This is a genomic window from Rhodovulum sp. BSW8 (assembly GCF_003314725.1).
GTDB classification, from domain to species: Bacteria; Pseudomonadota; Alphaproteobacteria; order Rhodobacterales; family Rhodobacteraceae; genus Rhodovulum; species Rhodovulum visakhapatnamense.
In genome coordinates this window covers 1-112,305 of record NZ_QNVX01000005.1, presented here as the reverse complement: position 1 = coordinate 112,305, position 112,305 = coordinate 1, and the positions used below count along the sequence as shown (strand labels likewise).

Below are 112,305 nucleotides of genomic sequence, written 5' to 3'. Positions count from 1 at the left end.
AGGCGTGACCCGTCAGCGGGATCCGGTCCTGCGTCAGCGGCAGCCCCTCGCCCGTGGCAACGCGGAGCTGCCATTCCACCAGATCGAGCCCGGTCACGGCCTCGGTCACCGGATGTTCGACCTGCAGCCGCGTGTTCATCTCCATGAACCAGAACCGGTCGGGGCGCAGCCCGTCCGAGCCGTCGACGATGAACTCGACCGTGCCCGCCCCGCGATAGCCGATGGCGCGCGCCGCGCGCACCGCCGCCTCGCCCATGGCGGCGCGCATCTCGGGCGTCATGCCGGGCGCCGGGGCCTCCTCGATCACCTTCTGATGGCGGCGCTGCAGCGAGCAGTCGCGTTCGTAAAGATGAACCGCATCGGTGCCGTCGCCGAAAACCTGAACCTCGATATGGCGGGGGGCCTCGATCAGCTTCTCGATCAGGACGGTATCGTTGCCGAAGGCCGCGCGCGCCTCGGACCGGGCCGACGCGAGCGCTGCGGCGAAGTCGGCCGGGCGCGTGACCTTGCGCATGCCCTTGCCGCCGCCCCCCGCCACCGCCTTGATCAGGACCGGCCAGCCGATGGCCTCGGCCGCGCCTTCGAGATGGGCGTCGTCCTGGTTGGCCCCGTGATAGCCGGGCACGACCGGCACGCCCGCCTCTTCCATCAAGGCCTTGGCCGCGTCCTTCAACCCCATGGCACGGATCGCGTCGGCCGTGGGGCCGATGAAGGTCAGGCCCGCGGCCTCGACGGCCTCAACGAAACCGGGGTTTTCCGAGAGGAACCCATAGCCCGGATGGATCGCCTCGGCCCCGGTTTGCAGCGCGGCCTCGATGATCCGGTCGGCGCGCAGGTAGCTGTCGGCGGGCGCGGGCGCGCCGATGGCGACCGCCTCGTCGGCCAGCGCCACGTGGGCGGCGCGGGCATCGGCCGTCGAGTGGACGGCGACGGTGGCAATGCCAAGGCGCCGGGCGGTGGCGATGACCCGGCAGGCGATCTCGCCGCGATTTGCGATCAGGATCTTGCGGAACATGCCATGCCTTTCGTTGCGGGCGTCGGGATTTGGGTATTTTTGCCAAGAAGAAGCATGCGCGTCACATCCGGAAGACGCCGAAGCGGGTTTCGGGGATCGGCGCGTTCAGCGCGGCCGACAGCGACAGGGCCAGCACCTCGCGCGATTTGCGCGGGTCTATGATGCCGTCGTCCCAGAGCCGGGCCGAGGCGTAAAGCGGGTGGCTTTGTTCGGCGAACATCTCGATCGTCGGGCGCTTGAAGGCGGCCTCGTCTTCGGACGTCCAGGTGCCGCCCGCCCGTTCGATGGCGTCGCGCTTCACCGTAGCCAGCACGCCCGCCGCCTGTTCGCCGCCCATCACCGAGATGCGGGAATTGGGCCAGGTCCAGAGGAAGCGGGGCGAATAGGCCCGTCCCGCCATGCCGTAATTGCCCGCGCCAAAACTGCCGCCGACCAGCATGGTGATCTTCGGGACCGCCGCGGTCGCGACCGCCGTGACCATCTTGGCGCCGTGGCGCGCGATGCCCTCGTTTTCGTATTTGCGCCCGACCATGAAGCCGGTGACGTTCTGCAGAAAGACCAGCGGCGTGCCGCGCTGGGCGCAAAGCTCGATGAAATGGGCGCCTTTCTGGGCGGCCTCGGAGAAGATCACGCCGTTATTCGCCACGATCCCGACCGGGCAGCCCATGACATGGGCAAAGCCCGTCACCAGCGTCTCGCCGAAGCGCGGCTTGAACTCGTCGAAACGCGAGCCGTCAACGATGCGCGCGATCACCTCGCGGATGTCATAGGGCGTGCGCAGATCGGCGGGCACGACGCCCAGGATCTCATCGGGGTCATAGGCCGGGTCCTCGGGCGTTTCCCGGCGCACGGTCGCGGGCCGTTCGCGGTTCAGATGCCGGACGGCGCGGCGGGCCAGTGCCAACGCATGGGCATCGTCCTCGGCCAGATAATCGGCCACACCCGAAAGCCGCGTATGCACGTCGCCGCCCCCCAGATCCTCGGCCGAGACGACCTCGCCCGTCGCAGCCTTGACCAGCGGAGGACCCGCGAGAAAGATCGTGCCCTGGTCGCGCACGATGATGGTGACGTCGGACATGGCGGGCACATAGGCCCCGCCCGCGGTGCAGGACCCCATGACGACGGCGATCTGCGGGATGCCCGCGGCCGACATCTGCGCCTGATTGTAGAAGATCCGCCCGAAATGATCGCGGTCGGGGAAAACCTCGTCCTGGTTGGGCAGGTTCGCCCCCCCGGAATCGACGAGGTAGAGGCAGGGCAGATGGCACTCGGCCGCGATCTCCTGGGCGCGCAGGTGCTTTTTCACCGTCATCGGGTAATAGGTGCCGCCCTTTACCGTGGCATCGTTGGCCAGCACCATGACCTCCTGGCCTTCGACCCGGCCGATCCCGGCGATGGCCCCGGCGCAGGGCGCGGCGCCGTCATAAAGCCCATGGGCCGCGGTCGCGCCGATTTCGAGGAAGGGACTGCCGGGGTCGAGCAGATTGGCCACCCGGTCGCGCGGCAGCATCTTGCCGCGCGCGACATGGCGGGCGCGCGCCGCCTCGCCGCCGCCCGCGGCGGCCAGCGCCGCGGCCTCGGCGACCTCGCGCAGCGCCGCGAGATGGGCCGCGCGGTTGGCCTGAAACACGTCGGATGCGGGAAGGGCGGCGGATCTCAGGCGCATCGCGTGTCCTCCGCGCACCATTGTATGCAACACCATACCGCGAATTGATACAAGTCAAGGAAATCCGCCCCGATCCGCCCCATGGACGCGAATGATTCAAATTCCAACTCTAAGGATCGCTGCAATGAAGACCTCCCTGTTTGCCATTGCCATGACCGCAGCCGCTCTGGCCGGGTCCTCCGCGTTTGCCCAGTCGCAGGGCGACTGGACCCTTGGCCTCGGGCTCGGCTACGTTCTGCCCAAGGACGACAACGGCAGGCTCGCCGGAAGCGAGTCCCATGTCGGCGACAACGCGCGGCCGACCATCACGTTCGAGTATTTCTTCGCCGACAACTGGGGCGTCGAGGTGCTGGGTGCGCTGCCCTTCAAGCACAACATCCATATCGACGGCGTCGGCGAGGCGGACACGCTGCAGTTGCCGCCGGTGGTGTCGTTGCAATACCACTTCGCGACCAGCAGTTCGGTCACGCCCTTCCTCGGCGCCGGTTTGAACTACACCACCTTCTGGGATACCGACAGCGCGCTTGGCGATGTCGATATCGACGACTCCTGGGGGCTCGCGCTCCATGCCGGCGTCGATTACGCCATCGACGAGCGCCACGCGATCCGGGCCGATGTGCGCTGGATCGATATCGACAGCGACGTCAAGCTGAACGGCTCGAAGATCGGCACCGCGCATATCGACCCCTGGGTCTTCGGCGTGTCCTATATCTGGAAGTTCTGACCCGTCCGGGCCAGTCCGCGCCCTGCCCGGATCGTGCCGGGCCGGGTATCGCATCCGATGACGCGCGCCCTGCTGCAGCCGGGCGCGCGGTCCTTCCCGCGTGCGCATCGGTTCCTCCCTGGCGGCACCGCCCGCATGACCCGATGCGAGGCGGCGGCGCTATTTGGTCTCCATGTATTTCACCGCGCTTTCCATGAACATCGCGCGCGCGGCGATCTGCTTCATCGTGCAATTGGCGGCGGCGGTCATCCGGTAGGGCGTGCCGCGACGCATCATCGCCTCGACCCAGCACCGGGTCTTCTGCCAGGTATCCCATTGCTCCTGCTCGTTCTTCAGGTCGTTGACCATGGTCGCGTGCAGCGGTTCGTCCTGGGTTTTCGCAAAGTCCTTGTCGGCGGTCTCGGCCAGGCCCAGCAGCTTTTCAAAGGCGCTGTCCATGCGCGCCTTCCAGTATTCGCCTTCAGCCTGCTGGCAGGCGGCAATGTCGCTGACGGCAGGCGACTTCATCTTCTGAAAGCAGGCGCGCGCGGATTCACCCACGCAGGCGATGTCGGCGCCCGGCATCTTCTGCTTGTCCATGCAGGCCAGCGTCGCATCGGGCTTGAAGTCGTATTGCTGGGCCAGCGCGGGGGTGGCCGCGGCCAGCGCGGCGGCGAGGATCAGGGACAGTCGCATCTGCGTCACCTTCTAAAGTTGAGTCTGTGACTCGCATTTAGTCCATCGCCTTCATCAATTCACGCCCCACCAACATCCGCCGGATCTCGGATGTGCCTGCACCGATCTCCATCAGCTTGGCATCCCGGAACAGCCGCGCGACCGCGCTGTCGGCCAAAAACCCAGCGCCGCCCATGGCTTGCACGGCCTGATGCGCCTGTTTCATCGCCTCTTCCGAGGCATAAAGCACGCAGGCCGCCGCATCCTGCCGCGTCACCTGGCCGCGATCACAAGACCGTGCGACGGCGTAGACATAGGCCCGGGCCGAATTCATCGCCGTGTACATGTCGGCGATTTTGCCCTGCATCAGTTGAAAGCTACCGATCGGCTGGCCGAACTGCTGGCGGTCGCGCAGATAGGGCATGATCTCGTCGAGACAGGCCGCCATGATGCCGGTGCCGATGCCCGCCAGCACCACGCGCTCGTAATCGAGCCCCGACATCAGCACCCGGACGCCCTTGCCCTCTTCGCCCAGCACGTTCTCGAAGGGCACTTCGACATCCTCGAAGATCAGCTCGGCCGTGTTCGAGCCGCGCATCCCGAGCTTGTCGAAATGGCGCGAGGTCGAGAACCCGCTCATGCTTTTCTCGACGATGAAGGCGGTGATGCCCTTGGGGCCGGCCTCGGGATCGGTCTTGGCATAGACGACCAGAGTGTCGGCATCCGGGCCGTTGGTGATCCAGTATTTGGTGCCGTTGAGGCTGTAATAGCCGTTCCGTTTCTCGGCCCGCAGCTTCATCGAGACCACATCCGACCCGGCGCCCGCTTCGGACATCGCCAGCGCGCCGACCTGCGCGCCCGAAATCAGCCCCGGCAGGTATTTGCGCTTTTGCGCATCGGTGCCGTTCAGCTTGATCTGGTTCACGCAGAGATTCGAATGGGCACCATAGCTCAGCGAGACGCTGGCCGAGGCGCGGGCGATTTCCTCGACCGCGATGGTATGGGCCAGATAGCTCATGCCGGCGCCGCCATACTCCTCGGGCACGGCAATCCCCAGCAGACCAAGGTCGCCCATCTCGCGCCAGAGCTCGGCCGGAAAGACGTTGTCGCGGTCGATCGCGGCGGCCATCGGCCGGACCCGCTCCTGTGCCCAGCGGTGCACCATGTCGCGCAGCGCGCGAGTCTCGTCGTCGAGATCGAAGTCCATTGTCGCGGTGAACATCGCTCGGGCTCCTCCCCCCAGCTTATTGAACGCTTGTTCATTTCCTAGCATCGACTGGGGTGCGGCGTCAATCGCCGTGGCAATGGCCGCAACGATGCCTACCTTTGAGCCGTAGTCAGAGATGAGGACCGTCCGATGACCCGCCCTGCCCTTCTTGCCCTGCTTGTCGCAGCCCTGCCCATCACTGCCCCGCTTGCCGCCCCAGCCGATGAGGTCGGACGCGTCGGGGTGGACTGGACCGGCAACGATATCGTGATCGAGGCGATCCAGGACCCCGAAGTGAAGGGCGTGACCTGCCATGTCGCCTATTTCTCGCGCTCGATGCTGGACAGGCTGAGCCAGGGCAACTGGTTCGAAGACCCGTCGAACGCCTCGATCGCCTGCCGCCAGACCGGACCGATCGAGATCGGCGATATCGACCGCAGCCCGGAGGGCGAGGAGGTGTTTCGCCAAGGCCGGTCGCTGGTTCTGAAATCCCTCCGGATCAAGCGGATCTTCGACGACGCGAACCAGACGCTGATCTATCTGGCCCATGCCCGCGAACTGACCCAGGGGTCGGCCAAGATGTCGATCTCGACCGTGCCGCTGTTCAATTCCGGCGCAAACTGACCGGGGCCCGGGCGGATATCGGGGGGGGGGGCTGCGGCCAGGACGCGGCGCCGGGCGCCTGGACCGGGCGAACGCAGAACAGCGCGAGAGGGCCGCACGCTGCGCGCAGGCGGACAATCTGGGCCTGGACGGAAAGGCCCTGCTCGGGCAGGAACAGGCAGGGATGGCATTCGCCGCCATCCTCGCCACAGCCCGGCAGGGGCCTCCTCGTGAGGCCCCCGACCGCGATCTAGCGGTAAAGCGAGGCCATCAACCGTTCGGGCGCGTCGATCGGACCCTCGCCGGTCAGCATCTGCGCATAGGTCGGATTGCTCAAGAGGCTGGCCAGCGACACCGCGCGGCCATTGAGGAAGGCGGTCTGGCTGACCAGCCGTACGCCATGGCTGTAATCGGAATAATAGGCACCATGAACCGTGCTGAGCGGCTGGATCGGGCTTCCGTCGCGCTTGTGCCAGCCATAGATCGCCACGCGTCCGGGATGGCTGCGCAGGCGGTTGGTCAGTACCAGGTCCTTCTTCTGCCCGGCGGTCAGCTGGCCCTCGCGGCCCCCGGTTTGTCCTTCGACGGTCCGGTTATGCTGCAGGAAATAACCGGTCGAGCTCATCTGCGCCCCGGCCGTCATCGGGCGGGGATCGAGCCGGAGCCCGGCCTGCGCATAGATCGCATCGACCATTCGCGTCGTCGGCAGCAGAAAGCCAAATCGGTCGGCGATCCGCGCCGCGGCGGGCAGGCCCATGGGAACACGAACGAAATCGGCATCGCTGCCCAGCGCCAGATAATCCGGCGTCACGCAGATCGTCACGTCGGCGCGGCCGCCGCCGGGCAGCGTGCCCGACACCTTGACCGGGGTCAGCTCACGCAGGAAATGCGGGATATTCCCGGCCAGCGCCTGCTGCACGATCAGCGAGTCACGGTCGCCGCCATGCAGCCCGCCCATCCGCGAGCCGATCTCGCGCCCGTCGAGCGCGCCGCGCCCGCGGTTCGGGATGCCCCGGGCAAGCCGCATCGAACAGCCATTGGCACCGCGCGCGATGTCGGTATGGGCGAAGGGTTCGGCACGGGGCGCCGCGCTGCGGCGCTCTTCGGGTACGAGGGCGCCGCGCGCGAGCCGGGCCAGCGCCGCCGGACGGGTCTGGGGCCGCAGCGACGCCTTCAGCCCCTGTTCGGCAGGGGCGGCCGACGCAGCCTCAGGCACTGCCGCCTCTGCCGGGGCGGCCACAGGCGGGACAAAGGCGGCAGCGCGCTCGATCCCGGGGGCCGGAACGAGGCTCGCGCCAGAGGCCGCCACGGCCAGTGGGATTGGACGCGCCTGGGGACGAACGCTGTCGGCCGCGTCCGCCAGGATGACGGGACGGGCCAGGGGCCTTTGCGGATCCGTACCGCTCGCCTCCGGCAGAGCGGTTCCCGCAGTGTCGGCATCTGTCTCGGGACGCGCATGGGGACGCGGCGCGTTTTCCGCCGACAGGCTTGCGACCACATCGGTCGCGGCAGCCGGAGCCTCGGCGCTGGGACGCGGACGCGGGCGCCGGACATCGCCACCCTCAGCCAGGGGGCGCGGATGCGGCCGAAGTTGTGCCAACTGGTCCTCCGGCGCGTCAGGCTGGGCGCCGGGCCTCGCCGGAGGCGCGACATCGGGGGGGCCGGCGTAAACATGAAGACCGTTCGGCAAGGCGGTTCCCCCGGCAGTCGCCGGATAGGCGGCCAGCATCAGCCGCGCGGCCTGCCGGCCCTGCGCGGCGCGGGCCTCGGCCACGGCATCGAGCCCATCCTCGGCAGGTCCCGTCACCCGGGACAGAGCTGCGGGCCGGGTGACCGGCGCCAGAGGCGCGGCGCGAGCGGCATCGGCCCCGGCCAGAAGGACCGCGCCCTCGACCGGCGTCGCATCGCGGCCCAAAGCCAGAGCCGCCTCGGGCGCCCGGCCTTGCGCGGGGGGCACTGCGGTCACGGCCAGAACCGAAACCAGCGCAGTGAGCGCGGCCCCGGCAACGGCCAGGACGGGGAACACGCGGATGCGCGCATGGGCGTCGGGCGCCAGACGCGAGAATGACAGGGCCACATCCGAAGCCCGTCGCTGGATCGACGGTTCGGTCTTGCCCTTCTGGGTGTGATCGGGGGTCATGGCGATTCCCTAGCCGCAGTCTGGTTCACCGACAAGCTGGCCCATTGACCTTGAAACAGGGTAAACGGCTTCCACGGCAAAAAACCGCCAAGACGGCTGGCCACCGGCCCCATGACCGGCAGAAACGCGCTTGTTTCCGTGGGAATTCCCGGATCGGCACCCCCCCCGCCGACAGACGCCGATACGGACGGGACGATTTACCAGGCCGCAACCGGGCCAAGCTGCCGCCCGGTTCGGGGCCCGAAATTGCCTCTTCGCAGCCCTTGTTGCCCCGTCCAGACCGGGGCGCCGCCCGAACGGACCTCAGAACTCGAAATCGGGCAAGCTGTCGAGGGCCGCTTTCAGCTCCTCGCCCCAGCCGGTCGAGATCTGCTCGAAATAGGGGTCGTTGGCACGGATGCGGATGCGGCGGCCCAGTTGCAGGCTGTCGGCCTCGTAGACTTGCAGATCGAAGGGCATGCCGACCGAAAGATTGGCCTTGAGGGTGGAATCGAAGCTGACCAGCATCAGCTTGACCGCCTTCTCGAAGCTCATCGCCGGGTCATAGGCACGCACCAGGATCGGGCGGCCGTATTTGGTTTCGCCGATCTGGAAGAAGGGCGTGTCCTCGCCGGCCTCGATGAAATTGCCTTCGGGATAGATCAGGAACAGCCGCGGCGCGCCGCCCTTGATCTGGCCGCCAAGGATCAGCGTCGCGTTGAAGGCGGCATCGGCGCGCTGGCCGACATCGGCATGGGCCGCGATCACGTCCTTCAGGGTCCGCGCCACCAGCCGCGCCGCCTGAAACATCGAAGGCACCTCGAAAAGCGACGGGTCGCGCTCGCCATGCGCCTTGGTGCGTTCGTCGAGGATCGAGACCACCGACTGCGTGGTGGCCAGATTGCCCGCCGTCATCAGCACCAGCGCGCGGTCGCCGGGCTTTTCCCAGGTGAACATCTTGCGGAAGGTCGAGATGTTGTCGACGCCGGCATTGGTGCGGGTGTCCGACATCATCACCAGCCCGCGCTCGAGCATCAAGCCCACACAATAGGTCATCGCCGTCCCAGCCCCTGCACGGGCGCGCCAGCGCTATTGCTGGGCCACCTCGATCTCGACCGACAGCGCCTCTCCGGTGCCGCCCATGCGCGATCCGGTCACCGGCGCGGCCTCGGCATAGTCGAGGCCGGTCGCGACGCGGACATAGCGCTCGTCCGGCGACATCTCGTTCGACACGTCGAACCCGACCCAGCCCAGGCCTTCGACATGCGCCTCGGCCCAGGCATGACTCGCCTCGTGCTGAACGCGGTCGCCGGTCATCAGATAGCCCGAGACATAGCGGGCGGGAAAGCCCATCTCGCGGGCGCAGGCCACAAAGACATGCGCGTGATCCTGACACACCCCCTTGCCCGCGGTGACAGCATCCTCGGCGGTCCAGTCCGGACGCGACACCCCGATCTCGTAGCCCACAGCGCCATGCACCATCCGCAAAAGCGCGTGCAGACGGTCCAGATCGCCCTCGCCCTTGACCTCGCGCACCAGCGCCCGACAGCCCTGTCCGGCCCGGGTGCGGGGCGTCGCGCGGCGGAAAAGCCACAGCGGCGAGGGCCCGCGATGCGGTCCGATCACGCCCGAGCTATCCAGCACCTCGACCTCGCCCTCGCAGCGCACGACCAGCTCGGTCACGTCCTTCTCGAAGCTGATCAGCTCGACCGTATTGCGGTGATGGTCCTCGAAGCTCAGCTCCTTGACGCCGCCCTCGACGGTAGTCTTCCAGGCGATCACCCGCTGTTCGGGACCGTTCTTGGGGGTCTTGCGCAGCTGCTGAAGCCCGTAGATCACCGGGTCGTCGAAGGCGTAGCGCGTTGTATGCCGGATCTTCAGGCGCATCGGATCACTCGTAGAATCTGTAGTCTTTCTCGATCTGCTGGCCCAGCTCGTTCAACGAGCCCAGCACGTCCTGCAGAAATTCATGCAGACCGTAATCGAAGATGGCGTCGATGTCGTGGGCGGAAAAGCGCTGTTTCAGCGCCTCGGCCAGCTCGTGCGAGCGGTGCCGGTCGCCATAATCGAGCGCGAGGTATTCGAGGTTGTCGCGGATCTTGGTGACAGAGAATTCGAGGCTCCGCGGCATCTTGCGGTCGAGCACCAGGAACTGGGCGATATCGCGCGGGCTGGCCTGGCTGCCATGCACCATCCGGTAGCCGCCCCGCGCCGACACCGCGCGCAGGATCGTTTCCCACTGCACGTTGTCGATCGAGGACCCCACCGAATAGACCGAGGGCAGCAGCACGTAATACTTGACGTCCAGAATGCGCGCGATGTTGTCGGCGCGTTCGAGGAAGGTGCCGATCCGCGCAAAGTTGAAGATGTCGTTTCGCAGCAGCGTGCCCTGGGTCGTGCCCCGGACCAGCGCGGTGCGCTCCTTGATCAGGTCGATCACGGCCGGAAGGTCGCGTTCGTTCACGCGCCGGGACAGTGCGTCCTTCAACGCCATGTAGCAGCCGTTCATCGCCTCCCAGACATCGTGGGTCAGCGCGGTCCTGACCACACGGGCATTCTGGCGGGCCGAGGAAATCGCCGACAGAACCGAAGACGGGTTCTCCTTGGCGCGCAGCATCCAGTCGATGGCGGCTTCCTTGGTCACGGTCTCGTGGTGACGCTTGTAGGCCTTGGCCACGCCCGCGGTCTTCATCACCGAGACCCATTCGTCATCGGGGCTGTCAAGCCGGGTCAGCGCGATGCGCTGGCCGGTCTCGACCAGCCGCGAGATATTCTCGGCCCGCTCGATGTAGCGGTACATCCAGAAAAGCCCGTTTGCGGTCTTGCCCAGCATCGCGTCAGTCCTCGAGCACCCAGGTGTCCTTGGTGCCCCCGCCCTGCGACGAGTTCACCACGAGCGAGCCCTTCTTCAGCGCCACCCGCGTCAGCCCGCCCGGGGTAATCTTGATGCCCGCAGGGCTGACCAGTACGAAGGGGCGCAGGTCGACATGGCGCGGCGCCAGCCCCTTCTGGGTGAAGATCGGCACCGTCGACAGCGACAGCGTCGGCTGGGCGATGTAATTGCCGGGCCTGGCCTTCAGCTTGTCGCGAAAGGCCGCGATCTCCTTCCTGGTCGAGGTCGGGCCGATCAGCATGCCGTAGCCGCCCGAGCCATGCACCTCCTTCACGACGAGGTCGTGCAGGTTGTCCAGCACATAGGCCAAGGCCTCCGGTTCGGAACAGCGCCAGGTCGGCACGTTTTCCAGGATCGCCTTCTCGCCGGTGTAGAATTCGACGATATCGGGCATGTAGCTGTAGATCGCCTTGTCATCGGCGATGCCGGTGCCGGGCGCATTGGCGATGGTGATCCGGCCGGCGCGATAGACATCCATGATGCCCGGAATACCCAGGGCACTTTCGGGGTTGAAGTTCAGCGGATCGAGGAAGTCGTCGTCGACCCGGCGATACAGCACGTCGATCGGCCGGTAGCCTTCGGTCGTCCGCATCGCGACCTTGCCGCCGACGATCCTGAGATCCTGCCCCTCGACCAGTTCGACCCCCATCTGGTCGGCCAGGAAGGCATGTTCGAAATAGGCCGAGTTGTAGATGCCGGGGGTGAGAACCGCGATGGTCGGTTTCTCGTCCACATCGGCGGGCGCACAGGCCGCCAGCGACCGGCGCAGGTCCAGCGGATAGGTCTGCACCGGCTGGACACGGTTCCGCGAAAACAGCTCGGGGAACATCTGCAGCATGGTTTCGCGGTTTTCCAGCATGTAGCTGACGCCGCTGGGCGTGCGGGCATTGTCCTCGAGCACGTAGAATTCGTTGTCGTCGGTGCGCACCAGGTCGATGCCCACGATATGGGTATAGACGCCGCCCGGCGGCTTGACCCCGATCATCTGAGGCAGGAAGGCGTCGTTGCGCGAGACCATCGCTTCGGGGATGCGCCCTGCCTTCACGATCTCCTGCCGGTGGTAGATGTCATAGAGAAAGGCGTTGATCGCCTGCACCCGCTGCTCGATGCCCCGCGACAGCTTCTGCCATTCGCGCCCCGAAATGATCCGCGGGATGATGTCGAAGGGGATCAGACGCTCTTCGGCCTCGGCCCGCCCGTAGACGTTGAAGGTGATGCCGGTCAGCCGGAACACCTCTTCGGCCTCGCGCTGCTTGGCACGCAACCGGGCGATATCCTCGCCCTCGAACCACTCGTGAAACCGCTCGTAGGGGGGGCGCAGAACCTGTTCGCGGCCCCACATCTCGTCGAAGGTCTGGCTCTCGTTCATGGCCTCACGCTATTTCCGCCCCGTGGCAGCGGCAATGGTTTCCCATCATCGAACGCGCAACAGAAATGCGGATGCCCAAAATTTACGCAACAACCTGAGCCGATTTTCCCGGCCTTCAAGGACATAGCCGGGAAAATCGGGTTGTAAAAGGTGGAACAGGACACCCTCAGGGTGCCCCTGCCCCGGTTCGAGGATCGCGTCAATCGCGCCCGAGGCTGCCCAGACCGTGACCCGAAAGCCCGCCCGACACTTCTTCGGTGGCCTCGGAGGCCAGTTCCTCGGGCAGGATCAGGTTCAAAAGAATGGCGATCAGCGCGGCCGGCAGCAGCCCGCTCGTCATCAGGATCTGGACCGACTCGGGCAGGTATTGCACCGCCTTCGGTTCCAGTTGCAGGCCCAGCCCGACCGACAGCGCGATGGCGAAAATCACCATGTTGCGGCGGTTCCAGTTCACGTCCGACAGCATCGAGATACCGGCGGCCACGACCATGCCGAACATGACGATCACCCCGCCGCCCAGCACCTCGATCGGAATCGTCGAGATCACCGCCCCGACCTTGGGCACCAGCCCGCAGAGGATCAGGAAGATCGCACCGATGGTCACCACGTGACGGCTCATGACGCCGGTCATCGCGATCAGCCCCACATTCTGGCTGAACGACGTGTTCGGCAGCGCCCCGAAGGCCCCCGCGATGGCGGTGCCCAGACCGTCGGCATAGGTGGCACCCGCGATCTCGCGGTCGGTCGCCTCGCGGCCCGCGCCCCCCTTGGTGATGCCCGAGACATCGCCCACGGTCTCGACCGCCGAGACGAAGGCCATGAGACAGAAGCCGACCACCGCCGCGATGCTGAAATCGAACCCGTATTTGAAGGGCAGCGGCACTTCCAGAACGGCGGCGCGGTCCCAGCTGGTCTCGATCCCGCCAATGGTCACCATGCCGGTGGCCAGAGCGAAGAGATACCCGGCAACGATCCCGACCGCGACGGCCGACACCGACAGCAGCCCGCGCGCGAAGAACTTCAGCCCCAGCGTGACGAAGATCACGACGAGCGCCGCCGACCAGTTCAGCAGGCTGCCATATTCGGGCGTGTCCATGGCCGGGACACCGCCCGCCGCATACTGGATGCCGACCTTGACCAGCGCGAGCCCGATCATTGTCACCACAAGCCCGGTGACCAGCGGCGGAAGGGCAAAGCGGATCTTGCCGATCACCGTGCCAAGCATCGCGTGGAAGAGCCCGCCGATAAAGACCCCGGTGAACAGCATCGGCAGCGCCTCGACCCCCCTGCCCGCAACCAGCGGGATCATGATCGGGATGAAGGCGAAACTGGTGCCCTGCACGATCGGCAGCCGCGCGCCCACCGGGCCGAAGCCGATGGTCTGGAAAAGCGTCGCGATACCGGCGAACAGCATCGACATCTGGATCATGTATTTCATGTCCGGAAAGCCCTGCGCCCCCGCCTCGGACCCGAAGCCGAAGCCCGCCGCGCCCGCGACGATGATCGCGGGCGTCACGTTCGAGACGAACATTGCCAGCACGTGCTGGATGCCCAGCGGCACCGCCTTGTGAAGCGCAGGTGTATAGTTCGGGTCGCGCAGCTGCTCTGGCGTCCCGATCGAGCTGTCTACAGCCATCGTTTCATTCTCCCTGTTGGTCTTTTTCGCCTAGCCCTCCGGGGCCAGCGTGACGGTCACCGGCTCGGGCAGCCGGACTTCTTCCAGATTGGGACCCGGCCCGATGCGGTCGACGACCGCGAACAGCCCGGACCCGGAAATCGGGCACAACACCCCGTGCCAGACATTCCGGCCGATATTGACCCCTTGCCCCGCCCCGGCAACGAAGGCCCGGGGCGCACCCGGCCGCCCGCCCGCATCTGGCGCAACAATGACCAGAAATTCGGCATTCCGCATGGGAATAAAGCATTGCGAGCCCAGCGGATGCCGTTCCAGCAAGCCGCAGTCATAGGGAAGGCTGCGGATTTCGGCGTCGAAAAGGCTGATGCCAGGCGCCCCATCGACGATGTCGAGCGTCGCAAGATCGGAATACCGGCGGCAGAACCCTTCGTTGATGGTCTTGAACTCGCCGCCCAGCTCGACGACCTCGCCGAAGGGCGCAAAGTCCTCGGCGGTGATCGGTATCGCCGTCAGCATCACAAGGCGCCCAGCGTCAGGGCAGGATGCCGGTTGACGTCCTTGTAAAGAAGATAGCGGAACCGGCCGGACCCGCCCGCATAACAGGCCTGCGGGCAGAAGGCGCGCAGCCACATGAAATCGCCCGCCTCGACCTCGACCCAGTCGCGGTTCAGCTTGTAGACGGCCTTGCCTTCCAGCACGTACAGCCCGTGCTCCATCACATGGGTTTCCTCGAAGGGGATCAGCCCGCCCGGCTCGAAACTGACGATGTTCACATGCATGTCGTGGCGCAGATCGTTCGGGTCGACAAACCGCGTCGTCGCCCAGCGCCCCTCGGTCCCCGCCATCGCCACCGGCGCGATATCGGCCTCGCTGACAAAGAAGGCCTCGGGCGCGTCGATGCCTTCGACCGCGGCATACCGCTTGCGCACCCAGTGAAAGCGCGCGGGCGCCTCGCCGGGGTTCAGCACCGTCCAGTCCGACCCCGGCGGCAGATAGGCATAGCCCCCCGCCGTCATCAGATGCGGCAGCCCGTCGAGCCTGAGATCAAGCGCGCCCTCGGTGACGAAGATCACCCCTTCGGCGCCCGGATCGGGCTCGGGCCGGTCCGACCCGCCGCCGGGCCCCACCTCCATCACATATTGCGCGAAGGTTTCGGCAAAGCCCGTCAGCGGCCGCGCGATGATCCAGGCACGGGTGCCCCTCCAGTGCGGCAGATTGCTGGTCACGATGTCCCGCATCACGCCCTTCGGGATCACCGCATAGGCTTCGGTGAAGACGGCGCGGCCGGTATGCAGAGCGTCCTGCCCGGGATGGCCGCCCAGGGTCGAGAAATATCCGGTCATTGCGGCAGCATCTCCTTCAGGCGCAGCAGCGCGATCCGTTCCACCTGGGCGCAGGCTTCGGCAAATTCGGCCTCGGCAGAGTTTTCCAGCCGCCGCTCGAACGCCGCGAGAATGCCCGCCTTGTCGTGATCACGGACGGCGATGATGAAGGGGAAGCCGAAGCGGTCTGTATAGCGGCGGTTCAGGTCCTCGAACCGCGCCCGCTCGGTATCGCTCAGCGCATCGAGCCCGGCCGAGGCCTGTTCGGCGCTCGACGCCTCGGTCAGCCGTTTCGCCTGGGCGAGCTTGCCCGCAAGATCCGGGTGCGCCTTGACCACCGCCAGCCGCTTTTCGGCATCGGCCGACCGGAAGACCCGGGCCAGTGCATTGTGCAGCCCCACCGCGCTGTCATGGGCCGGGCCAAGCTCCAGCCCGAACGCTCCTTCCGCGATCCAGGGCGAATGCTCGAAAACGCCGCCGAACCGCGCGACGAAGGTCTCGCGGTCCATGTCCGTGGGCCTCTCCCACTCCACCGGCGGATTGACCCGGGCCCAGTGCTCGGCGATGTCGAGCCGCCGCGCGACCCAGACCCCGTCGAAGCCCGAGATGTAATTGAGGAACCGCTTCAGCGCCGCAAGCCGGCCGGGACGCCCCGCCAGACGGCAATGCAGCCCCACCGACATCATCTTGGGCGCGCCTTCCAGCCCTTCGGCATAAAGCGTATCGAAGCTGTCGCGCAGATAGGCATAGAACTCGTCGCCGGACCCGTAGCCCGCCGCCACCGAAAACCGCATGTCGTTGGCATCGAGCGTGTAGGGGATCACCAGCTGATGCCGGTCGCCCACCTTCTTCCAGTAGGGCAGATCGTCGTCATAGGTGTCCGAGACATAGGCAAACCCGCCCTCCTCGGCCGCCAGCTGCACGGTCTGCGCCGAACAGCGCCCGGTGTACCAGCCGCGCGGCCGCGCGCCGGTGACCTCTTCGTGCAGCCGGATCGCCTCAAGCATATGGGCGCGTTCGTCGGCCTCGGCATAGTCCTTGTATTCGATCCATTTCAGGCCGTGGCTGGCAATCTCCCAGCCCGCGTCCTGCATTGCGGCGACCTGTTCGGGGCCGCGCGCCAGAGCGGTCGCAACCCCGTAGACCGTGACCGGCATGTTCCGCGCGGTGAACAACCGGTGCAGCCGCCAGAATCCGGCCCGGGCGCCGTATTCGTACATCGTCTCGATGTTCCAGTGGCGCTGGCCCGGCCAGGGCACCGCGCCCACGACCTCGGACAGGAAGGCTTCGGAGGCCGCATCGCCATGCAGGATGCAGTTCTCGCCGCCTTCCTCGTAGTTGATGACGAATTGCACGGCGATCTTGGCGCCGTTCGGCCAATGCGGGTGGGGCGGCGTCGCGCCATGGCCCCGGAGGTCGCGCGGATAGCGGGTCAAGGTGTCCTCCTTCGGAATACTTTCGCATAAACCAGGATGAACATGCCGTCTTTCAAGAATTGCCTGAAAGTCTTTCGGGGTCTTCCGTAGTTCCGGCCTTTCGGGCCATAAGCGATCTATCGGCCCGAAGCAGCGCGAGGACAAGATGCCTGGATACCTGACCACCCATGTTCTGGACACCGCCACCGGCGCGCCTGCCGCAGGATTGAGGATCACCCTCTACCGCGTCTCGGGCAATTCGCACCGCAAGATCGCCGAGGTGGAAACCAATGCCGACGGCCGCACCGACGCCCCGATCCTGCCGCCCGGCGCCTTCAAGACCGGCACCTATGAACTGGTCTTCTTCGCGGGCGACTATCTGAAACGCTCGGGCCTTGCGGGGGGCGAGGTGCTTTTCCTCGACCAGATCCCGATCCGCTTCGGCATGGACGACCCGGAGGCGCATTACCATGTGCCCCTGCTGCTGTCGCCCTATGGCTATTCGACCTATCGCGGCAGCTGATAGATCCGGTCGCGGGCACGCAGCGCCGTCTTGATCCGCCCCGCCATGAACTCGATGAACAACCGGCTTTTCGGGTCCTGATTGCGCTTGTGCGGAAAGAGGCAGGCCAGCCGCGCATCGGGCGGCGGGGTCTCCTGGCAGACCGGAAGCAGCGCGCCCGAGGCCAGATGCTCGGCCACGTCGAAGACCGGCTTCAGCACCACGCCCCGCCCGTCCAGCGCCCAGGCGGTCAGCACGTCGCCATCATCGCAGGCATAGGGCCCCTTGACGTTGAAGGCCTGCGGCCCCTCGGCGGTCTGCAATGTCCAGCGAAACTCGCGCGAGCCGGGAAAGCGCAGCAAAAGACAATCATGGCCCTGCCCGATCAGGTCGGCCCCGCTGCGCGGCATCCCCCGCCGCGCGATATAGGTGGGGGCTGCGCACAGCACCCGCGGGCAATCGCCAAGCGACCGGACCTTCAGCCCCGAATCCGGCAGATCGCCCAGCAGAAACCCCGCATCGAGCCCCTCGCCCGCCAGATCGACCCGCCGGTCCGACAGCCTCAGCCGCACATGAATGTCCGGATACCGGTCCTGGAACAGCACCACATTGGGCGCGATCAGCCGCCGCCCCACGCCCAGCGGCGCCGACACGTATAACGAGCCGCGCGGGTGATGGGTGACTTCCTGCACCGCAGCCTCGGCCTCTTCCAGCGCCTCGAGCACCTGCACCGCCTTGGGATAGTAGATCCGCCCCTGTTCGGTCGGCTGGATCGAGCGCGTGGTCCGGGTGAAAAGACGAATGCCCAGATGCCGTTCCAGGTCCGCGATCCGCGACGAGGCGACCGCCGCCGAAACCTGCAGATCGCGCGCGGCCGCCGACATGTTGCCCAATTCGTAAACACGAACGAACATGCGGATGTTATTGATGCCGGCCACGCTCTATTCTTCGGGATTTCTTGAAACTGCTCGGGATAATCGGGAATTATCAGAAAGCCGGTCCCGCGTATAGCCTGCGGCCAACTCAGGGAGAACACCCATGTTCGACATCGCGCTGGTCTGGGACTGGCTTGAATTCGCCGTGCGCTGGCTGCACGTCATCGCCGGTATCGCCTGGATCGGATCGTCCTTCTACTTCATCGCGCTCGATCTGGGGCTGACGAAGGACCGCCCCCTGCCCGAAGGCGTTCTGGGCGAGGAATGGCAGGTTCATGGCGGCGGTTTCTACCATATCCAGAAATACACGGTCGCGCCCGCGCACATGCCCGAGCATCTGACCTGGTTCAAATGGGAGGCCTACTGGACCTTCCTGTCCGGGCTGATGCTGCTGGCGCTGGTCTACTGGATGGGCGCGGATCTTTACCTGATCGACTATGACAAGATCCAGTGGGCGCCCTGGCAGGCCATCGCGCTGTCGGCTGGCTCGCTGACCATCGGCTGGATCTGCTACGACCTGCTCTGCCGCAGCCCGCTGGGCGGGCGGCCCACGACACTGATGCTGATCCTCTTCGCGATCATCGTGGCGATGGCCTGGGGCTACACCCAGATCTTCACCGGACGGGCGGCCCTGCTGCATCTGGGGGCCTTCACCGGCACGATCATGGTGGCCAACGTCTTTCTGGTGATCATGCCGAACCAGCGCGTGGTGGTGGCCGATCTCAAGGCCGGCCGCACGCCCGATCCGAAATACGGCAAGATCGCCAAGCTGCGCTCGACCCATAACAACTACCTGACGCTTCCGGTCCTCTTCCTGATGCTGTCGACCCATTACCCGCTGGCCTTCGCAAGCCCCTATAACTGGCTGATCGCAAGCCTTGTCTTCCTGATGGGCGTCACGATCCGGCATTTCTTCAACACCATGCATGCCCGGAAGGGCCGCCCCTGGTGGACCTGGGGCGCGACGGCCGCGATCTTCCTGGTCATCGTCGCGCTGTCTCTGGCCCCGACGCAGAACGCGGTCCAAGCCCCCGAGACCGCCGCCCTGCCCGCACCGCTGGACCGCGTCGCGGCCGCCGAGGGCTTCGACGAGGTGCGCGACATCGTCGAAAGCCGCTGTTCGATGTGCCACAGCGCCGAGCCGCTCTGGCCCGGGCTCGGCCAGGCGCCGAAGGGCGTACGGCTCGACAGCCCTGGCGGGATCGCGCTCCATGCCCGGGACATCTACCGGCATGCGGGGCTCAGCCGGGCGATGCCGCCCGGCAACGTGATGATGATGGCGGCCGAGGAACGGGCCCGGATCGTCGCCTGGTACCAGGGGATCGACCGGGCGGCCCGCTGACGCGACCGGTGCTGCGCAGGCTGTCTGTGCTTCAGGATTGCGGACCGCATAAGGACGGGCGGACCGGCCGGGAGAACCTGGTCCAGGTGTTCGATCCCTGGGTTTGATGGTGTGGTCCCTTCGAAGGAATGGAGGGATGCGCTACGGGGCAAGTTCGTCACGGAAACGCCGCGACCACGTACGCGGTCAGAGCAGCGATACAGCGATCGCAAGCGTCGCTCGCGACGCTGAGCCGGGACCTGCGGAGCGGGGAGGATCGGAAAACGATCCGGTGAATCGTTTTCCCGACGACCCCCGAGACGGTAGCGAAGTGGCGCAAACATCAGACGGTCGATGATCGCAAGACCGGCCCTAAGAAGCCACGTTCGATGGTTCCGTCTGAGGCCGAGGAGGCGGCCATCGCCGAGCAGCCCCGGAACCGGAATACCGCGTCTTCACGGCCGATGCGCTTTGAGGTGCCCCTGGATTTGTGGACGCTTTGCTCCCTGACTTTGAGGCAAGGAGGCGGCGGTGTTGCAGAACTCGCGCCTGAGGCATGACTGCCCCATACCCCACTGACGTCATGCGACGCGGACGATCTCGGCTGTTGCGAGGGCGTTGAAGCGGTTCATAAATGAGCCATGCCGCGCCATTGGTCCGAGCGACAATGGCGAATGATGCGGATCTGGATTTCGGCGGTCTGGCGATCGGGGTCTCTCGCGGCGATGCGCTCTCCGAAGGACTTGAGCTCGAGCCGGTTCAGCGCCACCGGTTCGAGCGAACCGGCGAGGGCATCTTGGTCTCGGCGCGGCTGCGGACGTGGTATCCCGTCCACCGTTTCCAGAGCGCCCGGCCGTAGTGACGCGTTGCGCGCAGGGTTTCGTTGCGGGTCCGAGCAGCCGGGCTGTCCTCCTTCCACGGTCTGCCATTCTTGCGGATCGGGATGATGGCCGTGCCGCCCCGTGCGATGATGGCGCCGCGGCAGCGGCGGGTATCGTAGGCCCCGTCTGCGGTAACGGTGCCGATGGCTTCGTCGTCCGGGATCTGGCCAAGGAGGTCCGGCAGGACAAGGCTATCGCCTTCTCGACTGGGCGTGAACTCGACCGCGCGGATGTCGGATGTGGCGGAGTCCATGGCCAGATGGACCTTGCGCCATTGGCGCCGTCCCTGAACACCATGCTTCCGGGCCTGCCATTCCCCGTCGCCAGGGAACTTGATGCCCGTGCTGTCCACCAGCAGGTTCAGCGATCCGCCGGCTCGGCGATACGGGATCTGAACCGTCAGGGTCTTTTGCCTGCGACACAGCGTGGAGTAGTCCGGAACAGGCCAGGCGAGCCCCGCCAAGCGCAGCAGGCTCGCCACCACCCCGGCGGCCTGCCGCAGCGGCCACTTGAACAACACCTTAATCGACAAGCAAAACTGGATCGCCGCGTCTGAGAAGACCGGCGGGCGCCCAGGGCAGCCCTCATGCGGCGCGGACCAGGCCATCTCCATATCCAGCCAGATCAGCAACGCCCCCGATTGCGCAGGGCTGCGTTGTAGGCGGACCAGTTCGTTGTGCGGTAGCGGGCGGGCTCGGGCTTGCTCATGCCACCCGTCTAACCGCCTGGATTCGTCATGTGAATCCTTCGCGGCCAGAGTTCTGCAACAACGCCAGGGACTGAACACCTAGAAGAACACATCTTCCGCGCTGCTGACCTGGGCGACAGCACAATCGGGAGGCGGGGTCCAGCGCATGCGGTCGCAAAAGTCGCGATGCAGCACGCGTTCGGCGTCCATCGTGTAAAGGTCCCAGGCGGTGCGCAGCAGCTCCGGGTCCGGATCGACAAGAGGGGCCACCTCCTCGGCATCACGCAGGGACTCGGCGATCCGACCCATCCGGCCCAGGACCGACTGCAGGTCCTCGCAGGTCTGGGGGACCGTCTCGCGCAGCGAGGCCAGCAGTTGGCCCGTGCCCTGGCTGACCGCCTTGCCCGCGCTGAACACATCCTCCAGTTCGACCGCCATCTGCGACCCGGAGGTCTCGATCTCGGCGATGGCCGTCGCAAGGCGCGACCGGATCCCCTCGACCAGCGAAGAGATCCGCTTGTCGGTCGCGGCAAGCGACCGCCAGACCGTGCCGAACTCGCCCGCCGCCCCCGCCGCCAGATGGCGCAGCTGCGTCGCGATCTCGCGCAGCGCATCCCCGTCATCGCCCAGCTCGCCACAGGCCAGCACGGCATTGGTCCCCACCAGACGCAGATCCTCGGCCAGCGACGAGATATCGGTCAACACCTTCCGCAGACGCTCCATCTCGGAAAGCAACAGCTCGGACGCCTCGAGCATGACCGTGCGCCGATGCCGGATCTCATCAACACGCGCCTCGGCGGACCGGACCCGGTCGTGCAGCATCTCGAAGAGGGTCAGCCGGTGCCGTTCCGAACCGGCGCCCGAACTGCCGGCAATATCCTCAAACCGCGCGACGCCGTCGCGCAGGCCCATCAGGATGTTCTCGGTTTCGGCCGCAAGATCGGCATGGGCCCCGGCAAGCTGGGCCTGGGCCAGCATCGCCAGCGCCGGATCGCCGCCCGGAGCGTTCGCCAGGTCGAGAATCTGGCCGGCATGGTCGATCCGCTGGCTGGCCCGGTCGCCCGCCTGAAGACTGACGATCAACTGGCCGAATTCATCCTTCATCCGGTCCATGGTCGAGGCAAGCGGCCGCCCGAAGGCGGTTTCGTTGCGCCTCTCGCCGCGGAAGGCAGAGACCATCTGCCCGACCTCGGCGAACTGGGGCAAAAGCGCCGCCACCTCTCGCCTCAGGCTGGGCAAGTCGCGATGCGCCAGAACCGCCAGACAGTCAGAGATGCATTCCGTGACCGTCGCGACATCGGTCACGATCGCATCGGAATGGCCCACAAGATCGCGGGCGCTTTCGGCGAAGGCCTCCAGACGCATATGCCTAGTGCTCAGCGAAAACACATAGATCCGCGCATTGGTGGCAACGAACTTCATCGTCTTCAGCTTGCGCCCGATATCGGTGACGGTGGCGCCCAGCTTCTCGATCATCGAGCGAAGCTCGGTCACGTTCCGGGCGCCGGCCAGCAGGTCGGTGTCGAGCGCCCCGGCCGAGGTCTGCAGCCGGTTGGCATAGGCCCCGACCGCGTCCAGCACGGTCGGAGCCCGGTTCACCAGATCGCCCAGCGGCACGGTCAGGACCTCGATCCGCTCGTCCATGGACACGAGCGACCGGCCGGCGGCCAGAAACGCCGCCTCGACCTCGCGACGCAGCACATGCACCTCGGCCCCGCCGGTATGGCGCGATCCATGCTGGGAAAAAGTTCGCGAATGGGCGGTCACGGCACGGCCTTTCTGTCTTCCCGAGTCACGCGGGCGGTAATCTCGCGGGCGATGTCGCCAAGCGTGGCCACGCGGTCGACCGCGCCCAATTCAACGGCAGCCCGCGGCATGCCGTAGACGACACAGCTGGCCTCGTCCTGGGCCAGGGTCCAGGCACCGGCCTGACGCAGCTCGGCCATGCCCTGCGCGCCGTCATCGCCCATGCCGGTCAGGATCGCCGCCACGGCGCCGCCCCCCGCGGCCTGCGCCACCGACCGGAAAAGCACATCGACCGACGGACGGTGGCGCGCCACGCAGGGACCGTCATGCAGCTCGACCCGATACAGCTTGCCGCTGCGCCGCAGCACCAGATGGCGATGACCGGGCGCAATCACCGCGACCCCCGGGGTCAGTACCTCGCCCGTCTCGGCCTCCTTGACGTGAAGGCGGCAGGTCAGGTTGAGCCGGTCGGCAAAGGCGCGGGTGAAATGCTGGGGCATATGCTGCACGACCGCGATGGGCGGCAGCCCGGAGGGAAGCGCCTCCAGCACGACCTTCAGCGCCTCTGTGCCGCCGGTCGAGGCGCCGATGGCGATCACCGGCGGACCCGAAAACCCCGGCGCGGTCGCGATGCGCGGCAGGATCACATCGGCGGTGTGGCGTTCGCCGACCTGGATCGGCCCGGCCACCCGGGCCGACCGGGCGCGCGGCTGACGGGATTGGACCGCGGCCCGGATCGCATCAGAAATTCGTATTGCGGCCTCGCGCCGCTCGTCGGGGGTGGACACGCTGGGCTTGGCCAGAACTTCGGCCGCGCCCAGTTCCAGCGCCTTAAACGACGCCTCGGATCCCGACTTCGTGAAGGCGGAAATCACCACCACCGGCAGCGGACGCTGGCTCATGATCTTGCGCAGGAAGGTAAGCCCGTCCATCCTCGGCATTTGCAGATCGAGCAACAGAACGTCCGGCAGGCGGTCGCGCATCATCTCGACCGCGACGAAGGGATCGGGTGCGGCGCCGATCAGCTCCAGCCCGGGATCTTCGGCGATCAGCTTCTTGAACGCGATCCGGATCGAGGCGCTATCGTCGATCAGGAGAACGCGGATCGGGTCTGAGATCTCGGAACGCGCCATGTCACTCAGCCTTGACGAAGGTTGCGGGGCCGACCTGCCGGAGGTCGGAGCGGTGGGCCACCATCGATTCCGAATGCCCAAGATAGAGCGTGCCGCCGACCGCGAGATGGCACGAAATATGGTCGATGAGGCGGGTCTGGTCCTCTGCCGAGAAGTAGATCAGCACATTGCGCAGAAAGACCACGTCGATATCCGTATCGATCGAAAAGTCGAGATCCATCAGGTTGAGCTGACCGAAGCGGACCCGGCGGCGCAGTTCGGGCACGATCCGCCAGCTGCCCCTGTGATCGCCATGGCCCTGCATCAGCCAGCGCTGGCGATCCTCCGGGCGGAGCGGCCCCAGCATCGATTCGGGGTAGATCGCCCGGCGCGCGATGGCCAGCACCTCGGTGTTGATATCGGTCGCGAGGATCGCCCAGTTGAACGCCCCGTCCCGGTCTGCAAGCGAGGCAAGACACATGGCGATGGACCAGGCCTCGGGCCCGGTCGAGGCGGCGGCGGACCAGACTTTGACCGGTTGTCCTGTCCCCGAGCGCCGCGCGATCGCGGCCGGCGCAGCCACGTCCATCAGATGGTCGAAATGCGCGGATTCGCGAAAGAAATCGGTCTTGTTCGTGGTGACGGCGTCGAATATTGCCGTGCGTTCCTCATCGAGCGCGCCATCCTCGAAGAGGTGCCTGAAATAACTGTCGAGATCGGAAATGCCCAGCTGCGACATCCTCCGCCGCAGTCGGCCGTCCACCATCGTGCGCTTCGCCTCGGACAGCCGCACGCCGATCTCGGCCTCGACGAAGGCCGCGAAGCGGGCAAAGCCGGAACCGGCACGGCGCGGGGCGCCGCGGCGTGCCGGTCCGTCCGGATCTTCGGCTTCATCGGCTGGGAACGGCGACAGGATCGACATCGGACAGTTTTCCCTTCACGCGTCAAGCGGATCGGCGGTCCGCGACTCCGGGAGCGCATCGAAAAGGCGGTCGAGGTCGAGCAGCGTGACGAATTCGCCCTGACGGCGGCCGATCCCCGAGATCAGCCGCTTGTCCCAGTTGAGCAATTGCGCCTCGGGCACATCCTCGACCCGATCTCCATCCAGCGCGGCCACTTCGAAAACCCGGTCGGTGCGAAGCGCAACCTGCGCCCGCCGCCTGCCGGTTTCGAGCCAGAGCACGACGATGCGGGTTGCGTCGTCCTCCTCGGCGGCAGGCAGGCCCAGAACCACGCGCAGATCGACCACCGAAACGCCGGTGCCGCGCACGTCGATCACTCCCAGCACATGGGCAGGTGCATTGGGAATGCGCGCGATCCGGCGCCGGTCGAGGATCTCCTGGACCCGGTCCACCGGCACCGCGAATCTCTCATCGCCAACGCCCAGGGTCACGACCTGCCCGATACCGCTCATGCCGCGCTGTCCTTCTTCCAGTCGCGCATGAACTTGGCGTCGAGCCCGTCCTCCTCGCTGTCGAGATTGAAGTCGAAGCCCAGCGCCGCGGTTCGGCGATCCTTGCGCGGCTTGCTGCGCGCCGGTGCCTGACGAGGGGCCGCACCGCCCTCGGCCAGGCGGAAATAGCCGATGGCGGATTGCAGCTGTTCGGCCTGGCTGGCCAGTTCCTCGGCGGTGCTGGACAGCTCTTCGGAGGCCGAGGTGTTTTCCTGGGTAACCTTGTCGAGCTGCTGGATCGCGAGGTTGACCTGACCGGCGCCGGTCGCCTGTTCCTGGGTCGAACGCGAGATCTGGGTGACCAGTTCGGAGGTCCGCTCGATATCGGGAACCAGGCTTTCCAGCATGGTTCCCGCCTCGCGGGCAGCCTTCACGGTGCTGCCCGACAGCGCCGAAATCTCGCCCGCCGCGCTTTGGCTGCGTTCGGCCAGCTTGCGAACCTCGGAGGCGACGACCGCAAAGCCGCGCCCGTGTTCGCCCGCCCGCGCCGCCTCGACCGCAGCATTCAGCGCCAGGAGGTCGGTCTGGCGGGCGATTTCCTGCACCACCATGATCTTTTCGGCGATGGTCTGCATCGCCTCGACCGCCTCCTTCACCGCCACCCCGCTGACCCGGGCGTCGCTTGCGGACTTGCGCGCCATCCGCTCGGTCTCGGCCGCGTTCTCGGCATTCTGCTGGATCGTCGCGGCAATCTCTTCCATCGAGGCCGAGGCCTCCTCGGTTGACGAGGCCTGTTCGGTCGCGCCCTGGCTCAGCTCTTCCGAGGTCACCGACATCTGCCCTGCCCCGGTCGAGACGTTGCGCGCGGCGGTGCTGACCTCTCCCACGACCGTCCGCAGCTTTTCGCACATGAGGTTCAGGGTCTTCAGCAGATCCCCCACCTCGTCATTGGCGGTCACCCGGGCGCTTTGCGACAGATCGCCCTCGGCCACGGCGCGCGCGAGACGGTTGGCTCCGGCCAGACCGCTGGAAATCGAGCGCAGCATCAGAATGGCCAGCACCGACCCGATGACGACCGCGCCGACGATCATCCCGATCGCCAGACGCCGCGCCAGTTCGAAGCGGTGCGCGCTGTCGGCCGCTGCGGACAGCATCATATCGTTGTTGCGGTCGCGGATGCTGGTCAGGTTGGCCTCCATCTTCGACCAGATGACTGGCGCCTCCTCGGACAAGACGGCGTAGGCGGCATCCTTCTGTCCTGCCTCGGCCAGCGACATCGCCTTGGCCGAGGTGCCGCGCAGCTCCTGGTAGAGTGCGCCATAGTCCTCAAGCGCGGCACGCCCTTCGGGTGTGCTGAGATCCTGCAGATCCGAAACGTATCTCTCGTGCACTGTGCGCGAAGCCGTCAGCGCCTGGGCCACCGCCTCGCGCTGCGCCTGGGTTTCCGCCAGAATATACTCACGCACATCCATCTGCGCGCGCAACGCCTCGGCGGTGACAGCCAGCGTCAGTTCGACCCGTTTGGCCCCGTTATCGACAATATCCTTCAGCCGGCTGTTCAGAGCGGACATGTCGGACAGGGTGATGCCGATGCCCAGTGCCGACATGACGATCAGCAGGACGAAAGCCCCGGCAAGTTTCAGCTTTATGGTCAGACGCATGACGAGGGGTCCTTTTCGAAGGAGAAATCCGCGCTGTCCTCCGACAGGGCGGCGGCATAGATCCGGGCGAGATCCGGAACGATCACAAAACCCTGGTCCGTTCGCGCGATCCCGGACAGGAATTCGGGGGGCCATCGCATGCCGACTTCGGGGATCTCGCCAACCGCGGCATCGTCGAGTTCGGTCACGTCGAGGACCCGGTCGGCAATGACGGCGACGGTGGTCTCCGCGCCCGCGACCGGCACATCCAGCACCAGCATCCGGGTATGTTCGTCCGGCGGACGCGATGTCATGCCGAAGGCCACCCGCAGGTCGGTCAGCGGAACCACCGTGCCGCGCACATTGATAAGACCGGTGGCAAAGGACCCGGCGCGCGGGACGCGGGTCACCGGAACCGGTTCGAGGATCTCATGCAGGATCCGTGTCGGAAACGCGAAAATCTCGTCGGAGAGGGTCAGGGTGACGGCCTGCATCATGCGGCTCCTTTCCGCTTGCGGGCCCGATCCTCGATCGCGGTGCCCAGCGCGATCAGATGGCCCACGTCGAGAATGAGCGCGACCGTCCCGTCGCCGAGGATCGTTGCCCCCGAAAACGCCTTGAGCCCGGCATGGATGCAGGACAGTTGCTTGATCACGGTCTGGGCATTGGCGACAATCCGGTCGACAACGAGCCCGATCCGGCCATGGCTGCCCGCCACGATCACCACTTTCTGGAAGTCCGGCCGCAGCCCGGGGGTCTCGAACACATCGGCCAGACGCAGAAAGGGCACCAGATCGCCGCGGATGTTGAGGAAATTGGACCGGCCCGCGCCCAGAGCCAGGTCGGGCGGCAGTTCCACGCATTCCTCCACGGCCGCGACCGGGATCGAATAGCGTTCGCCGCCAACCTCGACCAGCAGCCCGTCGGTGATGGCCAGCGTCAACGGCAGCCGAAGGGTCACGGTCGTGCCATGCCCCGGTTCGCTGTCGACATCGATCTGGCCGCGCAGCCCCTGAACGACACTGCGCACGACATCCATGCCGACCCCGCGCCCGGAAAGCTCCGTGACAGCCGGCGCGGTTGAAAACCCCGGCTCGAAGATCAGCCGGTACAACTCGGGGCCGGTGACCTGGCTGTTGGCGGGCAACAGCCCGCGCTCGATCGCCTTGGCGCGCAGTTGCCCGTCATCGAGCCCCCGTCCATCGTCATGGATGCGGATATGAACCTCGGCCCCGGCATGGGTCGCGCTCAGCGTGATGGTGCCCTGTCGCGGCTTGCCGGTGGCGGCCCGCGCGCCACCGTCTTCGATCCCGTGATCGGCGGCGTTTCGCAGGATATGCACCAGCGGATCGTTCAGAAGCTCGATCACGGTCTTGTCGAGTTCGGTCTCGCCGCCTGCGGTCACAAAGTCGATGGGCTTGGCGAGCTGGTCCGAGAGGTCGTGGACGAGACGGCGGAAGCGACTGAAAAGATTACCGATCGGCAGCATGCGGATCGACATGGTAGTTTCGCGCATGCCAGAGGTCAGGCGTCGGATATCCTCGGCCACTGCCATCAGCGCCGGGCTTTGGAGCGCCATCGAAAGATCGTGAAGACGCGATTCCGCGATCACCAGTTCGCCGACGCGATCCATGATCTCGTCGAGCCGCTCGGTCGCGACCCGCATCGTCGAACGTTCGCGCTGGCGCGACGCGGTGGCCGGGGCGGGCTCGGCAGGGACATCCGCAGGGGGCAGCTCCGAAGGCCGCGGTTCCGCCGATGCCACGGTTTGTTGGGGCGTCTCGGCAACACTTTCGGGTGCGGCCGCTTCGGCCAGCGACGTCACCTCCAGCACAAGATCGTCGCGCAGGAACAGGAACACCTCGTCGATGCGCGCCGGATCGAGGTCGGCTGCGATCTCGACCGTCCAGACGAAGGGCGGACAGGCCGGATCGAGCGCATCCAGCCCGGGCAAGGCCCCGGTCTCACAGGCGATCCGTACCGCATCCGGGGCCAGATCCTTCAATTCCCCAAGGAGCGCGGGAACATTCACCCCAAGGCCAAGCGCCGTGGGACCGAGCGAGAACGAGATGCGCCACCCGTCCTCGGCCGGGGCAACGGCGGGCGTCGCCTGAGCGGAGGCGGGATGAGGGCCGGAGGCTGCGTCCCCCCCGCCCAGGGCAGCGTCCAGGGACTCGATGAGACTGGCATTGCCCGCGCGGGCCGCAGCAGGATCGTCCAGAAGCGCGGTGATCTGGTCGCAGGCCCGAAGCGCCACGTTGATCAACGCGTCACTGGCGGTCCGTCCGGGAGCGCGCAACGCCTCGAAGGCCGTTTCGAACCCGTGCAGGAAATGGGCGAGATCGACATGGCCGAACATCGCACCTGACCCTTTGAGGGTGTGGATGTCGCGAAACAGCGCGTCGATCAGGGCACGGTCGCCCGGTGCCTCCGAGAGGTCGAGAAGATTACGCTCGATCGCGCTTTGAAGTTCGCGCGCCTCGATCAGGAAGACGGCCGCGCCATCGTCGTCGTCGGTCATGTGCCCACCATTCGCTTGACCACGGTCAGAAGCTGCGCCTGGTCGAACGGCTTCGACATCCAGCCCAGCGCCCCGGCGGCCTTGGCCTGCTGGCGCAGGTCGTCGCGGGTTTCCGTCGACAGAAAGACGATCGGCACGCCCATCCCGCCCGGCCGCCCGCGATAGGCGCGGATGAAGGACAGACCGTCCATCCGCGGCATGTTCTGGTCGGTCAGGATCGCGTCGGGCCGCACCGAGGCGAGCAGCGACAGGGCCTCCTCGCCGTCGCCGGCCTCCATCACGTCATAGCCCGCCCCCGCAAGGGTCTTCTTCACCATCTGCCGCACCGACGGGGAATCGTCGACGATGAAGACCTTCTTCGCCATTTTGAACCTCCTGAGTCCTGGTCACACCTGCGCGGACGCCATCGCGCCCGCGCGGCGCAGCAAGGCCGGATCGAGGCCGCAACCGCGCATGCACGTTTCGACCAGCCCATCCGGCGGCAGGTCGATCTCGAGCGTTGCTCCCAGAACGCTGGCCGTCTTGACGGCCGACAGAAGCACCGCAACCCCCGACAGGTCGCAGCGCGTCCATTCCGCCGTGTCGATCCGGTAGGCCCTTTTCGAGCTCAGATCGGAGATGAGCCGGACCCGCAAATCCTCGGCGATTTCAAGGTCGATCCCGTCGATTCCGTGGATCAGGCTGGTCGCCATCGTCGCCTCCTGTGATCTTCGACCCTCTCTAGCCCGAAAAACTTAACGCTACGTCAAGTTGTGTCGAAGGTTTGCCTGCGATCCGGTGCGGGGGTGCGTGAGAGCACGCCCGCACCGGATCGCAGGGCTTTAGGACGACGTAAGGGCAAGCGCCCGGTATTTTTGGGGGGAACACGCGGGTTGAATTGCATTGGCCGCGCCCCCGGACAGGGGATCTGCAACGGCCAAACGGCCGGGCCGGGACACATGCCCCGCCCTGGCCTTCCGGTCAGCCTTTGCCGAAGCCGAACGCCGGCTCCAGCGCCTCCCGGTATTCGTCCATGGCGAAGGCCGCCGAAAGAGAGGGACTGCCGACAGGGCCATACCGGAAGGACAGCTGACCCTCGACCGGCTCGGGCGTCTTGTGGAACGGCTCCTGCAACTGTCCAGCGCCGAGACCGAGACCGGCCGGTCGGACGACCGCGCGGTCTGATCGGTGTGCTGCATCTGCTGATCCGCGACCGCCCCGGGGGCCGCCGTCCGCTTCGACGACGCCGATATCGAGCGGCTCGATCTGGCGCTTTCGCCCGACAGTCTGGCGATCCTTTTGACCAATCTCATCGACAATGCCCGCGAGCATGCCAACGGCCCGGTCGAGATCGCGCTGTCGCCCGGTCCGGTGCTCCGCATCGCCAATCCCGTCGATGGACCGGCCGATCTGACCTCCGAGCGCTGTGCCAAGCGGCGCGGGGCGCGGGACCGGCGATTGTCCGGGGCCATCGCCGATCAGCACGGCATCGGACTTGCCCATGAGAAGACGGACGGTCACGTGACGGTCCGGCTCGACCTCGCGGGCAGTGCGATCCTACCGGCACCTGATCTCATGGGTCTATGGCGGCGTCCCGGGACCGGGCTCGTCCGCGCCCCCAGTCTACTGCGCGGCAGCCTCCATCGTCGGCCGGATCGTGGACTCGACGATTTTTGGGGTCAGCGGCCCGGGATGGCGCAAGAGCACCATGCCGTTGCCGTCCAGAACGAAGGTCTCGGGCACGCCATAGACCCCCCATTCGATGGCGGTGCGGCCCGACGCATCGGCCCCGATCGCGGCGAAGGGATCACCAAGCTCGTCGAGGAAGCGCTGCGCCTTCGCCGGATCGTCCTTGTAGTTGATGCCGTAGATCGGAACCCCGGCCTCGGCCAGAGCCTTCAGGTCCGGATGCTCCTCGCGGCAGGGCGCGCACCAGCTGGCCCAGAAATTCACCAGCTTGACCTGGCCATCCCGAAGCGTCTCGGCGGTGAATGGCGCCTCTCCGCCCAGATCGGTCAGCTCAAGCGCCGGGGCGGGCTTGCCCACAAGCATCGAGGGCAGAGCGTTCGGATCGTCGCGGGTCATGCCGATGAAGAACAGCGCGGCCAGCCCGGCAAAGATCACCGGGGGCACCAGCAGAAGCGGCGAGATCCTGCGTTTCTCAGACATCCGGCTTTCTCCTTGCCTCGACCTCGTCAAGCTGGCGCCTCACCCGCGCCCCGCGCCAGAGCGACAGCGCCACCAGCCCGGCCAGAAGCCCCAGGGTGATGCCGTAGGAGGACAGCACCGCGACCGCGTATTTCCCCAGATCGGGCATCATGCCATCCGCTCCCGCGCGATCATCGCCCGGATGCGGCGGGCGCGGATCTCGGTCCGGGTGCGCAGCAGAACGAGCGCGACGAACAGACAGACGAAGCCCGCGATGCAGAGCAGAAGCGGAATATAGAACACGTCGGCCACGTTTTCCTTCTTGTCGAGGCTGAGCGAGGCGCCCTGATGCAGGCCCTGGCTCCAGAAATTCACCGCATAGCGGCTGAGCACCGCGAAGACCGACCCCACGATGCACAGGACCGAGGTCAGGTCGGCGGCGGCATCGGGGTTCTCGATGGCCTCCCAGAGCGCGATATAGCCGAGATAGAACAGGAACAGGATCAGGAACGAGGTCAGGCGCGGGTCCCAGACCCAGTAGGTGCCCCACATCGGCTCGCCCCAGATCGCGCCGGTGACCAGCGCGATCAGGGTCATGGTCATGCCGATGGGCGCGGCCGCCCGCGCCGCCAGCGCCGAGACATGGTGGCGGCGGACGAGCCAGATCAGCGAGGTCACCAGCATCATCACCCAGGCGTTGATGGCCATCATCGCCGAGGGGACGTGGATGTAGATGATCTTGACGGTGGAGCCGAAATTCTCGGCCTCGGGCGTCAGGAAGAAGCCCCAGACCAGCCCCACCCCCAGAGAGATCGCCGCCGCCACCGCGAAGACCGGCAGCAGGACCGACGAGGTCCGCATGAATTTCTGCGGGTTGGCATATTCCCAAAGCGACGACATGAGCGTGTTCCTAGTGGCGTTTCGGAAGGCCCTCAAGTGACGAGCGTGTGAGGCCCCTAGCGCAGATTGATACGGATTGCCGCAGCCGCGGCGAAAGGCAGGAGCGCGGTCGCCGCCAGCGTGATCGCGGCCAGCATCAAAAGCGGAGTGCCGGTGTCGCGCCCGTCGATCCCGCGCGCCACAGCCTCGGCACCGAAGATCAGCGTCGGCACGTAAAGCGGCAGCACCAGCAGCGACAGCAGAAGCCCGCCCCGCTTGAGCCCCACGGTCAGTGCCGCGCCGAAGCTGCCGATCATGCTGAGCGCGGGTGTGCCAAGCGCAAGGCTCGCGGCCAGCCAGCCATATCCGGGCGCGGGCAGGTTCAGCAAAAGCCCAAGGCCCGGGGCGGCGAGCGTCAGCGGCAGGCCGGTCGTCACCCAATGCGCCGCCGCCTTCATCGCGACGGCGCCTTCCAGCGGGATCGGCGCGGTTGCCAGCAGATCGAGCGAGCCGTCCTCGTGGTCGAGCGCGAAGATGCGGTCGAGCGAGAGCAGGCAGGCCAGAAGCGCGCCGACCCAGAGGATGCCGGGCGCGATGGCGGCCAGAAGCCCGCTGTCGGAACCGACGCCGAAGGGCACCAGCACGACGACGATCAGGAAAAAGGCAAGCCCGAGCCCGAAGCCGCCGCCCGCGCGGATCGCGAGCTTGAGGTCGCGCTGCAGCAGCGCGATCATGCGAAAGCCTCGTCGAAACTGTCGATCCGGCGCGGCCGGGCGCGGAAGGCCGAGACGTCCAGTACGCCCGCCTCGAAGCCAAGATCGATATGGGTCGCGATGAGGGCTGCGCCGCCCCGGTCCAGATGCCGGGCGACGGCGCGGCCGAACTGCGCGACCGAGGCCGCGTCGAGCGAGACGGTGGGTTCGTCGAGCATCCAGATCGGACGGCCCGTGACCAGCAGCCGGGCGAGGCCGAGGCGGCGTTTCTGCCCGGCCGACAGGTTCTGGGCCGGACGCCCGGCGAGATCCGCGAGATCGAAGGCCTCGATCGCCGGGGCGATATCGGTCTGGCCGAAGATCCGGGCCCAGAAGGTCAGGTTTTCGGTCACGGTGAGGGTGGCCTTGAGCCCGTCGGCATGGGCGGCATAGGCAATCGACTCGGTCGGCGCCGAGACGGAGCCTGCCAGCGGCGGCTGCAGCCCCGCAAGCGTGCGCAGAAGCGTCGTCTTGCCAATGCCGTTCGGTCCGCGCAGCATCAGCGCCTGCCCGGCCGCGAGGGTGAAGTCCACCCCTTCAAGGACCGGCACGCCGCCGCGTGCGCAGGCCAGATCCGTCACCACCAGTTCCATGCGCTTCGCATAGCCGAAAGGGCGCCAGGCGGAAAGCCGGAAACGGGCGGCTCCCGCCCCCGGCCGGCGCGGCGCTGACGCGCCCGCTTGTCCGGCGTTGGGCCGGGCGCGCGCGTGCCGCGCGCGCAGCCTCCGGCGGGGGTATTTGGGCCAAGAAGAACGGAGGTGCCACGATCAGGGATGACGGCGGCTTTCAGGGCAACTGGCCGGGGCGGATCACGGGATCGGGGCTGGCGCGGGTGTCCGTCCCCACGCACCTCGCAGGGTTCCAGGCCTGAACGCCCCTTACGGGCGTCCCAAGGCTTGCCTGCGCCAGAGGGAAGGCCATGTGAAGCAGTCCCGACGCTCCTCCGGTCGAGCCGAATGGATGGGCTGGCTCAAGACGGCAAGACGACCTGATGAGTTCCAAGCCCAACGCCGTTCCGCGTTCGGCCAACCGTTTCCGGCATCGGCCACCTGACACGGTGGAGAGGTACCTTCGATCGGCAGCCAGCAGGATCAGGCCGTCAGGCCCCGGGCGCAGGCATCGGAAACAGGGCGACGGCGACTCGGCGGCCCTCGGCCAGAAGCACGTTGTAGCTGCGCGCCGCCGAGGGACTCGACATCAGCTCGACCCCGAGCCCGGCCGCCTCGAGCCGGGACTGGAGCCGGTTCGGCAGCGGCACGAGCGTCGGCCCGGTGCCGATCAGCAGGATATCGACGCGGCCCGCCAGCGCCATCAGGGGCGCCTCGTCCTCGGGACCGGCCCAGCGCTCGACACGGCCGAGGGCCACGAGCGCCCCGCCCTCGCGGACCTCGCCGCCGATCCGGAAAAAGCCCGGGCCGTAGCCGTCGATGGGCAGGCCCTCGGGGATGGTCATCTCGGTCAGTTTCATCGGGCTCTCCTGTCGCGTCGCGAAGCCCGATCATGGCACGGGCGCCAGGCGGAGGAAACCGCCCGGCGCCCGGGATCTTCAGGTCATTGCCCGCGGGGGCCAGTGCGGATCAGCCCTCGGCCTTGGCGAACTGCGTGCCCGCACCGCCATCGCCATCCTTGGACCAGTCGCGCTTGACCCCAAGCATCAGCAGGATGTTCGAGGCCACGAAGATCGAGGAATAGGTGCCGACGATGATGCCCCAGGTCATCGCGAAGACGAAGCCGCGGATCACGTCGCCGCCCAGCACGATCAGCGCGATCAGCGCCAGAATCGTCGTGAAGGAGGTCATGGTGGTGCGCGAGAGCGTCTCGTTGATCGAGAGGTTCAGCACGTCCTTCAGGTCCATCTTCTTGAACTTGCGCAGGTTCTCGCGAACGCGGTCGAAGACCACCACGGTGTCGTTGACCGAATAGCCGACGATGGTCAGAATTGCCGCGATGATCGCCAGATCGAACCTCAGTTGCAGCCCCGCGAAGATGCCCATGGTCAGCGTCACGTCATGGATCAGCGCGACCACGGCCCCAAGGCCGAACTGCCATTCGAAGCGCAGCCAGATATAGACCAGCATGGCGAGGATCGAGAGGCTGACCGCGATGGCCGCCGACTGAACCAGTTCGCCCGAGACCTTCGGCCCCACGCTTTCGACCGAGGGGAAGGTGATCGAGGGATCGATCCCGGTCAGCGCCTGTTCAAGGGCTGCGATGGTTTCGGGCGTGACGCTTTCGGCATCGCCCTGGGCCTGGATCCGGATCTGGGCCACGTTCTTGTCCGGGCCGAAGCTCGGGTCGAACACCTCGGTGATCGAGACGTCGCCCAGATCGAGCGCCGAGATCGCATAGCGATAGGCGCCGACATCGACCGGCTGGCTGCTTTCGGTGCGGATCGTGGTGCCGCCCTTGAAGTCGATGCCGAAGTTGAGCCCCATCGTGAAGACCAGAACGATGGAGACCACCATCGCCAGCGCCGAGGCGCCGAGCGAGACATGCGAGAACTTGAAGAAGTCCCAGCTGGTATCGGAGGGAACGAGTTTCAGGCGCATGGATCTTCCCTCACAGCACGATGGTCTTGGGGCGGCGGCGTTCCATCCACATCACGATCATCAGCCGCGTGACGTAGATCGCGACGAAGACCGAGGTGACGATACCGATGGCCAGCGTCACGGCAAAGCCGCGCACCGGACCGGAGCCCATGGCGAACAGGATCACCGCCGTCAGGAAGGTGGTGATGTTGGCGTCGAGAATGGCCGAAAGCGCGCGCTGATAGCCCAGCTCGATGGCCCGCGCCGGTCCCTTGGCGGTTTTCAGTTCCTCGCGGATGCGCTCGAAGACCAGCACGTTGGCATCGACCGCCATGCCGATGGTCAGCACGATCCCGGCGATGCCGGGCAAGGTCAGCGTGGCCCCGATCAGCGACAAGAGGCCGAAGATCAGCCCGATATTCACGACCAGCGCGACATTGGCAAAAAGCCCGAACAGCCCGTAGCTGGCCCACATGAAGACCAGCACCAGCATAAACGCCGCGATCGACGCGATCTTGCCGGCCTCGATCGAATCGGCGCCCAGCTGCGGACCGATGGTGCGTTCCTCGAGGAAGGTCAGTTCGGCCGGCAGCGCGCCCGCGCGAAGAAGAACCGCCAGGTTGGTCGATTCCTCGACCGAGAAGTTGCCGGTGATCTGGCCCGACCCGGACGGGATCGCCTCTCGGATCACCGGGGCCGAGATGACCTCGTCGTCCAGAACGATGGCGAAGGGCGAGCCGACATTCTCGGCCGTGTACTGGCCGAACTTGCGGGCGCCCGACGGGTTGAACCGGAAGGTGACCGAGGGCGCGCCGTTCTGGTCGAAGGCGGGCTGGGCATCGGTCAGGTCCTCGCCCGAAACGACGGGCGTCTTCTCGATGATGTAATAGGTGCCCTGCTCGTCCATCGAGGGCAGCAGGACATTGCTGGCCCCGGGCGCCTCGTTGGGGTTGGTGGTGCGCGAGACGACCGGGTTGAAGGTCAGCCGCGCGGTGGTGCCGATCAGCGCCTTCAGCTCGTCGGCCGAGCCGATGCCGGGCACCTCGATCAGGATGCGGTCCTCGCCCTGGCGCTGGATCGTCGGCTCGCGGGTGCCGACCTCGTCGATCCGGCGGCGCACGATTTCCAGCGACTGGCGCAGGGTGCGGTCGATGGTGGCCTGCTTCTCGGGCTCGGAAAGCTGTACGGTCAGCACCGCGCCCTCGCCCGAAACCTCGATATCCGAGGCCCCGACCCCGGTCAGGCTGACGATGGGCCGCGCCAGCGCCCGCACGGCCTCCAGCGCGGCGGGCATGCCCTCGGGCTCGCTCAGCCGTACCTGCAAAAGACCCGGCGTGCCCTCGATCCGGCGGATCGGGCCGACCTGGTCGCGGACCGCGCGCAGCGCGTCGCGCACATCGGGCCAGAGCGCGTCCATGCGGTCGGCATAGACATCCTCGACCTGAACCTCGGCCAGCAGATGCGCGCCGCCGCGCAGATCGAGGCCCAGATTGACCAGTCCCGAGGGCAGCCAGCCGGGCCATCCGTCGCGGCTGGCGATCAGTTCAGGGGTCGCGCCCTGGGTCTCGATGGCCTTGAGGGCATCGTTATGCCCCTCGACCCGGGAGTAGAAGACGTTGGGCGCGGCGAAGAGCAGCCCCAAAAGTACAAGCCCCCAGACCGTGGCCCGTTTCCAAAGCGCGAAATCCAGCATGGGCGATCAGGCCTTTTCCGCCGGCTCGGTCCGGTTCAGCACCTGAGCGATGGTCTGGCGCACGACGCGGACCTTGACGTTTTCGGCGATCTCGACCTCGACCTCGCCATCGTCCTTGACCTTGGACACCTTGCCGATCAGCCCGCCCTGGGTGATGACCTGGTCGCCACGGCGCAGCGCATCGACCATCGCCTTGTGTTCCTTGGCCTTCTTCTGCTGCGGACGGATCAGAAGGAAATACATGATCGCGAAGATCAGGATCAGCGGAATGAACGAGCCGAAGGCGCCAGCGGCGCCGCCGCCGGCCGCTTGCGCGAAGGCAGGCGTTGCAAACATATGGAAAATCCCCGTGTCCGAAGGGCGATCGGGCCGCCCGGTTTTCAGTCGCGGCGCACCCTATCCGTGGGTCTTCTGCTTGGCAAGGCGCTGCGCCGGGGCTTCAAATGGCGGCGCGAAGCAGGCATATCAAGGGCCATGCGACCTCCGATCCGCCCGCGTGCCGCGCTGTCCCTTCTCCTTGCCGTCGCGCTGGGGCTGGCCGCCCTGCCCGCCGCCCATGCCGCGGGCGCCCAAGACCGGGATCGCAACCGGGCCGAGCCGCTGGCCGAGGCGCAGCACCGCGCCTGGCGGGCCATCGGCCGGGTCAACGTGGCGGGCTTCGACACCGGCGGCTTCTGCACCGGCACGCTGATCGCGCCCGACCGGGTGCTGACCGCGGCCCATTGCCTTTATGCGCTGCGCGGCAGCGCGCGCGCCCAGCCCGGCCAGGTGCATTTCCTCGCGGGCTGGTACAAGGGTACCTATGCCGCCCACCGCATCGCCCGCGCGGTCCTGTCGAACCCGGACTTTCATCCGGGAAAGAAACCGGATTTCCGCAGCTTGCGCAGCGATGTTGCGATTCTGGTTCTGGAAACGCCGATCACGGACATCCCGCCCCTGCCGGTCGCCACGCCCGATCTGGTGGGCCCGAGCGTCACCGTGATCGGCTATCGCCGCGACCGGCTGAACGCCCTGACGAAGGTCACGGATTGCCGGGTCGTGGTCCAGAGCCCCGGCATGGCCGGCCTCGGCTGCCCGGTCGTGCAGGGCACCTCGGGCGCGCCGGTGCTGCAGCGCGAGGGATCGCGCTGGTCGGTGGTCGGCGTCGTGTCGGCTTCGGTCAGCGGCGCGGGCGAGGTCCATTCTGTCGCCGCCCGCCCCAGCGCCGCCTTCCTCGCGGGCCGCTAGGCGCGCCGGACCGCGCCGCGCAAACCGGTTCCCTCCCGCGCGCATTCCGGGCAGTCTTGGGCGCAGGGGGAACCACAATGACGGCACACTGCTCGCGTCTCGTCGACTGGGCCAGCCATCTCTGGCGGCCGGATTTCAAACGGTTCAGCGGCTTCGGCTGGATTGTTCGCCTGGTGCTGGCATTGCCCCTGCTCGCACTGGCGATCATCGCGCTCGGAGCGGCGGTCCTGGCCGTGGTTCAGTTCGCTGGCGCCCTGGTCCTTACGAACCGGTTCGCCAGCATCGAGGGACAATATGAGGCGATCCGCAATGCCGGTCTGGTCCTGGCAGCCCTTGTCGGCGTGCCGTTTCTGGTCTGGCGCTCCATCGTCGCGCAAAAGCAGGTGGACGTGGCCGAACAGGGCCTCATCACCGACCGCCTGAACAAGGCGGTCGAAGGCTTGGGCGCGGAAAAGACGGTCAAGCGGCGGCTGACACACCCGGACGGCACGACCGGGATAGAAGAAACCACCGAGCCCAATACCGAGCGCCCGCATCTGGGTTACCGAAACATGGGGCGACGACCCATCGAAACCGTCATGTCATTCGTCAGTCAAGAAGGTTAAGTGGACACCTTATGCAAGCCTTGAGGGTATAAATTTCGGGGATCCCTTCACGGCGACGTAACGTCAAGACCGCACTCAACGTGATAGGTCGCAGAAGGCCCGACAAAATTACCTTGGAAGGTGCAGTTTCTGCAAATACCCGCCGAAACCAGACCGCTGTGGTCGCTAACACAGTTTTAATGTCTCCCTCCTAGACGCAAGGTGTTAAGTGAAGCCAGTAAAAAGGTAAGCTCATGGCGTTTGTTAACGGTACTGATGGCAACGACTACATTGTTCCCAACTACGACGGCGGTCCGTGGTATTACGCGGACACCGTGTATCTCAAGGCGGGTAATGACTACGTCGACACCAGCTCCGGCGACGATTACATTGATGCGGGCTCCGGCAACGACACGGTGAACGCGGGCGACGGAGACGATCATATCTTCGGAGGTGACGGAAATGATCATCTCAAGGGAGGTATGGGTAACGATGTCATCCATGGAGGCGAGCACGACGACACCATCAACGGCGGTCAGCAAGACGACATGCTTTATGGCGACGGTGGCAACGACACTTTCCAGCATACCGGAAGCGACGGCTGGGACTGCTACTTTGGTGGCAGCGGCGACGACACCATTCTTGTCGAAGCGGTCTCATCCTACTCGATGTGGGGGCAGATCAAGATCCAATCTCTGGACTCTGTTGAACACATTACTAACGAAGACACGACTAAAGACGTCGATATCTTGGTCGATGGAGAAATTGATTTCAGCAATACCGAGATCACCGGAATTCGGCACATACTGGGGCAGGACGCCAACGACACCATCATCGGCAGTAAAGAAAACAACTCGATCAATGGGGGGGCGGGCAACGATATCCTGATGGGTTTCGAGGGGAGCGACGTTTTGACCGGAGGCGCAGGCGCCGATCAGTTCGTCTTCATGCAAGATAAGTCGGTCGATAGGGTCATGGACTTTACCGACGGGGAAGACATGCTGGTCTTCTCAGGAGCGACGAGCCTGCAACTGTTTGATCACAATGGAAGTGCGTTGCTGTACATGAACAATGACACTTACGTCCTGCTTGAAGGAGTGGATCCGAGCCTCATCGACGGCTCGGATATCTTCTTCATCTAGAGCAGAACGACCTTACGCAGCTGATGGAGTCTACCGAAGCCGACGGACTTACGCGGCTTCGGCCCACACCACTCCATCAGATTTTCCCTTCACGCGGGATCTGCGAAAGCAGTTCCAGCAATGCGGAAGATCAGGAAATGTGTCCACTAACCGTCTTCCCAAGCAATTCCGGGAAAGGAGGCCCCCTCTGTCAGGACAGTTGTCACCGCTCGTAACTTTGGCAGCATGATCTGAGGCGGGCGGGACACGATGATGACTTGGCGTATTCACCGGAACGGAAGGCTGCGGTTGTCGCGAAGATGCTGCCGCCGACAAATTGGTCCAGAATCAAACTCAACAGCGGCGAGTTCCTCCTTGCCTGGCACGAATGGCGCGCCGATCCGGCCTCTTACGTCCCTCCGCAAGATCGGGCATAACCGGCCCGAGACCAAGACCCAGACCACCCCGAGGACAAGACATGCACGACATCCGCGCCATCCGCGAGACCCCCGACGCTTTCGACGCCGCCCTGGCGCGCCGCGGGCTGGCGCCGGTCTCGCCCGCGATCCTTGCGCTGGACGAATCCCGCCGCGCCAAGATCTCTGCCGCCGAAGAGGCCCAGGCCGCGCGCAACGCCGCCTCGAAGGAGGTGGGCGCCGCCAAGGCCCGGGGCGACGAGGCCGAATTCGAACGCCTGCGCGCGCTGGTGGCCGAGAAGAAGGACGAAATCGCCCGGCTCGACGACGAGGCCAAGGCCGAGGACAGGCGCCTTCAGGACATGCTGATGGGCCTGCCGAACCTGCCGCTGGCCGATGTCCCCGACGGCGCCGACGAGGCCGACAATGTCGAGCGTCACCGCTGGGGCACCCCGCCCGACCTGGGCTTTGCCGCGAAAGAGCATTACCAGCTTCCGGGCGTCGCCGCGGGCATGGATTTCGAGACCGCGGCCAAGCTGTCGGGCGCGCGCTTCGTGGTGCTGAAGGGCGCGGTGGCCCGCATTCACCGGGCGCTGGCGCAGTTCATGCTGGACACCCACGTCACCGAGAACGGCCTGACCGAGGTCAACGCGCCGGTGCTGGTGCGCGAAGAGATGATGTACGGCACCGGCCAGCTGCCGAAATTCGGCGAGGACAGCTATCAGACGCGCGAGGGCTGGTGGCTGATCCCGACCTCGGAAGTGACGCTGACCAATACCGTGAACGACACGCTTCTGGACGAGGCCGACCTGCCCCGCCGGATGACCGCGCATTCGCTCTGCTTCCGGTCCGAGGCGGGCTCGGCGGGCCGCGACACGGCCGGAATGCTGCGCCAGCACCAGTTCGAGAAGGTCGAGATGGTGTCGATCGTGCATCCCGATCAGGGCCTTGATGAACTGGACCGGATGACGCGCTGCGCCGAGGGGATCCTGGAAAAGCTTGGCCTGCCTTACCGGACGGTTGTGCTTTGCACCGGCGACATGGGCTTTGGGGCCCGGCGCACCCATGATCTGGAGGTCTGGCTGCCCGGTCAGGCGACCTATCGCGAGATTTCCTCGGTGTCCTATTGCGGCGATTTCCAGGCCCGGCGGATGAATGCCCGCTTCCGGCCCGCGGGCGGCGGCAAGCCCGACCACGTCCACACCCTGAACGGGTCGGGCCTTGCGGTGGGGCGCTGCCTGATCGCGGTGCTGGAAAACGGCCAGCGCGAGGACGGATCGGTCGCCCTGCCCAAGGCGCTCGCTCCCTGGCTCGGCGGCAAGACGCTGCTGACAGTTGAAGGAGAACTGGCATGATCGACCCGGTCAAGGCGGTCCTCGTCTTCGTCGCCACTGTTTTCTTCGTCGCCTCGGCGGTGATGCCCGGCGGGTTCTCGGGCTTCGAGCCCTCGCAATTCCCGATCCCGCAGGACGATCCGCCGGTGCAGCCCGCGGGCTATGCCTTCGCGATCTGGGGCGTGATCTATGTCTGGCTGGTGATCTCGGCAGGCTTCGGGCTCTTCCGCCGGGCGAGCGACGGCGCCTGGGAGCGCTGCCGCCTGCCGCTGATTCTGTCGCTTGCCCCGGGTGCGGCCTGGATCGGGGTCGCGCAGCTCTCGCCGGTCTGGGCGTCGCTGCTGTTGTGGTGGATGGCCGCCATGGCGATCTGGGCGCTGGTCGAGACGCCTCTGGTCGACCGCTGGTGGCTGCAGGCGCCGGTCGGGCTTTATGCGGGCTGGCTGACCGCGGCCAGCTGGGTCTCGGTCGGCCTTCTGGGCGCGGGCCACGGCATCGTCTTCGGCGAAACCGCTTGGGCCCTGATCGCGCTTCTGGGCGCGCTGGCGACCGGGGCGGCGGTGCTTTTCCCGCTCGACCGCGCGCCCGCCTATGGCGTGGCGCTGATCTGGGGCCTTGGCGGGATCGTCGTCGCGAACCTTTTCAGCGCGCCGCTCGTCGCCATTGCCGCACTTGCCGGTGCCGTCGTGATCGGCTTTCTCACGGTGCGCGCCGCCACCTGAGGCACGCCACTCCGGCTCCATTGCGCGGCCTGCGCCGGTTCATGGGTATTTAGGCCAAGAAGAAGAGACGGGCTGGGCTTCTTCTTGGTTCAAATACCCATGACGGACCAGACGAAGACGGGCACCGCCTTTAGGGCGGCGCGGAGCCGGATCAGCTGCCGGACTTCTTCTCAATGTGCTTTCTGAGCCGCGAGGGCGTCTTTTTCTTCCTGGCCCGGAACGGGTTGCGGTCGCCCTGGCCGCGGAAGGTCAGCCGGATCGGGGTGCCCGGCATCTCGAAATCCTCGCGCAGACCGTTGACCAGATAGCGGCGATAGCTTTCCGGCAACTTCTCGGGAACCGAGGCCATCACCACGAATGCCGGTGGCCGGGTCTTGACCTGGGTCATGTAACGCAGCTTGATCCGGCGCCCGCCGGGCGCGGGCGGCGGGTGCATCTCGAGCATGCCCGCGAGCCAGCGGTTGAGCCGTGCGGTCGGCACCCGGCGGTTCCAGACCGTATAGGCCGAAATCACCGCATCATGCAGCCGGTCGAGCCCCCGCCCGGTCAGCGCCGAAACCGTCACCAGCGGCGCGCCGCGCAGCTGCGGCAAAAGCCGTGCGAATTCCTCTTTCAACGCAATCAGCTTGTCCTGACGGTCGGTCTCGAGATCCCATTTGTTGACCGCGATGACCACCGCGCGGCCCTCGCGCTCGGCCAGATCGGCGATCTTGAGGTCCTGCGCCTCGAACGGGATCTGCGCATCGAGCAGTACGACCACGACCTCGGCGAACTTGACCGCCCGAAGCCCGTCCGACACCGACAGCTTTTCCAGCTTGTCCTGGACCTTGGCGCGCTTGCGCATGCCTGCGGTGTCGAACAGCCGAACCGGCGTTCCCTGCCAGTCCATCGACAGCGAAATCGAATCGCGGGTGATGCCCGCCTCGGGGCCGGTCAGCAGCCGGTCCTCGCCGAGGATCTGGTTGATCAGCGTCGACTTGCCGGCATTGGGCCGCCCGACCACCGCGACCTGCAGGGGCCGCGCGGCGGTCGGCATCCGGACCGGAGCCTCCATGTCCTCGTCGTCGTCCTCGGACAGATCGACGTCGACCTCGGGCGCGGCCTCGGCATCGATCCGGGCCTCGGCGGCCTCGATCAGCGGGGCAAGCACGGCATGCAGCTCGGCCATGCCCTCGCCGTGTTCGGCCGACAGCCTGAGCGGCTCACCAAGGCCCAGCGCATAGGCCTCAAGGAACCCCGCATCGGCGGCGCGGCCCTCGGACTTGTTGGCCCCGAGGATCACATGGGCGGATTTCTTGCGCAGGATGTCGGCAAAGACCTCGTCGGCGGCCAGAACGCCCGCCCGCGCGTCGATCATGAAGAGACAGGCATCGGCCATGCCGACCGCGCGCTCGGTCAGCTTGCGCATGCGGCCCTGCAGGCTTTCGTCGGTCGCCTCTTCCAGCCCGGCCGTGTCGACCACGGTAAAGCGCAGATCGCCGAGCCGCGCCTCGCCCTCGCGCAGGTCGCGGGTCACACCGGGCTGGTCGTCGACCAGCGCCAGGCGCTTGCCCACCAGACGGTTGAACAGCGTCGACTTGCCGACATTGGGCCGGCCGACGATGGCCAGGGTAAAACTCATGGGTCTCTCCGAACCGGATCAGACCGACCGCCTACACCATCCCGGGCCTAGCGGAAAGCCTCGAGTTCCCCGCGCTCGGACAGCACGTAAAGCGTACCGCCCGCTACCACCGGCCGCGACGCGGCCCCGCCGGGCAGGTCGATTTCCGCCAGCACCGCGCCCGAGGCCGGGTCGAAGCCCCGGAGCCAGCCGTCATCCGAGGCGACCCAGATCCGCCCGCCCGCGAGGATCGGCCCGTAATGGGCATAGACGGCCTTGCGTTTCTTGGGCTTCTTCTTGGTAAAGTACGGCAGATCCACCGACCAGATCCGGCTGCCGTCGCGGGCGTCGAGCCGCACCAGCTTGTCCTGATCGGTCATGAAGAAGACCGAGCCGCCCACCGGCAGCATCGCGCCATAGGCGCCGTCCTCGGCAGTCCAGATCCGTTCGCCCGAATTGACATCCAGCGCGACCGAGCGGCCCGACTGGTTGCCCGCGAAAAGCACATTGCCCGCGACCACCGGATCGCCGGTGATGTCGGTCACCGAGGCATAGACCGCGCCGCGCCGCTGACCGGCGACCGCCGCACCCCAGACGCGCACCCCGCTTTGCCGCAGGGTCGCGACAAGATCGGCCGAACTTAAGGGGAAAATTGCCAGCCGGTCGGTCACCGCGGGCGCGGCGCCCCCCAGCATTCCGGCGGGCGCGGGCGTGCCCGGGATCTGCCATTGCACCCGGCCGTCGGCAGCCGAAATCGCCCAGGCGCGGTTGTCGCGGCTGACGAAATAGACGATGCCGTCGCGATAGGCGGGCGGACCCGAAATCGCGGCATCGGCCTTCTGGGTCCAGAGCTCGGCCCCGGTCGCCGGATCCAGCGCGATCAGCGTGCCATAGCCCGTGGTGGCGAACAGCCGCCCGTCGCCATAGGCGAGCCCGCCGCCGCTGACATCCTTGCCGCGCTTGCCCTCGGGCCGCAGGTCGGCCTTCCACAGGACCTTGCCCTCGGCCGAGACGGCCGCGGCCTGGCTGCGCGCATCGAGCGTGTAGATCACCCCGCCCGCAACGACCGGCGGCGCGGTGATCCGGTAGCGCCGGCTGTTGCCCGCCCCGATCGAGGCCGACCAGATCCGCGCGGGCGTGGCCGACAGCGCCGCATGGGGCGTCAGATGTTCCGGATTGCCGCCCAGCTGCGGCATGTCGGCCACCGCCTGCGCGGCCGGCAGCGCGATATCGCGCGCCTCGGGCAGCGCGGGCTGCGCCGTCTCGAGGCCCAGGGCCTCGCGCACGCCCAGCCGTTCGCCCGGCAGGATCTCTTCCTTGTCGCCGCACCCCGCGACCAGGGCGACCAGCGCCAAGACGCTCGTTACATGGCCGAATTTCACTGTCGCTGTCCCCTCGATCCTGGGCTCGTCCTGTCTGGCTGTCCGGCCGCCTGCGGCCGCATCAGCCGGCGTCCGGCGATCCGCCGAGCGCCACAATCAACCGACTGGCGCGCTGACGCAAGTCCGCGCTGGCCTCGGCATCGTCAAGCAGGCCGCGCAGCCGGTCCAGCGCGGCATCGGTACGGTCCGCGTCGATCTCGGCATAGGCCATCTGTTCCAGCGCCAGCGTCCGGAACGGGCGCCCCGGCGCCGCCAGCGGCTCCAGCGCGGCCAGCCGCGCCTCGGGCGTCATGTCGCTGCCCCGCATCAGAACAAGCTTCAGCGCCGCCAGATCCGACAGGTAGGGCGGCAGGGAGGCATCGGCGGCAATGGCATCGAGCCGCTCGGTCGCGGCGATCCGCCCGGCCGCATCAGGCGCCTCGGCGGCGGCCAGAAGCGCGACCAGCGCGCCCGCCGGGCCGTCGGCGCCGATCCGGCCCAGCGCCTCGGCGCGGGCCGCGGCATCGCGGATCTCGATCGCATCGAGAATGCTGTCGCCCAGCGCCTGCGCGGCGGCCTCCTGCCGGGCGATGCTCCACTCGCGCCAGGCGGCGGCACCGACCAGTCCGACGATGATCAGGGCCGCGATCCAGCCATAGCGGCGCATCCAGGCGAACAGGCGGTCGCGGCGGACCTCGTCGGTCACTTCCTGGATGAAACTGTCGGGATTGGTCATGGGCGTCTCGGCGGTCCGGCTGCTTGGGCTCTGCTTGCGCCCGTCTTAGCGCAGCGCTTGCCCCTTTGCAAAGCCCCGCGACCATGGCCGCCGCACGGCGCCGGAACGCTTGTACCCCCTGCCCGTTTGATCGTACCATCTGCGCATGGATCAAGGCGGCCGGTCCGGGCCCGTCCCGCGCCGACCCGCCTTGCCGGGACGGCCGCGACCGGCCCCGAAGCGCGCGACGAGAAAGGCAAGGCTGTCCATGCGTTGGATCTCGATGCTCACCGCCCTGCTGGTGACGGTCGGCTTTTACCTGCTGATGATGGAACGGGACCGCGTGATGGTCTTTGCCGGGGTGGAACCCGCTCCCGCGCCAGCCGCAGATACCGGCGGCTCCGGTCCCCAGAAGGTGTCCGTCCTCGTGCAGCGCAGCACGGCGCAGCAGGTTCAGGGCGGCGTCCGGCTTCGCGGCGAGACCGAGGCCGCGCGCAGTGTCGAGGTGCTGGCCGAAACCGACGGCCGGGTGATCTCGGAGCCGCTGAAAAAGGGCAGTGCCGTCGCGGCCGGGCAGACGCTCTGCCGGATCGAGCCGGGTACGCGGCCCTCGGCGCTGGCCCAGGCCCGGGCGGTGCTGGCCGAATCCCGCGCGCGTCTGCCCGAGGCGCGCGCCGCCGTCGCCCAGGCCCGCGCCCAGCTGGACGAAGCCCGGATCAACGACCGCGCCGCCCGGCGGCTGTCGCAGGAGGGCTATGCCTCGGACACGCGGGTCGCCGGAACCGCTTCGGCGGTCTCGACCGCCGAGGCGGCGGTGGCCTCGGCCACGGCGGGGCTCGAGGCGGTCGAAACCGCCCGCAAGACCGCCGAGGCCCAGGTCGCGACCGCCGAGATCGAGATCGAGCGTCTGACCATCGCCGCCCCCTTCGCGGGTGTGCTGGACGAGGACACGGCCGAGCTGGGCACGCTGATGCAGCCCGGCCTGCCCTGCGCCACGGTGATCGCGCTCGACCCGATCCGGCTGGTGGGCGCGGTGCCAGAGACCGAGGTCGACAAGATCCGCGTCGGCGCGCCCGCCGGAGGCCGGCTGCTCTCGGGACAGGAGATCGCGGGCCGCGTCGCCTTCGTCGCACGCACCACCGACCCCGCCACCCGGACCTTCCGCGTCGAGGTCGAGGCGCCCAATGCCGACGGGGCGATCCGCGCCGGGCAAAGCGTCGAGATCGGCATCGCCGGCCCCGCCCGCAGCGGCCATCTGGTCCCGGCTTCGGCGCTGACGCTGGACGATGCCGGGCGGCTCGGGCTGCGCTATGTCGATGACACCCGCCATGCCCGCTTTGCCCCGGTCGAGGTGATCCGCGACGCCCCCGAGGGCATGTGGGTCGCGGGCCTGCCCGACAGCGCCGAGGTGATCGTGGTCGGACAGGAATTCGTGTCGGACGGCACGCCGGTCGAGGTCAGTTATCGCGAGAGCCCGCAATGACCGGTCTTGTCGACTGGGCCGCCGCGCGGGCCCGCATGGTCGTGGCTTTCGTCCTGATGTCGCTGGTCGCGGGCGCGCTGGCCTATATCGAGCTGCCCAAGGAGGGCGAGCCCGATATCGAGATCCCGGCGCTGTTCATCTCGGTGCCCTTCCCCGGCATCTCGGCCGAGGACGCCGAGAAGCTGCTGATCAAGCCGATGGAAACCGAACTGTCCGATCTCGACGGGCTCGATTCGATGACCGCGACGGCGCGCGAGAACTATGCCGGGGTGGCGCTGGAATTCGAATTCGGCTGGGACAAGACCAAGATCCTCGCCGATGTCCGCGACCGGATGAACAAGGCCGAGGCCGATTTTCCCGACGGCTACGAGAAATACACGATCTCCGAAATCAACTTCTCGGAATTTCCGATCCTCGTCGTGAACCTCGCGGGCGAGGTGCCGGAACGGACGCTGGTGCGTGCGGCCAAGGACCTGCAGGACCGGCTCGAGGCGCTCGACCCGGTGCTCGAGGTGTCGATGGCGGGCCAGCGCGACGAGATGCTCGAGGTGATCCTCGATCCGCTGAAGCTCGAATCCTACAACGTGACGGCGCAGGAACTGGTCAATGTCGTCACCGCCAACAACCAGCTGATCGCGGCCGACGAGGTCGAGACGGCGCAAGGCGCCTTCGCGGTCAAGATCCCGGCCTCTTTCGACGACCCCTCGGACGTCTACGACCTGCCGGTCAAGGTCAACGGCAACCGGGTGGTGCGGCTGGGCGATCTGGCCGAGATCCGGCTGACCTTCGAGGACCGCAGCTCGACCGCGCGCTTCAACGGCGAGCCGACGCTGGCGCTGCAGGTGGTCAAGCGCAAGGGCTTCAACATCATCGACACCTCGCGGCTGGTGCGCGAGGAGGTCGACAAGGCCCGCGCCGACTGGGCGCCAGAGCTGCGCCAGGCCATCGTGGTCACGACCTCCAACGATCAGTCGACCAATGTGGAATCGATGGTGCGCCAGCTCGAGGGCTCGGTGCTGACCGCGGTCGCTCTGGTGATGGTGGTGGTGCTGGCCTTTCTCGGCACCCGCTCGGCGCTGCTGGTGGGCTTCGCGATCCCGACCTCGTTTCTCTTGTGTTTCGTGCTTCTGGCGATCCTCGACGTGACCGTGTCGAACATCGTCATGTTCGGGCTGATCCTCGCGGTCGGCATGCTGGTCGACGGCGCCATCGTGGTCGTGGAATATGCCGACCGCCGCATCGCCGAGGGCACCGGCCCGATGCATGCCTTCTCCGATGCGGCCAAGCGGATGTTCTGGCCCATCGTCAGTTCGACCGCGACGACGCTGTGCGCCTTCCTGCCGATGCTCTTCTGGCCCGGCGTCGCGGGCGAGTTCATGGGGCTTTTGCCGGTCACGCTGATTTTCGTGCTGTCGGCAAGCCTGGTGGTCGCGCTGGTCTACCTGCCGGTGGTGGGCGGGGTCGCGGGCCGGTTTTCGCGGGTGCTCTGGCGCATCACCGAGCGGCTGAGGCCCTTGCCGAAGGGTTTGCGTCTCGGGCTGATGGCGCTGGCGCTGGCGACGGCCTTCCTCGGCGCGATGCGGATGCTGAACCCGGCCTGGCCCGCGCCCGGCCCGGCCAGTTCGGGCCCGATCGAGATGCTGCCGGGACTGGCGCTGTTCACGCTGGGGCTGATCGGCTGTTCGCTGGCGGTGAACGCGCTGCGGGACCCGCGGCCCGAGCCGGTCAAGGCGGGCTACCGCCCGACCCTCTTCGGCCGGCTGATCCGCGCCATCGCTGGCAATCCGGTGATGCCGCTGGTCACTGCCGGGGCCGTGCTCGCCTTCGTCGCCGGGGTCTTCGTCTATTACGGCAAGCACAATAACGGGGTCGAGTTCTTCGTGAAGACCGAACCCGAACAGGCCATCGTCTATGTCCGGGCGCGGGGCAACCTGTCGATCGACGAGAAGGACGCGATGGTGAAGGCGGTCGAGCGCGTCGTGCTGACCGAACCCGGGGTCGAGAACGTCTTCTCCTTCGCAGGAGAGGGCGGCCTGAGCCAGAACACTGGCGGCGCGAGCCCGCCGCTCGACACAATCGGCCAGGTTCAGATCGAGCTGCAGAAATGGCAGGAGCGCGCTGCCGACCCCGATCTGCATGGCGGCCTGATCCTCGCACGGATCGAACGCAAGCTGGCCCAGATCCCCGGCATCCGGACCGAGATCCTGAACCTGTCGGATGGCCCCGCCTCGGCCAAGCCGGTGCATCTGCGGCTGAAGGGCGACAATTGGGACGATCTGTCGGCGGCCGCCCGGATCGCCCTCGACCGGTTCGAGGCCACCGATGGGCTGCGCGACATCGAGGATACCCGCCCCCTGCCCGGCATCGACTGGCAGGTCGATGTCGATACCGAAGAGGCCGGCCGCTTCGGCGCCTCGGCGGTGCTGGCGGGCCAGATGGTCCAGCTGGTCACCCGCGGCATCCTGCTCGACACCATGCGGGTCCCCTCGTCGGACGAGGAAATCGACATCCGTGTGCGCCTGCCGGAACGCGACCGGCTGCTGTCCACGCTCGACACCCTGAAGGTGCGGACCGAAGTCGGACTGGTGCCGCTGTCGAATTTCGTGACGATCGCGCCGGTGCGCAAGATCGGGCGGATCAACCGGGTCGACGGCAAGCGCTATTTCGACGTCAAGGCGGCGGTGGCCGACGGGCTCACGACAGCCGAGGGCCAGCCTATCAACGCCAATGAGCGGATCGCGACCCTCACCCGCTGGCTCGACACCGCGCCGTTTCCGCAGGGCGTCAGCTGGGAATGGACCGGCGATCAGGAGGACCAGGAGGAAAGCACGGCCTTCCTGTCGAAGGCCTTCACCGCGGCGCTGGGGCTGATGTTCATCATCCTGCTGGCGCAGTTCAACAGCTTCTACAATTCGGTGCTGGTTCTGCTGGCGGTGGTGCTGTCCTCGGCGGGCGTGCTGATCGGGATGCTGGTGATGGGCCAGCCCTTCTCGATCATCATGACCGGCACCGGCGTGGTGGCGCTGGCCGGGATCGTCGTGAACAACAACATCGTCCTGATCGACACCTATCAGGACTATGCCCGCTACATGCCGCGGATCGAGGCCATCGTGCGCACCTGCGAGGACCGCATCCGTCCGGTTTTCCTGACCACGGTCACCACCATGGCGGGCTTGCTGTCGATGATGCTGGGGGTCAGCTTCGACTTTGCCAATGGCGGCTATACCATGGGCAGCCCGGCCTCGCTGTGGTGGACCCAGCTGGCGACGGCGGTGGTCTTCGGGCTGGGGGTGGCGACGGTGCTGACGCTCGTCTTCACGCCCTCGCTGCTGGCGCTCCGCGAATGGGTGCGGGCGGGCGCCTATGCATCCCTACGCCGTCTGGCGGCACTCAGCGCGGGCCCCGACAGCCGCGCGGCCCGCGACCTCGCGCTGACCCGCGCCGCCGCGCGGCTCGATGGGCCCGAGATCGTCTGGACCGAGGCCCCGGAGCCAACCGGGGCCGCCGGGGCGGCGGCAGGCAAGCCAGACGGCCTTCGCGCCGCCGAATGATCGCGCCCCCTGCCCCGGCGCGGGGCCATGTGGCGAGCCGGGGTGCCATGGGTATTTTTGCCAAGAAGAAGAGGGATCGAGCGCGGACCGGGTCCGGGCGGATCGTTTGCCGAAGCCGCGCCGGAGCCGGGCGCGGTCATTCGGCCGCGATATCCTCGTCCTCGCCCGCCTGCTGGCGCTGCCACATCGCGGCGTAGCGGCCGCCGCGGGCCAGAAGCGCCTCATGCGTGCCGCGCTCGACCACATGGCCGTCCTCCAGCACCACGATCTCGTCGGCATCGACGATGGTCGACAGCCGGTGGGCGATGGCGATCACCGTGCGGCCCTCGCCCATCGCCTTGAGTTCCGACTGGATGCCCGCCTCGGTCTCGGAATCAAGCGCCGAGGTGGCCTCGTCGAGCAGCAGGATCGGCGGGTTCTTCAGAAGCGTCCGGGCGATGCCCACGCGCTGTTTCTCGCCGCCCGACAGCTTGAGCCCGCGTTCGCCCACCAGCGTCTCATAGCCCTTGGGCAGCGTTTCGACGAAGTCGTGGATCTTGGCGGCGCGGGCCGCGGCCTCGATTTCGGCGGGGCTCGCGTCGGGGCGGCCATAGGCGATGTTGTAAAGGATGGTGTCGTTGAACAGAACCGTGTCCTGCGGCACGACGCCGATGGCGCGGTGCAGGCTGTCCTGGGTGACCTCGCGCAGGTCCTGACCGTCGATGGTCACCGCGCCGCCGGTCACATCGTAGAAGCGGAAGAGAAGCCGCCCGATGGTGGACTTGCCCGCCCCCGACGGCCCGACGATGGCGACCTTGCGTCCCGCCGGGACGGAAAACGAGACGCCCTGCAGGATCGGCCGCTCGGGCTCGTATCCGAAACGCACGTCGCGGAACTCGACCGCGCCGCCCGTCACCTTCAGCGCGGGCGCGCCGGGCCGGTCGGTGACCTCGGCGGGCTGTTCCAGAAGGGCGAACATGTCACCCATGTCGATCAGGCTTTGGCGGATCTCGCGATAGACCGCGCCGAGGAAGTTCAGCGGCATGGTGATCTGGATCATGTAGGCATTGACCATCACGAAATCGCCCACGGTCAGCTTGCCCGCCTGTACCCCCAGCGCGGCCATGACCATCACCGCGATCATGCCAAGCGTGATGATGAAGGCCTGGCCGAAATTCAGCAGCGCCAGCGAATAGGAGGTCTTGATCGCGGCATCTTCATAGCCTTCCATCGCGCGGTCGTAGCGGTCGGCCTCGCGGGCCTCGGCGCCGAAATACTTGACCGTCTCGAAGTTCAGCAGGCTGTCGATGGCCTTCTGGTTCGCGTCGGTGTCCTGGTCGTTCATCCGGCGGCGGATCTTCACCCGCCAGTCGGTGACGACGAAGGTGAACTTGAAATAGACCGCGATCACCGCCGCCACGACCCCGAGATACCACAGATCGAAGGCCAGCGCGAAGACGACGCCCACCATCGCCAGCTCGACGATCAGCGGGCCGATGCTGAAGAGAAGAAAGCGCAGCAGGAACTCGACGCCCTTCACGCCGCGTTCCATCACCCGCGACAGCCCCCCGGTCTTGCGCGAGATGTGATAGCGCAGCGACAGCCGGTGGATATGGGTGAAGGTTTCCAGCGCCAGCCGCCTCAGCGCGCGTTGCCCGACCCGGGTGAAGATCGCGTCGCGCAGCTGCTGAAAGCCGGTATTCATCAGCCGCGCCATGCCATAGGCGACGGTCAGACCGACCGCGCCCACGGCCAGCAGCAGCGTGTCGTCGCGGGTCTCGCCGGTCAGGCTGTCGACGGCGGCCTTGTAAAGGAACGGCGTGCCGACCGAGACCACCTTGGCCAGCAGAAGGGCGGCCAGCGCCAGGACGACCCGGCGCTTGACCCAGCCCTGACCCGGGGGCCAGAGATAGGGCGCGACCTTGCGGATCGTTCGCATGCCCTGCTCGCGGTCGAACTGCGACAGGTCTGCGGTTGTGGGGCGTTTGCCACGGCGCATCGATAGCCTTCCTTGGGGAGCGCGGCAGACCCTAGCGCCGGATGCCGGAAAAGGCCAGCGACGCGCGGGCTACTCGCCCCGAGGAAGATCGAAGATCTGGCCGGGATAGATCAGATCGGGGTCGCGGATCTGGCTGCGATTGGCCTCGAAGATCTTTACGTATTGCATGCCCCGGCCATAGGTGCGGTCGGCGATGCCCCACAGCGTGTAACCCGGTTGCACGGTGATCGCCCGGACCCCGGTCGCGCCCCCGGGCCCTGCGGGCGGCGCGGCGGTGGCGGCGATTTCGGCCGGAGCCTCGCGGTGGAAGGGCGTCTCGAAGCGCGCGGCGACGCTGCCGTCTGCGGCCAGCAGATCGGCCCGCAGCGCATGAAGCCCGGCACCGATCTCGGGGGCATGCAGCATCCAGCGCCCGGCGCTGTCGATTCCGGTCTCGGCCAGCGGCGCGTTGTCGAGATAGAGCCGCAGCGCGCCGCCGGGCCGGCCGCGCCCGGCAAGGCGCACTGCCCCATCGGCATCGTAGGTGATCGCGTCGAGCGTCACGCCCGAGACCGGCGGGGCCTCCCCGGCCTGCGGCGGCGCGACGAGACGCACCCCCCCGGCATCGGAAATCAGGATCGCGGGGGCGGCGTGCGGGGCCTCGATCACGGGTCTTACCGCCGGGGCGGCACCAGAGGCGCCGATGTCCGACAGGCCCTCCGCCGCCGCCGGTCCGGGAGCTGGCGCGCCAACATCGGCCGCCTGTGCGACCGCCTGCGCGCCCCCGGCCGCCGGTTCGGCCTCGACGGCGGGCGAAACCGAAGATGAAGCGGGGGATGGGGCGAGGATCACCGTTGCCTCAGAGGGGGTCTTGCGCCCGTCGGCGCTGCGCATCGAGAGCGAGATCCGGCGCGGATCGCGGCTCTGGTCCAGATCGAACAGCACCGCGAAATCGCCATCGGCGCCAACCTCGGTGCGGGTGGCTTCGCGGCCTTCGACCAGAACCGCGACGGAACTGCCGGGCTCGGCGCGGCCCGCGACCAGCGCGCCGCCCTCGGGGCCGACCCGCACCACGTCGAAAACGGGCGGCGTGGTGTCCGGCGGCGGCGCAAGGTCCGAGCGGTCGTCCAAAGGCGTTGCCCCGGCAGGCGCCTGTCCGGTCGCGGGACCGGCTTGAGGCGCTGCGGCGTCCGGGCTGCGGCTGGGCGCGTCCGTCGATGGCGCGGCCCCGGGCGCCTGACCGTCTGCCTTTCGGTCGTCGTCGCGGCCGAGGAACCAGGCGGCGACCATCAGCACCAGCACCGCCTCGCCGCCGAGGATCGCCCAGGTCCAGACCGACCGCTTGCTCTCCGACATCGCCTTCCCCATCTGCGCGCGTCCCCGCCAGGCGAGCGCCTTGCGAGACCATACCAACCCCGCTATCACGGGTCCAGAAAACCGATCCCGCAGGCGCCCCATGACCCTTCAAAACCCCTCGATCTGTGTCTTCTGCGGCTCACGCGACGGCACGCGCCCCGACTATCCCGAAGCCGCCGAGGCGCTCGGCCATGCGCTGGCCGCGGCGGGCTGGCAGCTTGTCTATGGCGCGGGCGATGTCGGGCTGATGGGGCGGGTCGCGCGGGCGGCGCAGGCCTCGGGCGGGCGGACCTTCGGGGTGATCCCCATGCACCTGCTCGACCGCGAGGTCGGCAAGCGCGACCTCTCGACCTTCATCGTGACCGAGAACATGCACGAGCGGAAGAAGGTCATGTATATGAATTCCGACGCGATCGTGGTGCTGCCGGGCGGCGCCGGGTCGCTGGACGAGTTCTTCGAGGTGCTGACCTGGCGCCAGCTGGGGCTGCACGCCAAGCCGATCTATCTGCTGAACACGGCGGGTTTCTGGAACCCGCTGAGCGCGCTCATCCATCACTTCATCGACGAGGGCTTCGCCGAGCCGTCGCTGGCGGCCTATGTCCGGGTGGTGCCGGATGTGCCCGCCCTGATGGCGGACCTGCGCGAGGCCCTGTCCTGCCGCAGGCTTTCGGCCGAATAAAGCGCCAGCGCCGTCCAGATCAGGGCAAAGGCGAGGATGTGCCAGCCGGTGAAGGGCTCGCGGAAGACCAGCGTCGCCACCATCACCTGCAGCGTCGGGTTAAGATACATCACCAGCCCCACCGTCGCGAAATTGACCCGCTTGGTGGCATAGCTGAACAGCATCAGCGGCACCGCCGTCAGCGGCCCGGAAAAGACCAGAAGCAGGCTGTCGCCGAGATCCTGGCCGAAGGCGCCCAGCGCCCGCCCGGTCAGCCCGGGCCAGCCCGCGACATGCACCCCCCAGAGCCAGACCACCGCCAGCGGCAACAGCAAGACGACCTCGGCGGTGACCGACACGACCGGCCCGGCGGGCACGCCGCGCTTGGCCAGCCCGTAAAGCGCGAAGGTTCCCGCCAGCGCCAGCGACAGCCAGGGGGCGACGCCAAGCCCCCAGGTCAGAGCCGCGACGGCCACGGTGGCGATGCCCACCGCGACCCATTGCAGGGCCGAGGGCCGTTCGCCCAGTGCCGCGAAGCCCACCGCCACCGCGACCAGCGGGAAGATGTAATAGCCAAGGCTCGCCTCGACCGCATGACCGATCTGGATCGCGTAGATGAAGAAGAACCAGTTGGTCGAGATCATCACCGCCGCCGCCGCCACCAGCCAGAGCGCCCGGGCCTGACCGAAGAGCCGCCAAAGTTCGCCAAGCCGCCCCTGCACCGCCAGCACCAGCCCGAAGAAGACCAGCGACCAGATCGTCCGGTGGCTCAGCACCTCAAGCGGCGGCACATGGGCCAGAAGCTTGTAATACATCGACGAGAGGCCCCAGATCGCCGAGGCCCCCACCATCGCCAGAACGCCCTTCGCGGCCGGGCTGAGCGGGCTCATCGCGCCGCCATGAAGCGGGCGAGCCGGGCCAGACCCTCCTCGATATCGGCAGTCGAACGGGCATAGGAAAAGCGCAGCGTGCCCGCCCCCCTCTCGGGGTCGAAATCCAGCCCCGGGGTCACCGCCACCCCTGCCTTTTCAAGGATCTCGGCGGCGAAGGCGCGGCTGTCGGTCGTCAGGTCCGACACATCGGCATAGACGTAGAACGCGCCGTCGGGCGGCGCGATCCGGGTAAAGCCCGCCTTGGGCAGCCCCTCCAGCATCAGCGCGCGGTTCTTCCGGTAGACCTCCAGATTGGCCTGAAGCTCGTCGCCGCAATCGAGCGCCGCGAGCGCCGCGACCTGGCTGGCATGGGGCGCGCAGATAAAGAGGTTCTGCACCAGACGCTCGACCCGGCGGATATGATCCTCGGGCACGACCATCCAGCCGACCCGCCAGCCGGTCATCGAGAAATACTTGGAAAACGAGTTGATCACATAGGTCTCGTCGGTGATCTCAAGCGCGGTCACGGCTTTGCGCTCATATTCGATGCCGTGATAGATCTCGTCCGAAATGAAGGCCGCGCCGCGCGCCTCGGCCGCCCCGATCAATGCGCCCAGCGCGTCGCGGTCGAGCATCGTGCCCGAGGGGTTGGCGGGCGAGGCCACCAGCAGCCCGTCGAGATCTTCGGGCAGATCGCCCGGCACCGGTTGCAGCCGGTGCTGGCTTTCGGTCCGGATCATCACGGGTTCCAGCCCCAGCGCCTTGAGGATCGCCTTGTAGGACGGATAGCCCGGCGCGCCGATCCCGACCCGCGCACCGACATCGAAAAGCGAGGTGAAGGCCAGCGTGAACCCGCCCGAGGACCCCGGCGTCACCACCACCCGGTCTGAGTTCAGATCGACCCCGTACCAGTCGCGGTAAAGCGTGGCGATCCGGGCGCGCAGCGCGGGCAGGCCAAGACCCACGGTATAGCCCAGGGGGCCTTCCTCCATCGCGCGGGCCAGCGCCTTGCGGGCGGCCGCGGGCGCGGGCGTGCCGGGCTGGCCCACCTCCATGTGGATGATCCTGCGGCCCTGCGCCTCGGCGCGGGTGGCGGCCTCCATCACATCCATCACAATGAAGGGATCGACCTCGCCCCGGCTTGAAACCTTCATGCCCGTCTCCTTAGGGTGCCTGCCAGTTGCAGGCTTTCTTCCAGCCGAGAGGGGCGAGGTCAATGGCAGCCATGACAGGACTGGCGCGCGGCCTGGCGGGCCTCGCCCTGGCGCTGATCGTCCTGCTCGCGCCGATGGCCGCGCGGGCGCAATCGCTGATCCGCGACGCGGAGATCGAATATGCGCTGAAACGCCTGACCCAGCCGCTGGCGGTCGCCGCAGGGCTCAGCCCGCAGCGGGTGCGCGTGATGGTGCTGCAGGACTCGAGCCTCAACGCCTTCGTGCTGGACGGCCAGACCATCATGGTCCATTCGGGGCTTCTGCTGCGGCTGGAAAGCGCGGGCGAGTTGCAGGCGGTGATCGCGCACGAACTGGCCCATATCGCGAACGGCCATATCACGCGCAGGCTTGCCAACATCCGCGGCGCGGGGTCCGCCGCCGGCATGGGGCTGTTGATGTCGCTGGCGGTCGCGGCCACCGGCAATGCCGACGCCGCCGCGGGACTGGCGATGGGCAGTTCCTCGACGGCGCAGCGGCTTCTTTTCGCCCATACCCGGGCCGAAGAGTCCTCGGCCGATCAGGCCGGGGCGCGCTACATGGCCCGCGCCGGGATCTCGCCCCAGGCGATGGTCGATGTGCTTGAGATGTTCCGCGGTCAGGAGGCCCTGTCCGAGACCCGGCAGGACCCCTATGTCCGCACCCATCCCCTGCATGCCGACCGGCTGCGCAGCGTGCGCGGCTATGCCAGCGCCTACAAGGGCACAGCCCAGCCCGATGCCGAGGCCGATTACTGGTTCGCCCGGGCGCGCGGCAAGCTGGGCGCCTTCCTGCAAAGCCCGCGCTATACCCTGCGCCGGGCGGAAAAGGACAAGACCGCCATCGGCATGATGCGCCGCGCCGTGGCCTGGCACCGGACGCCCGATGCGAAACGGGCCATGGCCGAGCTTGCCCGGCTGGAGGCCGCCCAGGGCGGCGACCCGTTCGTGCAGGAGCTGAAAGGCCAGATCCTGCTGGAATCCCGTCAGTTCGGCCCGGCCGCCCAGGCCTATGCCCGGGCCGTCCGGATGGCCCCGAACGAGCCCCTGATCCTCGCGGGCTACGGGCGCGCGCTGCTGGCGCTCGACCGCCCCGGCGAGAACCGGCAGGCGCTCGACGCGCTCGAGAAGGCCCGCGCCCGCGATCCGTTCGACCCGCGCATGCTGCGCGATCTGGCGGTGGCCTATGCCCGCACCGGCAATAACGGCATGGCCTCGGTCGCGACCGCCGAACGCTATGCGATCATGGGCCGGATGGACACGGCGGGCGTCCATGCGCGCCGGGCCGAGGGGCTGTTGCCGCGCGGCTCGCCGGGCTGGCTGCGGGCCGACGACATCCTCGCCGCCGCGGAACGGAGCGCGCGCAAATGAAGGCGCTGGCCGTCCTGATCCTTCTGGCCGCCGGATCGCCCGCCCTCGCCGGGCTGACCGCCGACGAACGAGCCGCCTTCCGCGCCGAGCTGCGCGCCTATCTGCTGGACCATCCCGAGGTGATCCGCGAGGCGCTGGAGGGCGCCGAAGCGCGCCGGATGGAACGCCACGTGACCAGCGATCTTGACCTGATTGCTGCCCATGCGGATGAGCTTTTTCACGCACCGGATGACTGGACCGGCGGCACTCCCGAGGGCGACGTGACGCTGGTCAGCTTCGTCGACTACCGCGCCGAGGGCGCCGCGCGGGCATTGGACGCGGCGCTGGAAACCGCTGCCGAGGACGGGCGGCTGCGGCTCGTGGTCAAGGACGCGCCCGATCCCGGGAATCCCGAGGCCCTGCGGGCCGCACGGTTCGCTCAGGCCGTGCTTCGGCTTGCGGGGCCCGACGCCTATGGCACCGCTCAGGCCGGGCTTCTCGCGGCGAAAGGGCCGCTTGACCGGGCCGCGCTCGACCGGATCGCCGCAGCGCTGGGGCTTGACCCGGCGGCCGTTGCGGCCCGGATGGACGCCCCGGACATCGCGACGAAGCTTGCCGGGACGCAGGCGCTTGCCGAGGCGCTCGATCTGGGGCCGGCCCCGGCCCAGGTGCTGAACCGCACGCTCGTCCGGGGCGACGTGCCCGCCGTCGCGCTGTCGCGGATGGTCGAGGCAATGCGCCGCAAGAAGTGACCTCGGCGCCCGCATTTGCCCATTGGCCCGGCGCCCGGGATGTGGTCGAAGAGGGACCGACCCGCGTCACCACGAACGGAGAGAGCCGATGACCCGCATGACCGCCGCCGCGCTGATGGCCCTTGGCCTCGCCGCTCCCCTCGCCGCCCCCGCCCAGGCGTTCGATCTGACCGACATGAGCGCCGCCGACCGCGAGGCGTTCCGCGCCGAGGTGCGGTCCTATCTGATGGACAATCCCGAGGTGCTGATGGAGGCCATCGGCGTGCTCGAACAGCGTCAGGCCGACGCCCAGGCGCAGAACGACGAGACCCTGGTCAAGGTCAATGCCAAGGACATCTTCGAGGACGGCTTTTCCTGGGTCGGCGGCAATCCCGAGGGCGACGTGACCCTGGTCGAGTTCACCGACTACCGCTGCACCTATTGCCGGAAGGCCTATTCGGAAGTGACGCAGCTGATCGAGGGCGACGGAAACATCCGCTTCGTGGTGAAGGAATTTCCGATCCTCGGCGACCAGTCGGTCCTGTCCTCGCGCTTTGCCATCGCGGTCCAGCAGGTCGCGGGCGACGCGGCCTATGCCAAGGTTCATGACGCGCTGATCACCTTCCGCGGCAATGTCACCGACGACTCGCTGAAACGGCTGGCCGAGGAGAACGGTCTTGACGCAACGGCGGTTCTCGAGCGGATGAAGGCGCCCGAGGTGGAGAAGGTCATCGCCGAGAACCACGCGCTGGCGCAACGGCTGCAGATCTCGGGAACCCCGACCTTCATCCTCGGAGACCAGATGATCCGCGGCTACGTCCCGCTGGACGGTATGAAGCAACTGGTCGCGGACGTCCGCGCCGACTGAGCCCACAGAAAAAGCACCCCAGGAAAGTTCGCGAACTTTCCTGGGATGTTATGCCAAGGCCTTCTCATATACGTGCCGGGTCCCGCGCAAAATTCTTCGCCGAAGAATTTTGGCCCCCAGCGGCGACCGAACGCCCTATTCCGCCGCTTCCGCCTCGGACGCGGCCCGTGCCGCGTCGATCTCGGCGGCCTTCTTCTCGACCTCCTCGACGATATGCTCGATCATCGCCTCGTTCGAGATCCGGTGGTCCTGCTTGCCCGCCAGATAGACCATCCCGTTGCCGTTGCCGCCACCGGTAAAGCCGACATCGGTCATCAGCGCCTCACCCGGCCCGTTGACGACACACCCGATGATCGAAAGGCTCATCGGCGTCTTGATATGTTCAAGCCGCTTCTCCAGCGCCTCGACGGTCTTGATCACGTCGAAGCCCTGTCGCGCGCAGGACGGGCAGGAGATGATGTTGACGCCCCGGTGCCGCAGCCCCAGCGCCTTGAGGATCTCGTAGCCGACCTTGATCTCCTCGACCGGATCGGCCGAGAGCGACACCCGCAGCGTGTCGCCAATCCCCATCCAGAGCAGATTGCCAAGCCCGATCGCCGACTTGATGGTGCCCGGCACGAAGCCGCCCGCCTCGGTGATCCCCAGATGGATCGGCGCCTCGGTCACTTCGGCAATGCCCTGATAGGCGGCCGCGGCCAGGAACACGTCGGAGGCCTTCACCGAGATCTTGAACTCGAAGAAGTCGTTATCCTCGAGGATCCGGATATGTTCGAGCGCCGACTCGACCATCGCCTCCGGGCAGGGTTCGCCGTATTTCTCGAGCAGGTGCTTTTCCAGCGACCCGGCATTCACCCCGATCCGCATCGAACAGCCATGGTCGCGGGCGGCCTTGATGACCTCCTTGACGCGCTTTTCGTCGCCGATATTGCCGGGATTGATCCGCAGGCAGGCAGCACCCGCCTCGGCGGCCTCGATGCCGCGCTTGTAGTGGAAATGGATGTCGGCCACGATCGGCACCGGGCTTTCGGCGACGATCTCCTTCAGCGCGCGCGACGAGTCCTCGTCGGGCACCGAAACACGCACGATATCCGCGCCCGCCTCGGCCGCCCGCAGGATCTGGCCAAGGGTTCCCTTCACATCGGTCGTGACCGTGTTGGTCATGGTCTGGACCGAGATCGGGGCGTCGCCACCGACGGCCACGGGACCGACATGGATCTGACGGGACTTGCGACGGTCGATGCTGCGCCAGGGGCGCACGGCGTTGAGAGACATGGGTCTACCTGTCCGGGCGTTGGTGAATCCACCTTTTGGATAGAAGATTCCCCGCCTCGGCGCAACGCGCGGCCTTGCCGCGCCCCCCCACCGGCAGCACAGCACCGGCCCACCCGTCGGCAGGACCGTGCGCCGCGAAACACACCGGCCCCGCCGCGAAAGGCGACGGGGCCGGTCTTGCAAGATTACCGCGCTCCGCGCGAACCGGCGCGGCCGTCCGGATCAGGCGCGGGCTTCGCGGATCAGCCGCAGGATGTCGTTCGCCGCGGCCGGGATGTTGGTCCCCGGGCCGAAGATCGCCTTGACGCCGGCATTCTGCAGGAACTCGTAATCCTGATGCGGGATGACGCCGCCGCAGATGACGATGATGTCTTCGGCCCCCTGTGCCTTCAGCGCCTCGATCAGCTTCGGCGCCAGGGTCTTGTGGCCTGCCGCCAGCGACGAGATCCCGATCACGTGGACGTCGTTGTCGATGGCGTCCCTTGCTGCCTCTTCGGGGGTCTGGAACAGCGTGCCCACATCGACGTCGAAGCCGATATCGGCAAAGGCCGTCGCGATCACCTTGGCACCGCGGTCATGCCCGTCCTGCCCCATCTTCACGACCAGCATCCGCGGCCGCCGCCCTTCTTCCTCGGCGAAGTCCTCGACCGATTTCTGGATCGCGGCAAAGCCCTCGTCGCCCTCGTAAGCCGCGCCATAGACGCCCGACAGCGTCTTGACCTCGGCGCGGTGTCTCCCGAACACCTTTTCCATCGCCATGCTGATTTCTCCCACCGTGGCGCGCGCCCGCGCCGCCTCGACCGCCAGCCGCAGCAGGTTCCCCTCGCCGCTGGCCGCCGCCTGTTCCAGCGCCTCGAGCGCCGCCGTGCAGGCCGCCGGATCGCGGGTGGCACGGATCTTCTCGATCCGGGCGATCTGGCTGTCGCGCACCTTCATGTTGTCGACATCGAGAATGTCGATCTCGTCTTCCTTCGCTAGGCGGAACTTGTTCACGCCCACGATCACCTCTTCGCCGCGGTCGACACGGGCCTGCCAGCGCGCGGCGGCCTCCTCGATCCGAAGCTTGGGCATGCCCGTGGCCACCGCCTTGGTCATGCCGCCCATCTCGTCGATTTCCTCGATGATCGCCCAGGCGGCATCGGCCAGATCCGCGGTCAGCTTCTCGACATAATAGGACCCCGCCAGCGGATCGACGACCTTGGTGACCTTGGTCTCGTTCTGCAGGATCAGCTGGGTGTTCCGCGCGATCCGGGCCGAGAACTCGGTCGGCAGGGCGATCGCCTCGTCGAAGGCGTTGGTATGCAGCGACTGGGTGCCGCCCAGAACCGCGCTCATCGCCTCATAGGCGGTGCGGACCACGTTGTTATAGGGGTCCTGCTCGGCGAGGCTGACGCCCGAGGTCTGGCAGTGGGTGCGCAGCATCAGGGATTTGGGGTTCTTCGGTCCGAACTCGGACATGATCCGGTGCCACAGGAACCGCGCCGCGCGCAGCTTGGCGATTTCCATGAAGAAATTGGTGCCGATGGCGAAGAAGAAGGACAGCCGCCCGGCGAAGGCATCGACATCGAGCCCGCGCGCCAGCGCCGTCTTCACGTATTCCTTGCCGTCGGCCAGCGTGAAGGCAAGCTCCTGCACCAGGTTCGCGCCCGCCTCCTGCATGTGATAGCCCGAGATCGAGATCGAGTTGAAGCGCGGCATGTCGGTCGAGGTGAACTCGATGATATCCGCGATGATCCGCATCGAGGGTTCGGGCGGATAGATATAGGTGTTCCGGACCATGAACTCTTTCAGGATGTCGTTCTGGATGGTCCCGGAAAGCTGCTTGCGCTCGACGCCCTGCTCCTCGCCCGCGACGATGAAGTTCGCGAGGATCGGGATCACCGCGCCGTTCATCGTCATCGAGACCGAAATCTCGCCCAGCGGGATGCCGTCGAACAGGATCTTCATGTCCTCGACGCTGTCGATGGCGACGCCCGCCTTGCCGACATCGCCGACCACGCGCGGGTGGTCGCTGTCATAGCCGCGGTGGGTCGCAAGGTCGAAGGCGACGGACACGCCCTGCTGACCCGCGGCCAGCGCCTTGCGGTAGAAGGCGTTCGATTCCTCGGCCGTCGAGAAGCCTGCATATTGCCGGATCGTCCAGGGGCGGCCGGTATACATCGTGGCCTTGGGCCCGCGCGTGAACGGCGCCTCGCCAGGAACCGAGCCCATATGCGCCAGCCCCTCGGTATCGGCCTCGGTGTAAAGCGGCTTGACGGCAATCCCCTCGGGGGTCTCCCAGGTCAGGCTGTCGAGCGGCTTGCCGCGCAGTTCCTTTTCGGCCATCGCGGCCCAGCGTGTGGTCTTGTCCGTCATCGGATCTGTCCTTCTTCTGCTTGGCCCGCGCCGGGCGCGGGTTCAGACTTCGCTTTCCGCCCGCCTGCACCTATATCTGGGCCGACAGGAGGGCTCATGAAAAAATACCTGACGATCTTGGCATGGGCCGCGCTGGTTCCGCTGGCGGGCACCGCCGATGCGGTCAGCGAACCCGAGCCGCTGGCGCGCTGGGAAGCCGACCGCAGCGTGGTACTGGATGCCGCAGGCGTCCGGCTGTCAGATTTCCACTGGATGGCACGGCCGGTGGTGGTCTTCGCCGACAGCCCGGCCGATCCGCAATACCGGACCCAGATGCAGCTTCTGACCGACCGCATCGACGAGCTCGCCGAACGCGATGTGGTGGTGATCGCCGATACCGACCCCGAGGCCCAGACCGAGCTGCGCACGAAACTGCGCCCGCGCGGCTTCATGCTGGTGCTGATCGGCAAGGATGGCGGCGTGAAGTTCCGCAAGCCCCTGCCCTGGAACGTGCGCGAGATTTCCCGCTCGATCGACAAGATCCCGCTGCGCCAGCAGGAGATCCGCGACCGGCGCTGATGAGCCCTGCGCTTGCGCAAGGGCGCGCGCTCGCCTATCCTTGGCAGGCTCTCAACGGAGATGTTAGATGGCAAGTCCACGCAACACCCCTATTCCGGTGACCGGCCGGACCGGACCGCGCCCGGGCTACTGATCCGCGACGCCGCTCTGGCGGCGGCGCCTGCCGTGTCGAACCCGGCCGAAATTTCCCTTGTGATACGGGCCTCTTCCTCCATGGCTCCGTTCCGGCCGTCCGTAGCATAGGCATCGATCATCCGCAGCGCGAAATGGCCATCATGGAAGGCCTGCACCTTCAGCGCGATATAATCCTCGTACATCGCGATCCGCCGCTCGGGCTCGAGCGCGCGAAACCGCTCGCCGCGCATGTCAGCGGTCATCGCCTCGATGGCGAAAAGCTGGCTGTAGTAGGAGACGACCGGGTCGATGGTCACGCGCGGCAGGATATGGATTTCGGCCACCAGAGCCCGGAAGACGGTATCGTTCCTTTCGCGCGGGATCAGCGGCACGAAACCCGGATCGTCCCGCATCCGCGCCGCCATCGCGTCGCGATAGGCGGCCAGGGCCTCGGGGCTGTCAAGATTGGCCAGACAGGACGCGATTTCGGCATAAAGCGCCCGGTGCACGTCCCGCGTCCGTTCGGCCCGAAGCGCGGCCGCCACCCGCCGGTTCTGCCAGCCGTTCACGATCCAGCCGATGGCCACGAAGGCCCCGGCAACGATCGCCTGCCAGATCCGGGCGTCGATGGCGGCCACAGAGATCATTCGAATTCCATGATCACTTCGTCGACGGCGAGGCTCTGCCCCGGACCGGCGTTGATCCTGGAAACGATGCCCTTCTTCTCGGCGCGCAGCGTGTTCTGCATCTTCATCGCCTCGACGACGCACAGCGCCTGGCCCTCCTGAACCTCCTGGCCCTCCTCGACATCGATGGTCACGATCAGACCGGGCATCGGGCAAAGCAGGAACTTCGAGGTATCCGGCGGCAGCTTTTCGGGCATCAGTGCGGCCAGTTCCGCCTGACGGGGCGTGAAGACCTGCGCCTTGATCTCGGCGCCGCGGTGGCGGACCACAAAGCCATGCGACGTGGGCCCGACCTTCAGCACCAGGGGCTCGCCGTCGATATGCAGAACCGCCAGCGGCTGGCCGGGGCGCCAGTCCGAGGTGACCCGGTGATGATCGCCCCCCTGGAACTGGATCGTCGCGCCCTCGTGGTCGGCCGCCACCGTCAGCGGGAAGCGTTCGCCCTGCGCCACCACGACCCAGTCGCCGCCCACGGTGCGTTCGTGATTGTCCATCCGCCCCGAGATGCGGGCACGCCGGATCTCGACCACGCGGAACATTGCAGCGGCGGCGGCGGCCACCTTGCGCAACTCGGGTTCGGGCAGGGTCACGCCTGCAAAGCCGTCGGGATATTCCTCGGCGATGAAGGCGGTCGTGATGTCGCCCGCGCAGAACTTGGGATGGTCCATCACCGCCGAGAGGAACGGCAGGTTGTGCCCGATCCCCTCGACCTCGAAGGCGTCGAGCGCGGTGCGCATCTCGTCGATGGCCTGCGCCCGGGTCGGCGCCCAGGTGCAGAGCTTGGCGATCATCGGGTCGTAGTACATCGAGATCTCGCCGCCCTCGTAGACGCCGGTATCGTTGCGCACCACCGCCGCGTCATGGGAGGATTCCGCCGGCGGCCGGTAGCGGGTCAGCCGCCCGATCGAGGGCAGGAAGTTGCGGTACGGGTCCTCGGCGTAAAGCCGGCTTTCCATGGCCCAGCCGTTGATCTTCAGATCCTTCTGCGCGAAGGGCAGCGTCTTTCCGGCCGCGACATTGATCATCTGCTCGACCAGGTCGATGCCGGTGATCAACTCGGTCACCGGATGTTCCACCTGCAGACGGGTGTTCATCTCGAGGAAATAGAAGTTCCTGTCGCCATCGACGATGAACTCGACGGTGCCCGCGCTGCAATAGCCCACGGCGCGCGCCAGCGCGACCGCCTGCTCGCCCATGGCCTTGCGGGTCGCCTCGTCGAGGAAGGGCGAGGGCGCCTCTTCGATGACCTTCTGGTTGCGGCGCTGGATCGAGCATTCGCGTTCATGCAGATAGACGCAGTTGCCATGCTTGTCGGCCAGCACCTGGATCTCGATATGGCGGGGCTGGGTGACGAATTTCTCGATGAAGATCCGGTCGTCGCCGAAGCTGTTGGCCGCCTCGTTCTTCGAGGCCTGGAAGCCCTCGCGCGCCTCCTGGTCGTTCCAGGCGATCCGCATGCCCTTGCCGCCGCCGCCCGCGGAGGCCTTGATCATCACCGGATAGCCGATCTGCTGGCTGATCCTGACGGCCTCGTCGGCATCCTCGATCAGGCCCATGTAGCCCGGCACCGTCGAGACGCCCGCCTCGGCCGCGAGCTTCTTCGAGGTGATCTTGTCGCCCATCGCCTCGATGGCACTGGCGGGCGGGCCGATGAAGGCGACCCCGGCCTTCTCAAGCGCCTCGGCGAACAGCCGGTTCTCGGACAGGAAGCCATAGCCCGGATGCACCGCCTGGGCGCCGCTTTCCCTGATCGCGGCCATGATCTTGTCGATCACGATGTAGGACTGGTTCGCGGGCGGGGGACCGATATGGATCGCCTCGTCGGCCATCTGCACATGCAGCGCATGACGGTCGGCGTCGGAATAGACCGCCACCGTCTTGATGCCCATCTTGCGGGCGGTCTTGATGACCCGGCAGGCGATCTCCCCCCGGTTCGCGATCAGGATCTTGTCGAACATCTCTGTCCCTTCCAGCGTTCCGCCCGGACGAGCCCGCCCCGGCGCTTACAAAGCAAAGGGCCACCGGGGCGCGCCGCCCCGATGACCCTCACAGACTCGCATGCCGACGGGCCAGCGGCCCGCCGGTTCAGATCAGCGGCACACGCCCGCGTCGTCGCACATGGCCCCGCCAAGCGCGCCGATCGCGGCACCGGCCGCAACGTTGGTATCGAGCACATCCGCGATGAGCGCGCCGCCGAGGCCGCCCGCGACAGCGCGCTGGCTGTCATTGGACATGTTGCATCCGGCCAGCATGCCTGCTGCGGCCAGCAGCACGAGAAACTTTGGACTGGGCATTCTACTCCGCCTCCACGGATCTTGTTGTTGCGCGCGCAAGATACCGGCAAGAGGCGCCCGGCGAAACGAAAATGCGCAGGACTGTTGCCCTGGACAGGAACAATCGGCCGCGCAAGGCGCCAGTCGGAACGGATCACGGGGAGGGTCGGCCTGACCCGGAAAATTGGGTCAGGCCTGGGGGTTGGGGAAGGGTAACGGTAGAAATAAGCAGATTGCGCTAGGGGTAAATCGCCAACCTGCCGGGTATCACTGTCACCGGAACCGGAACAAAAGAAAAGAGCACAACGCAGGGGAGAGCGGGTTTGAGCAATTTCCCGCCGATCCCGAAATGCGTTGGGCAGATTCGTGCGCATCATTGCCCCTCGAAGATCTCGGGGAAGGCCGCCATGGCGCGGTCGAGATCGACGCGCAGCAGCGCCTCGTAGCTTTCGGGATCGAACGGCTCTTCCGCCGGCACCACCTCGCGGCCCAGCAGCCAGGACAGTCGTCCGGCATCGAGATTGCCACGTTCGAACGGCTCGTCGCCGAACTGCTCGATGAGCGCGGCAAGAAAGCCCGCATCGGCCCGGCGGTCGGCCGGGCGCCGATCGGCGAAGCGTTCGCGCGCGATCAGACGGGACGCCCCGTCCTTGTTCGCGCGGCGGATCGTGAACTGGAAGTCCGTCCCGGGCAGGCGGGAGGGGAATCCCCGGTGTTTCAGCATGGCGCGCCTCCGTGGGGACCGGGGCGCGGCGAAGCCGGGGCGGGCTGCGCCCGCCCCTCGCCCCGATCAGTACTTGTTATAGGTCGGTTCGGGCTGAACCGGTTCGACATAGACCACTTCTTCCTTCTGGGCACAGGCCGCAACGAAGGCGACGAGCGAAAGGGCGAAAAGGGTCTTGACGCATTTGGACATGGGACACTCCCGTCTGGTTTCGGCGCGGGCTGGAACCCGTCACCTGACTTATGGAAGGCCGCCCGCAGGCGACCTTCGGGGAGGATAGACCAAACTTCCGGCTTTGCACATGCCGCCCCGGCGACACGCGGCAGTTGTGGCGGGAACAGCGCAGGGCCGCTCACCGCAAGGGCAAGACAGGCGAAATACGGCATAGGCTCAGAACCCTTCCCAGATGCAATGCCCCGCCTCGGGGCGATAGGCCTCGAAGAACTGGGTGGCCTCGGGGTCCGATTGCCCGAAGGGCACCGGGCGGTCCATCAGCGTGATGACGATCTGCGCCGGTTCCGGGCCCGCCTCGGACAGACGCGACAGCGCGAAATGCTCGCACAGATAGTCCATGTCACCCTGCGCCTCTTCGGGCGTCAGCATGCCCCCCTCGCGCCCGATCTCCGGGGCAAGAAACCGGAACCGCACGGTCAGCCCGGCCGGTCCGGGTTCGCCGGTGACGGTGTCGAGATGGGTCACCGACTGGCCCGACGGCACATCGACCACCGTGCCGGTGCCGCCCAGCACCAGCACCGCCGCCGCCAGAAGGAACGCGCGCCCGGCCGCCATCATGCCAGGCCTTCGATCCGCGCCCGGGCAAGCCAGCGCGCCCGGTGGACGGGGCTGGTCAGCAAGGCGGCGATCCGGGCCTCGCAATCGAGACGCGGGAAAGGGGCTGCGGCGCGACCTCCGGCGCTTACCCGCAGCCCCTGCCCCTCCTCCTCGACCCGTATGACCGGCGAGAACCCACGCAGATCCTGCAGCATGCGCCACAGATCCTGACGGATCTGCAAGGCCAGCCGGCCCTTGCGGGCGGGCGGGAAAGCCGCGCTCGCGCAAAGGTCGAAGCGCACGGGAAGCTGCCGCGCCATCGTCAGCGCGCCCTCCTCCCGCAGCATGTGCCAGCCCCGCATCGCCATTCGTCCGGCCTAAAGCGGAATGTTGTCGTGCTTCTTCCAGGCCGTCTCGCGGCGCTTGCCCCGAAGCGAGGCAAAGGCGCGGCAGACCCGGCGGCGGGTCGAGCGGGGCTGGATCACCTCGTCGATGAAGCCGCGTTCGGCCGCCACGAAGGGGTTGGCAAAGCGGTCCTCGTAATCCTTGGTGCGCCGCGCGATCTTGTCGGCGTCGCCCAGTTCGGACCGGTAGAGGATCTCGGTCGCGCCCTTGGCGCCCATCACCGCGATCTCGGCCGTGGGCCAGGCGTAGTTGAAGTCGCCCCGCAGGTGTTTCGAGGACATCACGTCATAGGCGCCGCCATAGGCCTTGCGGGTGATGACCGTCACCTTCGGCACCGTCGCCTCGCCATAGGCGAACAGCAACTTGGCGCCGTGCTTGATGACCCCGCCATATTCCTGGCCCGTCCCCGGCAGGAAGCCCGGCACGTCGACGAAGGTCAGGATCGGGATCTCGAAGCAGTCGCAGAAGCGGACGAAACGCGCCGCCTTGCGCGAGCTGTCGATGTCGAGGCAGCCCGCCAGCACCATCGGCTGGTTCGCGACGACGCCGACCGTCTGGCCTTCGAGCCGGACGAAGCCGGTGATGATGTTCTTGGCGAAATCGGCCTGGATCTCGTAGAAATCGCCCTCGTCCGCGACCTTCAGGATCAGTTCCTTCATGTCGTAAGGCGTGTTCGGATTGTCGGGGATCAGCGTGTCGAGGCTGGCATCGACCCGGCCGGGCTCGTCGAAGAAGGGCCGCACCGGCGGCTTCTCGCGGTTGTTCAGCGGCAGGAAATCGACCAGCCGGCGCACCTGGTAAAGCGCCTCGACATCGTTCTCGAAGGCGCCGTCGGCGACCGAGGATTTCTTGGTATGGGTCGAGGCGCCGCCCAGTTCCTCGGCGGTGACGACCTCGTTGGTGACGGTCTTCACCACATCGGGTCCCGTCACAAACATGTAGGACGAATCGCGCACCATGAAGATGAAGTCGGTCATGGCCGGGCTGTAGACCGCGCCGCCTGCGCAGGGGCCCATGATGACCGAGATCTGCGGCACCACGCCCGAGGCCTCGATATTGCGCTGGAACACCTCGGCATAGCCCGCGAGCGAGGCCACGCCTTCTTGGATGCGGGCGCCGCCCGAATCGTTCAGCCCGATCACCGGCGCGCCGTTCTGCACGGCCATGTCCATGATCTTGCAGATTTTCTGGGCGTGGGTTTCGGACAGCGACCCGCCGAAGACGGTGAAATCCTGGCTGAAGACATAGACCATGCGGCCGTTGACCGTGCCCCAGCCGGTGACGACGCCGTCGCCATAGGGACGGCTTTCCTCCATCCCGAAATCGGTGCAGCGATGGGCGACAAACATGTCGAATTCCTCGAACGAGCCCTCGTCCAGCAGCAGTTCGATCCGCTCGCGCGCCGTCAGCTTGCCCTTGGCGTGCTGGCTTTCGATCCGCCGCTCGCCGCCGCCCAGGCGAGCGATGCTGCGGCGGCGCTCGAGTTCGTTGAGGATATCTTTCATCGGCGATGCCCCTTACGGAAATTTTCGGCAACCTAGCCATGTGGTCAGCTTCATCAAAGTGTTAAACGGTAAATTTGCAAACTATTTTCCGCAGCTGTGATGCATATTGCAAATTGGCAAATATCATGGACAGATCGCCCTGTCATGCCATATCGCCAAAGGCGCTGCCCACCCTCCGGAGCCCCCTCATGCCCGCCCTGCCGGTGCCCGTCGTCACGATCGGCCTTCTCGTCCTGTCCAACATCTTCATGACCTTCGCCTGGTACGGGCATCTCAAGTTCAAGGCGGCGCCGCTGGCCGTGGTGATCGTCGCCAGCTGGGGCATCGCCTTCTTCGAATACCTGCTGCAGGTCCCCGCGAACCGGATCGGCCACGGGCATTTCTCGGCGGCCCAGCTGAAGACGCTTCAGGAGGTCATCACCCTGACCGTTTTCTGCGGCTTCTCTGTGCTCTATCTCGGCGAAGAGCTGCATTGGAATCATGCGCTTGGCTTCGTCTTCATCGGGCTTGGCGCGTTCTTCATCTTCCACCGCTGGTCCTAGCCGATCCCGCTGGACAAGAGCCGCTTTGCCCCCTACCCGGAAGTCATGATGCCGCAGCCCAAAGTCCGTTTTCTGGACCGCACCACACCGCCGCATGTGTTGACCCTGGTCCTGCTGGCCGGCCTGCCGGCCCTGACCATGAACATCTTCCTGCCGTCGCTGCCGCAGATGGCCGCGCATTTCGGCACCGACTATGGTGTGATGCAGCTGTCGGTCGCGGCCTATCTGGCGGTGAACGCGGTGCTGCAGCTGATGATCGGGCCGATCTCGGACCGCTACGGGCGGCGGCCGGTCCTGCTGATCTCGACCGCGCTTTTCCTGGTCGCCACGCTGGGTTGCATGCTGGCCCCGTCGGTCGAGGTCTTCATGGCCTTCCGCATGGCTCAGGCAGTGATCGTCACCGGCATGGTGCTGAGCCGGGCGGTGGTCCGCGACATGGTGGCCGACAGCCAGGCGGCCTCGATGATCGGCTATGTCACCATGGGCATGGCGCTGGTGCCGATGATCGGCCCGACCATCGGCGGCGTGCTGGACGAGATCTGGGGCTGGCAATCGACCTTCGCAGCCCTGGTCGTGGCCGGGATCGGCGTGCTGGCGCTGGTCTGGGCCGATCTGGGCGAGACCGCGGCACCGCAGGATGTCAGCCTGCTGGGCCAGTTCCGCCAGTATCCGGAACTGGTGCGCTCGCGCCGGTTCTGGGGCTATGCGCTGACCGCCGCTTTTGCGTCGGGCGCCTTCTTTGCCTATCTCGGCGGCGCGCCCTTCGTGGGCAGCCATGTCTTCGGGCTCTCGCCGTCGACGCTGGGCCTTTATTTCGGGATCGTGGCGGTCGGCTACATGGGGGGTAACTACCTGTCGGGGCGCTATTCGGTCCGGGTGGGCATCAACGGCATGATCTTCTGGGGCACGCTGATCGGGCTGGTCGCACCGGCGCTCTCGATGGCGCTGTTCGGCCTTGGATTGCTGCACCCGATGGCCTTCTTCGGAGCGATGTCGCTGGTGGGGCTTGGCAATGGCATGGTGCTGCCCAACGCCATTGCCGGGACGCTGTCGGTGCGCCCGCACCTGGCGGGTACGGCCAGCGGGCTGGGCGGGGCGATCATGATCGGCGGCGGCGCGGCGCTATCGGCGCTGGCGGGCGCGCTGCTGAAGCCCGGCACCGGGGCCTGGCCGCTGCTGATCATCATGGCCGCAACCTCGGCGGCCGCGGTCCTCGCGGTGCTTTACGTGCGCTGGATCGACAGCCGCGAAGGCCCCATCGCGTCGATGCCGAAAGGCTGAGCCCCGATTTGAGCCCCGGCTTGCGCGGCCGCTTTGCAAAAGCTACCACGAGAGGTGGCAAATCCGCAAAGCGAGGGCCGCCATGGCGACACGCAAACTCTATGCAGGCGTCAAGCTGCGCGAGACACGGACGCGGCTGGGGCTGACCCAGAAGGATTTCGCGGCCCGGCTGGGGATCTCGCTGCCCTATCTGAACCAGATGGAAAACAACAACCGTCCGGTCTCGTCCTCGGTTCTGCTGGCGCTGGCCTCGGAATTCGGTTTCGATGTGACAGAGCTGTCCGAAGGCGATGCCGAACGCCTGGTCAGCGACATGCGCGAGGCGCTGGCCGACCCGGTCTTCAGCGATCTGGCCCCGCCGCTGGCCGATCTCCGGCTCGCCGCCTCGAACGCCCCGGCGCTGGCCCGCGCCTTTCTGGAACTGCACCGCGCCTATCGCCAAAGCCATGAACGGCTCGCCTCGCTGGACGAGGCGCTGGGGCGCGAAGATGCGACCCTGGGACCGTCCCCGTGGGAAGAGGTGCGCGACTTCTTTCACTATTGCGACAATTACATCGACGCGGTGGACCGGGCAGCGGAACGTTTCGCGCGCGGGCCGGAAAGCGGCCCCGACCCCGAACAGCGCGCCTTGTCGGCATTGGAGTCCCAAGGCATATCTCTGATATTAAAAGATATCCCAGGACTTCGCGCCTATGACGAAGGCAGCCGGACGCTGACCCTGTCCAGCCATCTGCGCGGCCCGACCCGGCGGTTTCAGTTATTGCACCAAATTGCGCTTCTGACACAATCTCAACTGCTGGAAGCCACGCTGGACCTCGCCCGGTTCCAAAGCCCGGCGGCGCGGGCCATCGCCCGGATCGGCATGGCAAACTATTTCGCGGGCGCGGCGCTGCTGCCCTATAACCGCTTCCTCGAGGCGGCGCAGGAGACCCGCCATGACCTGGAACTGCTGGCCGACCGCTTCGGTGCGTCGATCGAGCAGGTGGCCCACAGGCTCTCGACCCTGCAGCGCCCCGGCGCCAAGGGGCTGCCCTTCTTCTTCGTGCGGGTCGATCAGGCCGGCACGATCACCAAGCGCCACTCGACCACGCGGTTGCAATTCGCGCGGTTCGGGGGCGCCTGCCCGCTCTGGAACGTGCATCGCGCCTTCGAGACGCCGGGGCGGTTCCTGCGCCAGCTGGCCGAGACGCCGGACGGGCTGCGCTATGTGTCGCTGGCCCGCGACGTATCGAAACCCGGCGGCGCCTGGCGTGCCCCGGTCCGGCGCTATGCCATCAGCCTGGGCTGCGAGGTGCGCCATGCCGACCAGCTGGTCTATGCCGACGATCTCGATACCGGAAATTCCGCCGCCTACGAACCCATCGGGATCTCGTGCCGGATCTGCGAACGCCGCGACTGCCACCAGCGCGCCGTGCCGCCGCTGGAACGGCGGCTGACGGTCGACGCCAATCGGCGCGGCCTGCTTCCCTACGAGGTCGCCGACTGAGGCTGCGGCCTCAGGCCGAGGCGTGGTTGAGGATGCGGACCAGTTCGTCCTTCAGATGCATCCGCGTCTTGCGCATCTCGGTCAGGTGCAGGTCGTCGGTGGGCTCGACATCGGTCTCGGCCCGGTGCACCGCGCCGTTGATCTCGTGATATTCCTGAAAGAGGCGCGCGAAATGGGCGTCGCTGTCCTTCAGCGCCTCGATCAGACGCGCCTTGTCGGGAAAATCCGCGGCAAGCTCGTGCGGCGTGTGGGTCATGGCCCCCTCCTGTGCTCCCATACCTGAAACGAAGCCTAGGAGCCGGGGACCGGCGCCGTCCTTGACACCGATCAAAGGCGCGGCTCAGCCGACAAGCCCCTCACCGTGCCGCAGAAGGATCGGCACGACGATTTCTTCCTCGTCGAACAGGTGGCGGTCGAGGACCCCGCCGAATCGGTCGAGCCGCACCCGAAGCCGCCCGGCCGCGTCGTGCTGCACCTCGGGCGCTGCCTGGACCAGCCCGCCCACCGCTGTCGCCAGATCGTCGAGATGCTCTTCGAGCGCGTGATGATCGGCATCGAGGATCTCGAAGCCCGCGCCCAGCCGTGGCTCGAGCAACGCAAGCTGAGGGAAATAATGCAGATCCTCGATCTTGTGATGGCCGTAAAGTTCGCTGAGCAGGATCGCGGCCTGGCGCCGGATGGCGCGGACCACATGCTCGGGCGGTGCTTCGCCGTCGCAAAGGCGGCGGGCCACGTCTTCCATCTGCGCCAGAAGCGACCGAAACATGATATGCCGGTCCAGCCAGAAGCGGGTCACCCCATCGAGGGGCACGGTGCTGTCCCAGAGATCGCGCGGATAATCCGCCAGCAATACCCTCAACGTCTCGGGAAGGCCGGTTCTCTGGCCCAATGCGCAATCGTCTTTCATGGATCTGACGCTAGCGCGGCGGCCAGTCCGCTCAAGCCCGGCTGACGCTACGTTTCCGGCAGATGGGTCGGCGGCGTCACCGCGCGCCGTTTATGGACCGCCTCGCGCCAGGTGATGAAGACGACCGATCCGATGATCATGCCCCCGCCCAGCAGCACCCAGCCATCGACCGCCTCGCCGAAGGCCAGCCAGCCCACCAGCGTGGCCCAGACCAGTTGCAGGAAGGTGATCGGCTGGGTCACGGTCAGCGGCGCGGCGCGGAAGGCACGGGTCATGGTGTAATGTCCGGCGGTGGCGAAAAGGGCGACCAGGAACAGCCCCGCCACCTGATCCCAGCGCGGTGTGACCCAGACCGCCAGCGCGACCGGTGCCAGCACGACGGTCACCGCAATCGACATCATCGCCACCACCACCACCGCATCGTCGCGTTCGCTCAGCAGCTTGGCGGTCAGATAGGAGATGCCGAAAAGGACGGCCGTGAACAGCATCGCGACATGACCGTCCGAGATTTCGCGAAAGCCCGGGCGCAGGATCACCAGCACCCCCAGAAAGGCGGCGGCAATGGCCAGAATGCGCCGCGCCGCCAGCCGCTCGCCGAACAGAAGCGCGGCGCCCAGGGTGACGTAGATCGGGTTGAGGTAGTTCATCGCCGTGACCTCGGCGACCGGGATCCGGGTCATCGCGAAGAACCAGCAGATCACGCCCAGCGCGTGGGCCAGACCGCGCCCGCCGTACAGCATCATCCGGCCCCGGTCCATCCGCAGGCGCATAAGCCGCCCCAGCACCGGCAGCAGGAAGACAAGCCCAAGCACATAGCGCAGAAAGGCCGATTGCGCCGCCGGGATGCCCTGCCCCGAGAGCTTCACCAGCGCGGTCACCGCCACAAAACACACCCCGGTCACCAGCATCCAGAGAATGCCCGCGACCGGGTTCTGGCCCCTTGCGGGCACCGACTGCATCGCCATGTCTTCCCGCTTGCCACGCCGGGGATCGCCATGCAAGCGCGGCCGCGCAGGACGTCGCTGGCATCGGGTCAGGTGCTTCTGACGGGGGGTGTGCGCCTTTCGGGAAGGGTCGCGGGCGCGGCCTCGGCCAGATCGGGGCGCAGGCGCTGAACCAGGGTGCCGCCGGTCTCGATGATCAGCTTCATGCGCTCCTCCATGCGGACCATGTCGGCGATGGCGCCCTTCAGCGCCTCGGTCTCGTCGCCAAGCCCCGCGAGCCCCTCGAACAATCGCTGGCTGGCCGCGATCTGCGCCTCGGCATTGGCGATGACCGCAGACAGGTCCGAGACCAGTCCGGCGGCCTGCGGCGCCTCGCCCGCCCGCGCCAGCGCCGCATCAAGATCGGCGACCGCGCCCTTGATTGCATCGAACCAGGCCTGCGACAGCAGCGGTTCGCGCTTGGCACTCAGCATCGCGTCGCGTTCCAGCCGCCGCACCCCCCCGACCAGCCGGTCGACCTGCCCGCGCAGCGCGCCTTGCACCGAGACGATGTCGTCATTGACCCGCACCACCCGGCGCAGCACCGCGTTCAGCTCGTCGATCAACCGGCTGATGCGGTCGAGAAAGAGGTTCAGATCATGGGCGAGCGCGCCGAATTCGTCCGCGGTGCGCACCTCTGCCCGTTCGCTGAGCGTCCCGAAGGCGCGCGCAAGCCCCGCCACCGTGCCGCGCAGGCGCAAAAGCGGTTCCATCCGCGCGCGAAGGATCAGAAACAGCAGGATCGAATGCAGCACGATCTTGCCCACCGCAAGCCCCGCGCTCAGCGTCACGTCATCAAGCCAGACGGCGAAGTCCCGTTCCAGATAGTCCCGCACCGTGACGCGGCCCAGCACCTGCCCCACCTCGGCCTCGGCATGGCAGGTCAGGCAGAAGGTCTCGGCGGCGATCTCGACCTCGGCCTCGCGGAACCGGCCGTCGGGCCAGTCGCCAAGAGGGATCCCCTCGGGGGTGAAGCCGAACAGCGCCTCGATCGAGCGGACCGTGACCGGCGAGGGCGAGATGGCGATCTTGTAGCCCAGATCGTCCCAGTTGCGTTCGAGGATCGGGTACATCGTGCGCGCCGCCACCGGCCCGCCCTCGTTGCGCATGATGGCGCGGATGTTCTCGGCCAGATCCTCGGCTACGGCCCGCGCCTGATCCTGCCCGCGCGTCTCGAACTTGTAATAGACAAGTGCCGCCTTCAGCGCGAATTCCAGAACCGTGACCGCCAGCAGGACCAGAAAGAAATCCTTGATCATGTGGATCAGGAACGACTTGTCGAAACGTCCGATCGCGTGGCTCGCCGGCTCGGCCATGGACCCCTCCTGCAGCGCCGGAGCGCCGGCGCGGGGTCAGTCTAGGGCCCAGCCCAAGCACACGCCAAGCGGGAAATGCGCCGCGTCGGCACATCGGGATCGCCGGAACGGATGCGGGACGCGGCCGCGCGGGCTATGATCGGCGGGCGGAGCATCCAGGCAAAGGGGGAAAGCGGGATGGAAGTCTGGACGATGTATCCATGGGTGATCCTGGGCGTGGCGATCAGCGTGGTGTTGCCGATTGTGCGCCATGCCCTGCCCGCGACCCCGTCCGGGGCGCTGGAGGCGGCGGCCCCGCCGGTCTGGGTACGGATCTGGCGCGAGGCCCGACCCTATCTGGCGCTGGGGCTTTTTTCCTGCATCGTCGGACTTCTGGTGCTGGCCGCGATGGGCGAACAGATCCTCGACTGGCGCGCCGCGCTGCTGGCAGGCTATGCCTCGGACTCGACGCTGCAGAAGCTGAAATGAAAACCGCGCGCGCCCGTCACCGGACCCGCGCGGCCTGAAACTGCGCCCCCAAGGGCTCAGAGCTGTTCCAGCACCTCGTCGCTGGCCGAGAAATTGGTGGTGACGTGCTGGACGTCGTCGTCATCCTCGAGCGCGTCGATCAGCTTCATCAGCTTCTGCATGCCCTCGAGATCCATCTCGGTGGTATTGCCGGGCTTCCAGATCAGCTTGGTGGACTGACTTTCGCCCAGCTCGGCTTCCATCTTGGTGGCGACCTCGTTGAGGTCGGTATCGGCGGTGTAGATCACATGCTCGTCGTCCGAGCTTTCCACATCCTGCGCACCCGCCTCGATGGCGGCCATCATCACCGTGTCGGCATCGCCCGCCGAGGCCGGATAGACGATCTCGCCCATCCGCTCGAACATGAAGGCAACGGACCCGGTCTCGCCGAGGTTGCCGCCATATTTGGTGAAGGTCGAGCGCACGTTCGACGCGGTCCGGTTGCGGTTGTCGGTCATCGCCTCGACGATCACCGCAACCCCGCCCGGGCCGTAGCCCTCGTAGCGGATTTCCTCGTAATTGTCGCCCTCGCCGCCGATCGCCTTCTTGATGGCGCGCTCGATATTGTCCTTGGGCATGGACTGCGCCTTGGCTTCCTTGATCGCCAGGCGCAGGCGCGGGTTCTTGTCAGGGTCCGGGTCGCCCATCTTGGCGGCAACGGTGATCTCCTTGCTGAACTTCGAGAACAGCTTGGAGCGCGCCGCATCCTGCCGCCCCTTGCGGTGCTGGATGTTCGCCCATTTGGAATGGCCTGCCATGGAACCCCACTTGGCTTTCTGAATTCGACGGGGCTCTCTATATGTCAGGCAGACGCGGACCTGCAAGCCTGCTCGGGACGTTGAGCCGGGCGAAACCCTCCGGCGCCCGGGCGCCGGACAGCCGGGAGACCCGTTCGTGACCCAGGACCAGTCGATACTGTTTGCGCTTTTTGCCACCGTCTTCGTCGCCCTGATCTGGGGCCGGTGGCGCTACGATCTGGTGGCCTTCGCGGCGCTGATGGCGGCCGTGCTGCTGGGCGTGGTGAAACCCGACCGCGCCTTCGAGGGGTTCGGCCATCCCGCGACGCTGGTGGTGGCGCTGGTCCTGGTGGTCTCGGCCGGGCTGGTGCGCTCGGGCGCGGTCTATCTGATCACCCGGACGCTGGTGAACAGCGCGCGCGGACTTGGCGCCCATATCGCGATCATGGGCGGCATCGGCGGACTGCTGTCGGCCTTCATGAACAACGTGGCCGCACTGGCGCTGCTGATGCCGGTCGACATCCAGACCGCGCGCAAGGCGGGCCGCGCGCCGGGGCTGAGCCTGATGCCGCTGTCCTTCGCCACCATCCTGGGCGGCATGGTCACGCTGATCGGCACACCGCCCAACATCATCATCGCGGCCTTTCGCCAGGACGCGACCGGGCAATCCTTCCGCATGTTCGACTTCGCCCCGGTGGGGGGCGTCGCGGCGCTGGCGGGGATTGCCTTCGTCGCGCTGGTCGGCTGGCGGCTGATCCCGAAAAGCGCGGGGCTTGACGCCTCGGCCGACCCGATGTCGGACTATTCCTCCTATATCGCCGAGCTGACGGTACCCGAAGGCTCGAAGCTGATCGGCCAGCGGCTGGCCGATCTCGACCCCGAGGCCGAGGCCAACGACGTGGCGCTTCTGGGACTGGTCCGGGGCGGCAAGCGGCTTTACGGGCTGCAGCGCGGCACCGCGCTGGCGGCAGGCGACTCGCTGGTGATCGAGGCCAGCCCCGAGGCGCTGGACGAGTTTCGCGCGGCACTCTCGCTCGATTTCGCCGAGGGCGCCAACGAGGAACGGCTGAAGGCCGAGGGCGCGGGGCTGACCGTGGTCGAGGTCGTGGTGCCCGAACAGGCGCGCATCGCCGGGCGGTCCGCCCAGCTGGTCGGGCTGGCCTGGCGGCGGCGCACGGTGCTGCTGGGGATCTCGCGGCAGGGCCGTCCGATCCGCCAGCAGATCCGCAAGACCAGGGTGAGGCCGGGCGACATCCTGCTGCTGCTGACGCCGCAGGACGTGGCGCAGGACGTGGTCGACTGGCTGGGCTGTCTGGCGCTGGCCGATCGCGGGCTGGCAGTGACCGATACCCGCAAGACCTGGGTCGCCATCGGGCTTTTCGCGGCGGCGGTGGCGGCGGCAAGCGTCGGGCTGGTCGATCTGACCATCGCCATAGGCCTGGTCGTCGTGGGCTATGTCCTGGCCCGGATCATCCCCATCACCGAGGTCTATTCCCATGTCGAATGGCCGGTGGTGGTGCTGCTCGGCTCGATGATCCCGCTTGGCGTGGCGCTGGAGGAAAGCGGCGGCACCCGGCTGATCGCGGAAATGCTGGTCGGGCTGACCGGCGACATGCCGCCCTGGGTGATCCTGACCGCGCTGATGGTGGCGACCATGTGCCTGTCGGATGTGCTGAACAACACCGCGACCGCCGTGGTCGCGGCCCCGGTCGGCATCCAGATGGCCCAGGCGCTGGGGGTCAGCCCCGATCCGTTCCTGATGGCGGTGGCGGTGGCGGCCTCCTGCGCCTTCCTCACCCCCATCGGCCACAAGAACAACACGCTGATCCTCGGGCCCGGAGGCTATCGCTTCGGCGATTACTGGCGGATGGGCCTGCCGCTCGAGATCATCGTGATCGCGGTCTCGGTGCCGATGATCCTGCTGGTCTGGCCGTTCTGAGCGGCGCCGGCTTGACGCCGGACCCGCACTCGGCCAGTCGGAAAGAGGGCGGCGGGAGACGGGCGGTGATCTGGAAACCTCAGACGGCCGGGGCGCTGGCGATGGCGGCAAGCCTGGCCCTTCTGGCCGGGGCGGGCGCGCGCTTCGTGCCGGGCGGCAGCGCGGCCGGGCCGCTGGCCCGCATCCTCGACTCGCTCGCCCCCTGGCTTCTGGGCGGCGCGCTGGGCCTGTCGCTCGGGGCGGCGGCCTTGGGCTTGCGCCGTCTCGGCCCGGGCCTGGCCCTCGCCGCGCTGGCTGCGCTGGCCGGGCTCGGGGCGCTGCACCTGCGCCAGAGCCTGCCCGCGCTGTCGGATCGCGCCCCCGATCTGCGCATCCTCTTCTTCAACGCCTATTCGGGCAATCGCACCCCCGCCGAAACCATCATCCGCGCGGTGATCGACACGAACCCCGATATCGTCCTCTTTGCCGAGGCCGAGGCGGTCGCGGCGGGTCTGCCGCTGTTGCAGAAGCACTACGGCTTCGTCTCGCCCTGCAGCCCCGGGGCCTGCCAGATCGTGCTGGCGGCGCGCACCCGTCCCAGGCGGTTCTGGGCGATGGCGCTGAACCCGGTCTGGCCCGGCCGCTATGCGGTGGCCGAGATCGAGACCGCCAGCGGCAAACGGGTGTTTCTGGCCGGGCTCCAGCTTCTGAAACCCTGGATGTCGGGCCTGGCCGAGACCGAGCTGGGCCGGCTGACCGCCCAGCTTGGCTGGCTGCCCGACCCGGCGGTCGCCATCGGCGATTTCAACGCCGCGCCCTGGAGCCGGACCCTGTCGCAGATCAGTGCCGAAACCGGCATGGCGACCGCGCGCCTGCCGGTCGCGACCTGGCCCGTGGGCGCCGGCCGGTTCGGAGTGCCCGTCGATCAGGTTCTGGTCGGCGGCGGCGCGCGGCTCGTCCGCCTCAGTCCCTTCGGCGCCGATCTCGGGTCCAACCATCGCGGGCTTATCGCCGAGATCGCCCTGCCCTGAGCCGCTCAGCGCCCCGCGATCACGCCTGCCGCCGCCTCGAGCGCACCCGCGCCATGGGCGACGCCCAGCGCCTTGAACCCGGCCTCCATCGTGCCGAGCGCACCAAGGATCATATGCGCGTTCACATGGCCCATATGGCCGATCCGGAAAAACCCGTGCCAGGCCGGATCGCCGGGCGCGGCCATGCCAAGACCGATGCCAAGGGTCACGCCCGCGGTCTCGCTCAGCCACTCGCGCAGCGCCGTGCCATGGGGCGGATCGATCCGGACCGAGGTCACGGCATGGCTGCGCAAGGCCCGGTCGGTCATGTTCAGCGCGATCGGCCCGCCCTGCCCCCAGGTCTCGATCGCGGCCCAGATCGCGCGGGCCAGTTGGGCATGGCGGTCCCAGGCAGCCTCGAGCCCCTCTTCATGCACCAGCATGTCGAGCGCGGCGCGCAGGCCGTACAGATGATGGGTCGGCGCGGTGCCCCCGAAATACTGATAGAATTCCTGCGGGTTGGCGCGCGGGGTCCAGTCCCAGTAGGGCGTGGCCAGATCGGCCCGCGCCCGTGCCTCTTCGGCCTTCGGCCCGAGGAAGACGAAGGCCAGGCCCGGCGGCACCATCAGCCCCTTCTGGCAGGCGGCAACCATCACATCGACGCCCCAGGCGTCCATCTCGAACCGGTCGCAGGCCAGCGAGGCGATGCAGTCGGCCATCAGAAGCGCCGGATGCCCGGCGGCATCGAGCGTCGCGCGCACCCCAGCGACGTCGTTCCGGACGCTGGTGGCGGTGTCCACATGGCTGACCAGAACGGCGCGGATCTCGTGCCCCGTGTCGGCCCGAAGCCGGTCTTCGACCCGGCCCAGATCGACCGTCGCGCGATTGCCGAAATCGAGGATCTCGACCTCGGCGCCCATCGCCCGCGCGGCCTCGGCCCAGCCATGGCCGAACCGCCCGGTCGCCAGCACCAGCACCCGGTCGCCCCGCGCCAGCACGTTCGCCAGCGACGCCTCCCAGCCGCCATGGCCGTTGGCGATGTAGATCGCGACCTTGTGCCGGGTCCGCGCCACCGCCTTGAGATCGCGCACGACGCTTTCGACAAGATCGACCAGCGGGCCGCCATAGATGTTGGGGGCGGGCTGGTGCATCGCCTGCAGCACCCGGTCGGGAATGACGGACGGGCCGGGAATGGCGAGGTAGGGGCGGCCGTATCTGAGGCTCATGGGGGACTCCGCACTTGACCCAAGTTCTGTTATGCCTCCCCCGGGAACCCGTCAATTGCTTGTCAGGGGCGGGGTTTCGGGCTATCTCGCGGCCTCGTGTTTCCGCGCCAAGGCCCCAGATGTTCGACCTTCTGAAAACCCGTTTCGAGGCGTTCGAACGCCGGATGACCCGGCGCCACGGCACCGACCTGACGGTGCCCGGCGCGCGGCGGGTGGCGCTTTTGCATTTCCACCTGATGGACCATGCCTTCCTGCGGATCCTCTGGACCAATCTCGAACAGATCGCGCCCGGCGTCTGGCGGTCGAACCACCCTTCGGCCGCTCGGCTCCGGCGCTATCGCGAGATGGGCATCCGCACGGTGATCTCGCTGCGCGGGCCGCGTCAGGACTCGCACCGCCTGCTGGAGGAAGAGGCCTGCGCCGCACTGGGGCTGCGGCTTGAAACCGTGACGCTGAAGGCCCGGCGGCTGGTCCCGCGCGAAAACCTGCTGGCGCTGCTGGATCTCTTTGACCGGGCCGAACGGCCGATGGTGATGCATTGCAAGTCGGGCTCGGACCGGGCGGGCTTTGCCTCGGCGCTGTATCTCATCCATGCCGAGGGCGCCCCCGTCGCCAGGGCGCGAACCATGCTGTCCTGGCGCTACCTGCATTCGCGCCGCTCGAAGGCCGGGGTTCTCGACGTGGTGCTCGACCGGTTCGAGGCGGATTGCGCCAAGACCCCGATGACGCTGCGCGACTGGATCGCCACCCGCTACGATCCCGCCGCCATCGAGTCCGCCTTCCGGGCGGAGCGGCGCTAGCATGGCGGGCGGCGCACAGATCTTCGGCTGGCTCTGGCGCGGCTATCTGCGCCGCCATTCGGCCACCATCGGCATCGCACTGGCACTGATGACGGTCGAGGGCGCCTCGCTCGGATTGCTCAGCTACAGCTTCAAGCCGATGTTCGACCGGATCTTCGTCGCCGGAGAGCGGGGCGCGATCCCGGTCGTCGCGGGCGCGGTGCTGGCGATCTTCCTGGCCCGCGCGCTCAGCGGCTTCGGCCAGCGGGTACTGATGGCCCGCGCCGGGCTGGCGATCACCGGCGATCTGCAAAAGGACATGGTCGATCACCTGCTGGACCTCGACGGGTCCTATTTTCAGCGAAACCCGCCGGGCGGGCTGATAGAACGGGTGCGCGGCGATACCACCGCCGCGGCCAATGTCTGGAACACGGTGCTGACGGCGGCGGGCCGGGATCTGGTCTCGCTGATTTCGCTGCTGGCGGTGGCTCTGTCCATCGACTGGGTCTGGACCGCCATCACCATGGCGGGCGTGCCGCTTCTGGTGGTGCCGCTGATGATGCTGCAACGCTGGATCCGGCGCACCGCCCGCAGCGCGCGCGAAGAGGCCGCGCGGATCGCCGGACGGCTGGACGAGATGTTCCATGGCATCGTCACGATCAAGCTCAACCGCATGGAACGCCGCGAGAAGGGCCGCTTCGGCGCCACCGTCTCGCGCTTCATCGACGTGCAGCTGCGCGCACAGGCCGGTCAGGCCGGGATGCCCGCGCTCGTCGATCTGGTGGGCGGTGTCGGCTTTGCCGCCGTTCTGGTCTTCGGCGGGCTGCAGATCATCGACGGCGGCAAGACCGTCGGCGATTTCATGGCCTTCTTCACCGCCATCGCGCTGGTCTTCGAGCCGCTCCGGCGGCTGGGCAATGTCTCGGGCGCCTGGCAGGCGGCGCTGGCCAGCCTGGAACGTATCCACGCGGTCTTTTCCGAACGCGCCACCATCCTGCCCCCCGCCCGGCCGAAATCCCTGCCCGCCCCGGCCGCGACCTGCGATGTCATTCTGGAGAACGTGCATCTGTCCTATGGCGAGGCGCCGGTGCTGCGCGGGCTGAGCCTGACCGCAAAGGCAGGCGAGACGACCGCGCTGGTCGGGCCTTCGGGCGCGGGCAAGTCGACCGTCTTCAACCTGCTGACCCGTCTGGTCGAGCCGCAATCGGGCCGTGTCACCGTGGGCGGGGTCGAGGTCGCCGATCTGGCGCTGACCGAGCTGCGCGATCTTTTCTCGGTCGTGACCCAGGACGCGCCGATGTTCGACGACAGCCTGCGCGACAATATCTGCCTTGGCCGCGACGTCCCCGAGGCGGCTCTGCGCGAGGTGATCGAGGCGGCCCATATCGACGAATTCCTGCCGGGCCTGCCCGCCGGGCTCGACAGCCCGGCCGGGCCGCGCGGTTCGAACCTGTCGGGCGGCCAGCGCCAGCGCGTGGCCATTGCCCGGGCGCTGCTGCGCGACGCGCCGATCCTGCTGATGGACGAGGCCACCTCGGCGCTGGACGCGCATTCCGAACGCGCGGTGCAGGAGGCGCTGAGCCATCTGGCCAAGGGCCGCACCACGCTGGTGATCGCCCACCGCCTGGCCACCGTTCGCGACGCGGCCCGGATCGTGGTCATGGAGGCCGGTCAGGTGCGCGAAGAGGGGCGTCACGAGGACTTGCTGGCGCAGGGCGGGCTTTATGCAGGGCTCTACCGCTTGCAATTCGCCGCCGAGTCCTGACACCTTCGGGCCGGAAACGGCATAGCGGGAGGCGGACCATGACGGGCGAGCAGGCGGCGGACAGGACGGTTCTGAAGGTCACCGGCGCGGATCGCGCGAAGTTCCTGCAGGGGCTTGTCACGAACGACGTCTCGGCGCTGGAGGGGCGGCTTGTCTATGCCGCGATGCTCAGCCCCCAGGGCAAGTATCTGGCGGATTTCCTGCTGACCGAGCGCGACGGGGCGATCCTGCTGGATGTCAGCACGTCGGTCGCCGAGGCGCTGGCGCGGCGCCTGACGATCTACAAGCTGCGCTCGGATGTGCAGATCGCGCCTTCGGGGCTGAACGTGCTGCGCGGGCTTGGCCCTGCCCCCGACGGCGCCCTGCCCGATCCGCGCCACGAGGCGCTGGGCTGGCGCGCCTATTCCGAAACGCCCGGCACGGCGCCCGTCATCGACTGGGACGCGATCCGGGTCGCGCAGTGCATCCCCGAGACCGGGATCGAGCTGATCCCCGACGACAGCTACATCCTCGAGGCCGGGTTCGAACGGCTGCATGGCGTCGATTTCCGCAAGGGCTGCTATGTGGGCCAGGAGGTCACCGCGCGGATGAAGCACAAGACAGAACTCCGTAAGGGCCTTGCCACCGTCGGCATCGAGGGCACGGCCCCGCCCGGCACGCCGATCGAGGCGAATGGCAAGGAGGCTGGCACACTTTATACCCGTGCGGGCGATCTGGCGATCGCGCATCTGCGCTTCGACCGGGTGGCGCCCCGGATGACGGCGGGAACGGCGACGGTGCTTTGGCCGGATGGCTGACCGCGCGGCGCTCGAGGCGCTGCTGGGCGCCCCCGTCGCCCGGATCGAGCCGATGCAGGGCGGCGATCTGTCCGAAGTGGTCCGGGTCGCCCTGAGCGACGGCCGCCAGGTTGTCGCCAAGACCGGCCTCCGGGTCGCGACCGAAGCCCGGATGCTGAGGGCCATTGCCGCGGCCGGAGCGCCCGCGCCGCAGGTGATCGCGGTGACCGAGGGTCTGCTGGTTCTGGAATACCTGGCCGAAAGCCGCGCCATGCCCGACGGCTGGGCGGCACTGGACGACGGGCTTGCCCGGCTGCATGCGACGGCGGGCGCGGCCTATGGCTGGCCCGAAGACTATGCCTTCGGCCCGGCCGCGATCCCCAACGGCGCCTCAGGCGACTGGCCGGGCTTCTGGGCCGAGCGGCGGCTTCTGGCCTGGCCCGAGGCACTGCCCGCCGACATCGCCCGCCGGGTCGAGGCGCTGGCCCTGCGGCTTGGCGATCTGATCCCAAGGCGGCCAGCGGCCTCGCTGCTGCATGGCGATCTGTGGTCTGGCAACGTGCTGTTCACCGCAGACGGCGCCGCGCTGATCGACCCCGCCTGCTATCATGGCGATGCCGAGGTCGATCTGGCGATGCTGGAACTCTTCGGAACGCCGGACCCGGCCTTCCGCGCGCGCTACGGCGCCCCTGCACCGGGCTGGCCCATGCGGCGGGCGGCCTATCAGCTTTGGCCCGCGCTGGTGCATCTGCGGCTGTTCGGCGGCGGCTATCGCAGTCTGGTCGACCGCTGCCTGACCGCGCTTGGCGCCTGAGCGCCTGGACCGTCAGGCCCGGGCGGAATATTCCATGGTTTCGGTGTTGACGATGATCTCTTCGCCCGGCCCCACGAAGGGCGGGACCATCACCCGCACCCCGTTTTCCAGCACTGCCGGCTTGAAGCTCTTCGCCGCGGTCTGGCCGTTCACCACCGGCTCTGTCTCGGCGATGCGGCAGGTGACCTTGGGCGGCAGCGTGGCGTTCAGCGCCTCGGCCTCGTAATATTCGACGACCACGGTCATGCCGTCCTGCAGGAACGGACGGCGGTCGCCCAGAAGATCGGCGGGCAGCTCGGTCTGTTCATAGCTGTCGGTATCCATCACCACCAGCATGCCCTCGGCCTCGTAGAGAAACTGCTGGTCCTTGCGCTCCAGCTCGACCCGGTCGACCTTGTCGGCGCTGCGGAAGCGTTCGTTCAGCTTGGTGCCGGTGCGCAGGTTGCGCAGCTCGACCTGGGCGAAGGCGCCGCCCTTGCCGGGCTTGACATGATCGACCTTCACCGCGGCCCACAGCCCGCCGTCATGGTCCAGAATGTAACCGGGACGGATTTCGTTGCCGTTGATCTTGGCCATGCGGGAACTCTTAAGAGAAGGTTGATCGCCATTCGGCGGCACCTATATCTTGTCGGTGTCGAGCTGGCAAGGCGACTAGATCCGGTCTCTTTTGCGCGCGAGCCATGCGCTGAGTGCATGGCCGGTCTGCCAAATGGAGAATACCGAATCGCAGCAAAAGCGTCATATTCGGCCGCACGCCCGAAATGCAAGAGCAAGAATAAAAGGACGACGAGATGGTCGATTTCGTTGATGGCACGGCGTTCAATCACGAACAGGGGCATCGTGCCCGGAAATTGTTCGCTGCTGTGGTGCTCGCCGCGTTGGACGACGCAATAGCGGACGACAAGAAATATGGCAACGGCCCCGAACAGATCGCGCGCTGGGCGCGGTCTCGCGACGGTCGCGAAGTCCTGTCCTGCGCCGGGATCGATCCTAATGAACGGGTCGTTCGCGGTCTCATGGAATTCGTGTCGCGCGGCGTGCGGACCTCTGTTGCCTTGTCGCGCGAAGAAAGCGAACGCCGTCACAGCCAGGAGCAGGCCGAAGCCGCCTGACCCTCCGATGCCGGTTTACACCGAAACGCGCGCCCAAAAGGGCGCGTTTTTCGTTTGCAGGGACCTGCACCCTGCCGTCTGCGATTTGCGGGGAAACGGGCCGGCCTAGTCGAGATCGCGTTCGGCCAAAGCGCGGGCGATTTCGCGGCGCACCATCTTGCGCAGATTGCGGCTGATGCCCTCGCCCAGCGCCCCGCGCAGTTCCTGCCGGACGACCTCGGCGACCAGTGCCCGGACCGCGGCCGCATCGGCCAGAGCCCCCTCGGATTGCCCCGCCACGCCCGGCACGGGGCCGGGCCGGGCCCATCCGGCATCAAGCCAGACATCGTCGGTCTCGGGATCTTCCCAATCGGCCTCGGCCCCCGCCATTGCCGCCTCAAGCTCGGCGATGCGGCGTTCCAGCGAAGCCGCCTCGCGCCGGTTGGCCTCGGCGAGATCGGCCACGGCAGCAGCGCGCTTGCGCGCGGCGCCCGGGTCGACATCGGGCGCCGTCTCGCAGGCCAGCGGCCCGCGCAGCAGGACCGGAACCGGGCGTGCCGATCCGGCGGTCTCGGGTTCGGCCCGCACGCGCAGATTGGGGGTCAGCACCAGACGCCCCAGACGGGGGCGCGACGGCTCCTGCGCCATTGCTGTCGGCCGAAGACCGGCGGGATCGACGATGCTGCGCGTTTCGGCCATGGAACGGCTCCGTACCGGAAAGACGGTTAACCTTACGGGGCGAAAGCCTAGACCCTTCGCCCCCCGGACACAACCGGCAGGCGCGTCAGTTGCGGCCGATGCTTTGCAGAACGCGGTCGAGCTTGCCGCCCTGAAGGCTCTTCGGCGGAGCCGAACTGACCGCGTTGTAATAGGCATTCGGATCGTAGGTCGGAATGCCAAGCCCCAGATGCTTGGCGGTCAGCAGGCCCATCGAGGACAGCACGCTGTAGACGGCCGTGTACTGGTCTGCCTCGGCCTGCACCCGTGCGGTGCGGGCGTCGAGCAGATCCTGTTCGGCGTCCAGCACGTCCAGCGTGGTGCGAGCCCCCAGCCGGGCCTCTTCCTTGGTCCCGTCGAAGGCCAGCTGCGCCGCCTCGATCCGCTGGTCGCTGGCGCCAAGCTGGGCCCGCGCCACGGCCAGACCCGACCAGGCATTGCCCACGTCGAGTTCGACCAGCCGCACGGTCTGCAGAAGTCCGGCGCGGTTCGCCTGCACATTGGCCACCGCCTGACGCTCGGCTGCATAAAGCCTGCCACCCGCATAGAGGGTCTGCGACAGCTGGATCTGACCGGTCACGCCTTCGTCGGAATTGTCGTCGCGCTGATAGCCGACCGAGGCGGTCACGCTGGGACCCTGGGCGGCCCTGGCACGCGCGAGGTTCAGCTCGGCCACGGTGACGTTGTGCTGGGCCTGGATGATGTCGGGATGGGTCTGCACGGCCACCGCACGTGCGGCCTCGGGCGAGGTGGGCACGCTGGGCAGGTTCGGGATGCCGCTGAGCGTGTCCGGATAATGGCCCACCGCCAGCTTGTAGGATTCGCGCGCCGTCGCCAGCGCGCCCTGGGCCGCGACCAGGTTCGACCGCGCCTCGGCCAGCGCCGATTGCGCCAGCGACACATCGGTGCGGGTGACTTCGCCGACCTCGAACCGGTCCTCGGTGGCGCGCAGCTCTTCCGAGATCAGCCGCGTATTGTTCTCGGCAAGGCTGACATTCTGCAGGGCCGCGAACACGTCCATATAGGCCTGAACCGCCGAGAGCAGAACGTCCTGCTCGATCCCGATCAGCGCCGAGCGCGTGGCCAGCACGGTTTCCTTGGTGGCATCGAGCGCCAGCCGGTTCTGCCCGCCGTCGAACACGGTCAGCGTCGCCGTCAGTTCGGCCGAGGCGCTGGTATTCTGCCCTCCGTTGGCCGCCGAGGCCGGGTCGGTATAGGCCCCCGACATCGCGAAGGCGATCACCGGACGCAGCAGCGCCAGCGACTGAGCCACATCCTCGTCCGCCGCGCGCAAGAGCGCCCGGTTCTGGTCAAGCAGATGCGAATTCTTGTAGGCCGCGATCAGGGCGTCGGTCAGGGTCTCGGCCTGGGCCGCCCCGGACGCCCAGAGCGACAGCGTGGCCGACAGAGCCGTGCCGGCGAAATATCGAAGGAAACTGCTCATATCCGTGCCTCGTTTGGCTTTTTGCCTTTGTCAGGCCGCCCTTCTTCGATGCGGCTCTTTTATGTCTCCCACGTGTCAGAACTGGAATTCCGTCGCGCGGGCAAACCCCGGCATCACCGGGGCGCTTGCATTGAACAGAAACCGCCAGCTCAGCGCGCCTTCGACCTTCCAGCCGATGCGCACGACGCCCAGGGCGCCTTCCATGAAGACCGCGACGACGCGGCCGCCCTCCTTCAGCTGATCGGCGATGGCCTGGGGAAGCGTCTCGATGGCCCCTTCGACCACGATCACGTCATAGGGGCCATGCTTGGGCGCGCCCTCGGTCAGCGGGCCGACCTCGATCGCGACATTGTCGACACCCAGCTCGGCCAGGGTCGTCTCGGCCTCGCGGGCCATGGTGCCGTCTTCCTCCAGCGCCACCACGGCATCGGCCATCCGCGCCATCACCGCCGCCGAATAGCCCAGCCCGGCGCCCAGATCGAGCACCAGATCGCCCGGCCCCAGATCGGCCGCCTCAAGCATCTTGGCGAAGGTGCGCGGGTCGAGCAGCACACGGTCATGGGCCAGAGGCAGGTTCTCGCCGATATAGGCGGCCTCGCTCAGGCGGGCGGGCACGAAGGCCTCGCGGGGCACGGCCAGCATCGCCTCGATGATCGGCAGACGGGTGACGTCCGCGGGGCGGACCTGAGTATCGACCATCGCTTCGCGGCGGGCAGCGTAATCGGCCATGCGGCTGAACTCTCCAGTTCGAAATCTTCCAGATCCGGTGATGCCACAGAAGTCTGCGCGCGGCAATGGCCTGACACCCCACGGTCGGGAAGGTATGGCAAGAGGGAAACAGGCCGCAGGGCGCTGTGCCTTGCCAGTCCGGCACCGGGCACGTAACCCTTTGCGCACCGATCCGAACCGCCCCGGTGGCTGTCCCAGTGGCTGCCATCCCAGGCGCCCAACTGACCTCACCGGAGGCCGCGTGCCGCCCCTCGTCCGCCCCGCCCCGTCCGTCGCCCTTCTGGGCTACCGGCTGGTTCTGACCCTCGCGGCCCCGGGGCTTGCCCTGCGGCTGCTGCGCGAGGGCGCCCGGGCGCGCGAGCGGCTCGGGCTGGCGGGACCGCGCGGGGCGCTGGAGCCGCGCGCGCCGACGGTCTGGCTGCATGGCGCCTCGAACGGCGAGCTGGCCTCGGCACGGCCGCTGATCGAGCGGCTGCTGGTGCGTCGGCCCGATCTGATGCTGGTGGTAACCTGCAACACCCTGACCGGGCGCGCGCTGGTCGCGGGCTGGAACCTGCCCCGGGTCGCGGTGCGGCTGGCGCCCTATGACTATGTTTGGACATTGCGGCGTTTCGCGGCGCGCTGGCAGCCGCGCGCGCTGATCCTGATCGAAAGCGAGCTTTGGCCGAACCGGCTGTGCGAGATGGCCCGGCAGGGCCGCCCGGTGCTGGTGGCGGGCGCGCGGCTTTCGGCGCGCAGCGCCGCGCGCTGGGGCCGGTTGCCGGGGCTTGCGCGGCGGCTGACCGGGGCGATCCGCTTTCTGTCGGCGCAGGATGCCGGGTCGCGCGACCGCTTCGCGGCACTTGGCCTGCCCGGCAACCGGATCGGCCCGGTGATCGACCTCAAGGCCTTCGCCCCCGCCCCGGCCCCCGATCCGGACGAGCTGGCCCGGCTTGCGCCGTGTCTGCCCCGCGACAGGACGGTGCTGGCGGCCTCGACCCATGAGGGCGAAGAGGCCCCCGTGCTGGCCGCCTTCGCCGCGCGGTACCGCGCCGATCCCGGCGCCCGCCTGATCCTGGCCCCGCGCCATCCGCGCCGCGCGCCCGAGATCGCCGCGTTGATCGCCCGGGCCGGGCTCGACCATGCCACACGCTCGAAAGGCGAAACCCCCGGCCCGGCCCGGCCGGTGCTGCTGGCCGACACGATGGGCGAGATGGCGCTTTGGGTCGCGCTGGCCGGGACCAGCTTCGTCGGCGGATCGCTGGTGCCGAAGGGCGGTCATACCCCCTTCGAGCCCGCGGCCGGGGGCTCGGCGATCCTGCACGGCCCCCATGTCGCGAATTTCGCCGACACCTATGCCAAGCTCGACCGCGCGGGCGCCGCGATCCCCGTCACCGGGGCCGAGGATCTGGCCGCCGCGCTGGCCGCGCTCGACGGCCCCGAACAGAGCCGCCGCGCCGCCCTTGCCCAACGCACGATCGCGGCGCTGAGGGCCGAGGCCCCCGGCCCCGACACGCTGGTCGATGCGCTCGACCGCCTGCTGACCGCCCCCGATGCAAAGGACCCCTGCCATGGCTGACCCGCTCTTTTCGCTCGACGATCTGGAAGAGGCCGCCCGGCTCGTCCATGCGCGGATGCCGCCCACGCCGCAGTACCCCTGGCCGCTGCTGGCCGAGGCGACAGGCGCCGAGGTCTGGGTCAAGCACGAGAACCACACCCCCACCGGCGCCTTCAAGCTGCGCGGCGCGCTCACCTTCATCGACTGGCTGGCCCGCACGCAACCCGACTGCCCCGGCATCGTCACCGCGACCCGCGGCAATCACGGTCAGGGTCAGGCGCTGGCCGCCCGCGCCGCCGGCATGACCGCGCGGATCTACGTGCCCGAGGGCAATTCGGTCGAGAAGAACGCCGCGATGCGGGCCTTCGGCGCAGATCTGCGGATCTTCGGCGCCGATTTCGACACTGCCCGCGAAGAAGCCTTCCGCGTCGCCGAAACCGAGGGGCTGGTCCCGGTGCCGCCCTTCCACCGCGAGCTGGTGCGCGGCGTCGCGACCTATGCGCTGGAGCTTTTCACCGCCCAGCCCGACCTGCACACCGTCTATGTGCCGATCGGCTGCGGGTCGGGCATCTGCGGCACCATCGCGGCGCGCGACGCGCTGGGGCTGTCGACCCGGATCGTCGGCGTGGTCTCGGAAAACGCCGATTGCGTGCTGCGTTCGATGGCCGCGAGCGATCTGGTCGAGACGCCCACCGCGCACACCTTCGCCGACGGGCTGGCGGTGCGGGTGCCGGTGGCCGAGGCCTTCGCGATCTATTCGGCGGGCGCCGAGCGCATCGTCTCGGTCTCGGACGAAGAGATTGCCGCGGCGATCCGGCTTTACTTCCGGGCGACCCATAACGTGGCCGAGGGCGCGGGTGCGGCCCCTCTGGCCGCGCTGATGCAGGAACGCGAGATGATGGCGGGGCGCCGGGTCGGCGTGATCCTTTGCGGCGGCAATATCGACAGCGCCTGGTTCGCCGAGGTGCTGGGGGGCGGCGTCCCCCAGCCCTGAGCCGTGGCCCGCGCGCTAGAGAAAACTCACCAGCTCGTGCTCGGTCTCGCAGGAGAGGCCGCAGGCGCCGGGCATGTAGATCGTCACGCTGCGTTCGTCGTGATATTCGGCGTCGGGGCGGAAGAAGCACTTGTCATGGGCGTCGAAGAACCCGCCCAGCAGCAGGCCCGCCTTGGGAAAGCAGAGCTGTTCCTGGCAAAGCTGGGCGGGGCCCAGCCGGCTTTCCAGCAGCCGCACGATGGCCTCGGGGTCGGTGTCGAAGATGTTCGTGCCCTGAAACCGCACCCCCGCCACCTTGCGTCCGGCGATGATGCAATTCAGCCCTCCGGGGCCGTATTCGCAAATCGGCACGGCAAGGCCACGATATTCCATCACCCGGCCGCGGCTGCCGCGATAGACATGCCCGGGCCTGCCAAGGCCCGGCTGCGCTTTCACGTCTTCGGGGGTCATCCCAAAGGACAATGACCCGAGCCCGTGCCCGGGGTGAACGGTCCAGAACATGTCTCCTCCCTTTTTACGGTATTATGGCCCAGGAAATGCAAGCTGCGAAGAGAATAACGCATATTGGGCCAATTCTGTGTGAACCGCCCCATTTCGCCCCAGCTCGGACCGATAAAGTCCGAAAGACTCGACAGGAAAGGGCCCGGCCCGAAAGTCCGAACCTGCAATCACGGCCCGTTCCAGCCGCCCCGGATCGCCCTGCCCAGGGCGCAGCGTGGCCAGCGTGACATGCGGGGAAAAACGCCGCCGTTCCGGCGACGCGCCCGCGCGCCGCGCGGCCGTTTCCAGCCGCGCCTGCAAATGGCAAAGCGCCGCGTTTTCGAGCAGACAGGCATGCAGATTTCTGGGCCGCGCCCCGCCGAAGAGCCCCAGCCCCGAAAGCGTAAGATCGAACCGATCGGCCCGGATCGCGGCAAAGGCCAGATGCACGTCCTCAAGCACCGGCTCGGGCAGCTCGCCCAGAAAAACAAGGGTGAGATGCAGGTTTTCCGGCGGCGCCGGGCGCCCCGAAGGCAGCCCGGCCTGAAGCCGCACGAGGCTTTCGCGGATCTCTGGCGGCAAGGCGATGGCGGCAAAGGCGCGGATCATGCGAAGGCTCCGGCAACGACCAGGTCGGCACTCGCGAAAGATGGCCGCCGACGCGCCGCGTTTCAACCCGTGCGTGTTTCTAATCTTGCTTGCGCCTATTACGATTTACCTTTCTGGGTCATGCGTTACAGGTCGAAACGGAATTTCTTCCCGATAACCGACGAAATCATGAACCCGTATTTAAAATCGATCTAAAACGCTCTGCAAAGTCGGCCTGCCGGAAGACCCAATCGGGGACCGGGCGCATCGCTTTCTGCGCCGCACCTCGATTTCTGACGGTTTCATGACAGCCATTGCGGCGGTCGCCCACCGTTTCGATCCTATTCCGGCAAAAGGCTTTCGATCCGCGCGGTCAGCTTGGCCGATTTCGGCGTCGTGAACGCGCCATAGGTCGCGACCGGGCTGCCCTCGCCGTCCAGCAGCACCTTGTTGAAATTCCAGCCGGGGGTGAACCCATGCGCCTCTGCCATCCAGCGGTAGAAGGGATGCGCCTCGGGGCCCTTCACATGGGTGATCTCGGTCATCGGCAGGGTCAGCCCGAAATTGACCTCGCAGAACTCCTTGACCGCGGCCTCGTCGGCCAATTCCTGGTTGAAGTCGTCGGACGGGACCGCCAGCACCACCAGCCCGCGCGGGCCGTACCGGTCCTGAAGCGCCTGCAACCCGTCATATTGCGGGGTGAAGCCGCATTGCGAGGCGGTGTTGACCACCAGCACCGGCTGGCCATGAAAGGCCGAAAGGTCGATCTCGCCGCCGTCGATCGAGGCGAACCGAAAGCCGTCTGCCGCGCCCGGACCGGCGCACAGGAGAACAGCCGCGACAACCGGAAGTATGGCAGGGCGCATCGGGGATCATCCATGTGCTGTATTCGTGCGAAACTGCACCTATTCCGTCGCGCCCTCGGGTCAAGCGCGGAGTTGCAATCCCGAGCCGGGCGCATAAGTATCGCCCTGTCCTGCCAACAGGATTTTCGAATGATCCGCTACGCGCTTACCTGTGCCGACGGGCACCGCTTCGAAAGCTGGTTCCAGTCGGCCTCGGCCTTCGACACGCTGCTGTCCGGCGGCCATGTGACCTGTGCGGTCTGCGGCAATGGCACCGTCTCGAAGGCACTGATGGCGCCGAACGTCGCGACCGACCGGCCCGGGGCCGATCCCGCCCCGCCCGAACGGACGCAATCGGCGCCGACGCTTTCGGCCCCGGCACACCCGGCCGAACAGGCCCTGGCGGATCTGCGCAAACGCATCGAGGAAAAGTCCGACTATGTCGGGCTTCGCTTCGTGCAGGAGGCGCGCGACATGCATGCCGGCCTCAGCCCCGCACGCCCGATCCATGGCGAAGCCCGCGCCGACGAGGCACTGCGGCTGATCGAGGACGGAATCCCGGTCGCGCCCCTGCCCTTCCTGCCCAGCCGCAAGACCAATTGAAGGACCCCGCCATGACCCCTCTGATCACCGGCGCGAACCGGGGCATCGGCCTCGGATTGCTGCAACTCTATGCCGGGCGCGGCCTCGCGCCCATCGGCACCGCCCGGACCGACGCTCCGCCCCGGGTCGAGGGCGCGCGCTGGATGCCGCTCGATGTGACCGACTCCAAGGCGCAGCGCGGGTTGGCCGAAAGCCTGGGCGACGCCGCGCTCGACCTTCTGGTCTGCAACGCGGGCGCCTTTCTCGACCGCAACCAGACGCCGGACGACGGCTATCCGCCCGAGATGTGGGCGCAGATGTTCGCGACCAACGTGACCGGCGTCTTCCTGACCGTGCAGGCGATGCTGCCCCTGCTGAGCCGGTCGGACCGGCCGCGGATCGCCATCATCTCGTCGCAGATGGCCTCGGACGAACGTGCGCCCGGCGGGTCCTATATCTATCGCGCCTCGAAGGCGGCCGCGCTCAATCTCGGGCGCAACCTCGCCACCGACCTGAAACCGCGCGGCATCGCCGTCGGCATCTACCATCCCGGATGGGTGCGCACCGACATGGGCGGCGAAGGCGGCGATATCTCGGCCGATCAAGCGGCAGAGGGGCTGGCCGCCCGGTTCGAGGCGCTGAGCCTCGAGACGACCGGCTGTTTCGAGACCTGGGACGGGCGCCCCCATCCCTATTGATCTTGCCCTCCGGCGCGCCTTCCCATAGAGCATCCCGGAACGAAAGCGCAGGGACGAGACGGGCGACGATGCCGGTTCTGGTGATGAAATTCGGGGGCACCTCGGTGGCCGATCTCGCGCGGGTCAGGAATGCCGCCGAGAAGGTCAAGCGCGAGGTCGAGCGGGGCTATGACGTGATCGTCGTGGTCTCGGCCATGTCCGGCAAGACGAACGAGCTGGTGGGCTGGGTCGAACAGACCTCGCCGCTGTTCGACGCACGCGAATACGATGCCGTCGTGAGTTCCGGCGAGAACGTGACCGCCGGGCTGATGGCGCTGACGCTGCAGGAAATGGACGTGCCCGCGCGCAGCTGGCAGGGCTGGCAGGTGCCGCTGAGGACCAGCTCGGCCCATTCGGCGGCGCGAATCGAGGCCATTCCGCGCGCCAATATCGACCAGAAATTCGCCGAGGGCATGAAGGTCGCGGTGGTCGCGGGCTTTCAGGGCATCAGCTCCGAGGGCCGCATCACCACGCTGGGGCGGGGCGGGTCGGACACCACGGCCGTGGCCTTTGCCGCCGCCTTCGACGCGGTGCGCTGCGACATCTATACCGATGTCGACGGGGTCTATACCACCGACCCGCGGATCGAGGACAAGGCGCGCAAGCTCGACCGTATCGCCTTCGAAGAGATGCTGGAACTCGCGAGCCTCGGCGCCAAGGTGCTGCAGACCCGCTCGGTCGAGCTGGCGATGCGCTACAAGGTGAAATTGCGGGTGCTTTCCAGTTTCGAGGACACCGACGAAAACTCGGGCACGCTCGTCTGCGACGAGGAGGATATTGTGGAACAGAACGTGGTTTCCGGCGTCGCCTATTCGCGCGACGAGGCCAAGATGACCCTGATCTCGGTGGCCGACCGCCCCGGCATCGCCGCCGCGATCTTCGGGCCGCTGGCCAAGGCGGGCGTCAATGTCGACATGATCGTGCAGAACATCTCGGAAGAGGGGCGCACCGACATGACCTTCTCCTGTCCGGTCAATCAGGTCGCGCGTGCCCGCGAGGCCATGAACAAGACCAAGGACGCGGGCGAGGTCAATTTCCGCGAGCTGGTTGCCGATACCGACGTGGCCAAGGTTTCGGTCGTGGGCATCGGGATGCGCAGCCATGCGGGCGTCGCCTCGACAATGTTCGATGCGCTCGCCGCCGAAGGAATAAACATCCGGGTCATTACAACTTCCGAGATCAAGATTTCCGTCCTGATCGACCGGAAATATATGGAACTTGCCGTGCAAGCCCTCCATGATGCGTTCGGATTGGAAAACGCAGCCTGACGCGGGGGCAGATGCCCGACCCGACTGAGAGTGCAAGCCGTAGGCTGCTTGTTCGCCTGCGCGAGGCCCTTGCCGAGCCGGCAGCGGGCCAGGAACGGCTGGACCGGATCACGGCGCTGATCGCCGGACAGATGGGCACGCATGTGTGCTCGATCTACCTGTTTCGCGATGCCGACACGCTGGAACTTTGCGCCACCGAGGGGCTTAAGCCCGAGTCGGTGCACCAGACCCGGCTGCGCGTGGGCGAAGGTCTGGTCGGCCGCGTCGCCAAGACCGCCCGCCCGATCAATACCGGCAACGCGCCCCAGGAACGCGGCTTCCGTTACATGCCCGAGACCGGCGAGGAAATCTTCTCGGCCTTCCTCGGCGTGCCGATCCAGCGGCTGGGCGAACGGCTGGGTGTGCTGGTGGTGCAGTCCAAGGAAGCCCGGCAATATTCCGACGACGAGGTCTATGCGCTGGAAGTCGTGGCCATGGTGCTGGCCGAGATGACCGAGCTGGGGGCCTTCGTCGGCGAGGGCGAGGCGCTGGCGGCGCTGCACCAACGGCCGGTAATGTTCCAGGGCACGGTCGGTCAGGAGGGCGTGGCGGTCGGCCATGTCTGGCTGCACGAGCCGCGCGTCGTCATCACCAACCCCATCGCCGACGATTTCGAGACCGAGATGCGGCGGCTTCACGAGGCCGTGGACCGGCTGCGCGTCACCGTCGATGAAATGCTGAACGCGGCGCCGGGCGGCGACAAGGACCAGCTGCAGGTGTTGGAAGCCTACCGCATGTTCGCCAATTCCCGCGGCTGGAAGCGGCGGATGGAAGAAGACATCGCCCGCGGCCTGTCGGCCGAGGCGGCAGTGGAAAAGGAACAGTCGGCCGCGCGCGCGCGCATGCAGACCGTGCCCGACCCCTATCTGCGCGAGCGGCTGCACGATCTCGACGACCTGTCGAACCGGCTGTTGCGCATCCTGACCGGCCAGGGCGAGCATACCGGCGCCGAGCGTCCGGCCGACCCGATCCTGATCGCGCGCAATATCGGGCCGGGCGAATTGCTGGATTACGGCCGGTCGCTGCGCGGCGTGGTGCTGGAAGAGGGCTCGGTCGGCAGCCATGCCGCCGTCGTCGCCCGCGCGCTGGCGATCCCGCTGATCGTCAATGCCCAGCGGATCACCACCGAGGCGCTGAACGGCGACCCGATCCTCGTCGATGGCGAACAGGGCATCGTGCATCTGCGCCCCGAGGAAACCGTCGCGACCGCCTTCAACGACAAGATCGCGATGCAGGCCAAAGCGCAGCAGCGCTATGCCACGATCCGAAAGGAACCGGCGCTGACGCTGTGCGGCCAGCGGATCGCGCTGCACATGAATGCGGGCCTGATGGCCGACCTGCCCTCGCTGGAAAGCTCGGGCGCCGAGGGCGTGGGCCTGTTCCGCACCGAGTTGCAGTTTCTGGTCCGCTCGAAGGTGCCGAAGCGCAGCGAGGTCGCGGCGCTTTATGCCCGGGTGATGGATGCGGCCGAGGGCAGGCGCGTGGTGTTCCGCACCCTCGATATCGGGTCGGACAAGGTGCTGTCCTACATGAAGCCGCAGGACGAGCCGAACCCCGCGCTTGGCTGGCGCGCGATCCGGGTGGGGCTCGACCGGCCCGGGGTGCTGCGGATGCAGCTGCAGGCGCTGATCCGGGCCGCGAACGGGCGGCCGCTGTCGGTGATGTTCCCTTTCGTGGCCCAGCTCGACGAATTCCGCATCGCGCGCGACCATCTGATGTGCGAGATCGACCGCGAGGGGCGGCTGGGCCGCCCGCTGCCCGAAAAGGTCGAGATCGGCGCGATGCTGGAAACGCCCTCGATGGCGTTCTCGCCCCGGCAATTCTACGAAGAGGCCGACTTCATCTCGATCGGCGGCAACGACCTGAAACAGTTCTTCTTCGCCGCCGACCGCGAGAACGAGCGGGTGCGGCGGCGGTATGATACGCTGAATGTGAGCTTCCTGAGCTTCCTCGAACAGATCGTCAAGCGTTGCGAGGATACCGGCACGCCGCTGTCTTTCTGCGGCGAGGATGCGGGCCGGCCGGTCGAGGCGCTGTGTTTCGCTGCCATCGGGCTGCGGTCGCTGTCGATGCGCCCGGCCTCGATCGGGCCGGTCAAGCATATGCTGAGGCGCAGCAATCTGGCCGAGGCCCGCGCGGTGATCGACACGGCGCGCGCCAGCGGCGCGCAATCGGTCCGCCCGGCGATCATGGACTGGCTGAGACGCCGCGACTGATCCGGACCGCGCCAGACATCGCAGTGCGCCCTGGCCCCGCGCCGACCGGCCCCCGCCGGGGCGGCGGCCATGGACGAAACGCGCGGGTCTGGCGGCCGGGATCGGGCGCCGCGCATGGGACGCATTCACGCAATCGACGGCGGCCGGGTCGGGCTCCGCCCCGGGGCCGAGGGCAGGATCTAGGCCGACGCGGCCGGAAACTCCTCGGACAGATCGAGCGGCGCAGCACCGAACCCGCCGATGTCGAGGTCGTTTTGCAGGGCGTTCTCCAGATCGCTGTCGAGCCCGCCCGGATCGAAGGGGAAATCCCCGGTCCCAAGATCGAGCCCCCCCGCCGGGAATCCCTCGGCCGCGAAGTCGAGCCCGCCCTCTTCGGCCGCCTCGCCGAAGGGGAAGCCGCCCGCGTCCAGCGGCAGGTCGGCCCCGATCTGCAGCGGATCGCCCCCGGGCAGACCCGTGCCCAAACCGCCCTCGTCCAGCATGCCGCCGCCAAAGCCGGGTTCGTCCGCCGCGCCGGCCTCGCTGTCGAGCTTGATCGCGCGGTCGCCATGGGCCTGGCCAAGGCGACCGCCCGCGATCACCACGCCGCCCGGCCCTTCGAGCTGGACCGCGCCCAGTGCCGCAGAGGGCAGCGGCAGCAGATCGCCGGGTTTCAGCCGCGCGATTCCGGCCGCCGACATCCGGGTCCGCCAGAGCACCGCGTTCAGCGACAGCTCGGCCCCCAGCACCCCGGCGCGCAGCGCCTCGGGCCAGGGCCGCGCAACCTTGTCCGCGGGTTTCGGCCGCGCCACAGGCGCCGCCTCGGGCAAGGCGATGATCAGGCCGCCGCTGCGCCCGCGCCCGGCCACAAGCTTCAGCCGATAGAGCCGGTAACGTCCCGCCGCCATCAGCAAGGGCACATGGCGCGGATCGTCGATCCGTGCGCCCTGGGCAAAGCCGCTGGCCCAGTCGGCGCCGCTGGCCTCTTTCATGGCGCGCGCGAAGCGGGTCAGAATCGGATCGGTCAGATCGGCCAGAACCGCCGCGTCGGTCGCGGTCAGGGTCCGCGCGGGCGGCGCGGTTTCCGACAGGAAACCCACCAGCCGCCATTCCAGCAGCGCCATCGCCAAATCCGCGGAATAGACCACGAGGCCAAGCCGTCCGTCGGGGCCGCGCAGCAGGATCGGCAACGACTCGTCGGTCACCTCGGCCTCGATCTCCGGCAGACCGGTCCGTTCGGCCTTGCACTCCTCGACCAGGGCGGTCAGCCCGAAAGCCTCGCGCGTAGCGCGTGCCGTTTCAAGCCGCATCGCCGCGACCCCGTCGCTGCCGCCGCCCCGCGCCCCGCCCAGCGACACCCGGTCTTCACCGAGGATTCGCCGCAGGATTGCCTGATGTCCGTTCTCTGCCATGTCGCGCCCGTTCTCGATCGCCGTTCCCGAAGGGTTCTTCCCGGTGATAGACCGCTCAAGGTTTAGAAAGGGTTGCCTCTAAAATGCGACCGATTTCAGGCCGCCTCGGCACAGCGGCTCGGAAGCGTCACGCGGAAGGCCGCCCCGCCCCGCCCCGGCAGATAGACGATGGACCCGCCAAGCCGGACCATGATCTCGCGGCAGATCGCAAGCCCCAGCCCCGCGCCGCCCGCCTTGCGCGGATCGGACAGGCGCGAGAATTTCTCGAAGATGATCGACTGGCTGCGGTCGGGGATGCCGCTGCCATTGTCGATGAAATCGACGGCCACGCGGCCCTCGGCCTCGGTCACCGAAATGGTCAGGACCGGATCGGCGGCATCGCAGTATTTCTGCGCATTCGACACGAGGTTGATGAAGACCTGGCTCAGCCGGTCGCCATCGGTGATCAGGTCCACCCGCTCGGCCGCCGGATCGCGACGGATCGCCATCGGCGCCCGGCCCGACCTCCCCCCGGCCGCAGCCACAGACCGGTCCAGCAGATCCGAAAGGCTGACCGGCTGCGGATGCAGCGACACCTGGCCGTTTTCCAGCACCGAAAGATCCAGCAGGTCGTCGAGCAACCGGGTCAGCCGCATGCTTTCCTGATGGATGATCCGCGAATAATCGGCCAGCCGCTCGGGCGGCAGCGCATCGTCTTCCATCAGGATCTCGGAAAAGGCCCGGATCGAGGTCATCGGCGTGCGCAGCTCGTGGCTGATCTGGCTGAGAAAGGCGTCCTTCTGCACCGACAGCTCGGTCAGCTTTTCGTTGACCTCGCGCAGCTGCCGGGCGGTGCGGGCCAGTTCCTCGGACTTGGCCTCGAGCTGGCTGGAATATTCCATCATCTGCGCGGTTTCGTCGGCGACCTTCATCAGATCCTCGACCGAGACCGACGACCGCCCGACGATCTGGCCGACCATGGCATGGGCCGTGGCCGCGCCCACCGACCCGGCCAGCTTGCGTTCCAGCGTGCGCAGGAATTCGGGGGTCGTATCGGGCAGATAGCCCTGCTTGCCCTGATCGGCCGCGGCGCGCTGGAACAGCCGCTGGGCATCGTCGGCACCGAGGATGCGCTGCGCCATCAACAACAGGTCCTCGGCCTCGGCCCGGCCCTGGCTCCAGCCCTGCCCGGCGGGCGAATGGTCGAACACGTTGACGAACTGGGCCGCCTGCAGCCGCTCCATGGGACCGGGGAAATCCAGCAGCGACACCAGCGTGAAGGCCAGCGCATTGGCCCCCATCGAGAACACCACCGCATGGACAAGCGGATCGAGCCCGTCGAGCCCGAACAGCCCCTGCGGCCGCAGCCAGCCGATGCCCCAGGGGCCGTCGGCCAGCAGCCCCGCGCTCATCACCGCGCCCTCGCCGAAGCTGGGCAGGAACAACGTGTAGGCCCAGAGCGCGAACCCGAGGGTCAGCCCGGCCAGGGCGCCTGCCCGGGTTGCGCCGCGCCACAGGATGCCGCCCAGAAGCGCAGGCAGGAACTGGGCCACGCCCGCAAACGAGATCAGCCCGATCTCGGCCAGCGCCTCGCTTCCGCCGGTCAGCCGGTAGTAGAGATAGCCCAGCAGCAGCACCCCCCCGATCGAGAGCCGCCGCGCGCGCAACACCAGCGTGCGGACATCGCCCGACATGGTGGCGCCCGCCCGCGTCCAGTGCAGGAAAAGCGGCATGACGATATGGTTCGAGACCATGGTCGACAGCGCGATGGCGGCCACGATCACCATCGAGGTGGCCGACGAGAACCCGCCCAGAAAGGCCAGCGTCGCCAACCCGTCCCGGCCCTGCGCCAGCGGCAGGGTCAGAACGAAAAGATCGGGGTTGGCGCCGGGCGGCATCTCGGCCAGCCCGATCGCGGCGATGGGCACCACGAACAGGCTCATCAGGAAGACATAACCCGGAAAGGCCCAGGCCGCGGTCGCCAGATGGCGTTCGTCCTCGTTCTCGACCACCAGCACCTGGAACATCCGGGGCAGCGTCAGGATCGCGGCGCCCGCCAGGAAGGTCAGCCCGATCCAGCGGCCCGGCGCCACCGGCATGCCCGCCAGCGGCGAGGCCTCGATCCGGTCCAGCGTCGCCTGCGCGCCGCCGCCGATGCCCCAGACCACGAAGATGCCGACCGCCAGCAGCGCAATGAGCTTGACCACCGCCTCGACCGCGATGGCGGTGACGACGCCGTGATGGCGTTCGTTGGCATCGAGATTGCGGGTGCCGAAGAAGACGGTGAAGACCGCGAGCCCCACGGCGACACTGAAGGCCGCGGCATTCAGGTCGACCACCTGCCACGGCCCCGGCGCACCGGCGGCGGCAAAGACCGCGAAGGACAGAGTGACCGATTGCAGCTGCAGCGCGATATAGGGCGTCGTTCCCACCACCGCGATCAGCGTGACGATCACTCCCAGCATGTTCGACTTGCCATAGCGCGACGAGATCAGATCGGCGATCGAGGTGATCCGCTGGGTCTTCCCGATCCGCACGAGCTTTCGAAGCGTCCACCACCAGCCGATCAGCACCAGCGTCGGCCCCAGATAGATGGTGACGAATTCCAGCCCCGAGCGCGCCGCGTAGCCGACCGCACCATAGAAGGTCCAGGCGGTGCAGTAGACCGACAGCGACAACGTGTAGACCAGAGGCGAGCGCAGCCAGGCATTGCTGCCGCGCCTGCCGCCGCGCTCGGCCAGGAAGGCGACGCCGAAAAGGATCGCCACGTAAAAAAGACAGATCGCGACGAGCATGTCGAAGGCGATCATCGGGCGCCCTCCGACGGGTCGGCTGTGGGCTCGGAGACGGGGGGCTCGGAGGCGGGGGGCTCGGAGGCCAGCTCTGCGCCCTCGGGCGGGGCCGCGCGCGCGAGCCGGGCGGACACGAAGGCCGAGGCAAGGATCAGCCCGAACCAGGCGCTGAACAGATAGATCAGCATGCCCGCCCCGAGCCCGTCGCGGGCATCGAGCGCGGGGACCAGAAACAGCGCCGCCCCCAGCACCGGCAACAGCCGCGCCATGTCCGCGAGCCGCCGCCGCCGATACCCCTCGCGGGCCAGGAACAGCGGCGCGCGGGCCATCTCAGGCGCCCGTCAGTTCCCGCACCGAGGCCAGAACCTCGGTATTCGAGAACGGCTTGGCCATGAAGCGGCTCGCCCCCATCCGTTCGGCCAGATCGCGGTCCTTAACCTGCCCCTTGGCCGTCAGCATCAGCACCGGCAATGCGCCAAGCCCCGCATCGGCGCGGATGTCGCGCAGGATGTCGAAGCCCGACCGGCCGGGCAGCATCACGTCGAGAATGACGATATCGGGCCGGGTCTCGGCGACCCGGTCGAAGGCGGTGGTGCCGTCGGCATGGGTATCGACGCGCCAGCCGTCTCGGGCCAGGATGAACCGGATCGCCTCGATGATGTTCGGCTCGTCCTCGATCAGCAGGACACGCTTGTCCATCCCCGGTCTCTCCCCTCCCCGTGCGGGCGTTCGTGCCCCGCTTGTCTGTCGACTATCATCCCAAAGCCTGTCCCTGTCAAAACCCGACATCAGAAGCCGTTCGCCAGGATCGAGGGCTCGCGCCGCGCGACGCAGCCGCGACGCGGGCAGATCCGGCAGGACGTGCCGACCGGCTGCGCCGCCATCCGCGGCAGCGCGACAGTGCCCTCGGGCAGGATCAGCATCGCCGCCTCCAGCACCTGCGGCCCGTCGAAGCCCGCCGCCAGAACCGGCTGGCAGATCGCATAGGTCAGAAAGCGTTGCGGTGTCGCCCCGCCCAGTTCGACCACCGCGCGGACCGGCGCCATCGGCCGCGACAGCGCCTGGTAAAGCGGCCAGAGCGGACAGGCCGCGCCGAAGCGGGGCAGCGAAAACCCCTCGACCGGCTTGCGGAAGGTCAGCGTGCCCGAGCCGTCGCAGGCCACCAGCCCCACGGGCCCGCCCGCGCGATCCTCGGGCAGCGCGGCCAGCCGCCGGAACGCCGCCCCCGGATCGACGCCGAAGGCCTGGGCCAGCGCCCCCGGATCGAGGGCCGCCCCCCGCGCCGCCTCGGAAAACCGCTGAAGCGGCATCAGCTCGGCATCGCGCCGGTAGCGTTTCAGATGCGCCAGCGCCAGTTCCCGCGCGGGTCCCGAGGTCAGCTCGCGCGCCTCGGCCACGATCCGCGCCGGATCGGGCGGCAGGCTGCGTTCCAGTTCCGGCAGATGCCAGTCGCGGGCGCGCAGGAAGGCCTCGACCTCCTCCTGCGGCGAGGACTGCACCCCGGGATCTTCGGTGCCCTCGTCGAGATAGGCGACCAGCGCCTGCGCGCCCTCGGCGAGGCGGCGGCTGTCGTCGCTGAGGTTGCGGTGAAAGCGGCGCTGCCAGTCGGGGTCGATATCCTCGGTATCCGCGAGGATTGCCGCGGTCGAGCGGATCGCGGTCACGGCCGAGATCACCTCGTGCAGCGAGGCCGACAGAAACGGGTCATGGGTCATGCGGTCGGTCAGCATCTCGACCGTGCGTTCCAGCTCGCGCACGCGGCGGTGCCGGTCCGCGATCAGCCCGGCCCAGCCCGGAAACCGGCCCGCGAATTCCTCGAGCCGCGGCAGATCGGCCTCGGCCTCGTCATGGCCTGCGGCGGCCTCACGCAAGGTCTCGATCAGGGCGGCGGCCGCGCCCTCGGTCAGGGCCGAGGCCTCGACGCCCAGGTTGCGGGCCAGCTCGACCAGGAGCTTTCCGCCGATTCTGCGACGATTGTGCTCGATGAGATTCAGATAGGACGGGGATATTCCGGCGAGACGGGCCAGATCGGCCTGGCGCATGCCGATCATCGTGCGGCGTTCGCGAATCCGGGTGCCGGTCAGCGCGCTGCGGGGCATCGCGATTTCCCGTTGCCCGACAAGGGCTTTCTGCACCTGCAAGACAATTTATTGACTCCCCTCCCAAAGCCCCTGTGTAATTGTTTACAAAAAAATCCTGCAAGGAAAAGCAGTTGTTGCCTTATTTTCGCGGCACCCCCGATACTGAATGTGCTTTGTAAAGCGCTGGGCTCCGGCAAGAGGAGGCAGGGGCCCGACATTCAAGCATCACGGGAGGATGCCCATGACGAAATCGACCCTGACACGCCGCGGCGTGATCAAGACAGGTGCGTATGCCGGCGCCGGACTGGCGCTGCCCACCATCTTCACCTCGCGGGCCCGGGCCTTCACCAACGCCCCCAGCGGAAACACCGTCACCTTCGGCTTCAACGTGCCGCAGACCGGCCCCTATGCCGACGAGGGGCTCGACGAGCTGCGCGCCCAGGAACTGGCGGTCGAGCATCTGAACGGCATGGGCGATGGCGGCATGCTGAACACCTTCAGCTCGAAGGCGCTGGACGGCACGGGCATCCTCGGCAAGCAGGTCGAATACGTGACCGGCGATACCCAGACCAAGTCGGACGCCGCCCGTGCCTCGGCCAAGGCGATGATCGAGAAGGACGGCGTCGTCATGATCAACGGCGGTTCGTCCTCGGGCGTCGCGGTCGCGGTGCAGGGCCTCTGCCAGGAGGCCGGCATCATCTTCATGGCGGGCCTGACCCATTCCAACGACACCACCGGCAAGGACCGCAAGAAGAACGGCTTCCGCCACTTCTTCAACGCCTACATGTCGGGCGCGGCGCTCGCGCCGGTGCTGGAAAAGGCCTACGGGACCGACCGCCGCGCCTATCACCTGACCGCCGATTACACCTGGGGCTACACCCAGCAGGAATCGATCCAGGCCTCGACCGAGGCGATCGGCTGGGAAACCGTCAACAACGTTCTGACCCCGGTCGGCGCGGGCGATTTCTCGTCCTATATCGCGCCGGTGCTGAACTCGGGCGCCGATGTGCTGGTTCTGAACCATTACGGCGGCGACATGATCAACTCGATCACCCAGGCGGTGCAGTTCGGCCTGCGTGACAAGCAGGTCAACGGCAAGCAGTTCGAGATCGTGGTGCCGCTTTATTCCGAGCTGATGGCCGAGGGCGCGGGCGACAACATCAAGGGCGTCTACGGCTCGATGAACTGGAACTGGCAGCTTTCCGATCCGGGCACCAAGGCCTTCGTGAAATCCTTCGGCGAGAAATACGGCCGCCCGCCGTCGAACTCGGCCCATACCTGCTACGTGCAGACGCTGCTTTACGCAGATGCGGTGGCGCGTGCGGGGTCGTTCGACCCTTGCGCTGTGGCCGAGGCGCTGGAAGGCTTCGAATTCGACGGCATGGGCAACGGTCCCGTCCTCTACCGCGCCGAGGATCACCAGTGCTTCAAGGACGTGCTGGTCATGAAGGGCAAGGACAACCCGTCGACCAAGTACGACATCCTCGAGATCGTCGAGGTCACCCCGGTCGACCACGTCACCTATCCGCCGGATCACCCGATGTTCGGCGGCGCCGAGGCGACCCTCGGCCAGTGCAACAACGGCGCCTGAGCGCCCGCCCTCTTGCCTGACATACCGGCCGGGCCGCGCCTTTCCCGCGCGGCCCGGACCGCGCCCCGGACCCGGCGGGTCCGACGCTCCCTCAATGCACGGATGGGACCATGGACGCCATTATCCTTCAAATCCTGAACGGGCTCGACAAGGGCTCGGCCTATGCGCTGATCGCGCTGGGGCTTACGCTGATCTTCGGCACGCTGGGGGTCGTGAACTTCGCCCATGGCGCGCTGTTCATGATCGGCGCCTTCTGCGCCGTGACGATGCAGCGCCTGCTGAGCCTGTCCTATGAAGAGATCGACCCGACCCGGACCGATTTTCTGGGCAATCCGCTGAAGGTCGAGGTGCCCTATGTCGAACACTGGTTCGGCCCCGATCTGGGAGGTGCGATCATCGACTGGTCGGTGCCCCTGGGCATCCTGCTGGCCATTCCGGTGATGATCGGGCTCGGCTTTGCGATGGAGCGCGGGCTGATCAAGCATTTCTACAAGCGGCCGCATGCCGACCAGATCCTGGTGACCTTCGGCCTCGCGATCGTGCTGCAGGAGATCATCAAGTATTTCTTCGGCGCCAATCCGATCCAGACCGGCGCGCCTGCAGCCTTTTCCGGCAGCTTCGATTTCGGCACGCTCCTGGGCTTCGATCCCAATGTCATCATCTATCCCTACTGGCGGATGGTCTATTTCCTGTTCTCGCTGGTGATCATCGGCGGCGTCTTCGCCTTTTTGCAATTCACCACCTTCGGGATGGTGGTCCGCGCGGGCATGGCCGACCGCGAGACGGTGGGCCTGCTGGGCATCGACATCGACCGCCGCTTCACCCTGATGTTCGGGCTGGCCGCCGCGGTCGCGGGGCTGGCGGGCGTGATGTACACCCCGATCCTGGCGCCGAACTACCACATGGGCATGGATTTCCTCGTGCTCAGCTTCGTCGTCGTCGTCGTCGGCGGCATGGGCTCGCTGCCCGGCGCGGTTCTGGCGGGCTTCATGCTGGGCATCCTGCAAAGCTTCGCCTCGATGAACGAGGTGAAAAGCCTGATCCCCGGCATCGACCAGGTGATCATCTACCTCGTGGCAATCGTGATCCTGCTGACCCGCCCGCGCGGGCTGATGGGCCGCAAGGGCGTGATGGAGGACTGACCCAATGTTCGGACTGAGTGCCAGAGATACCCGTTTCCTGCTGATCGTGATCGCCCTCACCCTGCTGACCCCGATCCTTCTGCAACCCTTCCCCGAAGGATCGAGCCTTGCCCAGTTCAACGCGGGCTATCCCGACCTGATGCAGAAATTCGCGATCTTCGGGATCTTCGCCATCGGCTTCAACATCCTGTTCGGGCTGACCGGCTACCTGTCCTTCGGCCATGCCGCCTTCCTGGGCGTGGGATCGTACACGGTGGTCTGGATGTACAAACTGCTGGGCTACAACGTGCTGCCGGGGCTTTTGCTGTCGGTGGTGATCTCGGCCGCCTTCGCCCTGCTGATCGGCTTCATCTCGCTGCGCCGCTCGGGCATCTATTTCTCGATCCTGACGCTGGCCTTCGCGCAGATGAGCTATAACCTCGCCTATTCGGTGCTGACGCCGATCACCAACGGCGAGACCGGGCTGCAGGTCTATGCCAGCGATCCGCAGATCCTTGCGGGCAGCGGCGCGCCCACCAGCCCGCATCTCTTCGGTCTGGTGATGCGCAACTCGGCCCAGGTCGATCTGGGCGGCTGGGTCTTCACCTTCAACGTGGGTTACTATTTTTGCGCGGTGATCGCGATCCTGGCCTTCTATCTCAGCCTCAGGATCTTCCGCTCGCCCTTCGGGATGATGCTGCGCGCGATCAAGACCAACCAGACGCGCATGAACTATACCGGGCTCAACTCGCGCCCCTATACGCTGGCGGCCTTCGTGATCTCGGGCATGTATGCGGGACTTGCGGGCGGGCTGCTGGCCGCGATGGACCCGCTGGCGGGCGCCGAGCGGATGCAGTGGACCGCCTCGGGCGAGGTCGTGCTGATGACCATCCTCGGCGGCGCGGGCACCCTGATGGGGCCGGTGCTGGGCGCGGGCTTCATCAAGTATTTCGAGAACATCTTCTCGAAGATCAACGACGGCATCCTGCATGGCTGGTTCGCGGTCCTGCCCGACGGGATCGAGGATTTCATCGTCGCCTGCTTCCACCCCTTCGTGGGCAAGGGCTGGCACCTGACGCTGGGCATCCTGTTCATGCTGGTGGTGATCTTCCTGCCCGGCGGGCTGGTCGAGGGGATGCAGCGGATCTGGCGGCTGGTGCGGCGGCGCAAGTCCGGCGGGCCCAAGCGCAAGGACCCCGAACACCGCCCGACCGCCGCCCCGCACATGGCCGAATGAGGAGAACGAGCGATGGGCATTCTTGAAGTCAAGGGCGTCAACAAGCGCTTCGGCGGGTTGCAGGCGCTGGGCGACGTGAACCTCTCGGTCGCCGAGAACACCGTGCATGCGATCATCGGGCCGAACGGCGCGGGCAAGTCGACGCTGCTGAACTGCCTGGTCGGCAAGCTGATCCCCGATACCGGATCGGTGATGTTCGACGGCCAGTCGGTGCTGGGGCGCAAGCCGCACGAAATCAACCAGCTGGGCATTTCCCGGGTGTTCCAGACACCCGAGATCTTCGGCGACCTGACGGTGCTGGAAAACGTACTGATCCCCTGTTTCGCCAAGCGCGACGGGGCGTTCCGGATGCATGCCTTCGAATCCGTGGCCCATGAAAGGGACATCGTGGCCCGGGCCGAACAGATGCTGGACGACGTCAACATGCTGGACAAGGCCGGCATGCAGGCCTCGAGCCTGTCGCGCGGCGACAAGCGGCGGCTGGAAATGGCGATGTGTCTTGTGCAGGAGCCCAAGCTGCTGCTGCTGGACGAGCCCACGGCCGGCATGGCCCGGGCCGATACCAACAACACCATCGACCTGCTGAAAGACATCAAGGCCACGCGCAACATCACCATGGCGATCATCGAGCATGACATGCATGTCGTGTTCAGCCTGGCCGACCGGATCACGGTCCTGGCCCAGGGAACGCCGCTGGTCGAGGACGTGCCCGAGAAGATCAAGGGCCATCCGAAGGTGCAGGAAGCCTATCTCGGCCAGGCGCATTGAGGGGGATCAGATGAACGTCAAACCCGACTTCAACAAGAACGCCAACCAGGCCGCGACGGCACCGGCCTTTCTGTCCGTCTACGACCTGCACGCCTATTACGGCGAAAGCTACATCGTGCAGGGTGTCAGCTTCAACGTCCACGAGGGCGAGATCCTGGCGCTTCTGGGCCGCAACGGCGCAGGCAAGACCTCGACGCTGCGCGCCATCGCCCGGCTGGCTAGCCCCCAGGTCACCTATGGCGAGATCTGGCTCGACCATGCGCCCCTGCACAGGATGGCCGCCCATCAGGCCAGTGCGGCGGGCCTGGGGCTGGTGCCCGAAGACCGGCGGATCATTCCGGGCCTCACCGTCGAGGAAAACCTGCAGCTTGCCCAGATCGTGCCGCCCGTGGGCTGGTCGCTCGACCGGCTTTACGATCTTTTCCCCCGGCTCGGCGAACGCCGGAAACAGGAAGGCGTGACGCTCTCGGGGGGCGAGCAGCAGATGCTGGCCATCGCCCGGGCGCTGGCACGCGACATCAAGGTGCTTTTGCTTGACGAGCCCTATGAGGGACTCGCCCCGGTGATTGTCGACGAAATCGAAAAGACACTGGTTCATATCAAGGAACAGGGCATCACCACGGTCATTGTCGAACAGAACGCGATCCGGGCCTTGGAACTTTCCGACCGGGCCGTCATACTCGATACTGGCCAGATCGTTTTCGACGGCAGTGCCGCCGAAGTTCTGAAGAACGACGCCCTCCGGGCAGAATACCTGGCCATCTGAAATGGCGACCTGCCGACATAAGGCGGGCGCAGGATAAGACGGTATTACTCCAGTCAGAGGGATCACGGAGATGACTGAGCATATCTACCCGCCGCAACCGGATTTTGTGTCCGGGGCGCATATCGATGCTGCGGCGTATGAGTCGATGTACCGTCAGTCGGTCGAG

General features: G+C 67.3%; 106 protein-coding genes and 1 pseudogene (1 of these 107 only partly in view). 38 read left to right on the top strand and 69 right to left on the bottom strand.

All coding sequences use genetic code 11. The features are described 5' to 3' along the window. On the bottom strand, positions 1 to 1,015 hold the 5' portion of the coding sequence (locus DSD19_RS02755) for a DUF2118 domain-containing protein (protein ID WP_113668456.1). Its footprint begins 932 nt before the window's first position; only the first 1,015 of its 1,947 coding nucleotides appear in the window; the start codon lies at positions 1,013 to 1,015; its stop codon lies off the left edge, out of view. A gap of 61 nt (positions 1,016 to 1,076) precedes the next feature. Then, entirely contained in the window at positions 1,077 to 2,681 is a 1,605-nt protein-coding gene (locus tag DSD19_RS02750; RefSeq protein ID WP_113668455.1) for a carboxyl transferase domain-containing protein, read from the bottom strand. Between the two features lie 124 nt (positions 2,682 to 2,805). Between DSD19_RS02750 and DSD19_RS02745 the strand changes: the two genes are divergently transcribed. Next, complete coding sequence (locus tag DSD19_RS02745; RefSeq protein ID WP_075785172.1) at positions 2,806 to 3,405, top strand: OmpW family protein; 600 nt, start codon at positions 2,806 to 2,808, stop codon at positions 3,403 to 3,405. 159 nt (positions 3,406 to 3,564) lie between these two features. Here the strand turns inward: DSD19_RS02745 and DSD19_RS02740 are convergent, their stop codons facing one another. After that, positions 3,565 to 4,080, bottom strand: a complete 516-nt coding sequence (locus DSD19_RS02740) for a lysozyme inhibitor LprI family protein (protein WP_112315925.1) — start codon at positions 4,078 to 4,080, stop codon at positions 3,565 to 3,567. Positions 4,081 to 4,117: 37 nt separating this feature from the next. After that, on the bottom strand, positions 4,118 to 5,281 hold the full coding sequence (locus DSD19_RS02735) for an isovaleryl-CoA dehydrogenase (protein ID WP_113668454.1): 1,164 nt from the start codon (positions 5,279 to 5,281) through the stop codon (positions 4,118 to 4,120). Between the two features lie 135 nt (positions 5,282 to 5,416). Between DSD19_RS02735 and DSD19_RS02730 the strand changes: the two genes are divergently transcribed. Beyond that, complete coding sequence (locus DSD19_RS02730) at positions 5,417 to 5,890, top strand: CreA family protein (protein ID WP_081382076.1); 474 nt, start codon at positions 5,417 to 5,419, stop codon at positions 5,888 to 5,890. Between the two features lie 229 nt (positions 5,891 to 6,119). Here DSD19_RS02730 and DSD19_RS02725 read toward each other — a convergent pair whose 3' ends face one another. From DSD19_RS02725 to puuE, 9 genes are all read right to left on the bottom strand, one after another. Further along, positions 6,120 to 8,009 (bottom strand): hypothetical protein, encoded by a 1,890-nt coding sequence (locus DSD19_RS02725; RefSeq protein ID WP_113668453.1) that lies wholly within the window; start codon positions 8,007 to 8,009, stop codon positions 6,120 to 6,122. Between the two features lie 303 nt (positions 8,010 to 8,312). Beyond that, entirely contained in the window at positions 8,313 to 9,044 is a 732-nt protein-coding gene (locus tag DSD19_RS02720) for a proteasome-type protease (RefSeq protein ID WP_113668452.1), read from the bottom strand. Positions 9,045 to 9,077: 33 nt separating this feature from the next. Next, complete coding sequence (locus DSD19_RS02715; RefSeq protein ID WP_075785167.1) at positions 9,078 to 9,875, bottom strand: transglutaminase family protein; 798 nt, start codon at positions 9,873 to 9,875, stop codon at positions 9,078 to 9,080. A 4-nt stretch (positions 9,876 to 9,879) separates the two neighbouring features. Continuing rightward, positions 9,880 to 10,821, bottom strand: a complete 942-nt coding sequence (locus DSD19_RS02710) for an alpha-E domain-containing protein (RefSeq protein WP_075785166.1) — start codon at positions 10,819 to 10,821, stop codon at positions 9,880 to 9,882. 4 nt (positions 10,822 to 10,825) lie between these two features. Continuing rightward, positions 10,826 to 12,250 (bottom strand): circularly permuted type 2 ATP-grasp protein, encoded by a 1,425-nt coding sequence (locus DSD19_RS02705; protein WP_113668451.1) that lies wholly within the window; start codon positions 12,248 to 12,250, stop codon positions 10,826 to 10,828. Positions 12,251 to 12,449: 199 nt separating this feature from the next. Further along, a complete protein-coding gene (locus DSD19_RS02700; RefSeq protein WP_113668450.1) occupies positions 12,450 to 13,886 on the bottom strand; it encodes a nucleobase:cation symporter-2 family protein in 1,437 nt (478 codons plus the stop codon). Positions 13,887 to 13,916: 30 nt separating this feature from the next. After that, positions 13,917 to 14,402 carry an ureidoglycolate lyase gene (locus tag DSD19_RS02695; RefSeq protein ID WP_113668449.1) on the bottom strand — a complete coding sequence of 162 codons (486 nt, stop codon included), beginning with the start codon at positions 14,400 to 14,402 and terminating at the stop codon, positions 13,917 to 13,919. Then, positions 14,402 to 15,229: a bifunctional allantoicase/(S)-ureidoglycine aminohydrolase gene (locus DSD19_RS02690; protein ID WP_113668448.1), complete on the bottom strand. Its 828-nt coding sequence runs from the start codon at positions 15,227 to 15,229 to the stop codon at positions 14,402 to 14,404. The genes DSD19_RS02695 and DSD19_RS02690 overlap by 1 nt, the downstream gene beginning before the upstream one ends. Further along, the gene (gene puuE, locus DSD19_RS02685) at positions 15,226 to 16,644 is read right to left on the bottom strand and encodes an allantoinase PuuE (protein WP_113668447.1); all 1,419 of its coding nucleotides are present in this window, start codon (positions 16,642 to 16,644) and stop codon (positions 15,226 to 15,228) included. The genes DSD19_RS02690 and puuE overlap by 4 nt, the downstream gene beginning before the upstream one ends. A gap of 145 nt (positions 16,645 to 16,789) precedes the next feature. On the opposite strand from puuE, the gene uraH reads away from it, so the two are divergent. After that, positions 16,790 to 17,146 carry a hydroxyisourate hydrolase gene (uraH, locus tag DSD19_RS02680; protein ID WP_113668446.1) on the top strand — a complete coding sequence of 119 codons (357 nt, stop codon included), beginning with the start codon at positions 16,790 to 16,792 and terminating at the stop codon, positions 17,144 to 17,146. Here uraH and DSD19_RS02675 read toward each other — a convergent pair. Continuing rightward, positions 17,131 to 18,063 (bottom strand): LysR family transcriptional regulator, encoded by a 933-nt coding sequence (locus tag DSD19_RS02675; RefSeq protein WP_113668445.1) that lies wholly within the window; start codon positions 18,061 to 18,063, stop codon positions 17,131 to 17,133. The genes uraH and DSD19_RS02675 overlap by 16 nt on opposite strands. Positions 18,064 to 18,163: 100 nt before the next feature. Here DSD19_RS02675 and DSD19_RS02670 point away from each other — a divergent pair, with 100 nt between their 5' ends. Then, positions 18,164 to 19,402, top strand: a complete 1,239-nt coding sequence (locus DSD19_RS02670) for a urate hydroxylase PuuD (protein WP_113668444.1) — start codon at positions 18,164 to 18,166, stop codon at positions 19,400 to 19,402. Between the two features lie 560 nt (positions 19,403 to 19,962). Here the strand turns inward: DSD19_RS02670 and DSD19_RS02660 are convergent. From DSD19_RS02660 to yajC, 20 genes and pseudogenes are all read right to left on the bottom strand, one after another. Continuing rightward, positions 19,963 to 20,970, bottom strand: a pseudogene (locus DSD19_RS02660) (IS5 family transposase). A gap of 79 nt (positions 20,971 to 21,049) precedes the next feature. Beyond that, positions 21,050 to 22,717 (bottom strand): hypothetical protein, encoded by a 1,668-nt coding sequence (locus DSD19_RS02655; protein WP_113668443.1) that lies wholly within the window; start codon positions 22,715 to 22,717, stop codon positions 21,050 to 21,052. Next, positions 22,714 to 23,829, bottom strand: coding sequence for a chemotaxis response regulator protein-glutamate methylesterase (locus DSD19_RS02650; protein ID WP_113668442.1), 1,116 nt, complete (start codon positions 23,827 to 23,829; stop codon positions 22,714 to 22,716). Before DSD19_RS02650 ends, DSD19_RS02655 begins: the two co-directional genes overlap by 4 nt. Before the next feature lies 1 nt (position 23,830). Then, on the bottom strand, positions 23,831 to 24,730 hold the full coding sequence (locus tag DSD19_RS02645) for a protein-glutamate O-methyltransferase CheR (protein ID WP_113668441.1): 900 nt from the start codon (positions 24,728 to 24,730) through the stop codon (positions 23,831 to 23,833). Positions 24,731 to 24,745: 15 nt separating this feature from the next. Then, entirely contained in the window at positions 24,746 to 25,222 is a 477-nt protein-coding gene (locus tag DSD19_RS02640) for a chemotaxis protein CheW (RefSeq protein ID WP_075785154.1), read from the bottom strand. Then, positions 25,219 to 26,862: a methyl-accepting chemotaxis protein gene (locus DSD19_RS02635; RefSeq protein ID WP_113668440.1), complete on the bottom strand. Its 1,644-nt coding sequence runs from the start codon at positions 26,860 to 26,862 to the stop codon at positions 25,219 to 25,221. The genes DSD19_RS02640 and DSD19_RS02635 overlap by 4 nt, the downstream gene beginning before the upstream one ends. Beyond that, positions 26,853 to 27,335, bottom strand: a complete 483-nt coding sequence (locus DSD19_RS02630) for a chemotaxis protein CheW (RefSeq protein WP_081382075.1) — start codon at positions 27,333 to 27,335, stop codon at positions 26,853 to 26,855. Before DSD19_RS02630 ends, DSD19_RS02635 begins: the two co-directional genes overlap by 10 nt. After that, entirely contained in the window at positions 27,335 to 29,362 is a 2,028-nt protein-coding gene (locus DSD19_RS02625; RefSeq protein WP_113668439.1) for a chemotaxis protein CheA, read from the bottom strand. Before DSD19_RS02625 ends, DSD19_RS02630 begins: the two co-directional genes overlap by 1 nt. After that, the gene (locus DSD19_RS02620) at positions 29,359 to 29,727 is read right to left on the bottom strand and encodes a response regulator (protein ID WP_075785150.1); all 369 of its coding nucleotides are present in this window, start codon (positions 29,725 to 29,727) and stop codon (positions 29,359 to 29,361) included. The genes DSD19_RS02625 and DSD19_RS02620 overlap by 4 nt, the downstream gene beginning before the upstream one ends. A 21-nt stretch (positions 29,728 to 29,748) precedes the next feature. Then, on the bottom strand, positions 29,749 to 30,054 hold the full coding sequence (locus DSD19_RS02615; protein ID WP_113668438.1) for an STAS domain-containing protein: 306 nt from the start codon (positions 30,052 to 30,054) through the stop codon (positions 29,749 to 29,751). 268 nt (positions 30,055 to 30,322) lie between these two features. Continuing rightward, positions 30,323 to 30,844, bottom strand: coding sequence for a hypothetical protein (locus DSD19_RS02610; protein ID WP_133260346.1), 522 nt, complete (start codon positions 30,842 to 30,844; stop codon positions 30,323 to 30,325). A 120-nt stretch (positions 30,845 to 30,964) separates the two neighbouring features. Next, a complete protein-coding gene (locus DSD19_RS02605; protein ID WP_113668436.1) occupies positions 30,965 to 31,510 on the bottom strand; it encodes a DsbE family thiol:disulfide interchange protein in 546 nt (181 codons plus the stop codon). Then, entirely contained in the window at positions 31,503 to 31,661 is a 159-nt protein-coding gene (ccmD, locus tag DSD19_RS02600) for a heme exporter protein CcmD (RefSeq protein WP_113668435.1), read from the bottom strand. The genes DSD19_RS02605 and ccmD overlap by 8 nt, the downstream gene beginning before the upstream one ends. Continuing rightward, positions 31,658 to 32,389 (bottom strand): heme ABC transporter permease, encoded by a 732-nt coding sequence (locus DSD19_RS02595; protein ID WP_113668434.1) that lies wholly within the window; start codon positions 32,387 to 32,389, stop codon positions 31,658 to 31,660. The genes ccmD and DSD19_RS02595 overlap by 4 nt, the downstream gene beginning before the upstream one ends. A 56-nt stretch (positions 32,390 to 32,445) precedes the next feature. Beyond that, on the bottom strand, positions 32,446 to 33,102 hold the full coding sequence (gene ccmB, locus DSD19_RS02590) for a heme exporter protein CcmB (protein ID WP_075785144.1): 657 nt from the start codon (positions 33,100 to 33,102) through the stop codon (positions 32,446 to 32,448). Further along, positions 33,099 to 33,713, bottom strand: coding sequence for a heme ABC exporter ATP-binding protein CcmA (ccmA, locus tag DSD19_RS02585; protein WP_113668433.1), 615 nt, complete (start codon positions 33,711 to 33,713; stop codon positions 33,099 to 33,101). Before ccmA ends, ccmB begins: the two co-directional genes overlap by 4 nt. Before the next feature lie 506 nt (positions 33,714 to 34,219). Next, positions 34,220 to 34,588 carry an Mth938-like domain-containing protein gene (locus tag DSD19_RS02580; RefSeq protein WP_075785142.1) on the bottom strand — a complete coding sequence of 123 codons (369 nt, stop codon included), beginning with the start codon at positions 34,586 to 34,588 and terminating at the stop codon, positions 34,220 to 34,222. Positions 34,589 to 34,697: 109 nt separating this feature from the next. Further along, positions 34,698 to 35,669 carry a protein translocase subunit SecF gene (gene secF, locus DSD19_RS02575; RefSeq protein WP_113668432.1) on the bottom strand — a complete coding sequence of 324 codons (972 nt, stop codon included), beginning with the start codon at positions 35,667 to 35,669 and terminating at the stop codon, positions 34,698 to 34,700. Between the two features lie 10 nt (positions 35,670 to 35,679). Continuing rightward, complete coding sequence (gene secD / locus DSD19_RS02570) at positions 35,680 to 37,341, bottom strand: protein translocase subunit SecD (RefSeq protein ID WP_113668431.1); 1,662 nt, start codon at positions 37,339 to 37,341, stop codon at positions 35,680 to 35,682. Positions 37,342 to 37,347: 6 nt separating this feature from the next. Beyond that, a complete protein-coding gene (gene yajC / locus DSD19_RS02565; RefSeq protein WP_075785139.1) occupies positions 37,348 to 37,677 on the bottom strand; it encodes a preprotein translocase subunit YajC in 330 nt (109 codons plus the stop codon). Between the two features lie 138 nt (positions 37,678 to 37,815). Here yajC and DSD19_RS02560 point away from each other — a divergent pair, with 138 nt between their 5' ends. The 5 genes from DSD19_RS02560 to DSD19_RS02540 all read left to right on the top strand — a co-directional run bounded on the left by DSD19_RS02560 (position 37,816) and on the right by DSD19_RS02540 (position 42,745). After that, positions 37,816 to 38,568, top strand: a complete 753-nt coding sequence (locus DSD19_RS02560; protein WP_165828024.1) for a serine protease — start codon at positions 37,816 to 37,818, stop codon at positions 38,566 to 38,568. Between the two features lie 77 nt (positions 38,569 to 38,645). Next, the gene (locus DSD19_RS21990; protein WP_207802420.1) at positions 38,646 to 39,173 is read left to right on the top strand and encodes a hypothetical protein; all 528 of its coding nucleotides are present in this window, start codon (positions 38,646 to 38,648) and stop codon (positions 39,171 to 39,173) included. 233 nt (positions 39,174 to 39,406) lie between these two features. Next, positions 39,407 to 40,294: a calcium-binding protein gene (locus tag DSD19_RS02550; RefSeq protein ID WP_113668429.1), complete on the top strand. Its 888-nt coding sequence runs from the start codon at positions 39,407 to 39,409 to the stop codon at positions 40,292 to 40,294. Between the two features lie 457 nt (positions 40,295 to 40,751). Further along, positions 40,752 to 42,044 (top strand): serine--tRNA ligase, encoded by a 1,293-nt coding sequence (serS, locus tag DSD19_RS02545; RefSeq protein ID WP_113668428.1) that lies wholly within the window; start codon positions 40,752 to 40,754, stop codon positions 42,042 to 42,044. Then, entirely contained in the window at positions 42,041 to 42,745 is a 705-nt protein-coding gene (locus DSD19_RS02540) for a hypothetical protein (RefSeq protein WP_113668427.1), read from the top strand. Before serS ends, DSD19_RS02540 begins: the two co-directional genes overlap by 4 nt. Before the next feature lie 151 nt (positions 42,746 to 42,896). On the opposite strand, the gene der is transcribed toward DSD19_RS02540, so the two are convergent. From der to DSD19_RS02525, 3 genes are all read right to left on the bottom strand, one after another. After that, entirely contained in the window at positions 42,897 to 44,366 is a 1,470-nt protein-coding gene (gene der / locus DSD19_RS02535; RefSeq protein ID WP_113668426.1) for a ribosome biogenesis GTPase Der, read from the bottom strand. 47 nt (positions 44,367 to 44,413) lie between these two features. Then, positions 44,414 to 45,727, bottom strand: coding sequence for a PQQ-like beta-propeller repeat protein (locus DSD19_RS02530; protein WP_113668425.1), 1,314 nt, complete (start codon positions 45,725 to 45,727; stop codon positions 44,414 to 44,416). A 61-nt stretch (positions 45,728 to 45,788) separates the two neighbouring features. Continuing rightward, entirely contained in the window at positions 45,789 to 46,442 is a 654-nt protein-coding gene (locus tag DSD19_RS02525) for a tetratricopeptide repeat protein (protein WP_113668424.1), read from the bottom strand. 247 nt (positions 46,443 to 46,689) lie between these two features. Between DSD19_RS02525 and DSD19_RS02520 the strand changes: the two genes are divergently transcribed. Beyond that, on the top strand, positions 46,690 to 47,904 hold the full coding sequence (locus DSD19_RS02520; RefSeq protein ID WP_113668423.1) for an efflux RND transporter periplasmic adaptor subunit: 1,215 nt from the start codon (positions 46,690 to 46,692) through the stop codon (positions 47,902 to 47,904). Continuing rightward, a complete protein-coding gene (locus tag DSD19_RS02515) occupies positions 47,901 to 51,455 on the top strand; it encodes an efflux RND transporter permease subunit (RefSeq protein WP_113668422.1) in 3,555 nt (1,184 codons plus the stop codon). Before DSD19_RS02520 ends, DSD19_RS02515 begins: the two co-directional genes overlap by 4 nt. Before the next feature lie 136 nt (positions 51,456 to 51,591). Here the strand turns inward: DSD19_RS02515 and DSD19_RS02510 are convergent, their stop codons facing one another. Both DSD19_RS02510 and DSD19_RS02505 read right to left on the bottom strand, forming a co-directional pair. After that, a complete protein-coding gene (locus DSD19_RS02510) occupies positions 51,592 to 53,433 on the bottom strand; it encodes an ABC transporter ATP-binding protein/permease (RefSeq protein WP_113668421.1) in 1,842 nt (613 codons plus the stop codon). Between the two features lie 69 nt (positions 53,434 to 53,502). After that, complete coding sequence (locus DSD19_RS02505) at positions 53,503 to 54,768, bottom strand: LysM peptidoglycan-binding domain-containing protein (RefSeq protein ID WP_133260345.1); 1,266 nt, start codon at positions 54,766 to 54,768, stop codon at positions 53,503 to 53,505. Positions 54,769 to 54,868: 100 nt separating this feature from the next. Here DSD19_RS02505 and DSD19_RS02500 point away from each other — a divergent pair, with 100 nt between their 5' ends. After that, positions 54,869 to 55,447 carry a TIGR00730 family Rossman fold protein gene (locus DSD19_RS02500; RefSeq protein ID WP_113668419.1) on the top strand — a complete coding sequence of 193 codons (579 nt, stop codon included), beginning with the start codon at positions 54,869 to 54,871 and terminating at the stop codon, positions 55,445 to 55,447. On the opposite strand, the gene rarD is transcribed toward DSD19_RS02500, so the two are convergent. Together rarD and DSD19_RS02490 are read right to left on the bottom strand one after the other, a co-directional pair. Next, the gene (gene rarD, locus DSD19_RS02495; protein WP_113668418.1) at positions 55,363 to 56,316 is read right to left on the bottom strand and encodes an EamA family transporter RarD; all 954 of its coding nucleotides are present in this window, start codon (positions 56,314 to 56,316) and stop codon (positions 55,363 to 55,365) included. The two genes, DSD19_RS02500 and rarD, sit on opposite strands and share 85 nt — an antisense overlap. Further along, complete coding sequence (locus tag DSD19_RS02490; RefSeq protein WP_113668417.1) at positions 56,313 to 57,452, bottom strand: pyridoxal phosphate-dependent aminotransferase; 1,140 nt, start codon at positions 57,450 to 57,452, stop codon at positions 56,313 to 56,315. The genes rarD and DSD19_RS02490 overlap by 4 nt, the downstream gene beginning before the upstream one ends. 71 nt (positions 57,453 to 57,523) lie before the next feature. Here DSD19_RS02490 and DSD19_RS02485 point away from each other — a divergent pair, with 71 nt between their 5' ends. The 3 genes from DSD19_RS02485 (at position 57,524) to DSD19_RS02475 (ending at position 60,436) form a co-directional block, all read left to right on the top strand. Further along, complete coding sequence (locus tag DSD19_RS02485) at positions 57,524 to 58,858, top strand: M48 family metalloprotease (protein ID WP_113668758.1); 1,335 nt, start codon at positions 57,524 to 57,526, stop codon at positions 58,856 to 58,858. Beyond that, positions 58,855 to 59,589 (top strand): thioredoxin domain-containing protein, encoded by a 735-nt coding sequence (locus DSD19_RS02480; RefSeq protein ID WP_113668416.1) that lies wholly within the window; start codon positions 58,855 to 58,857, stop codon positions 59,587 to 59,589. Before DSD19_RS02485 ends, DSD19_RS02480 begins: the two co-directional genes overlap by 4 nt. A gap of 88 nt (positions 59,590 to 59,677) precedes the next feature. Further along, positions 59,678 to 60,436: a DsbA family protein gene (locus tag DSD19_RS02475; protein WP_113668415.1), complete on the top strand. Its 759-nt coding sequence runs from the start codon at positions 59,678 to 59,680 to the stop codon at positions 60,434 to 60,436. Between the two features lie 135 nt (positions 60,437 to 60,571). Here DSD19_RS02475 and ispG read toward each other — a convergent pair whose 3' ends face one another. Beyond that, complete coding sequence (gene ispG, locus DSD19_RS02470) at positions 60,572 to 61,708, bottom strand: flavodoxin-dependent (E)-4-hydroxy-3-methylbut-2-enyl-diphosphate synthase (RefSeq protein ID WP_075785121.1); 1,137 nt, start codon at positions 61,706 to 61,708, stop codon at positions 60,572 to 60,574. A 222-nt stretch (positions 61,709 to 61,930) separates the two neighbouring features. Further along, positions 61,931 to 64,063 (bottom strand): methylmalonyl-CoA mutase, encoded by a 2,133-nt coding sequence (gene scpA, locus DSD19_RS02465; RefSeq protein ID WP_113668414.1) that lies wholly within the window; start codon positions 64,061 to 64,063, stop codon positions 61,931 to 61,933. A 96-nt stretch (positions 64,064 to 64,159) separates the two neighbouring features. On the opposite strand from scpA, the gene DSD19_RS02460 reads away from it, so the two are divergent. Next, complete coding sequence (locus DSD19_RS02460; protein WP_113668413.1) at positions 64,160 to 64,621, top strand: DUF4174 domain-containing protein; 462 nt, start codon at positions 64,160 to 64,162, stop codon at positions 64,619 to 64,621. Positions 64,622 to 64,710: 89 nt separating this feature from the next. Here the strand turns inward: DSD19_RS02460 and DSD19_RS02455 are convergent, their stop codons facing one another. From DSD19_RS02455 to DSD19_RS02425, 8 genes are all read right to left on the bottom strand, one after another. Then, the gene (locus DSD19_RS02455; protein WP_113668412.1) at positions 64,711 to 65,382 is read right to left on the bottom strand and encodes a hypothetical protein; all 672 of its coding nucleotides are present in this window, start codon (positions 65,380 to 65,382) and stop codon (positions 64,711 to 64,713) included. Then, entirely contained in the window at positions 65,379 to 67,379 is a 2,001-nt protein-coding gene (locus DSD19_RS02450; RefSeq protein ID WP_113668411.1) for an acetyl/propionyl/methylcrotonyl-CoA carboxylase subunit alpha, read from the bottom strand. Before DSD19_RS02450 ends, DSD19_RS02455 begins: the two co-directional genes overlap by 4 nt. Positions 67,380 to 67,511: 132 nt before the next feature. Then, a complete protein-coding gene (locus DSD19_RS02445) occupies positions 67,512 to 67,715 on the bottom strand; it encodes a hypothetical protein (RefSeq protein WP_075785116.1) in 204 nt (67 codons plus the stop codon). A 352-nt stretch (positions 67,716 to 68,067) separates the two neighbouring features. Beyond that, a complete protein-coding gene (locus tag DSD19_RS02440; protein ID WP_113668410.1) occupies positions 68,068 to 68,418 on the bottom strand; it encodes a hypothetical protein in 351 nt (116 codons plus the stop codon). A 66-nt stretch (positions 68,419 to 68,484) separates the two neighbouring features. Further along, a complete protein-coding gene (locus tag DSD19_RS22530; protein WP_256359722.1) occupies positions 68,485 to 68,610 on the bottom strand; it encodes a hypothetical protein in 126 nt (41 codons plus the stop codon). Positions 68,611 to 68,808: 198 nt separating this feature from the next. Next, complete coding sequence (locus DSD19_RS02435) at positions 68,809 to 69,207, bottom strand: DUF6497 family protein (RefSeq protein ID WP_075785114.1); 399 nt, start codon at positions 69,205 to 69,207, stop codon at positions 68,809 to 68,811. Then, complete coding sequence (locus tag DSD19_RS02430) at positions 69,207 to 69,557, bottom strand: hypothetical protein (protein WP_113668409.1); 351 nt, start codon at positions 69,555 to 69,557, stop codon at positions 69,207 to 69,209. The genes DSD19_RS02435 and DSD19_RS02430 overlap by 1 nt, the downstream gene beginning before the upstream one ends. 9 nt (positions 69,558 to 69,566) lie before the next feature. Further along, a complete protein-coding gene (locus DSD19_RS02425; protein WP_075785112.1) occupies positions 69,567 to 71,099 on the bottom strand; it encodes an acyl-CoA carboxylase subunit beta in 1,533 nt (510 codons plus the stop codon). Between the two features lie 188 nt (positions 71,100 to 71,287). On the opposite strand from DSD19_RS02425, the gene DSD19_RS02420 reads away from it, so the two are divergent. The 3 genes from DSD19_RS02420 to DSD19_RS02410 all read left to right on the top strand — a co-directional run bounded on the left by DSD19_RS02420 (position 71,288) and on the right by DSD19_RS02410 (position 74,408). Next, on the top strand, positions 71,288 to 71,641 hold the full coding sequence (locus tag DSD19_RS02420) for a DMT family protein (RefSeq protein WP_113668408.1): 354 nt from the start codon (positions 71,288 to 71,290) through the stop codon (positions 71,639 to 71,641). Positions 71,642 to 71,686: 45 nt separating this feature from the next. Next, entirely contained in the window at positions 71,687 to 72,922 is a 1,236-nt protein-coding gene (locus DSD19_RS02415; RefSeq protein WP_075785110.1) for a multidrug effflux MFS transporter, read from the top strand. An 82-nt stretch (positions 72,923 to 73,004) separates the two neighbouring features. After that, positions 73,005 to 74,408 (top strand): short-chain fatty acyl-CoA regulator family protein, encoded by a 1,404-nt coding sequence (locus tag DSD19_RS02410; protein ID WP_113668407.1) that lies wholly within the window; start codon positions 73,005 to 73,007, stop codon positions 74,406 to 74,408. A gap of 10 nt (positions 74,409 to 74,418) precedes the next feature. On the opposite strand, the gene DSD19_RS02405 is transcribed toward DSD19_RS02410, so the two are convergent. The 4 genes from DSD19_RS02405 to DSD19_RS02390 all read right to left on the bottom strand — a co-directional run bounded on the left by DSD19_RS02405 (position 74,419) and on the right by DSD19_RS02390 (position 77,614). Then, the gene (locus DSD19_RS02405; RefSeq protein ID WP_113668406.1) at positions 74,419 to 74,664 is read right to left on the bottom strand and encodes a YdcH family protein; all 246 of its coding nucleotides are present in this window, start codon (positions 74,662 to 74,664) and stop codon (positions 74,419 to 74,421) included. Positions 74,665 to 74,748: 84 nt separating this feature from the next. Further along, on the bottom strand, positions 74,749 to 75,315 hold the full coding sequence (locus tag DSD19_RS02400; RefSeq protein ID WP_113668405.1) for a hemerythrin domain-containing protein: 567 nt from the start codon (positions 75,313 to 75,315) through the stop codon (positions 74,749 to 74,751). Between the two features lie 47 nt (positions 75,316 to 75,362). After that, the gene (locus DSD19_RS02395; protein WP_113668404.1) at positions 75,363 to 76,280 is read right to left on the bottom strand and encodes a DMT family transporter; all 918 of its coding nucleotides are present in this window, start codon (positions 76,278 to 76,280) and stop codon (positions 75,363 to 75,365) included. A gap of 68 nt (positions 76,281 to 76,348) precedes the next feature. Further along, entirely contained in the window at positions 76,349 to 77,614 is a 1,266-nt protein-coding gene (locus tag DSD19_RS02390; RefSeq protein WP_243627634.1) for a methyl-accepting chemotaxis protein, read from the bottom strand. 177 nt (positions 77,615 to 77,791) lie between these two features. Between DSD19_RS02390 and DSD19_RS02385 the strand changes: the two genes are divergently transcribed. Next, positions 77,792 to 78,082 (top strand): hypothetical protein, encoded by a 291-nt coding sequence (locus DSD19_RS02385; protein ID WP_133260344.1) that lies wholly within the window; start codon positions 77,792 to 77,794, stop codon positions 78,080 to 78,082. Between the two features lie 56 nt (positions 78,083 to 78,138). Here DSD19_RS02385 and DSD19_RS02380 read toward each other — a convergent pair whose 3' ends face one another. Next, the gene (locus DSD19_RS02380) at positions 78,139 to 78,879 is read right to left on the bottom strand and encodes a YebC/PmpR family DNA-binding transcriptional regulator (protein ID WP_075785103.1); all 741 of its coding nucleotides are present in this window, start codon (positions 78,877 to 78,879) and stop codon (positions 78,139 to 78,141) included. Positions 78,880 to 79,015: 136 nt separating this feature from the next. Between DSD19_RS02380 and DSD19_RS02375 the strand changes: the two genes are divergently transcribed. Together DSD19_RS02375 and DSD19_RS02370 are read left to right on the top strand one after the other, a co-directional pair. After that, positions 79,016 to 80,797 carry an SLC13 family permease gene (locus DSD19_RS02375; RefSeq protein WP_113668403.1) on the top strand — a complete coding sequence of 594 codons (1,782 nt, stop codon included), beginning with the start codon at positions 79,016 to 79,018 and terminating at the stop codon, positions 80,795 to 80,797. A 65-nt stretch (positions 80,798 to 80,862) separates the two neighbouring features. After that, positions 80,863 to 81,807 carry an endonuclease/exonuclease/phosphatase family protein gene (locus tag DSD19_RS02370; RefSeq protein WP_113668402.1) on the top strand — a complete coding sequence of 315 codons (945 nt, stop codon included), beginning with the start codon at positions 80,863 to 80,865 and terminating at the stop codon, positions 81,805 to 81,807. 5 nt (positions 81,808 to 81,812) lie between these two features. On the opposite strand, the gene DSD19_RS02365 is transcribed toward DSD19_RS02370, so the two are convergent. Continuing rightward, positions 81,813 to 83,012, bottom strand: coding sequence for an alanine--glyoxylate aminotransferase family protein (locus tag DSD19_RS02365; RefSeq protein WP_113668401.1), 1,200 nt, complete (start codon positions 83,010 to 83,012; stop codon positions 81,813 to 81,815). Between the two features lie 119 nt (positions 83,013 to 83,131). On the opposite strand from DSD19_RS02365, the gene DSD19_RS02360 reads away from it, so the two are divergent. The 4 genes from DSD19_RS02360 to DSD19_RS02345 are packed head-to-tail and all read left to right on the top strand — an operon-like array spanning position 83,132 to position 87,146. Further along, positions 83,132 to 83,812, top strand: coding sequence for a tyrosine-protein phosphatase (locus tag DSD19_RS02360; protein ID WP_113668400.1), 681 nt, complete (start codon positions 83,132 to 83,134; stop codon positions 83,810 to 83,812). 1 nt (position 83,813) lies between these two features. Next, positions 83,814 to 85,556, top strand: a complete 1,743-nt coding sequence (locus DSD19_RS02355) for an ABC transporter ATP-binding protein (RefSeq protein WP_113668399.1) — start codon at positions 83,814 to 83,816, stop codon at positions 85,554 to 85,556. A gap of 38 nt (positions 85,557 to 85,594) precedes the next feature. Continuing rightward, complete coding sequence (locus DSD19_RS02350) at positions 85,595 to 86,353, top strand: folate-binding protein YgfZ (protein ID WP_113668398.1); 759 nt, start codon at positions 85,595 to 85,597, stop codon at positions 86,351 to 86,353. Further along, positions 86,346 to 87,146, top strand: a complete 801-nt coding sequence (locus DSD19_RS02345; protein ID WP_113668397.1) for a fructosamine kinase family protein — start codon at positions 86,346 to 86,348, stop codon at positions 87,144 to 87,146. Before DSD19_RS02350 ends, DSD19_RS02345 begins: the two co-directional genes overlap by 8 nt. A 12-nt stretch (positions 87,147 to 87,158) precedes the next feature. Here DSD19_RS02345 and efp read toward each other — a convergent pair whose 3' ends face one another. After that, a complete protein-coding gene (gene efp / locus DSD19_RS02340) occupies positions 87,159 to 87,722 on the bottom strand; it encodes an elongation factor P (RefSeq protein ID WP_075785095.1) in 564 nt (187 codons plus the stop codon). A gap of 215 nt (positions 87,723 to 87,937) precedes the next feature. Here efp and DSD19_RS02335 point away from each other — a divergent pair, with 215 nt between their 5' ends. After that, on the top strand, positions 87,938 to 88,258 hold the full coding sequence (locus tag DSD19_RS02335; protein ID WP_075785094.1) for a DUF6280 family protein: 321 nt from the start codon (positions 87,938 to 87,940) through the stop codon (positions 88,256 to 88,258). A gap of 105 nt (positions 88,259 to 88,363) precedes the next feature. On the opposite strand, the gene DSD19_RS02330 is transcribed toward DSD19_RS02335, so the two are convergent. The 3 genes from DSD19_RS02330 to DSD19_RS02320 all read right to left on the bottom strand — a co-directional run bounded on the left by DSD19_RS02330 (position 88,364) and on the right by DSD19_RS02320 (position 91,127). After that, the gene (locus DSD19_RS02330; protein ID WP_113668396.1) at positions 88,364 to 88,936 is read right to left on the bottom strand and encodes a hypothetical protein; all 573 of its coding nucleotides are present in this window, start codon (positions 88,934 to 88,936) and stop codon (positions 88,364 to 88,366) included. A gap of 85 nt (positions 88,937 to 89,021) precedes the next feature. Beyond that, a complete protein-coding gene (locus tag DSD19_RS02325; RefSeq protein ID WP_075785092.1) occupies positions 89,022 to 90,398 on the bottom strand; it encodes a TolC family outer membrane protein in 1,377 nt (458 codons plus the stop codon). 75 nt (positions 90,399 to 90,473) lie between these two features. Next, entirely contained in the window at positions 90,474 to 91,127 is a 654-nt protein-coding gene (locus DSD19_RS02320) for a protein-L-isoaspartate O-methyltransferase (protein WP_113668395.1), read from the bottom strand. A gap of 241 nt (positions 91,128 to 91,368) precedes the next feature. On the opposite strand from DSD19_RS02320, the gene DSD19_RS02315 reads away from it, so the two are divergent. Together DSD19_RS02315 and DSD19_RS02310 are read left to right on the top strand one after the other, a co-directional pair. Further along, entirely contained in the window at positions 91,369 to 92,685 is a 1,317-nt protein-coding gene (locus DSD19_RS02315; RefSeq protein ID WP_243627631.1) for a 3-deoxy-D-manno-octulosonic acid transferase, read from the top strand. After that, a complete protein-coding gene (locus DSD19_RS02310; protein ID WP_113668393.1) occupies positions 92,678 to 93,658 on the top strand; it encodes a threonine dehydratase in 981 nt (326 codons plus the stop codon). Before DSD19_RS02315 ends, DSD19_RS02310 begins: the two co-directional genes overlap by 8 nt. A 15-nt stretch (positions 93,659 to 93,673) precedes the next feature. Here DSD19_RS02310 and DSD19_RS02305 read toward each other — a convergent pair whose 3' ends face one another. From DSD19_RS02305 to DSD19_RS02295, 3 genes are all read right to left on the bottom strand, one after another. Beyond that, complete coding sequence (locus DSD19_RS02305; protein ID WP_113668392.1) at positions 93,674 to 94,159, bottom strand: hypothetical protein; 486 nt, start codon at positions 94,157 to 94,159, stop codon at positions 93,674 to 93,676. Between the two features lie 21 nt (positions 94,160 to 94,180). Then, positions 94,181 to 94,747, bottom strand: a complete 567-nt coding sequence (gene thpR, locus DSD19_RS02300) for an RNA 2',3'-cyclic phosphodiesterase (RefSeq protein ID WP_113668391.1) — start codon at positions 94,745 to 94,747, stop codon at positions 94,181 to 94,183. Between the two features lie 320 nt (positions 94,748 to 95,067). After that, a complete protein-coding gene (locus DSD19_RS02295; protein WP_075785087.1) occupies positions 95,068 to 95,592 on the bottom strand; it encodes a glutathione peroxidase in 525 nt (174 codons plus the stop codon). A 129-nt stretch (positions 95,593 to 95,721) separates the two neighbouring features. On the opposite strand from DSD19_RS02295, the gene DSD19_RS02290 reads away from it, so the two are divergent. From DSD19_RS02290 to ptsP, 4 genes are all read left to right on the top strand, one after another. Beyond that, the gene (locus DSD19_RS02290) at positions 95,722 to 96,174 is read left to right on the top strand and encodes a DUF1178 family protein (protein WP_113668390.1); all 453 of its coding nucleotides are present in this window, start codon (positions 95,722 to 95,724) and stop codon (positions 96,172 to 96,174) included. An 11-nt stretch (positions 96,175 to 96,185) separates the two neighbouring features. After that, positions 96,186 to 96,851, top strand: coding sequence for an SDR family oxidoreductase (locus DSD19_RS02285; protein WP_113668389.1), 666 nt, complete (start codon positions 96,186 to 96,188; stop codon positions 96,849 to 96,851). 68 nt (positions 96,852 to 96,919) lie between these two features. After that, complete coding sequence (locus DSD19_RS02280) at positions 96,920 to 98,158, top strand: aspartate kinase (RefSeq protein ID WP_113668388.1); 1,239 nt, start codon at positions 96,920 to 96,922, stop codon at positions 98,156 to 98,158. An 11-nt stretch (positions 98,159 to 98,169) separates the two neighbouring features. Further along, complete coding sequence (ptsP, locus tag DSD19_RS02275) at positions 98,170 to 100,413, top strand: phosphoenolpyruvate--protein phosphotransferase (protein WP_075785083.1); 2,244 nt, start codon at positions 98,170 to 98,172, stop codon at positions 100,411 to 100,413. A 179-nt stretch (positions 100,414 to 100,592) separates the two neighbouring features. Here ptsP and DSD19_RS02270 read toward each other — a convergent pair whose 3' ends face one another. The 5 genes from DSD19_RS02270 to DSD19_RS02250 all read right to left on the bottom strand — a co-directional run bounded on the left by DSD19_RS02270 (position 100,593) and on the right by DSD19_RS02250 (position 106,674). Beyond that, the gene (locus tag DSD19_RS02270) at positions 100,593 to 101,804 is read right to left on the bottom strand and encodes a FliM/FliN family flagellar motor switch protein (protein WP_113668387.1); all 1,212 of its coding nucleotides are present in this window, start codon (positions 101,802 to 101,804) and stop codon (positions 100,593 to 100,595) included. 95 nt (positions 101,805 to 101,899) lie between these two features. Next, the gene (locus tag DSD19_RS02265; protein ID WP_113668386.1) at positions 101,900 to 104,593 is read right to left on the bottom strand and encodes an ATP-binding protein; all 2,694 of its coding nucleotides are present in this window, start codon (positions 104,591 to 104,593) and stop codon (positions 101,900 to 101,902) included. Beyond that, a complete protein-coding gene (locus tag DSD19_RS02260) occupies positions 104,590 to 104,904 on the bottom strand; it encodes a hypothetical protein (RefSeq protein ID WP_113668385.1) in 315 nt (104 codons plus the stop codon). Before DSD19_RS02260 ends, DSD19_RS02265 begins: the two co-directional genes overlap by 4 nt. Position 104,905: 1 nt before the next feature. Beyond that, a complete protein-coding gene (locus DSD19_RS02255) occupies positions 104,906 to 105,274 on the bottom strand; it encodes a response regulator transcription factor (protein ID WP_075785080.1) in 369 nt (122 codons plus the stop codon). 89 nt (positions 105,275 to 105,363) lie between these two features. Next, positions 105,364 to 106,674 carry a helix-turn-helix transcriptional regulator gene (locus DSD19_RS02250; RefSeq protein ID WP_075785079.1) on the bottom strand — a complete coding sequence of 437 codons (1,311 nt, stop codon included), beginning with the start codon at positions 106,672 to 106,674 and terminating at the stop codon, positions 105,364 to 105,366. Positions 106,675 to 106,897: 223 nt separating this feature from the next. On the opposite strand from DSD19_RS02250, the gene DSD19_RS02245 reads away from it, so the two are divergent. From DSD19_RS02245 to DSD19_RS02225, 5 genes are all read left to right on the top strand, one after another. After that, entirely contained in the window at positions 106,898 to 108,247 is a 1,350-nt protein-coding gene (locus tag DSD19_RS02245) for a substrate-binding protein (protein ID WP_075785078.1), read from the top strand. A 110-nt stretch (positions 108,248 to 108,357) separates the two neighbouring features. After that, positions 108,358 to 109,389, top strand: coding sequence for a branched-chain amino acid ABC transporter permease (locus tag DSD19_RS02240; protein ID WP_075785077.1), 1,032 nt, complete (start codon positions 108,358 to 108,360; stop codon positions 109,387 to 109,389). 4 nt (positions 109,390 to 109,393) lie between these two features. Next, positions 109,394 to 110,605, top strand: coding sequence for a branched-chain amino acid ABC transporter permease (locus DSD19_RS02235; RefSeq protein ID WP_075785076.1), 1,212 nt, complete (start codon positions 109,394 to 109,396; stop codon positions 110,603 to 110,605). 12 nt (positions 110,606 to 110,617) lie between these two features. After that, a complete protein-coding gene (locus tag DSD19_RS02230) occupies positions 110,618 to 111,373 on the top strand; it encodes an ABC transporter ATP-binding protein (RefSeq protein WP_113668384.1) in 756 nt (251 codons plus the stop codon). Positions 111,374 to 111,383: 10 nt separating this feature from the next. Then, a complete protein-coding gene (locus DSD19_RS02225) occupies positions 111,384 to 112,139 on the top strand; it encodes an ABC transporter ATP-binding protein (protein WP_075785074.1) in 756 nt (251 codons plus the stop codon). Positions 112,140 to 112,305: the final 166 nt, after the last annotated feature.

Bases quoted from the DNA above. Each gene is read 5' to 3' on its own strand.
- DSD19_RS02410 (WP_113668407.1), top strand. From the start codon at position 73,005: ATGGCGACACGCAAACTCTATGCAGGCGTCAAGCTGCGCGAGACACGG.
- DSD19_RS02320 (WP_113668395.1), bottom strand. From the start codon at position 91,127: ATGGCCGATTACGCTGCCCGCCGCGAAGCGATGGTCGATACTCAGGTC.
- DSD19_RS02290 (WP_113668390.1), top strand. From the start codon at position 95,722: ATGATCCGCTACGCGCTTACCTGTGCCGACGGGCACCGCTTCGAAAGC.
- DSD19_RS02415 (WP_075785110.1), top strand. From the start codon at position 71,687: ATGATGCCGCAGCCCAAAGTCCGTTTTCTGGACCGCACCACACCGCCG.
- DSD19_RS02265 (WP_113668386.1), bottom strand. From the start codon at position 104,593: ATGATCGCCTTCGACATGCTCGTCGCGATCTGTCTTTTTTACGTGGCG.
- DSD19_RS02515 (WP_113668422.1), top strand. From the start codon at position 47,901: ATGACCGGTCTTGTCGACTGGGCCGCCGCGCGGGCCCGCATGGTCGTG.
- DSD19_RS02730 (WP_081382076.1), top strand. From the start codon at position 5,417: ATGACCCGCCCTGCCCTTCTTGCCCTGCTTGTCGCAGCCCTGCCCATC.
- DSD19_RS02380 (WP_075785103.1), bottom strand. From the start codon at position 78,879: ATGGCAGGCCATTCCAAATGGGCGAACATCCAGCACCGCAAGGGGCGG.
- uraH (WP_113668446.1), top strand. From the start codon at position 16,790: ATGCCTGGATACCTGACCACCCATGTTCTGGACACCGCCACCGGCGCG.
- DSD19_RS02280 (WP_113668388.1), top strand. From the start codon at position 96,920: ATGCCGGTTCTGGTGATGAAATTCGGGGGCACCTCGGTGGCCGATCTC.
- DSD19_RS02595 (WP_113668434.1), bottom strand. From the start codon at position 32,389: ATGTCGTCGCTTTGGGAATATGCCAACCCGCAGAAATTCATGCGGACC.
- ccmA (WP_113668433.1), bottom strand. From the start codon at position 33,713: ATGGAACTGGTGGTGACGGATCTGGCCTGCGCACGCGGCGGCGTGCCG.
- DSD19_RS02230 (WP_113668384.1), top strand. From the start codon at position 110,618: ATGGGCATTCTTGAAGTCAAGGGCGTCAACAAGCGCTTCGGCGGGTTG.
- DSD19_RS02510 (WP_113668421.1), bottom strand. From the start codon at position 53,433: ATGCGCCGTGGCAAACGCCCCACAACCGCAGACCTGTCGCAGTTCGAC.
- DSD19_RS02750 (WP_113668455.1), bottom strand. From the start codon at position 2,681: ATGCGCCTGAGATCCGCCGCCCTTCCCGCATCCGACGTGTTTCAGGCC.
- DSD19_RS02715 (WP_075785167.1), bottom strand. From the start codon at position 9,875: ATGCGCCTGAAGATCCGGCATACAACGCGCTACGCCTTCGACGACCCG.
- DSD19_RS02255 (WP_075785080.1), bottom strand. From the start codon at position 105,274: ATGGACAAGCGTGTCCTGCTGATCGAGGACGAGCCGAACATCATCGAG.
- DSD19_RS02490 (WP_113668417.1), bottom strand. From the start codon at position 57,452: ATGAAGGTTTCAAGCCGGGGCGAGGTCGATCCCTTCATTGTGATGGAT.
- DSD19_RS02365 (WP_113668401.1), bottom strand. From the start codon at position 83,012: ATGAGCCTCAGATACGGCCGCCCCTACCTCGCCATTCCCGGCCCGTCC.
- DSD19_RS02735 (WP_113668454.1), bottom strand. From the start codon at position 5,281: ATGTTCACCGCGACAATGGACTTCGATCTCGACGACGAGACTCGCGCG.
- der (WP_113668426.1), bottom strand. From the start codon at position 44,366: ATGAGTTTTACCCTGGCCATCGTCGGCCGGCCCAATGTCGGCAAGTCG.
- DSD19_RS02425 (WP_075785112.1), bottom strand. From the start codon at position 71,099: ATGAAAGATATCCTCAACGAACTCGAGCGCCGCCGCAGCATCGCTCGC.
- DSD19_RS02640 (WP_075785154.1), bottom strand. From the start codon at position 25,222: ATGAGCGGTATCGGGCAGGTCGTGACCCTGGGCGTTGGCGATGAGAGA.
- DSD19_RS02635 (WP_113668440.1), bottom strand. From the start codon at position 26,862: ATGCGTCTGACCATAAAGCTGAAACTTGCCGGGGCTTTCGTCCTGCTG.
- DSD19_RS02695 (WP_113668449.1), bottom strand. From the start codon at position 14,402: ATGCTGACGGCGATACCGATCACCGCCGAGGACTTTGCGCCCTTCGGC.
- DSD19_RS02525 (WP_113668424.1), bottom strand. From the start codon at position 46,442: ATGACCAATCCCGACAGTTTCATCCAGGAAGTGACCGACGAGGTCCGC.
- thpR (WP_113668391.1), bottom strand. From the start codon at position 94,747: ATGATCCGCGCCTTTGCCGCCATCGCCTTGCCGCCAGAGATCCGCGAA.
- DSD19_RS02705 (WP_113668451.1), bottom strand. From the start codon at position 12,250: ATGAACGAGAGCCAGACCTTCGACGAGATGTGGGGCCGCGAACAGGTT.
- DSD19_RS02710 (WP_075785166.1), bottom strand. From the start codon at position 10,821: ATGCTGGGCAAGACCGCAAACGGGCTTTTCTGGATGTACCGCTACATC.
- DSD19_RS02720 (WP_113668452.1), bottom strand. From the start codon at position 9,044: ATGACCTATTGTGTGGGCTTGATGCTCGAGCGCGGGCTGGTGATGATG.
- DSD19_RS02285 (WP_113668389.1), top strand. From the start codon at position 96,186: ATGACCCCTCTGATCACCGGCGCGAACCGGGGCATCGGCCTCGGATTG.
- DSD19_RS02505 (WP_133260345.1), bottom strand. From the start codon at position 54,768: ATGTCGGAGAGCAAGCGGTCGGTCTGGACCTGGGCGATCCTCGGCGGC.
- DSD19_RS02455 (WP_113668412.1), bottom strand. From the start codon at position 65,382: ATGATCTCTGTGGCCGCCATCGACGCCCGGATCTGGCAGGCGATCGTT.
- DSD19_RS02540 (WP_113668427.1), top strand. From the start codon at position 42,041: ATGATCGACCCGGTCAAGGCGGTCCTCGTCTTCGTCGCCACTGTTTTC.
- DSD19_RS02580 (WP_075785142.1), bottom strand. From the start codon at position 34,588: ATGAAACTGACCGAGATGACCATCCCCGAGGGCCTGCCCATCGACGGC.
- DSD19_RS02395 (WP_113668404.1), bottom strand. From the start codon at position 76,280: ATGGCGATGCAGTCGGTGCCCGCAAGGGGCCAGAACCCGGTCGCGGGC.
- DSD19_RS02330 (WP_113668396.1), bottom strand. From the start codon at position 88,936: ATGGCCGAAACGCGCAGCATCGTCGATCCCGCCGGTCTTCGGCCGACA.
- DSD19_RS02460 (WP_113668413.1), top strand. From the start codon at position 64,160: ATGAAAAAATACCTGACGATCTTGGCATGGGCCGCGCTGGTTCCGCTG.
- DSD19_RS02560 (WP_165828024.1), top strand. From the start codon at position 37,816: ATGCGACCTCCGATCCGCCCGCGTGCCGCGCTGTCCCTTCTCCTTGCC.
- DSD19_RS02625 (WP_113668439.1), bottom strand. From the start codon at position 29,362: ATGACCGACGACGACGATGGCGCGGCCGTCTTCCTGATCGAGGCGCGC.
- DSD19_RS02360 (WP_113668400.1), top strand. From the start codon at position 83,132: ATGTTCGACCTTCTGAAAACCCGTTTCGAGGCGTTCGAACGCCGGATG.
- DSD19_RS02475 (WP_113668415.1), top strand. From the start codon at position 59,678: ATGACCCGCATGACCGCCGCCGCGCTGATGGCCCTTGGCCTCGCCGCT.
- DSD19_RS02270 (WP_113668387.1), bottom strand. From the start codon at position 101,804: ATGGCAGAGAACGGACATCAGGCAATCCTGCGGCGAATCCTCGGTGAA.
- secF (WP_113668432.1), bottom strand. From the start codon at position 35,669: ATGCGCCTGAAACTCGTTCCCTCCGATACCAGCTGGGACTTCTTCAAG.
- DSD19_RS02345 (WP_113668397.1), top strand. From the start codon at position 86,346: ATGGCTGACCGCGCGGCGCTCGAGGCGCTGCTGGGCGCCCCCGTCGCC.
- ccmB (WP_075785144.1), bottom strand. From the start codon at position 33,102: ATGATCGCGCTGCTGCAGCGCGACCTCAAGCTCGCGATCCGCGCGGGC.
- DSD19_RS02260 (WP_113668385.1), bottom strand. From the start codon at position 104,904: ATGGCCCGCGCGCCGCTGTTCCTGGCCCGCGAGGGGTATCGGCGGCGG.
- DSD19_RS02385 (WP_133260344.1), top strand. From the start codon at position 77,792: ATGGAAGTCTGGACGATGTATCCATGGGTGATCCTGGGCGTGGCGATC.
- DSD19_RS02420 (WP_113668408.1), top strand. From the start codon at position 71,288: ATGCCCGCCCTGCCGGTGCCCGTCGTCACGATCGGCCTTCTCGTCCTG.
- DSD19_RS02445 (WP_075785116.1), bottom strand. From the start codon at position 67,715: ATGCCCAGTCCAAAGTTTCTCGTGCTGCTGGCCGCAGCAGGCATGCTG.
- DSD19_RS02440 (WP_113668410.1), bottom strand. From the start codon at position 68,418: ATGCTGAAACACCGGGGATTCCCCTCCCGCCTGCCCGGGACGGACTTC.
- DSD19_RS02390 (WP_243627634.1), bottom strand. From the start codon at position 77,614: ATGGCCGAGCCGGCGAGCCACGCGATCGGACGTTTCGACAAGTCGTTC.
- DSD19_RS02405 (WP_113668406.1), bottom strand. From the start codon at position 74,664: ATGACCCACACGCCGCACGAGCTTGCCGCGGATTTTCCCGACAAGGCG.
- DSD19_RS02325 (WP_075785092.1), bottom strand. From the start codon at position 90,398: ATGAGCAGTTTCCTTCGATATTTCGCCGGCACGGCTCTGTCGGCCACG.
- DSD19_RS02225 (WP_075785074.1), top strand. From the start codon at position 111,384: ATGAACGTCAAACCCGACTTCAACAAGAACGCCAACCAGGCCGCGACG.
- DSD19_RS02310 (WP_113668393.1), top strand. From the start codon at position 92,678: ATGGCTGACCCGCTCTTTTCGCTCGACGATCTGGAAGAGGCCGCCCGG.
- DSD19_RS02430 (WP_113668409.1), bottom strand. From the start codon at position 69,557: ATGGCGATGCGGGGCTGGCACATGCTGCGGGAGGAGGGCGCGCTGACG.
- DSD19_RS02235 (WP_075785076.1), top strand. From the start codon at position 109,394: ATGTTCGGACTGAGTGCCAGAGATACCCGTTTCCTGCTGATCGTGATC.
- serS (WP_113668428.1), top strand. From the start codon at position 40,752: ATGCACGACATCCGCGCCATCCGCGAGACCCCCGACGCTTTCGACGCC.
- DSD19_RS02520 (WP_113668423.1), top strand. From the start codon at position 46,690: ATGCGTTGGATCTCGATGCTCACCGCCCTGCTGGTGACGGTCGGCTTT.
- DSD19_RS02620 (WP_075785150.1), bottom strand. From the start codon at position 29,727: ATGGCGAAGAAGGTCTTCATCGTCGACGATTCCCCGTCGGTGCGGCAG.
- DSD19_RS02480 (WP_113668416.1), top strand. From the start codon at position 58,855: ATGAAGGCGCTGGCCGTCCTGATCCTTCTGGCCGCCGGATCGCCCGCC.
- efp (WP_075785095.1), bottom strand. From the start codon at position 87,722: ATGGCCAAGATCAACGGCAACGAAATCCGTCCCGGTTACATTCTGGAC.
- DSD19_RS21990 (WP_207802420.1), top strand. From the start codon at position 38,646: ATGACGGCACACTGCTCGCGTCTCGTCGACTGGGCCAGCCATCTCTGG.
- DSD19_RS02630 (WP_081382075.1), bottom strand. From the start codon at position 27,335: ATGCAGGCCGTCACCCTGACCCTCTCCGACGAGATTTTCGCGTTTCCG.
- yajC (WP_075785139.1), bottom strand. From the start codon at position 37,677: ATGTTTGCAACGCCTGCCTTCGCGCAAGCGGCCGGCGGCGGCGCCGCT.
- ccmD (WP_113668435.1), bottom strand. From the start codon at position 31,661: ATGATGCCCGATCTGGGGAAATACGCGGTCGCGGTGCTGTCCTCCTAC.
- secD (WP_113668431.1), bottom strand. From the start codon at position 37,341: ATGCTGGATTTCGCGCTTTGGAAACGGGCCACGGTCTGGGGGCTTGTA.
- DSD19_RS02700 (WP_113668450.1), bottom strand. From the start codon at position 13,886: ATGGCTGTAGACAGCTCGATCGGGACGCCAGAGCAGCTGCGCGACCCG.
- DSD19_RS02690 (WP_113668448.1), bottom strand. From the start codon at position 15,229: ATGACCGGATATTTCTCGACCCTGGGCGGCCATCCCGGGCAGGACGCT.
- DSD19_RS02615 (WP_113668438.1), bottom strand. From the start codon at position 30,054: ATGGCGACCAGCCTGATCCACGGAATCGACGGGATCGACCTTGAAATC.
- DSD19_RS02725 (WP_113668453.1), bottom strand. From the start codon at position 8,009: ATGACCCCCGATCACACCCAGAAGGGCAAGACCGAACCGTCGATCCAG.
- DSD19_RS02670 (WP_113668444.1), top strand. From the start codon at position 18,164: ATGTTCGACATCGCGCTGGTCTGGGACTGGCTTGAATTCGCCGTGCGC.
- ptsP (WP_075785083.1), top strand. From the start codon at position 98,170: ATGCCCGACCCGACTGAGAGTGCAAGCCGTAGGCTGCTTGTTCGCCTG.
- DSD19_RS02245 (WP_075785078.1), top strand. From the start codon at position 106,898: ATGACGAAATCGACCCTGACACGCCGCGGCGTGATCAAGACAGGTGCG.
- DSD19_RS02605 (WP_113668436.1), bottom strand. From the start codon at position 31,510: ATGTCTGAGAAACGCAGGATCTCGCCGCTTCTGCTGGTGCCCCCGGTG.
- DSD19_RS02500 (WP_113668419.1), top strand. From the start codon at position 54,869: ATGACCCTTCAAAACCCCTCGATCTGTGTCTTCTGCGGCTCACGCGAC.
- DSD19_RS02250 (WP_075785079.1), bottom strand. From the start codon at position 106,674: ATGCCCCGCAGCGCGCTGACCGGCACCCGGATTCGCGAACGCCGCACG.
- DSD19_RS02550 (WP_113668429.1), top strand. From the start codon at position 39,407: ATGGCGTTTGTTAACGGTACTGATGGCAACGACTACATTGTTCCCAAC.
- DSD19_RS02335 (WP_075785094.1), top strand. From the start codon at position 87,938: ATGGTCGATTTCGTTGATGGCACGGCGTTCAATCACGAACAGGGGCAT.
- DSD19_RS02450 (WP_113668411.1), bottom strand. From the start codon at position 67,379: ATGTTCGACAAGATCCTGATCGCGAACCGGGGGGAGATCGCCTGCCGG.
- DSD19_RS02610 (WP_133260346.1), bottom strand. From the start codon at position 30,844: ATGGGCAAGTCCGATGCCGTGCTGATCGGCGATGGCCCCGGACAATCG.
- DSD19_RS02240 (WP_075785077.1), top strand. From the start codon at position 108,358: ATGGACGCCATTATCCTTCAAATCCTGAACGGGCTCGACAAGGGCTCG.
- DSD19_RS02355 (WP_113668399.1), top strand. From the start codon at position 83,814: ATGGCGGGCGGCGCACAGATCTTCGGCTGGCTCTGGCGCGGCTATCTG.
- DSD19_RS02645 (WP_113668441.1), bottom strand. From the start codon at position 24,730: ATGTCGATCCTGTCGCCGTTCCCAGCCGATGAAGCCGAAGATCCGGAC.
- scpA (WP_113668414.1), bottom strand. From the start codon at position 64,063: ATGACGGACAAGACCACACGCTGGGCCGCGATGGCCGAAAAGGAACTG.
- DSD19_RS02350 (WP_113668398.1), top strand. From the start codon at position 85,595: ATGACGGGCGAGCAGGCGGCGGACAGGACGGTTCTGAAGGTCACCGGC.
- rarD (WP_113668418.1), bottom strand. From the start codon at position 56,316: ATGAGCCCGCTCAGCCCGGCCGCGAAGGGCGTTCTGGCGATGGTGGGG.
- DSD19_RS02400 (WP_113668405.1), bottom strand. From the start codon at position 75,315: ATGAAAGACGATTGCGCATTGGGCCAGAGAACCGGCCTTCCCGAGACG.
- DSD19_RS22530 (WP_256359722.1), bottom strand. From the start codon at position 68,610: ATGTCCAAATGCGTCAAGACCCTTTTCGCCCTTTCGCTCGTCGCCTTC.
- DSD19_RS02305 (WP_113668392.1), bottom strand. From the start codon at position 94,159: ATGTTCTGGACCGTTCACCCCGGGCACGGGCTCGGGTCATTGTCCTTT.
- DSD19_RS02485 (WP_113668758.1), top strand. From the start codon at position 57,524: ATGACAGGACTGGCGCGCGGCCTGGCGGGCCTCGCCCTGGCGCTGATC.
- DSD19_RS02650 (WP_113668442.1), bottom strand. From the start codon at position 23,829: ATGGCGCGTTCCGAGATCTCAGACCCGATCCGCGTTCTCCTGATCGAC.
- DSD19_RS02745 (WP_075785172.1), top strand. From the start codon at position 2,806: ATGAAGACCTCCCTGTTTGCCATTGCCATGACCGCAGCCGCTCTGGCC.
- DSD19_RS02740 (WP_112315925.1), bottom strand. From the start codon at position 4,080: ATGCGACTGTCCCTGATCCTCGCCGCCGCGCTGGCCGCGGCCACCCCC.
- ispG (WP_075785121.1), bottom strand. From the start codon at position 61,708: ATGTCTCTCAACGCCGTGCGCCCCTGGCGCAGCATCGACCGTCGCAAG.
- DSD19_RS02435 (WP_075785114.1), bottom strand. From the start codon at position 69,207: ATGGCGGCCGGGCGCGCGTTCCTTCTGGCGGCGGCGGTGCTGGTGCTG.
- DSD19_RS02295 (WP_075785087.1), bottom strand. From the start codon at position 95,592: ATGCGCCCTGCCATACTTCCGGTTGTCGCGGCTGTTCTCCTGTGCGCC.